The 90564-nt window shown below is 41.6% G+C and carries 81 protein-coding genes, 4 pseudogenes and 1 CRISPR repeat array; of the genes and pseudogenes, 73 read left to right on the top strand and 12 right to left on the bottom strand.

Going from position 1 to position 90564, the window contains the following annotated elements; translation table 11 throughout:
• The first annotated feature begins 191 nt into the window (after window positions 1-191).
• Window positions 192-1292, top strand: coding sequence for a YibE/F family protein (locus GPK88_RS03460; protein ID WP_173771368.1), 1101 nt, complete (start codon window positions 192-194; stop codon window positions 1290-1292).
• On the top strand, window positions 1268-2068 hold the full coding sequence (locus GPK88_RS03455; protein ID WP_330626541.1) for a YibE/F family protein: 801 nt from the start codon (window positions 1268-1270) through the stop codon (window positions 2066-2068). The genes GPK88_RS03460 and GPK88_RS03455 overlap by 25 nt, the downstream gene beginning before the upstream one ends.
• 301 nt (window positions 2069-2369) lie before the next feature.
• Here GPK88_RS03455 and GPK88_RS03450 read toward each other — a convergent pair whose 3' ends face one another.
• Window positions 2370-2867, bottom strand: coding sequence for an ATP-binding protein (locus tag GPK88_RS03450; protein WP_173771280.1), 498 nt, complete (start codon window positions 2865-2867; stop codon window positions 2370-2372).
• 305 nt (window positions 2868-3172) lie between these two features.
• Here GPK88_RS03450 and GPK88_RS03445 point away from each other — a divergent pair, with 305 nt between their 5' ends.
• The 3 genes from GPK88_RS03445 to GPK88_RS03435 all read left to right on the top strand — a co-directional run bounded on the left by GPK88_RS03445 (window position 3173) and on the right by GPK88_RS03435 (window position 5936).
• A complete protein-coding gene (locus tag GPK88_RS03445) occupies window positions 3173-3610 on the top strand; it encodes an Hsp20/alpha crystallin family protein (protein ID WP_015526401.1) in 438 nt (145 codons plus the stop codon).
• 336 nt (window positions 3611-3946) lie between these two features.
• Window positions 3947-4909 carry a nucleoside hydrolase gene (locus GPK88_RS03440; protein WP_173771278.1) on the top strand — a complete coding sequence of 321 codons (963 nt, stop codon included), beginning with the start codon at window positions 3947-3949 and terminating at the stop codon, window positions 4907-4909.
• A gap of 70 nt (window positions 4910-4979) precedes the next feature.
• A complete protein-coding gene (locus GPK88_RS03435; protein WP_173762837.1) occupies window positions 4980-5936 on the top strand; it encodes a 3'-5' exonuclease in 957 nt (318 codons plus the stop codon).
• Here GPK88_RS03435 and GPK88_RS03430 read toward each other — a convergent pair.
• On the bottom strand, window positions 5913-7202 hold the full coding sequence (locus tag GPK88_RS03430) for a D-alanyl-D-alanine carboxypeptidase family protein (protein WP_173762836.1): 1290 nt from the start codon (window positions 7200-7202) through the stop codon (window positions 5913-5915). The genes GPK88_RS03435 and GPK88_RS03430 overlap by 24 nt on opposite strands.
• A 335-nt stretch (window positions 7203-7537) precedes the next feature.
• Here GPK88_RS03430 and GPK88_RS03425 point away from each other — a divergent pair, with 335 nt between their 5' ends.
• The 12 genes from GPK88_RS03425 to GPK88_RS03370 all read left to right on the top strand — a co-directional run bounded on the left by GPK88_RS03425 (window position 7538) and on the right by GPK88_RS03370 (window position 25438).
• Window positions 7538-8971, top strand: coding sequence for a four-carbon acid sugar kinase family protein (locus tag GPK88_RS03425; protein WP_173771276.1), 1434 nt, complete (start codon window positions 7538-7540; stop codon window positions 8969-8971).
• Between the two features lie 14 nt (window positions 8972-8985).
• Window positions 8986-9660, top strand: a complete 675-nt coding sequence (locus GPK88_RS03420; RefSeq protein ID WP_173762834.1) for an aspartate/glutamate racemase family protein — start codon at window positions 8986-8988, stop codon at window positions 9658-9660.
• Between the two features lies 1 nt (window position 9661).
• Window positions 9662-10366, top strand: a complete 705-nt coding sequence (locus GPK88_RS03415; RefSeq protein WP_173762833.1) for a FadR/GntR family transcriptional regulator — start codon at window positions 9662-9664, stop codon at window positions 10364-10366.
• The gene (locus GPK88_RS03410; protein WP_173762832.1) at window positions 10363-11184 is read left to right on the top strand and encodes a beta-keto acid cleavage family enzyme; all 822 of its coding nucleotides are present in this window, start codon (window positions 10363-10365) and stop codon (window positions 11182-11184) included. The genes GPK88_RS03415 and GPK88_RS03410 overlap by 4 nt, the downstream gene beginning before the upstream one ends.
• A gap of 3 nt (window positions 11185-11187) precedes the next feature.
• A complete protein-coding gene (locus tag GPK88_RS03405) occupies window positions 11188-12918 on the top strand; it encodes a sensor histidine kinase (RefSeq protein WP_173762831.1) in 1731 nt (576 codons plus the stop codon).
• A gap of 8 nt (window positions 12919-12926) precedes the next feature.
• Window positions 12927-13997 carry a response regulator transcription factor gene (locus GPK88_RS03400; protein ID WP_173762830.1) on the top strand — a complete coding sequence of 357 codons (1071 nt, stop codon included), beginning with the start codon at window positions 12927-12929 and terminating at the stop codon, window positions 13995-13997.
• A gap of 165 nt (window positions 13998-14162) precedes the next feature.
• Complete coding sequence (locus GPK88_RS03395) at window positions 14163-15470, top strand: ABC transporter substrate-binding protein (RefSeq protein WP_173762829.1); 1308 nt, start codon at window positions 14163-14165, stop codon at window positions 15468-15470.
• A 98-nt stretch (window positions 15471-15568) separates the two neighbouring features.
• Window positions 15569-16450 carry a carbohydrate ABC transporter permease gene (locus GPK88_RS03390; RefSeq protein ID WP_173762828.1) on the top strand — a complete coding sequence of 294 codons (882 nt, stop codon included), beginning with the start codon at window positions 15569-15571 and terminating at the stop codon, window positions 16448-16450.
• A 3-nt stretch (window positions 16451-16453) separates the two neighbouring features.
• On the top strand, window positions 16454-17293 hold the full coding sequence (locus tag GPK88_RS03385; RefSeq protein ID WP_173762827.1) for a carbohydrate ABC transporter permease: 840 nt from the start codon (window positions 16454-16456) through the stop codon (window positions 17291-17293).
• A 16-nt stretch (window positions 17294-17309) separates the two neighbouring features.
• Window positions 17310-19265, top strand: coding sequence for a glycoside hydrolase family 127 protein (locus tag GPK88_RS03380; RefSeq protein WP_215707534.1), 1956 nt, complete (start codon window positions 17310-17312; stop codon window positions 19263-19265).
• A gap of 546 nt (window positions 19266-19811) precedes the next feature.
• Window positions 19812-22976 (top strand): isoleucine--tRNA ligase, encoded by a 3165-nt coding sequence (gene ileS / locus GPK88_RS03375; protein ID WP_215707535.1) that lies wholly within the window; start codon window positions 19812-19814, stop codon window positions 22974-22976.
• Window positions 22976-25438, top strand: a complete 2463-nt coding sequence (locus GPK88_RS03370) for a glycogen/starch/alpha-glucan phosphorylase (RefSeq protein ID WP_215707533.1) — start codon at window positions 22976-22978, stop codon at window positions 25436-25438. Before ileS ends, GPK88_RS03370 begins: the two co-directional genes overlap by 1 nt.
• 100 nt (window positions 25439-25538) lie before the next feature.
• Here GPK88_RS03370 and GPK88_RS03365 read toward each other — a convergent pair whose 3' ends face one another.
• Window positions 25539-26033: an HD domain-containing protein gene (locus GPK88_RS03365; RefSeq protein WP_148445524.1), complete on the bottom strand. Its 495-nt coding sequence runs from the start codon at window positions 26031-26033 to the stop codon at window positions 25539-25541.
• Window positions 26034-26254: 221 nt separating this feature from the next.
• Between GPK88_RS03365 and GPK88_RS03360 the strand changes: the two genes are divergently transcribed.
• A complete protein-coding gene (locus tag GPK88_RS03360; protein WP_215707532.1) occupies window positions 26255-26821 on the top strand; it encodes an HD domain-containing protein in 567 nt (188 codons plus the stop codon).
• An 89-nt stretch (window positions 26822-26910) separates the two neighbouring features.
• On the opposite strand, the gene GPK88_RS03355 is transcribed toward GPK88_RS03360, so the two are convergent.
• Window positions 26911-27456 (bottom strand): NADH peroxidase, encoded by a 546-nt coding sequence (locus GPK88_RS03355; protein ID WP_147602717.1) that lies wholly within the window; start codon window positions 27454-27456, stop codon window positions 26911-26913.
• A 106-nt stretch (window positions 27457-27562) separates the two neighbouring features.
• Window positions 27563-27967 carry a Fur family transcriptional regulator gene (locus tag GPK88_RS03350; RefSeq protein WP_147602716.1) on the bottom strand — a complete coding sequence of 135 codons (405 nt, stop codon included), beginning with the start codon at window positions 27965-27967 and terminating at the stop codon, window positions 27563-27565.
• Between the two features lie 236 nt (window positions 27968-28203).
• Between GPK88_RS03350 and GPK88_RS03345 the strand changes: the two genes are divergently transcribed.
• The 19 genes and pseudogenes from GPK88_RS03345 (at window position 28204) to GPK88_RS03260 (ending at window position 50108) form a co-directional block, all read left to right on the top strand.
• The gene (locus GPK88_RS03345; RefSeq protein ID WP_195565899.1) at window positions 28204-28797 is read left to right on the top strand and encodes a DUF3793 family protein; all 594 of its coding nucleotides are present in this window, start codon (window positions 28204-28206) and stop codon (window positions 28795-28797) included.
• Between the two features lie 30 nt (window positions 28798-28827).
• Window positions 28828-29253 carry a flavodoxin gene (locus tag GPK88_RS03340; protein ID WP_178004694.1) on the top strand — a complete coding sequence of 142 codons (426 nt, stop codon included), beginning with the start codon at window positions 28828-28830 and terminating at the stop codon, window positions 29251-29253.
• A gap of 252 nt (window positions 29254-29505) precedes the next feature.
• Entirely contained in the window at window positions 29506-30261 is a 756-nt protein-coding gene (locus GPK88_RS03335) for a threonine/serine exporter family protein (RefSeq protein WP_148445517.1), read from the top strand.
• A gap of 145 nt (window positions 30262-30406) precedes the next feature.
• Entirely contained in the window at window positions 30407-30853 is a 447-nt protein-coding gene (locus GPK88_RS03330; protein ID WP_021653090.1) for a threonine/serine exporter family protein, read from the top strand.
• Between the two features lie 461 nt (window positions 30854-31314).
• Complete coding sequence (metG, locus tag GPK88_RS03325) at window positions 31315-33303, top strand: methionine--tRNA ligase (protein WP_215707531.1); 1989 nt, start codon at window positions 31315-31317, stop codon at window positions 33301-33303.
• A 2-nt stretch (window positions 33304-33305) separates the two neighbouring features.
• Window positions 33306-33785, top strand: coding sequence for a cyclic pyranopterin monophosphate synthase MoaC (moaC, locus tag GPK88_RS03320; RefSeq protein WP_174095688.1), 480 nt, complete (start codon window positions 33306-33308; stop codon window positions 33783-33785).
• On the top strand, window positions 33782-34771 hold the full coding sequence (gene moaA, locus GPK88_RS03315) for a GTP 3',8-cyclase MoaA (RefSeq protein ID WP_174095687.1): 990 nt from the start codon (window positions 33782-33784) through the stop codon (window positions 34769-34771). The genes moaC and moaA overlap by 4 nt, the downstream gene beginning before the upstream one ends.
• Window positions 34772-34774: 3 nt before the next feature.
• A complete protein-coding gene (locus GPK88_RS03310; protein WP_148445509.1) occupies window positions 34775-35263 on the top strand; it encodes a MogA/MoaB family molybdenum cofactor biosynthesis protein in 489 nt (162 codons plus the stop codon).
• 411 nt (window positions 35264-35674) lie between these two features.
• Window positions 35675-36082, top strand: a pseudogene (locus tag GPK88_RS19560) (MOSC domain-containing protein); the annotation flags it as partial.
• Window positions 36083-36106: 24 nt separating this feature from the next.
• A complete protein-coding gene (locus tag GPK88_RS19555; protein ID WP_252197670.1) occupies window positions 36107-36883 on the top strand; it encodes a TatD family hydrolase in 777 nt (258 codons plus the stop codon).
• Window positions 36884-37372: 489 nt separating this feature from the next.
• A complete protein-coding gene (gene cas6, locus GPK88_RS03300; protein WP_215707529.1) occupies window positions 37373-38095 on the top strand; it encodes a CRISPR-associated endoribonuclease Cas6 in 723 nt (240 codons plus the stop codon).
• A 13-nt stretch (window positions 38096-38108) separates the two neighbouring features.
• Entirely contained in the window at window positions 38109-39821 is a 1713-nt protein-coding gene (cas8a1, locus tag GPK88_RS03295) for a type I-B CRISPR-associated protein Cas8b1/Cst1 (RefSeq protein WP_180215152.1), read from the top strand.
• A gap of 2 nt (window positions 39822-39823) precedes the next feature.
• Window positions 39824-40705, top strand: coding sequence for a type I-B CRISPR-associated protein Cas7/Cst2/DevR (gene cas7i, locus GPK88_RS03290; protein WP_215707528.1), 882 nt, complete (start codon window positions 39824-39826; stop codon window positions 40703-40705).
• The gene (cas5, locus tag GPK88_RS03285; RefSeq protein WP_215707527.1) at window positions 40683-41396 is read left to right on the top strand and encodes a CRISPR-associated protein Cas5; all 714 of its coding nucleotides are present in this window, start codon (window positions 40683-40685) and stop codon (window positions 41394-41396) included. The genes cas7i and cas5 overlap by 23 nt, the downstream gene beginning before the upstream one ends.
• A 110-nt stretch (window positions 41397-41506) precedes the next feature.
• Window positions 41507-43903 (top strand): CRISPR-associated helicase Cas3', encoded by a 2397-nt coding sequence (cas3, locus tag GPK88_RS03280; protein ID WP_215707526.1) that lies wholly within the window; start codon window positions 41507-41509, stop codon window positions 43901-43903.
• A 9-nt stretch (window positions 43904-43912) separates the two neighbouring features.
• Entirely contained in the window at window positions 43913-44407 is a 495-nt protein-coding gene (cas4, locus tag GPK88_RS03275; RefSeq protein WP_215707525.1) for a CRISPR-associated protein Cas4, read from the top strand.
• Window positions 44408-44434: 27 nt separating this feature from the next.
• Entirely contained in the window at window positions 44435-45427 is a 993-nt protein-coding gene (gene cas1b / locus GPK88_RS03270; RefSeq protein WP_215707524.1) for a type I-B CRISPR-associated endonuclease Cas1b, read from the top strand.
• A gap of 3 nt (window positions 45428-45430) precedes the next feature.
• Window positions 45431-45709, top strand: coding sequence for a CRISPR-associated endonuclease Cas2 (gene cas2 / locus GPK88_RS03265; protein WP_174095679.1), 279 nt, complete (start codon window positions 45431-45433; stop codon window positions 45707-45709).
• Between the two features lie 178 nt (window positions 45710-45887).
• Window positions 45888-49565: direct repeats of the CRISPR family, unit length 30 nt; unit sequence GTATTAATAGAAACATTGTGGAATGTAAAG.
• A 363-nt stretch (window positions 49566-49928) separates the two neighbouring features.
• Window positions 49929-50108, top strand: a complete 180-nt coding sequence (locus tag GPK88_RS03260) for a hypothetical protein (RefSeq protein ID WP_215707523.1) — start codon at window positions 49929-49931, stop codon at window positions 50106-50108.
• A gap of 206 nt (window positions 50109-50314) precedes the next feature.
• Here the strand turns inward: GPK88_RS03260 and GPK88_RS03255 are convergent, their stop codons facing one another.
• From GPK88_RS03255 to GPK88_RS03235, 5 genes are all read right to left on the bottom strand, one after another.
• Complete coding sequence (locus GPK88_RS03255; protein ID WP_215707522.1) at window positions 50315-51526, bottom strand: CDP-glycerol glycerophosphotransferase family protein; 1212 nt, start codon at window positions 51524-51526, stop codon at window positions 50315-50317.
• A 3-nt stretch (window positions 51527-51529) separates the two neighbouring features.
• Window positions 51530-52555, bottom strand: a complete 1026-nt coding sequence (locus GPK88_RS03250) for an alcohol dehydrogenase catalytic domain-containing protein (protein ID WP_215707521.1) — start codon at window positions 52553-52555, stop codon at window positions 51530-51532.
• A complete protein-coding gene (locus GPK88_RS03245; RefSeq protein ID WP_173771252.1) occupies window positions 52556-53269 on the bottom strand; it encodes an IspD/TarI family cytidylyltransferase in 714 nt (237 codons plus the stop codon).
• 12 nt (window positions 53270-53281) lie between these two features.
• Window positions 53282-54409 (bottom strand): CDP-glycerol glycerophosphotransferase family protein, encoded by a 1128-nt coding sequence (locus GPK88_RS03240; RefSeq protein WP_148445486.1) that lies wholly within the window; start codon window positions 54407-54409, stop codon window positions 53282-53284.
• Between the two features lie 176 nt (window positions 54410-54585).
• Entirely contained in the window at window positions 54586-55674 is a 1089-nt protein-coding gene (locus GPK88_RS03235) for a pyridoxal phosphate-dependent aminotransferase (protein WP_148445484.1), read from the bottom strand.
• A 206-nt stretch (window positions 55675-55880) separates the two neighbouring features.
• Between GPK88_RS03235 and GPK88_RS03230 the strand changes: the two genes are divergently transcribed.
• The 7 genes and pseudogenes from GPK88_RS03230 (at window position 55881) to GPK88_RS03200 (ending at window position 61585) form a co-directional block, all read left to right on the top strand.
• Window positions 55881-56825 (top strand): ketopantoate reductase family protein, encoded by a 945-nt coding sequence (locus GPK88_RS03230; RefSeq protein WP_215707520.1) that lies wholly within the window; start codon window positions 55881-55883, stop codon window positions 56823-56825.
• A 248-nt stretch (window positions 56826-57073) separates the two neighbouring features.
• A complete protein-coding gene (locus GPK88_RS03225; protein WP_215707519.1) occupies window positions 57074-57760 on the top strand; it encodes a TMEM165/GDT1 family protein in 687 nt (228 codons plus the stop codon).
• Window positions 57761-58030: 270 nt separating this feature from the next.
• Window positions 58031-58159: pseudogene (locus GPK88_RS03220) on the top strand (sporulation transcriptional regulator SpoIIID); the annotation flags it as partial.
• 52 nt (window positions 58160-58211) lie between these two features.
• Window positions 58212-58589 (top strand): TnpV protein, encoded by a 378-nt coding sequence (locus GPK88_RS03215; protein WP_015541713.1) that lies wholly within the window; start codon window positions 58212-58214, stop codon window positions 58587-58589.
• A gap of 130 nt (window positions 58590-58719) precedes the next feature.
• Complete coding sequence (locus GPK88_RS03210; RefSeq protein WP_008707144.1) at window positions 58720-59088, top strand: BlaI/MecI/CopY family transcriptional regulator; 369 nt, start codon at window positions 58720-58722, stop codon at window positions 59086-59088.
• Window positions 59089-59092: 4 nt separating this feature from the next.
• Window positions 59093-61123, top strand: a complete 2031-nt coding sequence (locus tag GPK88_RS03205) for a M56 family metallopeptidase (protein WP_330609579.1) — start codon at window positions 59093-59095, stop codon at window positions 61121-61123.
• A 30-nt stretch (window positions 61124-61153) separates the two neighbouring features.
• Window positions 61154-61585 carry a winged helix-turn-helix domain-containing protein gene (locus tag GPK88_RS03200; protein ID WP_022388636.1) on the top strand — a complete coding sequence of 144 codons (432 nt, stop codon included), beginning with the start codon at window positions 61154-61156 and terminating at the stop codon, window positions 61583-61585.
• A gap of 30 nt (window positions 61586-61615) precedes the next feature.
• Here the strand turns inward: GPK88_RS03200 and GPK88_RS03195 are convergent, their stop codons facing one another.
• A complete protein-coding gene (locus tag GPK88_RS03195; protein WP_118137592.1) occupies window positions 61616-62659 on the bottom strand; it encodes a DUF6076 domain-containing protein in 1044 nt (347 codons plus the stop codon).
• Window positions 62660-62974: 315 nt separating this feature from the next.
• Between GPK88_RS03195 and GPK88_RS03190 the strand changes: the two genes are divergently transcribed.
• From GPK88_RS03190 to tuf, 17 genes and pseudogenes are all read left to right on the top strand, one after another.
• Window positions 62975-63199, top strand: coding sequence for a helix-turn-helix domain-containing protein (locus GPK88_RS03190; protein WP_008707138.1), 225 nt, complete (start codon window positions 62975-62977; stop codon window positions 63197-63199).
• Between the two features lie 180 nt (window positions 63200-63379).
• On the top strand, window positions 63380-64174 hold the full coding sequence (locus GPK88_RS19735; protein WP_330626535.1) for a plasmid recombination protein: 795 nt from the start codon (window positions 63380-63382) through the stop codon (window positions 64172-64174).
• 37 nt (window positions 64175-64211) lie between these two features.
• Window positions 64212-64682: a hypothetical protein gene (locus tag GPK88_RS19700; RefSeq protein ID WP_330626534.1), complete on the top strand. Its 471-nt coding sequence runs from the start codon at window positions 64212-64214 to the stop codon at window positions 64680-64682.
• A 21-nt stretch (window positions 64683-64703) separates the two neighbouring features.
• Window positions 64704-65408: a CHC2 zinc finger domain-containing protein gene (locus tag GPK88_RS03180; protein ID WP_118137594.1), complete on the top strand. Its 705-nt coding sequence runs from the start codon at window positions 64704-64706 to the stop codon at window positions 65406-65408.
• Complete coding sequence (locus GPK88_RS03175; RefSeq protein WP_118137596.1) at window positions 65317-66666, top strand: virulence-associated E family protein; 1350 nt, start codon at window positions 65317-65319, stop codon at window positions 66664-66666. Before GPK88_RS03180 ends, GPK88_RS03175 begins: the two co-directional genes overlap by 92 nt.
• Before the next feature lie 307 nt (window positions 66667-66973).
• Window positions 66974-67150: a hypothetical protein gene (locus tag GPK88_RS03170; protein ID WP_171030313.1), complete on the top strand. Its 177-nt coding sequence runs from the start codon at window positions 66974-66976 to the stop codon at window positions 67148-67150.
• 128 nt (window positions 67151-67278) lie between these two features.
• The gene (locus GPK88_RS03165; protein WP_022388874.1) at window positions 67279-68952 is read left to right on the top strand and encodes a DUF8451 domain-containing protein; all 1674 of its coding nucleotides are present in this window, start codon (window positions 67279-67281) and stop codon (window positions 68950-68952) included.
• Between the two features lie 31 nt (window positions 68953-68983).
• Window positions 68984-70708, top strand: a complete 1725-nt coding sequence (locus GPK88_RS03160) for a hypothetical protein (RefSeq protein WP_215707518.1) — start codon at window positions 68984-68986, stop codon at window positions 70706-70708.
• 119 nt (window positions 70709-70827) lie between these two features.
• Complete coding sequence (locus GPK88_RS03155) at window positions 70828-72363, top strand: recombinase family protein (RefSeq protein WP_118137600.1); 1536 nt, start codon at window positions 70828-70830, stop codon at window positions 72361-72363.
• A pseudogene (locus GPK88_RS03150) lies at window positions 72350-72505 on the top strand (sporulation transcriptional regulator SpoIIID); the annotation flags it as partial. The gene GPK88_RS03155 and the pseudogene GPK88_RS03150, both read left to right, overlap by 14 nt.
• A 50-nt stretch (window positions 72506-72555) precedes the next feature.
• Entirely contained in the window at window positions 72556-73026 is a 471-nt protein-coding gene (locus tag GPK88_RS03145; RefSeq protein ID WP_330626532.1) for an ACT domain-containing protein, read from the top strand.
• Between the two features lie 373 nt (window positions 73027-73399).
• On the top strand, window positions 73400-75937 hold the full coding sequence (locus GPK88_RS03140) for a YfhO family protein (RefSeq protein ID WP_215707516.1): 2538 nt from the start codon (window positions 73400-73402) through the stop codon (window positions 75935-75937).
• A gap of 74 nt (window positions 75938-76011) precedes the next feature.
• Entirely contained in the window at window positions 76012-76701 is a 690-nt protein-coding gene (locus GPK88_RS03135; protein WP_215707515.1) for a flavodoxin family protein, read from the top strand.
• Between the two features lie 228 nt (window positions 76702-76929).
• Window positions 76930-77349 carry a 30S ribosomal protein S12 gene (gene rpsL, locus GPK88_RS03130; protein ID WP_015526360.1) on the top strand — a complete coding sequence of 140 codons (420 nt, stop codon included), beginning with the start codon at window positions 76930-76932 and terminating at the stop codon, window positions 77347-77349.
• Window positions 77350-77578: 229 nt separating this feature from the next.
• Entirely contained in the window at window positions 77579-78049 is a 471-nt protein-coding gene (gene rpsG / locus GPK88_RS03125; protein ID WP_207660371.1) for a 30S ribosomal protein S7, read from the top strand.
• 18 nt (window positions 78050-78067) lie between these two features.
• Window positions 78068-80191, top strand: coding sequence for an elongation factor G (gene fusA / locus GPK88_RS03120; protein ID WP_256442543.1), 2124 nt, complete (start codon window positions 78068-78070; stop codon window positions 80189-80191).
• A 125-nt stretch (window positions 80192-80316) separates the two neighbouring features.
• Window positions 80317-81510 carry an elongation factor Tu gene (tuf, locus tag GPK88_RS03115; RefSeq protein ID WP_148445471.1) on the top strand — a complete coding sequence of 398 codons (1194 nt, stop codon included), beginning with the start codon at window positions 80317-80319 and terminating at the stop codon, window positions 81508-81510.
• A 259-nt stretch (window positions 81511-81769) separates the two neighbouring features.
• On the opposite strand, the gene GPK88_RS03110 is transcribed toward tuf, so the two are convergent.
• Complete coding sequence (locus tag GPK88_RS03110) at window positions 81770-82252, bottom strand: helix-turn-helix domain-containing protein (protein WP_015541737.1); 483 nt, start codon at window positions 82250-82252, stop codon at window positions 81770-81772.
• A gap of 232 nt (window positions 82253-82484) precedes the next feature.
• Between GPK88_RS03110 and GPK88_RS03105 the strand changes: the two genes are divergently transcribed.
• The 12 genes and pseudogenes from GPK88_RS03105 to GPK88_RS03050 all read left to right on the top strand — a co-directional run.
• Window positions 82485-82679, top strand: a complete 195-nt coding sequence (locus GPK88_RS03105) for a MerR family transcriptional regulator (protein ID WP_004850599.1) — start codon at window positions 82485-82487, stop codon at window positions 82677-82679.
• Window positions 82680-82690: 11 nt separating this feature from the next.
• Window positions 82691-83782 carry a site-specific integrase gene (locus GPK88_RS03100; RefSeq protein WP_004850597.1) on the top strand — a complete coding sequence of 364 codons (1092 nt, stop codon included), beginning with the start codon at window positions 82691-82693 and terminating at the stop codon, window positions 83780-83782.
• 169 nt (window positions 83783-83951) lie between these two features.
• Window positions 83952-85034: an AAA family ATPase gene (locus tag GPK88_RS03095; RefSeq protein ID WP_055247529.1), complete on the top strand. Its 1083-nt coding sequence runs from the start codon at window positions 83952-83954 to the stop codon at window positions 85032-85034.
• Window positions 85035-85101: 67 nt separating this feature from the next.
• Window positions 85102-85341 (top strand): hypothetical protein, encoded by a 240-nt coding sequence (locus tag GPK88_RS03090; RefSeq protein WP_004850590.1) that lies wholly within the window; start codon window positions 85102-85104, stop codon window positions 85339-85341.
• Window positions 85342-85515: 174 nt separating this feature from the next.
• Window positions 85516-85743, top strand: a complete 228-nt coding sequence (locus GPK88_RS03085) for a DUF5348 domain-containing protein (protein WP_004850585.1) — start codon at window positions 85516-85518, stop codon at window positions 85741-85743.
• Window positions 85744-85944: 201 nt separating this feature from the next.
• Window positions 85945-87360: a plasmid recombination protein gene (locus GPK88_RS03080; protein ID WP_015541741.1), complete on the top strand. Its 1416-nt coding sequence runs from the start codon at window positions 85945-85947 to the stop codon at window positions 87358-87360.
• A gap of 4 nt (window positions 87361-87364) precedes the next feature.
• Window positions 87365-87739, top strand: coding sequence for a TnpV protein (locus tag GPK88_RS03075; protein WP_004850581.1), 375 nt, complete (start codon window positions 87365-87367; stop codon window positions 87737-87739).
• Between the two features lie 132 nt (window positions 87740-87871).
• On the top strand, window positions 87872-88195 hold the full coding sequence (locus tag GPK88_RS03070; RefSeq protein ID WP_004850579.1) for a PadR family transcriptional regulator: 324 nt from the start codon (window positions 87872-87874) through the stop codon (window positions 88193-88195).
• Window positions 88192-88779, top strand: coding sequence for a DUF2812 domain-containing protein (locus tag GPK88_RS03065; protein ID WP_004850578.1), 588 nt, complete (start codon window positions 88192-88194; stop codon window positions 88777-88779). Before GPK88_RS03070 ends, GPK88_RS03065 begins: the two co-directional genes overlap by 4 nt.
• Window positions 88780-88999: 220 nt before the next feature.
• A pseudogene (gene relB / locus GPK88_RS03060) lies at window positions 89000-89119 on the top strand (type II toxin-antitoxin system RelB family anti-toxin); the annotation flags it as partial.
• 217 nt (window positions 89120-89336) lie between these two features.
• Entirely contained in the window at window positions 89337-90029 is a 693-nt protein-coding gene (locus GPK88_RS03055) for a response regulator transcription factor (protein ID WP_064786815.1), read from the top strand.
• On the top strand, window positions 90026-90564 hold a 539-nt coding region (locus GPK88_RS03050; RefSeq protein ID WP_330626531.1), incomplete at its 3' end, for a histidine kinase dimerization/phospho-acceptor domain-containing protein. The genes GPK88_RS03055 and GPK88_RS03050, both read left to right, overlap by 4 nt.

Here is a 90564-nt window from a genome sequence, read left to right as displayed (position 1 = left end):
TGCGCCTTCCGGGCGCAAGCAGGGAATAGTCCCTTATAGGGACAGAGCAAGCCACCCGCTAAGCGGGTGGTCTTGACTTTGTATACCTTATATTGACCGATACTTTCAAAAAGCGTACAATGTTACTTCGATAAAAAGCAACCGGTCAGTGCGTTTACAATTGCAATATTTCTACAGGGGGAATGAAGTTAATGAAATCCTGCATATTTCACAAAAAATATCTTTTAGCCGGCATATATATTATTTTTGTTCTGTTTACCTGCTGTAATTCCCGATTTTATCATACACCGCTGGCAAAAATATGTTCCGTAACAGAAAAACAGACTCTGAGCAGAGAAGGAACCAGGGGCTCAAAAGAATATTACTATACTCAGAATATTACGGCACGGATATTAAACGGTTCGCATAAAGGGGAAAAAATAACGGTCTCTAATGAATATACATCTTCTCAGGTTCAGACCAAGAAATATCATAAAGGAGACACCGTTCTTTTAAGCGGTTCAAAGGAAAGCCCCGGAAAAACGATACGTTCTGTAAAAAGGGATGGGTATCTGGCATTACTGGCAGGAGGATTATTTTTTCTTCTGATCTGCATTACAGGAAAGCAGGGATTTTACACGATCATATCACTGATACTGAATACAGTCATATTTGCGTATGGATTTCAGGCTTTTACAGAAGGGAAAAATATTTTAAATATCTGTAATGTCATCGCAGTTCTTTTTTCATTGACTACATTGATCTGCTTAAATGGAATTCACAGAAAAACATTTTCCTCAGTTCTTTCAACACTGTGTGTTCTGTTTCTGATCATGGCATTGTTTGAATTTTCTATTTATATGTACGGAGATCTGGATTATTCCAATCTGGAATACCTTGGAAGTACAGGCAATTCAGCAGATATATTCTGGGCAGATATTATGCTGACAGGACTTGGTGCAATTATGGATGTGACGGTGACGATCAGCGCAGCAGTAGGAGAGATCGTACGGAAAAATCCATCGGTTTCTCTGAGAAGACTGATACATTCCGGTCGTGAAATCGGATATGATATTATGGGAACCATGATAAATGTACTGCTGTTTGTTCTGGCAAGCGGCATGATTCCCATGTTCATACTTAAGATGAATAATGATATAAGCTTTGTAACGATCGTGAGATACCACATTCCATATGATATCTGTCGTTTTCTGATAGAAAGCATTGGAATTGTACTGGCAATACCGGTATCCGTTTTTATTGCTTCAGCGATTATGAAAATACCATCATGGAAAAGGAGTGGCAGAAAATGATCATTTTTCTTACATTGGTCTTGATTATGTTGATGGTCCTGATTGGTGGTGAACGTGGAGCCATGTCAATTATGACACTGGCAGGGAATATTGTAATTTTGTTTTTTTCAATTATGCTGATGTCTGCCGGTTTTCCTGTACTGCTCCTGATATTGGTGGCAGGTGCAGGTGTCTGTTATATTTCTCTGTTTTATCAGAACGGAAATAATCCAAAGACGCGGGCGGCTTTTCTGGCTACACTGCTGGTAATGTTACTTTTGTTTGTTCCGATTTATATTATCACATGGAGATCAGGAAGCTACGGATTAAATGAGATCCAGATTTCAGAAGATGATTTTATGTATTATTACAGTACGGATCTTCATATCAACATGCTTCATGTAGGAATATTTGTAACTGTTTTCAGTACTCTTGGAGCTGTTATCGATACGGCATTATCCGTAACCTCCTCTGTATATGAAGTCTGGACCCATAAAAACAGTCTGACAGCGAAGGAGCTTACAGCTTCCGGCTATCAGGTCGGAAAAGAAATCATAGGTACAACAGTAAATACACTGCTGTTTGCTTATCTTGGGGGAACTATTCTGTTATTTTCATACATTCAGACACAGCAATATACCCTGGAAATTATTCTTAATTCCCAGTTCCTTTTTCAGGATGTTGCGGTTATGTTATTTGGTGCGGTGGCATGTCTTATTACCGTCCCGGTGTCGATCAGATGCATCATCCGGCAGATTCACCGTACTGGTCCAGAAGAAAAACAGTCAGATCTGTGAAGAAGAATTTTCTTTTTCTTCACAGTCCTGACAGATTCCATGAAGCGTAAAGCAGTGTCAGATTTGTCGTAAATGTCATAAATTTGTGGTCAAAAAATGATGAGAAATGGAGAGTGCTAATTAAATATTGTGAGCGAAGTAAGGCGTGAGTCATAAAATATGGCTTGCGTCTTTTTCTTTGCCAGAAAGGAAGTTATAAGTTTGAAGGAGTAAATGTATGGACAACATGTAAAAGGAGCCAGTAAAACAACTCCAGGCTTTGCTGTTATGGATTATGAATAGAACACACATTCACCGAATGTTAGTTATCTGTTTTATTACAACACATCACAGATGCATAGAACATTCCATCCTCTGTTTTAAAGTGGCAGACACCATTGTAATGTGCGGCAATGTTTTTGACCGATTGTGTGCCGAGCCCGAGTCCCTTATGCTTCGTTGAAACAAGCTTGTCATCATTTGTACATTTGAGTGTTCCTGAGAAGGTATTGTCCACCGTAATACAAAGCGAACTGCCGGTCAGGTTGGCACGAATCAAGATTTTCCGGTCATTGCCAGACTCATTTTTGCAGGATTCCAGTGCGTTTTCAATCAGATTGCCGAATATAACAGAAATATCGGTATCTGAAACGAAGATATCATTCGGAATCTTAACTTTAACAAAATAATTAATACAGTTATCCTTAGCCTGCTGAGCAAAGTAGAGCAATACAGCGTTTGCGGCAGTATTTTCGCAAAAACGGACAAGAGAGTTATCCGGAAGGCTTTTGCTGTACTCATTAAGGTAATCATGCAGCACATCAAGTTTTCCTTCCGTCAGGTATTCTTGTATGAGAGCGATATGATGACGCACATCATGCTTTGCACGGCGGGCGTCAGTGATTTTACGGAAAATGTGTACGCAAAATGTGAAGAAAGTGTGAAATTAGCACTCACCTCTTGACAGTGCTAATAATGCGTGTTATAGTACATACAGAACAAAGGAAGAGAGAAAAAAGAAATCTTCCGGAGAAAGTTCTTACAGAATTAGCAGATGTTTTCAGAAACAGTAAATTAAAAACGCCTGCGCAGCACGCAGCGAATATAGATCAGGAGGAATGAGTTATGTTAATGCCAAGTATTTTCGGAGAAGATTTATTTGATGATTTTATGGGATATCCGACAGGCCGTCAGGCAGCTGCCAATGCTTATCCTCAGGTGAAGGATATGATGAAGACAGATATCCGTGATGTAGATGGCAATTATGAACTGGAGATCGATCTTCCGGGATTTAAGAAAGAGGATGTGAAGATCCAGCTGAAGAATGGTTATCTGAACATTCAGGCAACCAGAGAAGAGAAGAAGGACGAGAAGGATGATAAAGGTAAATATGTTCGCAGAGAACGTTATACAGGAACCTGCAACAGAAGCTTTTATGTAGGCTCGAGCATTAAGCATGAAGATATCCATGCGAAATATGAGAACGGAATCCTTCATGTAACCTTCCCGAAGGAAGAGACCAAGAAAGAAGCAGAAGAGAAGAAATTTGTTTCTATTGATTGAACAGCATTTATTGTGAAGCCCAGGTACTGGATTGCAAGTCCTGGGTGATGGGATATAGCATAATAACAATATCCGGAACAACCCAAACGGATATTGCAAATATTAAAGATCCAAATTGCACATTGCATTTGTTTATATAAATGAATATAACCCCCTTTTTTCCACCCCTCTGCCAATGCCCGGCAGAGGGGTTCTTTACGTTTCGGCCTGAAGTACAGAGGTGAATTCTGATTAACTTTACACTCTTTCCTCACTCTGTTATACTTGGAATAGGTAAACAGCGGAAATTCGGCAATACTATAAAATTGGGGAAAGAGTTTTTACAGAGGTGAATATATGGGAGATAAGATCAAGGTTATCATGGACTGTGATCCCGGAATCGATGACGGGATCGCACTGGCATATGCGGCAGCACATCAGGATGAACTGGAGCTGCTTGCAGTGACGACATCTGCAGGAAGTACCAGGATAGAAAGAGTGACCCAAAATGCACTGGAGCTGGTGGATTTTTACGGACTGAAGGTTCCGGTGGCAGGAGGCCAGGACCGTCCTCTTGTAAAAGCGGCAATTTATGCGGAAGAATTCCACGGAGAGACAGGGCTTGGCCATTGCGTACTGCCGGAAGCAAAATCAGAGGCTGCTTCTGATAATGCAGTGCTTTTTATACGTGACATTCTGAAGGCCATTCCGGAGGGCGAGCAGGTAGTAATGATCGAAACTGCACCAATGACTAATCTTGCACTTCTGTTGAAGGTTTTTCCTGAAATAAAGAATAAGATCAGAAAAATTGTATTTACAGGCGGCGCAGCAAAAGGCGGAAACATCACACCGGCAGCGGAATTCAACATCTACGCAGATCCGGAGGCGGCAAAGATCGTATTCGATTCCGGAATCCCACTGATCATGTGTGGACTGGATGCTACCCTGAAATGTAATCTCACCAGAAACCAGATCATGAAGCTGTGCCAGTCCGGTGATCCGGCAGCCAGAGCCTGTGGAGATATGGCTGGCTACGTACTTGAAAATTTTTCCAAATATCGCTGCGTGGCAAGTATCCATGCTGCTGTACCGTTTATGTATCTCATCCATCCGGAGTTCTTTAAAACAGAAAAAGTATTCCTGGATGTGGATTGTTCAGACGGTGCCGGACGGGGTGCCACATTATGCGATTTCCGCTGGTGGCTACACGAAGAAGACGAAATGAAAGATATGATTCTGACAGATGCAGATACAGAAAGCTTCCAGCAGGAGCTGTTTGAAGCGATTTATTCTGTGTCCGAATGCAAAAATATGAAATAGCCGGACAACGATCCGGAAACAGCTGCATTTATGAAGCAGCTGAGCAGTCAGATAAGAGGACAGAAAACCCATGAACTATATTGTATTTGACCTGGAATGGAACCAGAATCCGGATGGAAGAAGACATCCGGATAGTCGGCTCCCGTTTGAGATCATAGAGATCGGGGCAGTAAAATTAAATGAAAAAAGAGAGATCGTTGATACCTTTCAGTGCCTGATCAAGCCCAAAGTGTACCACTGGATCCACGACAGTATCCACGAAGTGATCCACGTGGATTATCATGAACTGGAAAAAGGCATCCCTTTTCCAAGGGCGATCCGCAGATTCCTGGAATGGTGCGGGGAGGAGTATCGCTTTTTTACCTGGGGAGACCAGGATGTGATGGAACTTCAGCGCAATATGAAATACTATAATCTTCTGAAGCTGATGCCAGGGCCGGTGCATTACTACGATGTGCAGAAACTTTTCAGCATAAAATTCGAGGACGGAATATCCAGGCGTTCCCTGGAATATGCTACAGACTACCTGCAGCTTCCCAAAAGCCGGGATTTTCACCGGGCACTGGCAGACGCCAGCTATACTGCCAGGATACTCCTGGAGATCGATGAAGCCTGCATGATCCGCCATCCGTCCCTGGATGTATATCAGAATCCAAAATCCAGAGACAGCGAGATCTATATTTCCTATACAGACCATGACAAGTTTGTGTCCAGGGAATTTGTATCAAAGGAGCGTCTGATGAAGGACCGTACTATGGTAAGTACCATGTGTCCTATCTGCAGATGCCCTGCCAAGAGGAAGATCCGCTGGTTCAGTACCAACAATTCCAAGGTATATTACAGCCTTGCCCTTTGCCATGAGCATGGACCTGTTGCCGGAAAGATCCGGATCCGAAAAACCGACGAGGGAAAATATTTCGGGGTGAAGACCCTGAGAGCAGAAGATACAGAAGCGGCGGATGAGATCCGTGAAAAGCACGAATCTCTCCGCCGCAGGAAAATGTTACGAAGCCAGGAGAAGATCTGATACGATGTTTCGTTCGTATTGCATTCCCCATCCGACCATTTGTTTCTTATAATAATATTTGCTTTTCAGACGCAGTGGGCCGACAGCATTCTGAAGAACGGCCTGGCGTTTGTTAAGCTGTGATTTTTTGATACCTTTTGGAAGAGTCACATAAACCTTTGTCTGATAATAAAACGGATAGGTGTTTCCGTTATTCTTAAGGATATATTTGTCACAAGGGAGTACCTTAAACGGGACTGGCTCCATGGACACCTTCATATCCACCTTTTCAAAATTTTCAAAACCATAATTAAAAAGAGAAGCGGTATCGCTGTAAGCATTTGCCGCGGAAGTAGAATTCAGGATCACGGCTACCAGCGTTATATTTCCCCGTTTGCAGTAGGTGACAAGTGTGTTGCCGGATGCATCCGTGTAGCCTGTTTTTCCGCCACGGACGCCTTCATAATAATATTCGCCGTTTTTCATCATCTTGTGATGATTGAGCAGCTGGCGGGCTTCCGCAAATTTATTGGTAGGCGGGATCTCGTAATAACGTTTGGTGCAGTATCGCCGGAAAAGAGGATTCAGCCAGGCGGATTTGGCGATCTTTGCCATGTCGGAGGCTGTGGTGTAATGATTCTCATCCGGAAGACCGTTGGGATTGTTAAAGTGTGTGTTCTTGCAGCCAAAAAGCTTGGCGCGCCAGTTCATGAGTTCTGTGAATTTCTTTACAGAGCCGGAAACTTCTTCCGCAACGGCGACAGACATTTCATTAGCGGACTGGAGCATGACAGCCATCAGGGCCTGATCCCTGGTGAATTCTTCACCGGGAGCAGCATAAATACTGGAATCTCCGGCAGTTACACTGGTGGAAGCGTTCTCAGATACGGTAATGTTTGTCTTAGCGTTCAGATTTTCGCAGGCAAGCAGTGTAGTCAGGATCTTCGTGATGCTGGCAGGGTAGAGCTGTGTGTCCGCATTTTTGGAATAAAGAACGGATTCTGTATTTACGTCCATAAGGACTGCAGCCTGTGCTTCGATGCCGGGACCTTTGGGCCACCCGTCAATGGAATCGGTGTCGGCAGCCTGTGAATAATAGCTGGAGTGAGCAGGCGTGACTGCTGCGGCCTGACCATCAGGAATCGGTGTGGCAGTGACGATAGGATCACCATATTCATCGTATCCATAGGCAGCCGCCGCGCAGGGAGCTGCGCCTGTGAGCAGGATCCCTATGCCGAGAATGCCTGCAAAGATCCGGCGCAAGGATCGTTTTTTCATATTTTTCATAACAAGATACCTTTCAGTGATAAATCCGGGCGAGAAGGTTATTATTCATTTGAGAATCAGTAACCGAAAAAATCTTGCCCGTTTTGTGATGAGGTGCAGTATTTCATTAATTATAGCATTGTATTAATGAAACGCTGTATTTTTGCCCTCAAGATTCTGTAGTAGTATACCACTTTCCTCCCGGAAAAACCACTGACAGACTATGAAAATTCCAGTAAGACTTTTTTTGGATTATGTCAAAATATTATTGATTCACCTTGCATTTCAAACGTAGGATGTTTATACTATGGATTTAGACAGAGTAAATTTTTTTAAAAGCAAAGGTAGGATGTTTAATGAACGAGAAGACAATCAGTGCTGAGATCCTGAATAAATATCCCATTCCGGACGTGGCGGAAGTGGACAGGCTTCTGACTGAGGAGGCAGAAAAATTCGGCTTAAAGATCATAGTTCTTGACGATGACCCCACAGGCGTGCAGACAGTACACGATGTGTCCGTTTATACGGACTGGAGTGTAGAGAGCATGAGAGAAGGCTTTGCAGAGAAAAACAAGCTTTTCTTTGTACTGACCAATTCCCGTGGTTTCACAGAAGAAGAAACCATAAAGGCTCACCGTGAGATCGTAAACAATGTTCAGAGCGCAGCAGATGAGGCCGGCATGGAATATTGCATCATCAATCGAAGTGATTCTACTTTGAGAGGACATTTTCCGCTGGAAACCAAAATTGTAAAAGAAGAGATGGAAAAGAGAAATCCATGGAAAGTGGATGGCGAGATCCTTTGTCCTTACTTTAAAGAAGGCGGAAGATTTACATTAAACAATGTCCATTATGTAAAATATGGTGATGAGCTTGTTCCGGCAGGTCAGACCGAGTTTGCAAAAGATGAGACTTTTGGTTATACATCCAGTAATTTGTGCGAGTATGTAGAGGAGAAGACAAAAGGTGAGTTCAAGGCAGAAGACTGCGTTACAATTTCCCTGGAGCTTCTTCGCAGCATGGATTACGCTAAGATCCGGAAAAAACTTATGTCAGTGGAAAACTACGGAAAGATCATCGTAAATGCCATTGACAATATTGATGTGAAGATTTTCTGTACAGCGCTTTACCGTGCCATTGCACAGGGAAAACATTATACTTTCCGTACAGCAGCAGCCCTGGTAAAAGCATTCGGCAATATTTCCGACAAGGCTTATCTTGCCAGGGAAGAGATGATAAACAAAGAGACAGCGGCAGGAGGTATTATCGTCGTAGGAAGCCACACAGCCAAGACAACTGCACAGTTAAATGAGCTGAAAAATATTTCCGATATTACATTTATCGAGTTAAATTCCGATCTGGTCCTTGAAGAAGGAAAACTGGAGGAGGAGACAAAACGTGTCCTTACCATGATCCAGGATCTGATCCGCAAAGGAAACACAGTGTGTGTTTCTACAAAACGTGCGCTTTTAAAAGTAGAAAACGATACACCGGAGGAAGCACTGAAGCGTTCTGTAAAGATCAGCGATGCCCTTCAGAAATGTGTGGGAGAGCTTGAGGTGACACCTGCCTTTGTAGTTGCAAAAGGCGGCATCACATCCAGTGATGTAGGCGTAAAAGCCCTGAGAGTAAAACATGCAAAAGTCCTGGGACAGATAAGACCTGGAATCCCTGTATGGCAGACAGGCAGAGAAAGCAAATTCCCTGGGATCCCATATGTGATCTTTCCGGGAAATGTGGGCGAGATCAAAACCTTACGTGAAGCAGTAGAAATTTTAATGAATAAATAAAGGAGATCAGAAAAATGAAAGTAGGATTAATTTATACCAGTACAACACCGGAGCTTATCGAACTTGTAGAAAAAGAAGTAAAAGGACAGCTTGGAGAAGATGTAGAGTTATACAGCATTGAGGATCCTTCTATCCTGGCAGAGACAAGAGATGCAGGATATGTTACACCGAAAGCAGCAGCCAGACTGATCGGAATGTACATGAAGGCAGTAGGCGAGGACTGCGAGGCAATGTTAAACCTGTGCTCATCTGTAGGTGAAGTTGCAGATGCAGCCCAGGATGCGGCAAAATATATCGGTGTGCCGATCGTCCGTGTAGATGAGGAGATGTGCCGTGAAGCAGTACGCCAGGGAAAGAAGATCGGCGTAGTGGCAACTCTGGCGACAACACTGGAGCCAACCAAAAACACGATCCTCCGTATGAGCCGTGAGTGCGGAAAGCATGTGGAGCTGGTTGACTGCCTGGTAGAGGGAGCGTTTGGCCTGAATCAGGATGAGTTCCGCGCAAGAATGGCAGAAAGCATTGAGAAGATCGCAGATGATGTGGACGTAGTACTTTTTGCACAGGGAAGCATGGCATACTGCGAGGAATATATTGCTGAGAAATTCGGCAAAATTGTTCTTTCAAGCCCGAGATTTGGAGCTGCTGAGTTAAAGAAAGCACTGGTGAAGAAGGGAACAGTAAAATAAAATGAGTGAAACTGGGAAGAAAAAATCAGTAGTTGACAGAGTTGTGGATGGAATTGTATCCGGGATCATTTCAGGGGAATTCCAGCCCGGCTCAAAGCTTCCCACAGAAGTAGAATTATGCAGACAATATGAGGCCGGAAGAAATTCTGTGAGAGAAGCCATCAAGAAGCTGGAGGCAAATGGTGTTGTCTATATTAAACGTGCAGACGGTACATTTGTCAGCGAAACTTATAATCAGAAACTGCTTGACCCCATGCTTTATCAGATCATCCTGAAGAAAAACAGTTGGAAGGACTTTGTACAGCTTCGGGCTGTTATTGAGATCGGAACCTTAAATGTGATCCTTGAGAATGATCCGGATGAAGAGAAAATAAGAAATCTCTATGAGATCCAGGAAAAGATGGAAGCTGCGCTGAATGAAAAGGAACCGGATCCAAATCGGATCATGAGGACAGATACAGAATTTCATGCAGGAATTGCGGCGCTTTCAGACAATCCTCAGATCGTGACCATTACAGAATATATAACAAGACTGACAGTTCCTTCTCGCCTGGAGGCCATCTGCAAGGTCATAAAAAAAGGCGAGGTTTCCCACTTTGCAGAGCTTCACAGGGAGATTCTGGAAGTAATCTCAAAAAGGGAAAAGGACAAGATTGTCCAGACTGTAACTGATCATTATGTATATTGGAATGGAGAAAAATTATGAAAAAAATAATGCTTTCTGTAGCACCGGTAAGTGCGTCAGATACAGATATCAATCCGAGAAAAATCGCAGATGATGTTATTGAATGTTGGAAACTGGGAGCATCCATGGTTCATCTCCACGTAAGAGACGTCCATGGAAAACTCACTCCGGATATGACACTTATGGATGAAACAATCAGATATATCCGCGAAGCCTGTGACATTGTAGTTGAGATTTCCACAGGCGGTGTTTCCGACCTTACCATCAAAGAGAGAGTTCAGCCCTGTTACGCGCCGTACACAGAGGCAGTCAGCTTAAATGTAGGTTCTGTAAACCTTGGAAAGGCCGTTTATCAGAATCCCATTGATGATGTGGAATACTGTGTTGGCGAGCTGATCCGTGAAGATAAAAGACCGGAGATCGAGGTATTTGAACTTGGAATGATCAACACAGTCCGTGAGCTGGATGAGAAATTCCACTTTGTAGACCCGATCCTTTTTGCCCTGGTATTCGGCCATGGCGGAGAGATGCCTGCAACGGAAAATGCACTACGTCACATGAAAGAATATCTCTATGAGACATTCCCGGATGAGGGCAAAGTATTATGGGGATACACAGAGGCCAACCGTAAAGATTTCAAGATGGTAAGCAAAGCCCTGGATATGGGAGCTGTATCCTTAAGACTTGGTTTTGAGGATTCCAACTATCTGGAAAACGGCGTGCAATGTACAACCAATGCAGAGCTTATCAAAGCGGCCGCAGAACTGCTCCGTGAAAAAGATATGGAACCGATGACCCCTGATGAAGTAAGACAGATGTTAAAGATAAAGGCATTATAAAATATGGCTGACAAGATGAAAACAAACAGACGTACTATTCAGCAGCAGATCCAGGTGGCGATCATAGCCATCTCCATTCTGTCCATGCTGATCCTGGGTGTCAGTATTTTTGCGCTGACCACAAATAACATAGTGGAAAATTATCAGCAGGATTTTTATTACAGTCTACAGACTTCAGATAATATTGTGGAGCTTCAGCTTGACAGTATCATAGAGGAAATGAGAAATCTTCTTCTGAAAGACTCCTACATGAATGCTCTTTCTCAGGCAGGGGAAGAACCGGGTTCCTATTTTTCCTCAAAAGAAACAAGAACCCTGGAAAAAAGTGTAAATGAACTGACCTTACAGCAGGCATCTGTTCAGGAAGTATTATCAGTCAGCCTTAATGGAAAACTTTATATTCATTCAAAAAAGTCCGACCTGTCACAGTACACTTCGTTCTATAAAGACGGAGAGATACTGAAACAGGCCTGGATAAAAGAAGCCCGGGATGCAGATGGAAAAGAGATCATCCTGGGCAGTAATGCGCTTACGGGAAAAAATGATACATTGTCCATAGTGAAGTATCTGCGCGGTTCCCGGGAGGATAGCGGAGTAGGCTATCTGATCGTAAATGTATCAAAAAATATTTTCAAAATGGCATTTGAGAACAGAGGAAATTATAAGACCAACTGCTTTATGGTCATCGACGAAAACACGGATGATCCCCTTATTTATTTCCAGGGAGACGACAGCTATAAAGAGGAGATCTACAAAGCGTATGTCTCTGCTCTTTCAGTGACATCTCAGACACCGTATATTTTCAGTGCCAGGGAAAGTTTTGTAAATGGCTGGACTCTGGTGAGCGGTATTAAGGCAAGCGAATTAAATGCACAGAAGGTCAATGTGGGTATCCTGATCGGGGTGATGATCCTGCTTCTGTTTGGCATTGGCATGTTTGTGGCACATATGATTGCCATGAAGATCTATATGCCTCTGAAAAAACTGGAGCGCACCATGCAGAGTGTGGAAGAGGGAACACGTAATATCACAGAAGAATTTGATGACAGTGAGATCGGCCTTCTGGGACAGAAATTTAAAGAAATGGTCAACAATAATCTGGTATTAAGGGAACGTCTGCTTTATGCCAAGATCAGGCAGAGAGAGCAGGAGCTGCATCTTCTCCAGGAGCAGATCAACCCGCATTTTCTTTATAATGCCCTAGATGCCCTTTACTGTATGGCCATTGTTCATGAGGAGGATGAGATCGCCACAATGGTGGCTGCTCTTTCTGACAATTTCAAGCTGAGCCTGAACAAGGGAAGTAATCTGATCATGGTAAAGGATGAGATCCAGCATATCCGCTCATACATTACCATTCAAAATATGCGCTACAAAGACAGATTCCATCTGAAGATCCAGGTGGATGAAGATCTTATGGAAAAGAAGATACTGAAACTTCTTCTCACACCTTTTGTGGAAAATGCGGTATATCACGGACTGGAAACCAAAATGGGTGATGGAAATATCTGGATCACAGGTCAGGTAAATGAAAACAGGATCATCTTTACCATTATTGATGATGGCGTGGGGATTGATGATATGTCCAAGCTGGATAAAGGCTATGGAATCAATAATGTAAGAGAAAGAATTAAACTGTATTACGGTGAAAATTCAGAAGTAACGATCACAAGTGAGCCTGGAAAAGGAACCCGGGTAAAGATCATTCTGGCAGAAAATGAAATGAGGATATAAGTGAAACTATGAAAAAACTGGTAGTGATCGATGATGAATATCTGACCATTGAGGGAATCCGTGTAATGCTGAAAAGGATTGGTGCGGATTATGAGATGGCAGGCTCTGCTTCAGATGGTCAGATGGCACTGGAACTGATTGAAAATGTACATCCGGATGTTGTTTTCATAGATATTCGTATGCCCGGGCTTTCCGGTCTCGAGGTCATCGAACATTTTTATAAAAAATATCCGGATATGATATTTGTGCTGGTAAGTGCATATAAAGAATTTGAGTATGCCCGTAAGGGAATGGAGCTGGGAGTCCACAGTTATATAGACAAGCCGGTAACTATGGACAAACTGAAGGCTACCCTGGAAAAGATAGATGAAGAATTTAAAGAACGGCCCAGCAAAACAGATGTGGAGAATGAAAAACAGATCCGGGATCTGAGACTTTCCCTCAATGCTGTTGTGGAGATGATCAACGACAGTAATACGGAAAACTGGGAAGAGGAAACACGGAGGATCCAGCAGCTTCTGAAAAAAGCAGGATATGGCCTGCCAGAATACAAAGAAGAGAGCTATAAACTTATTACCGCTGCTTCTGCGGCCTTTTATGAAAAGTGGAAGCAGTATGAACATGATTTTAACTTCCCTCTTTTTAACAATATTGAAGAGATGAAGACAAAGGAAGAGGTAGATGAGTATGTCTATCTCATCCTGCAGCGTATTTTTGAAAAGATTTCCGTGAGAAAGATCGGAAGTTCCCACAGGGTTATCACACATATACTGGACTATATTAATCAAAATTACAGCCAGGATTTCGGCCTGAATGAGATGGCAGAGATGGTACACATGAACCATGCTTACCTGAGTATTCTTTTTAAGGATGAGGTGGGGATCAGTTTTGTGAGATATCTGACCCAGATCCGTATGGCCCATGCAAAGGAACTTCTGCTGAAAGGTGCCAAGGTACAGGAAGTAAGTGAGGCTGTAGGCTACAATAATTATCGGTATTTCTGCAATATTTTCAAAAAAGAAGAGGGTGTCACTCCTATGCAGTTTAAAGGTGGTGTCCGTAAATCAAAAGAAAACTGACAGATTTGATCTAAAGAAATATGACAAACATAAAAATCGGATTCTATAAAATTTGGACATTTTCAAAAAAATGACAGACTATCAATCTGAAACGTAGGATGTTAGAATAAAGCCAGCTTAAAGATAACGATATCACAAAAGAAATGTATTAGGAGGTTTTGAGAAATGAAGAAAAAAGCAATGGCATTAGTCATGGCTGCAGCAACAGCGATCTCATTAATGGCAGGATCCTTAAGTGTAAGCGCAGCAACAGATCCTGACACATCAGCAGAGAAAAAGATCAAGGTTCTTTCAATCTGGGCAGAGGACAGCGCAGATGGAAAAATCCTTACAGGAATGCTTGACAACTACACCAAAGATGTAAATCCGAATTTCAGCTATGAATATGAGTATGTATCAGCTTCAGACCTGAGCACAAAGATTTCCACACTGGTAGCATCCAACGATCTTCCTGATCTGTTTGCTTACTCAGCAGGTGTTCCGTTAAGAGAGCTGATCCAGGCAGGAAAAGTTGTAAATGTTTCCGAAGAGCTTAAAGCAATGGGCGATGAGGACAAAGTCATGGACAGTGCAAAGAGTATCATGACTTCTCTTTCTGACACAGATGATCTGTATGATCTTCCATTCGGAATGAATATCGAGGGATTCTGGTACAACAAATCTGTATTTGAGGATGCAGGCGTAGAAGTACCGACAACATGGGATGAGCTCCTTCAGGTATGTGACACATTAAAAGAAAAAGGAATTCAGCCGATCGCAACAGGCGGATCTGACAAATGGCCTACAACACGTATCGTAAACGCTTACGCATATCGTACAATGGGCGCAGATGCAGTTAAGAAAGCATGCGAGGGCGAGACAAAATTCACAGATGACGGATTTGTAGCAGCAGCTCAGATGGTAGCAGATATGGCAGACAAAGGATACTTTGGCGAAGGTGCTACAACAGTTGATAACACAACTGCTGAGGGAATGTTATTAAATGGTCAGTGTGCAATGCTCTATGACGGAAGCTGGTTCACATCTTCCATTACAGATGAGGAGACAAACCCGTCCGGAGAGGACAACATCGGATTCATGGGAGTTCCTGTAGTTGATGAATCTGTAAGCGAAGCTTCCGAGCTTCCTGCAAACTGTGGTAACATCCTTTGCCTGTCTCAGGACAAATATGACGGAGCAATGGCAGGATTCTTACAGTACTTCGTTGAGAACGTTGGTAACTACGCGATGGGCGACTATCAGTCAGTACGTGGTTATACATACGATGTAGATACAAAAGATATCAGCTCTGTTACCCAGACAGTAATTGATGCTATCGCTGATGCAAAGACTTCTACCGCATGGTGGGAAGCATACATGAATGATGAGACAAAAGCAACTGCACAGGATAATATTCAGTCTGTATTAAATGGAGATATGGATGGAGCCGCTTATATGGATTCCATTGAGGAAGCATATACAATCAGCAACTAAGCTGTAAGATCAACGGACTAATTAAGAGTATTGGGAGTGGCAGGATAACAGTTATGTCATTTTCAATACTCTTTTTATGAGAAAGGCAAGGAAACAGGATGAAACATGTATTAGGAAATAAAAAGGCAATTGCGCTGTTTGTTGTTCCGGGGCTGATTCTTTATGTGGGACTGGTATTCGTACCTGTAATCTGGTCCTTTGTATATTCTTTATATTCAGGAACGCCGGGACTTAGCTGGAGCTTCAGCGGCCTTAAGAATTATTCAAAACTTCTGATCGACTCAAAATTCCACGAATCACTTATGGTAACGATCCGGTATATTCTTACCACCATGCTTGGTATGGTAGTGCTGGGACTGGCACTTGCCATGATGTATCGCTTCTGGCTTGTTAAATTCAAGAACCTGATTCGTACTATCACATTTTTCCCGGTAATCCTCCCGACAGTAGCCGTTGGACAGTTGTTCCGTAAGATTTATGAGATCCAGCCAAACTATGGTCTGTTAAACAGTATTCTGGATGCGATCGGTCTTCATGATCTGGTACAGCCGTGGATCGGACAGGCAAGCACAGCATTAGGGTGCTTAAGTGTCATGGATATCTGGGTGTCTGTAGGTTTCTATGCGGTAATTTTCTACGGTGGTCTTATTGATATTCCGGATGATATTATTGAGGCGGCAAAGGTTGACGGGTGTAGTTCCTGGCAGATGTTCAAGAACATTATCTTCCCGCTGCTCCGCCCGATCACTATTACATGTCTTGTATTTGCATTTGCAGGTACTGTTAAAGTATTCGAGTCCGCAATCGCCCTTACAAACGGCGGTCCGGGAAGTGCAACAACAACATTATCCATGTACATGTACAACGTGGCATTTGAGTACAGAAACTACGGATATGGAAGTGCGATTGCCATCGTTATTTTCCTGATCTGTATTATCGGAACAAGAATCATCCGTTTCTTTGATGTAAAGGAGGCATAAAAAATGGAAAAAAAGACAATCACTCCGGTGGATGTTATTAAAAAGATCATTATTGCACTGGTTGTAATTGTTGATGCATATCCAATCTTTTGGTTGTTCACATGTGCATTTAAAAAATCATCTGAGTTTGTAACAAAGCCGTCCTTTGCGCTGCCGGAGGGACTTTACCTTAAGAACTTTTCAGAAGCATGGACCAGAGGAAACATGGGTCTGTATTTCAGAAACAGTTTGATCTATACAGCACTGGCACTTGTTTTTATTGTAATTTTAAGTATGACCATCGGATTTGCAGTAACACAGATGGAATGGAAAATGAAAAATTTCTTTGCAGACTTTTTCCTTCTGGGACTTATGGTTCCGGTTGCAACTGCACTGCTTCCACTGTTTCAGATCTACAATAATACAGGACTTACAAATACAAGACTTTGCCTGGTACTGACTTATATCGCATTTGGCCTTTCTCTTTCTATCTTCCTTGTAACAGGATATATGAGATCTCTTCCAAGGGAAATTCTTGAGGCAAGTGTTATTGACGGATGCGGAATTTATTCCATGATGTGGCACATTGTTTTCCCACTGATGAAAAATGCCGCAGTTACTGTTCTGGTTCTGCAGTTCTTCTATAAATGGAATGACCTGCTGTTTTCCATGACATTTATCAGTGACAGCAAACTGAAAACAATACAAACCGGACTTCTCTATTTTGAGAATGAGTTCGGAACAAAAGACTGGGGTGCGATCTTTGCGTCTATCGCGATCAGCGTATTCCCGATGCTTATCATCTATATGATCCTTAACAAGACAGTAATCGAAGGTATGACAAGTGGAGCTGTAAAAGGCTGATTTTAGGAGGAAAAACATGCTTGCGGATACAAGAAAATCGAAATATGCAAAAGTAAGCGGAGCAGAATATGACCAGATCAAATGGACCGGCGGTTTCTGGAAAGATGTTGTGGAGAACTGTGCAGAGAGTACAGTTCCTCACCTGCAGAAAATGTTTGAGGCACTGGATGCGGGACATGTAGTTGAAAATTTCCGTATCTGTGCAGGAGAAAAAAGCGGCGAGTTTGGCGGCAGTGATTTTGGTGACGGAGATTTTTACAAATGGATGGAGTCCCAGCTTTATTCTGCAGAACAGCTTCAGGACCAGAGCCGTCTGGACAAGCTGGACGAATATATCGACCTGATCGGACGCGCCCAGGAAGAGGACGGATATATTTCCACAAAACAGATCATCGGTATGCGTAACGGTACCCGTGAGGGAAGACTGGGAGATATCAACGAGTTCGAGGTCTACAATATGGGCCATCTGTTTACTTCTGCCTGCCTGTATAAGAGGATCACAGGAAAAGAAAACTTCCTGGATATCGCAAGAAAAGCAGCAGATTTTCTGGAAAACATGTATGCGGAAGCAGAGAAAAAAGGTGAGGTACAGACAGCAGTATGCCCGTCCCATTACATGGGCCTTATTGAAATGTACCGTACCACCGGTGAGAAAAAATACCTGGATCTTGCACACAAGGCGATAGTGCTACGTGATTCTGTAAAAGAAGGCATGGACGATAACCAGGACAGACTGCCGCTGAAAGAACACGAAAAGATCATTGGCCATGCAGTACGTGCCACATACCTTTACGCAGGAGTTGCAGACCTCTATGCAGAAGAAGGAGACAAAGATTATCTGGATGTCCTTCACAAGGTATGGAAAAATATGGTCAACACAAAGATCTACCTGACAGGCGGTGTGGGAGCTTTATATAACGGTGCTTCTCCTTACGGAGATTTCTGGAACCATCAGCTTATCCATCAGGCTTTCGGATATGAGTACCAGCTTCCCAATGTAACGGCCTACAATGAAACCTGTGCGTCCATCGGTCTTGTAATGTGGGCATACAGAATGTTTCTGATTGAGCCGAAGGCGGAGTATTTTGATGTGATCGAGCGTGCTCTTCTGAACGTAAACCTTGCAGCCGTAAGTCTGGACGGAAAGAAATTCTTCTATGAAAATATGCTGCGCAGGGCAAAGAAGCTTGAATATAAACTGATCTGGCCTCTTACAAGAACAGAGTATCTCATCAGTTACTGCTGCCCTCCAAACCTTGCACGTATAGTGACACAGTCCGGAGAGTATGCATATATAGTTTCCACAGACAGTGTTTACACCGGTATTTACGGAGAGTGTGATGCAGCCCTTACCCTTGAAAACGGTGCATCTTTCACTCTGAAACAGAAGACAGAATATCCGTATAACGGAAAGATCATCTTTGAATTTGAGAATGTTATCTGTGATAAACCGGTAACACTGAATTTAAGAATTCCCAAATGGGCAGAAAGCGGAAGCATCAGAGCTGGCGGCGAAGAGCGTAAACTTGATAAGAGTACAAGAGAGACTTATCAGGCAGTTCATATTGAGATACTTGCAGGTGCAAAAGTTGAGCTTGAACTTGACATGCCGGTACGCTTTACCATGGCACATCCGATGGTAGAGGAGGACAGTCAGCTTATTGCAGTGGAAAAAGGACCACTGGTATACTGCATGGAAAGCCCGGATGCAGATACAGATACACTGGATGATATCTGCATCAATATCCACAGCACATTTAAAGATGGCAAAATGGAGATTCAGGGCAGGGAGATCGGTGTTCTGGAGACAGAAGCCTACCAGATCGTCCATGAGGAGTATGATCCGGATGAACTGTATCAGTCCTTTACCGGAGAAAAGAAAAAGATTATTCCGGTCCGCCTGATCCCGTATTTTGCATGGGATAACCGTGAATACGGAGAAATGCGTATATGGATGCCATGGAGGGAATAAAAAATCCCTGAAAACACTTGACATATGGATTTTCCCCAACCTATAATAGACAGCGTATATAGAAAAAGCTGTGATGGAGACAGTAGGCCATATGGAAAGCTTGCAGCGAACTGGGGATGGTGGGAGCCCGGGACGAGTAAATATGGCGGAATATCACTCCTGAGCTTCAGTTCCGAAGTTGTCCGGCAGCAGCCGGAAGAATATCTGATATACAGATGATCATTAAGTAAGAACTGACGGATTTCCTCCGTTACAGGGAACATATATCGGCAGATACAAAGAATTGTCCGCCATGAACAGACATGGAACAACAGCCCGCGCCATAACACAGAGCATAAGAACACAGCAGAAGACGCAGGGATCTGGACACAGGCCCGTATAATGTAACAGGTGGTACAGCGAATCAGACTTCGTCCTTTTACAGGATGGGGTCTTTTTTTATAAGTGCCCGAAGCATTGGCACGAACAGGTATCTGTGAAGAAACAATCCGCTGTGGCCTTACAGATGAGGCAGCAGCCAGTAATCAGACACAGGAGGTAAATATTGTGTATCGTAAAGTTGACACGAATCTGAATTTTGTTGACCGTGAAAAAGAAGTCGAGAAATTCTGGAAAGACAACAAGATTTTCGAAAAGAGTATGGACAGCCGTAAGGAGGGCGAGACATACACATTCTATGACGGACCGCCTACCGCAAATGGTAAGCCACATATCGGACACGTTCTGACACGAGTTATCAAGGATATGATCCCGAGATACCGTACAATGAAGGGGTACATGGTTCCGAGAAAAGCAGGATGGGATACTCACGGACTTCCGGTTGAGCTTGAGGTTGAGAAGAAGCTTGGCCTTGACGGCAAGGAGCAGATCGAGGAGTACGGAATGGAGCCGTTCATTCAGCAGTGTAAGGAGAGCGTATGGAAATACAAGGGAATGTGGGAGGATTTCTCATCTACCGTTGGTTTCTGGGCTGACATGGAGCATCCGTATGTAACATACGACAATAACTTTATCGAGTCCGAGTGGTGGGCATTGAAAGAGATCTGGGAAAAAGGTCTTCTTTATAAAGGCTTTAAGATCGTTCCTTATTGCCCACGCTGCGGAACTCCTCTTTCCGCACAGGAGGTTTCTCAGGGATACAAGACTGTTAAAGAGCGCTCTGCGATCGTACGTTTCAAGGTTGTTGGTGAGGACGCATACTTCCTGGCATGGACAACAACACCATGGACACTTCCATCCAACGTTGCACTTTGTGTAAATCCGGATGAGATCTACTGTAAGGTAAAAGCAGCAGACGGCTATACCTACTACATGGCAGAAGCACTTCTGGACAAGGTTCTCGGCAAGCTTGCAAAGGATGATGAGCCTGCATATGAGATCCTTGAGAAATATAAAGGAACAGACCTTGAGCGTAAGGAATATGAGCCGCTTTTTGCATGTACGGGAGAGGCAGCAGCAAAACAGCGCAAAAAAGCTCATTTCGTAACCTGTGACAACTACGTTACCATGAGTGATGGTACCGGTATCGTTCATATCGCACCTGCATTTGGTGAGGATGACAGCCGTGTCGGACGTGAGTATGACCTTCCGTTCGTACAGTTCGTAGACGGACAGGGTAACATGACCAAAGAGACACCATACGCTGGTGTATTCGTAAAGAAAGCGGACCCGATGGTCCTTACTGACCTTGACAAAGAGGGCAAGCTTTTTGATGCGCCGAAATTCGAGCATGATTATCCGCACTGCTGGAGATGTGACACACCGCTTATCTACTATGCACGTGAGTCCTGGTTCATCAAGATGACTGCAGTAAAGGATGATCTGATCCGCAACAACAATACAATCAACTGGATCCCGGAGAGCATCGGTAAAGGACGTTTCGGTGACTGGCTTGAGAACGTTCAGGACTGGGGTATTTCCAGAAACCGTTACTGGGGAACACCACTGAACATCTGGCAGTGTGAGTGCGGACATATGGAATCCGTGGGAAGCCGCCAGGATCTCTATGAGAAGAGTGGTGACGAGCGTGCGAAGACTATCGAGCTTCACCGCCCATACATTGATGATATCACCATGAAGTGCCCGGACTGCGGAAAGACCATGCACCGTGTACCGGAGGTAATCGACTGCTGGTTCGATTCAGGAGCAATGCCTTTTGCACAGCATCATTATCCATTTGAGAATAAAGACCTGTTTGAGCAGCAGTTCCCGGCAGACTTCATCTCCGAGGCTGTTGACCAGACAAGAGGATGGTTCTACTCACTTCTTGCTGAGTCCACACTGCTTTTCAACAAGGCTCCGTATAAGAATGTAATCGTTCTGGGACATGTACAGGATGAGAACGGACAGAAGATGAGTAAGTCCAAGGGAAATGCCGTAGATCCGTTTGATGCACTGAACAAATATGGTGCAGATGCTATCCGCTGGTATTTCTACATCAACAGTGCTCCATGGCTTCCGAACCGTTTCCACGGCAAGGCAGTTGTAGAGGGACAGAGAAAGTTCATGAGCACTCTGTGGAACACCTACGCATTCTTCGTACTGTATGCGAACATTGACAATTTTGACGCAACTAAATATACTTTAGATTACGATAAGCTTCCGGTTATGGATAAATGGCTGCTCAGCAAGCTGAATACCATGGTGAAGACTGTCGATGAGGATCTTGGTTCCTACAAGATTCCGGAGGCTGCAAGAGCGCTTCAGGAATTTGTTGACGATATGAGTAACTGGTATGTAAGAAGAAGCCGTGAGCGTTTCTGGGCAAAGGGCATGGAGCAGGATAAGATCAATGCTTACATGACACTTTACACAGCACTGGTAACAGTTGCCAAAGCTGCAGCTCCGATGATCCCGTTCATGACTGAGGATATCTACCAGAACCTTGTAAGAAGCATTGATGCAGACGCTCCGGAGAGTATCCATCTCTGCGATTACCCGGAGGTAAACGAAGCATGGATCGACAAGGATCTTGAGGCAAACATGGAAGAGCTTCTTGAGATCGTTGTTCTCGGACGTGCATGCAGAAATACCGCAAACATCAAGAACCGTCAGCCGATCGGAACCATGTATGTAAAAGCTGAGAAAGCTATGGATAAATTCTACACAGATATCATCGCAGATGAGCTTAACGTAAAAGAAGTGAAATTCGCAGATGATGTAGAGTCCTTCATTTCTTACAGCTTCAAGCCGCAGCTTCGTACAGTAGGACCGAAATACGGCAAGCTTCTGAACGGCATCCGTACCGCACTCTCCGAGGTCGATGGAACCGCAGCAATGAAAGAGCTGAGAGATAATGGTGTTCTCGTTCTTGACATTGCCGGAAACAGAGTCGAGCTTGCAGAGGAAGACTTATTGATCGAAACAGCCCAGAGCGAGGGCTATGTGACAGAGACAGACGGTGAGACATCCGTTGTCCTTGATACAAACCTTACACCTGAACTGATCCAGGAGGGCTTTGTCCGCGAGATCATCAGCAAGGTTCAGACCATGCGTAAAGAGGCTGGTTTCGAAGTCATGGACAAGATCATTGTCTATGCAAAAGATAACGATAAGATCATGGATATCATGAAAGCAAACCAGGATGAGATCAAACGTGAAGTACTGGCAGAAAACATTATTCTGGGAGAAGCAGAGGGTTACACCAAGGAGTGGAACATCAACAAAGAGGCTGTAACACTGGGAGTATCCAAAGTACAGGAGGAAAACTAATGATTGACAAGCAGTTTGAGAAAGAGGAATTCAAAAAAAGTGTAAAAGAAAACGTAAAATTCCTTTATCGAAAAACACTGGAAGAGGCTACACAGGAGCAGATCTTTCAGGCTGTAAGCTACACTGTGAAGGACGTGATCATTGACAATTGGCTCAAGAGCCAGAAGGCGTATGAAAAACAGGATCCGAAGATCGTATATTATATGTCCATGGAGTTCCTTATGGGCCGTGCCCTTGGAAACAACCTGATCAACCTTGGTGCATACGGCGAGGTTAAGGAGGCTCTTGAGGAGCTTGGACTTGACATTAACTGCATCGAAGACCAGGAGCCGGATCCGGCTCTTGGAAACGGTGGACTTGGAAGACTGGCAGCATGCTTCCTGGATTCTCTTGCAACTCTGAACTACTGTGCATACGGATGCGGAATCCGTTACCGTTATGGTATGTTCAAGCAGGAGATCCGTGACGGTTATCAGGTAGAGGCACCGGATAACTGGCTGAAGAACGGCTATCCTTTCGAGCTCCGTCGTCCGGAGTATGCAAAAGAGGTTCATTTCGGCGGATATGTACGCGTTGAGTGGGATCCGGTGAAGAACGAGAATAAATTCATCCATGAAGGATATCAGGCAGTTAAGGCTGTTCCTTACGATATGCCGATCACAGGTTATAATAATGATGTTGTAAACACACTTCGTATCTGGGATGCAGAGCCGATCGTAGACTTCAACCTTGACTCTTTCGACAAGGGTGATTATCACAACGCAGTAGAGCAGGAGAACCTTGCACGTACTATTGTTGAGGTACTTTATCCGAATGATAACCATATGGCAGGTAAAGAGCTTCGTCTGAAACAGCAGTACTTCTTCGTATCTGCCAGCCTTCAGGCAGCGATTGCCAAATATAAGAAAACACACGATGACATCACAAAGCTTCATGAGAAGGTTGTATTCCAGATGAACGATACTCATCCGACTGTAGCAGTTGCAGAGCTGATGCGTCTTCTTATGGATCAGGAAGGTCTTGGCTGGGATCAGGCATGGGATATCACAACAAAATGCTGTGCTTACACCAACCACACCATCATGTCCGAGGCACTTGAGAAATGGCCGATCGAGCTGTTCTCCAGACTGCTTCCGCGTGTATACCAGATCATCGAGGAGATCAACCGTCGTTTCATTCTTGAGATCCAGCAGAAATATCCTGGAAACTTCGAGAAGATCAAGAAGATGGCGATCATCTATGACGGACAGGTTAAGATGGCTCACCTTGCGATCGTTGCAGGCTACTCTGTAAACGGTGTTGCACGCCTTCATACCGAGATCCTCAAGAATCAGGAGCTGAAGGATTTCTATGAGATGATGCCTGAGAAGTTCAACAACAAAACAAACGGTATCACACAGAGACGTTTCCTTGCTCATGGAAACCCGCTTCTGGCTGACTGGGTAACAGACAAGATCGGACCGGACTGGATCACAGATCTTTCCCAGCTTTCCAAGCTTAAAGTTTACGCAGACGATGAGAAGGCTCTTCAGGAGTTCATGACCATCAAGTTCAAGAACAAAGAGCGTCTTGCAAAATATATCCTGGAGCACAATGGTGTTGAGGTTGACCCGCACTCCATCTTCGATATCCAGGTTAAGAGACTTCATGAGTACAAACGTCAGCTTCTCAATATCCTGCATGTGATCTATCTGTACAACCAGATCAAGGCACATCCGGAGATGGATTTCTATCCGAGAACATTTATCTTTGGTGCAAAGGCTTCCGCAGCTTATGCACGTGCAAAGAAGATCATCAAGCTGATCAACTGTGTGGCAGATGTTGTAAACAATGATGCTTCCATCAACGGCAAGCTGAAGGTTGTATTCATCGAGAACTACCGTGTATCCAACGCTGAGATCATTTTTGCGGCAGCAGATGTTTCCGAGCAGATCTCCACAGCAAGTAAAGAGGCTTCCGGTACAGGTAACATGAAATTCATGCTGAACGGTGCTCCGACACTGGGAACTATGGATGGTGCCAACGTTGAGATCGTACAGGAGGTTGGCGAGGAGAATGCATTTATCTTCGGTATGAGCTCCGACCAGATCATCAACTATGAGAATAACGGCGGTTATGATCCGGACTTCATTTACAATACAGATCCTGAGATCCGTCAGGTACTGATGCAGCTGATCAATGGAACCTTCTCCAGCGATACAGAGATGTTCCGTGACATCTACAATTCACTTCTCGACAAACGCAACATGCCGAGACCTGACCAGTATTTCATCCTTGGCGACTTCCGTTCCTATGCAGAGGCACAGAAGCGTGTTGAGGAAGCATATAAGGATGAGAAACGCTGGGCTAAGATGGCACTTCTCAATACAGCATGCAGCGGTAAGTTCACATCCGACAGAACTATCCAGGAGTATGTAGATGATATCTGGCATCTGGATAAGGTTGTTGTGAAAGAGAACTAAAGATATATAAAGTAATCTGCAAAGTATTACCATAAAATAAATTTCCACACAAAAACAGGGCGCGTCAGAAGTGGTGACGGCCCTGTTTTTTGTGTGGAAATTATGCCGGATTGATGACGATCCGGTTCCGCCTGGCCAGTGCAATGGCGATATGGCAGCCTTCCGCAATGGCGCAGGCTTTATCGGCAAAGCTGATGATCCAGGCTTCTTTGTTGCGTGGAAGAGGTCCCAGAGGGAACATATGTGAGAGAATTGCGTCCAGTTCTCTGTCCGTCATATCAAAGTGAGTGGCACTGTTTTCGGCGGCAGCCTTCGGGTGATAAAACGCCTGATGCTCACCAGTCGGTGTCTCTGCTTTAAAATCGTAGGGACAGAAATCGTGGAGAAGTCCTGCCCTTGCGGCGGCTTTCTCGTCACATCCCAGCTTCCTGGCAATGAACCAGGAGAGGTAAGAAACATTGATACTGTGCATGAGCCGTGTGGTCCACTGGTGGTGGGTGTACAGGCTCAGCTTCAGGAACTCTCTGTTACAGAGGATGTTCTTCACAAGCTCATGATATTCCTGTGAGACCTCGTCCGACACTGTGATATCCATCGGCAATCACCTTCTTTCTTCTGTTTATAATTTCATTATGACGCTTATGGCGAAAAATGCAATAAAGTTTATATTTTTTTTATAAATTAGTTGAGACAAATTTTTTCAGAATGGAATCTTCTGTTTTTCATCTGTTTTCCATGACCGGAGATATGGTATAGTAATGAACAGAATTGGTGTCAGTGAAAATATTATGAAAAGACGGAGGAGAGAGAACGAATATGAAACCAGAAAAACTGATTGAAGTACTTTCTGTTGCAGAACGATTAAAAGATGCAGTGCGTCATTGCTATACATCCGGAGGCAGGCGGGAGAGTGTTGCGGAGCATTCCTGGAGAATTTCTCTGATGGCATATTTTGTCAGCGACGAGTTTCCGGAGGCAGATTTTCTGAAGATCATGAAAATGTGCCTGATCCATGATATGGGAGAAGCTTTTACCGGGGATATCCCAGCTTTTGAAAAAACAGTAAAAGATTCAGAAAAAGAAGCCGATGTGCTGGGTGAATGGGTGAAAACTCTGCCGGAACCATTTGATAAAGAGATGGCAGAACTGTATCAGGAAATGGAAGCACAGCAGACTCTGGAATCCAGAATTTACAAAGCCCTGGACAAACTGGAAGCTCTGATCCAGCATAATGAATCTGACATCAAAACCTGGATACCGCTGGAATATGACCTGCAGATGACCTACGGAAATGAGCAGGTGAAATTCTCAGATTATCTGACGGAGCTTCGGGCACAGGTAAGAGCAGATAGTGTACGGAAGATTGAAAAATTTGCACATTGATGTGCAAATTTTTATCCGAAAAGACAGAAAAAGAGAGAGCCAGATTATATGGCTCTCTCTTGTAAAAATCCTTATTTTAAGAGGATTTCTTATTTACCAAAGTATCTCTTAAGCAGACCAGCGAATGCTTTTCCGTGTCTTGCTTCGTCTTTAGCCATCTCATGTACTGTGTCGTGGATTGCGTCAAGGTCAGCTGCTTTCGCACGTTTAGCAAGGTCAAATTTACCTGCTGTAGCACCGTTCTCAGCTTCTACACGCATCTGAAGGTTCTTCTCTGTGCTGTCTGTTACAACTTCGCCAAGGAGCTCTGCGAATTTAGCTGCATGCTCTGCTTCCTCGTAAGCTGCTTTCTCATAGTAGAGACCTACTTCCGGATATCCTTCTCTGTGAGCAACTCTTGCCATTGCAAGATACATACCAACCTCAGAGCACTCGCCCTCGAAGTTTGCTCTCAGGTCTGCAAGGATGTCTTCACTGACGCCCTTAGCTACGCCTACAACATGCTCAGCTGCCCATGTGAGCTCGCCTTCCTGTTTGGAAAACTTGGAAGCTGGTGCTTTACATACTGGACAGACATCCGGTGCCTGCTCGCCTTCGTAAACATATCCACATACATTACATACCCATTTTGCCATAGTTATAATCTCCTTTTCTTATAAAAATATATTATGATTTTTTGTTTCTTTTAAATTGATAATAGTAATTATTACTGTTTTATAGTAACATGTGATCTTATTTTTGTCAAGACTGTTTTTGTTCTTTTTCCAGGCATTCCTTGCAGATTCCATAGAAGCTTGCGTCTACGTCAAAGACTTTTCCGTGGATAAATTCTGCAGCTGCCTGCTCAAGAATTCCGTTAAGGCTGTCTGACTGCATATCGATCACCCGGTTGCATCTGGTACACATGAAATGTGAATGCGGTGCGACCCTTCCATCGTAGCGGTCCGCGCTTCCGAAATTGGTCAGCTTCCGGATCTCGCCGATGTCACTGAGAAGAGAAAGATTACGGTAGACAGTGCCGAGACTGATGTTGGGGTAGATCTGTCGAAGATTCTCGTATACTGTATCTGCCGTTGGATGATCTGTTCTGGATCTCAGGAATTCCTTGATCGATTCTCGCTGACGGCTGTATTTAAGTGCTGCCATAATGTTTCCTCCCTATCAGTAATAATAATTATTACTGATATCATAATAACCGACAGACATGTTTTTGTCAATAGTTTTTTGTATATTTACGGAAGAATATTTTGCCCTTAATGATAGGATTTTATCAGTAAAAATTCTTATTGAAAATTTTTTAAAAATAAGTTGACAAAGACTAACTTTAGTAGTATATTTACGGCAGTTAGAGAAATCTAACTAAAGCGTAAAGGAGAATGCAAATGACTTGTGCAAAATTTGAATCTGTCATAGGTTATCATTGTTCCCCTGTATTAATGGGAATGAAACCGGCGAACCTTGTTTCCTTTTCCAAGGAAAAAATGCCGGAGCTGCCGGAGATCATTTCGGATTATAAGGAGAGTCTTGAACGGGAAGGCATCTGTATGGAGATCATCTGCGGATGCAGGAAGCATTATCTTCTTCTGGTGTACCGGCCGGATATGCTGCAGGAATATCTTAAGCAGGAAGAAGCCAGGAATCTTTTGCTCCAGGATGGTTACAATATAGATGGTTCTCTGGATGAGATGATCGTCCGTCTGAAGGAGAGATTTTTTCATAAGACGGAATTTCCTCATGAGATCGGACTTTTCCTGGGTTATCCTATTGAAGATGTGAAGGGCTTCCGGAAGTTCGGAGGCAGTGGCTGCAAGATGTGTGGTTACTGGAAGGTTTATGATGATGTGGAGCAGGCTCGCAGGATTTTTGACAGCTATGATAAGTGCCGGGAGTTTACTGCGGCGCAGATCCGTGCGGGGTATTCGATTTTGCAGGTTGTTGGTATGAAGCATCTCTGTACATCTCAGATGTGCGTATAATATAAAGTTTAAAAACAGGAGGTTTTTAAGATGAGCAAGGTAGGAATTATTTACTGGTCTTCCACAGGCAACACAGAGGCAATGGCACAGGCTGTTGAGGAAGGCGCAAAAGCAGCTGGTGCGGATGTTGAGATCATGGAAGTTGCAGATGCAGATGTAGATAAAGCTCTCTCTTATGATGTTCTGGCACTTGGCTGTCCGGCAATGGGAGATGAGGAGCTTGAGGAGGGTGAGTTCGAGCCATTCTTCTCTGATCTGGAAGGCAAACTTTCCGGTAAAAAAGTTGCACTTTTCGGTTCCTATGACTGGGGCGACGGAGAGTGGATGAGAACATGGTGCGGCAGAGCAAAAGACGCAGGTGCAGAACTTGTTGAGGATGAAGGACTCATTGTAAACAACACACCTGATGATGAAGGACTTGCAGCTTGCCGTGAACTTGGCGGAAAACTTGCATAAGATATATTAGATTTCAAATAAATAAAAACTGAGCAGAGCATTGGATTCTCAAACACAAACACCATCCGGACAGAAGGGATAGACATCTTTTTTGTCCGGGTGGTGTTTTATTTTAAACGAAAATATCTGCTTATTACTTTGAAGAAATATAGAAGAAATGAATATTAAGACAAAAAATCCTTGTTGATTTTAATATTTACGTGTCCTAAAATAGATAAAGATGAAATAAATCAGGAAAGTGAGGGATGCCAGATGACGCGGGAGGAAGCGGAACAGTATTTATATTATGCGATGACAATTGGTGAACAGCTTCTTTGCTGCGGAGCAGAGGTTGGACGTGTGGAAGATACCATACGGCGGATCTGCCTGGCATATGGAGCCTCCCGGGCGGATGTTTTTTCTATCACATCCAGTATTGTGACGACTATTTATGGAGAGGATTTTGGAATCTGTACCCAGACGCGGCGTGTGCCGGGAATGTCCAATGACCTGGGACGGCTGGATGACCTGAACCAGCTTTCCAGATATATCTGTGAGTATCGGCCGAAGCCGGAGGAGATCCAGAAGGGGCTGGAAAAGATCCGGGATAAACAAGGATATTCTTTTAAAACGCAGATTTTGATCTATGCTGTAATTTCAGGTTCTTTTTCCGTGTTTTTCGGAGGAGATGTCAACGATATGATCGCTTCTGCGCTGATTGGTATCGCCCTGAAGCTGTTTGAGGCTTTTGTAAAAAAGGGCGCATTAAACTCGCTGCTGACAGTGCTTCTTTGCTGCGGAGCCGGTGGAGTACTTTCCAATCTTACAGTTCTGATCGGGCTTGGACATCATGCGGATCTGATCAGTATCGGAAATATCATGCTTCTGATACCGGGAATTGCATTTACCAATTCATTGCGCGATATGTTTTCAGGAGATACCATTACAGGTTTGATCCGATGTATGGAGGCACTTTTGCTGGCATTGGTCGTGGGCCTTGGTTTTACGGTGGCGAATCTGTTGTTTTAACCGAATCAGGGAAGTTCTCTTGAAGGTTATGAAAAGCAATAAGCAGTGAATGAGGAGTTTACATACTGTATCAATTGCGGAGTAGCGAAATGCAGCAGATAATGGGAGCATTTGAGAGTAGTTATGATTTATTCAGGAGGAAAATATGCGGGAGATCATACAGCTGGTTGTATCCTTCACGGGATCACTTGGCTTTGCGGCATTATTTAATATCCATGGAAAAAAACTCTGGTTTGCGGCATTGGGTGGATGTCTGTCCTGGGCTGTATATCTGGCAGTAGAGTTCATAACGCCAAGTCCGTATGTGTGCGGTTTCTGGTCAACAGTAGCTATTACTTTGTATGCAGAATGTATGGCAAGAATTCATAAAACGCCGGTAACTGTATTTCTGGTTTCCGCGACAATTCCGCTGATTCCGGGAGCAGCACTTTACCGGACCATGAACTGGATGCTGATGAAGGACTGGGCGAAATTCCAGAAAGACGGAATCTATACGATCCTTTTTGCGGTGAGCATGGCAGCAGGAATGACGCTGACAACTATTGCGTTCCGGATGGCGTGGCGGTGGATGTACAGGCAGAGGAGAATGTAATACAGTATCGAAATTCCCCGTTTACAAACCATCGGAAATGTGTTACGATTTTCCCATATGGAAAACTCGTGGAAGAAGAGAGTACATGTGTACACCACACTACAGGGAAATCCCCGGAGGACTTTTTATATAAGGAGTTCCGAGACTGAGAGGGATGTGCAGGCACAGATGGAAGATGGCTTCGGAGAGGCATTGCTGACCCGGTTTGAACGTGATAGACGAAATGCGAATGTCCCGTTTAATGGACACCGGCAGGCAGTGACAGGACCGCCTGTTATAGCGGAAGGGTATAGATCTTGCTGTACCTGATGAGGTTTTTGCCGCGAGGCAGGAGCGAACAGAAGTGGTAACACGGGTAATAACTCGTCTTCTCATATCGTTATGGTATGAGAAGACGTTTTTTATTTGACTGGATATGTTTCCGGTCAGTTATGAGTAAGCATGCAATTATTTTTTATATTATGGAGGAAAGAAAAATGGAAAAGCAGAGATATTATATCAGCACTGCCATTGCGTACACATCCGGTAAACCGCATATCGGAAATACTTATGAGGTTGTTCTTGCAGATGCCATCGCACGTTTTAAGAGACAGCAGGGTTATGACGTATATTTCCAGACAGGTACGGATGAGCATGGCCAGAAGATCGAGCTGAAGGCCGAGGAAGCTGGTGTTACACCGAAGGAATTCGTAGATAACGTTTCCGGTGAGATCAAACGTATCTGGGATCTGATGAACACATCCTATGACAAATTTATCCGTACAACAGATAAAGACCATGAAGAGCAGGTCAAAAAAATCTTCAAAAAAATGTATGCAAAGGGAGATATCTACAAGGGTCATTACGAAGGAATGTACTGTACACCATGTGAGTCTTTCTTCACAGAGTCCCAGCTTGTAGATGGCAAATGTCCGGACTGCGGACGTCCATGTGTACCGGCTAAAGAAGAGGCATATTTCTTCAAAATGAGCAAGTATGCAGACAAACTGATCGACTACATCAACACACATCCGGATTTCATCCAGCCGGAGTCCCGTAAAAACGAGATGATGAACAACTTCCTTCTTCCGGGTCTTCAGGATCTCTGTGTGTCCAGAACATCCTTCAAATGGGGAATCCCGGTAGATTTTGATCCGAAGCATGTTGTATATGTATGGCTGGATGCCCTGACAAACTATATCACAGGTATCGGCTATGACTGCGACGGAAACAGCAGCGATAAATTCAACAAATACTGGCCGGCAGACCTTCACCTTATCGGAAAAGATATCATTCGTTTCCATACGATTTACTGGCCGATCTTCCTGATGTCTCTGGATCTTCCGCTTCCGAAACAGGTATTCGGACATCCGTGGCTTCTTCAGGGCGATGGAAAAATGAGTAAATCCAAAGGAAATGTAATTTACGCAGATGAGCTTGTTGAGTTCTTTGGTGTAGATGCTGTCCGTTATTTCGTACTTCACGAGATGCCGTTTGAGAATGATGGTGTCATCACATGGGAGCTGATGGTTGAGAGACTGAATTCTGACCTTGCAAACACACTTGGAAATCTTGTAAACCGTACGATCTCCATGTCCAATAAATATTTCAACGGAATCGTTGAGAACAAGAATGTTACTGAGCCGGTTGATGAAGATCTTAAGAACTTCATCCTTCAGGTTCCGAAGAACGTTTCCGCAAAAATGGACAAACTTCGTGTTGCAGATGCCATCACAGAGGTATTCTCCCTGTTCAAACGTTGCAACAAATATATTGATGAGACAATGCCATGGGCACTTGCAAAGGATGAGACAAAACAGGATCGTCTTGCAACTGTTCTCTACAACCTGGTTGAGGGAATCTGCATCGGTGCATCTCTTCTGAAATCTTTTATGCCGCGTACAACAGAGCGTATTCTTGTACAGCTCAACGCAAACGAGAGAACTCTTGAGGATATGGAGCAGTTTGGCCTTTATCCGTCAGGAAACCGCGTAACAGACAAACCGGAGATTCTTTTTGCAAGACTTGAACTGAAAGAGGTTCTTGAGAAAGTTGAGAAGCTTCATCCGAAGAAAGAAGAGCCGAAGGAAGAAGCAAAAGAGGAGAAAGAGGAAGCCAAAGATGTGATCGACATCGAGGCAAAACCGGAGATCACTTTTGATGATTTTGAAAAACTTCAGTTCCAGGTTGGTGAGATCATTGCCTGCGAGGAAGTTAAGAAATCCAGAAAACTTCTCTGCTCCCAGGTTAAGATCGGAAGTCAGGTTCGCCAGATCGTATCCGGAATCAAGGCTCACTATTCCGCAGAGGAAATGGTTGGCAAAAAAGTTATGGTTGTTACAAACCTGAAACCTGCCAAGCTTGCAGGAATCCTCAGTGAGGGCATGATCCTCTGTGCAGAGGATGCAGACGGAAATCTTTCCCTGATGGTACCGGAGAAAGAGATGCCTGCAGGCGCTGAGATCTGCTAAATATGAAACTGAATCATTTTGATGAAAATGGCAATGCTGTTATGGTAGACGTGTCCAATAAACAGGACACTCACCGTACAGCAACAGCTACCGGTTCCATTCAGGTAAGCCCGGAGATCATGGCCGCAGTAAAAAGCGGAAATGTGAAAAAGGGCGATGTGCTTGGCGTGGCCCGTGTGGCGGGTATCATGGGTGTGAAGCGTACTTCTGACCTGATCCCCATGTGCCATCCACTTCCCATCCAGAAATGTTCTGTGGATTTTGAGACGGACGAGGATGCGGGAGTGATCCGTGTGTTCTGTACGGTAAAAACAGAGGGGAAAACAGGCGTGGAGATGGAGGCGCTGACAGGTGTTCAGGTGGCGCTTCTGACCATTTATGATATGTGTAAGGCAATCGACAAACGCATGGTCATGTCTGATATCCATCTGGAAGAGAAAACAGGAGGAAAAAGCGGAGATTTCCGTTTTGAGGAAAAATGATAGACAGGTGCGGAAGAAATATTGATTATCTCAGGATTTCCGTAACTGACAGATGTAATTTGCGGTGTATTTATTGTATGCCGGAGGAGGGAGTGCAGCATGTGGAGCGCTCCCTCGTTTTGCAGGAAGAGGAAATTTTGAGGATCTGCCGGGTGATGGCAGAGCTGGGGATCCGAAAGATCAAGCTGACTGGCGGAGAACCGCTGGTGAGGCCGCGGATGCCCAAGCTTGTGGAAAAACTGAAAAATATGCCGGGGATCGAGAAGGTGACTCTGACTACAAATGGTGTGCTTCTGAAAGATCAGATGAGGGATTTTGCCCGGGCGGGACTGGACGGATTGAATATCAGTCTGGATACGCTGGATGAGACCTGCAGCAGGCGGATCACCAGGCGGGATGAACTTGGACGGACCCTTGAGGGGATTTCGGAAGCGCTGAAGTATCCGGAGATTTCGTTGAAGATTAACTGTGTGCCTCTTGGGATTCCGGATCAGGATCTTTGTAAGGTGGCGTTTCTGGCCAGGGATCATAAGGTGCATGTGCGGTTTATTGAGATGATGCCTATTGGAATGGGAAAAGAATTTCATGGGGTGTCGGAGGAGGAGCTGCTTGGGATCCTTGGGGAAAAACTTCCGCGGTTTTCGCCGTATGTGGGGGAGCCCCTTGGAAATGGCCCGTGCCATTATTATGATGTAGATGGTTTTTCCGGGAAAATCGGGTTTATCAGTGCGGTAAGCCATAAGTTTTGTGGGGAGTGTAACCGGATTCGGCTGACTTCCCAGGGTTTTTTGAAGACTTGTCTGCAGTATGCGGCGGGGCGGGATCTTCGTGCTGTGATCCGTGGTGGTGGCTCGGATGAGGAGCTGAAGGCTGTGATCCTGGAGGCTCTGGCGGAGAAACCGGACGGGCATGCTTTTGGCGGAGGCCTGGAGAAACAGAAGGATGATAAGACGGAGAAGCTTTGTATGGCTCAGATTGGAGGTTAAGTGATGAAGAGAGTTGCGGTGATTACTTCTAGTGATAAGGGTTATAAAGGGGAGCGTGAAGATCTTAGTGGGCCGGCTGTGAAGGAGATTGTGGAGGCAGCCGGGTACGTGGTTGTTTCTATGGATGTTTTGCCAGATGACCGTGGGATGCTTGGTGCCCGGATGGCTGAGATTGCGGATCAGGGTCTGGCGGAGCTGATTTTGACTACGGGTGGTACCGGGTTTTCCAAAAGGGATGTGACGCCGGAGGCTACGGAGGACGTGATCGAGCGGCGTGTGCCGGGGATTCCGGAGGCGATGCGGGCGTTTAGTTTGACGATTACTAAGAGGGCGATGTTGAGTCGGGGGACGGCTGGGATTCGGAAGGGGACGTTGATTGTTAATTTGCCGGGGAGTCCTAAGGCTGTGCGGGAGTGTCTTGAGGTTATTATTGATGCGTTGGGGCATGGGATTGAGATACTTACGGGTGAGGCCGGGGAGTGTGGACGGTAGGATATAGAGTGTATTTATTAACAAGCGGACGGCCCACGAAGTCATGGCCAGTACGGTGACACGCTGTGCGGCCTGTTCGGCTGCGTCGCTGGTTTGCTGCCATTCGCGCCAACTCGCTGGAGACAGAGGACATTCGGAATCCGCTTCGCTACTTCCTCATGAATACAAGCAGCTTATGCTGCTTGTATTCAAACAGGCGCTCGGTGGCAGCAGCTATACTCGCCTCTCGACGGCCGCTCCGCTAACGTCACCGTACTGGCCCTGCCTCCGTTGGGCTGGTTGTTGAATGTGGTACGGTTTGTCGTATGTGTTGTAGGTTTTACCGGATGTGTTGATAGGTGGAAATTAATATTACTGGTGTGATATGTAGGAACAAATTTGGTAACGATGTGTAATTAATAGGAGTTTGTTATGGGAAAAGTACTTGCGGTTTGTATCAGTGAGATGAAGGGGACTCAGAAGAGGAATGTGGGGTCTGCGGTTTTTGTGGAGGACTGGGGGCTTGAGGGGGATGCTCATGCCGGGAAGTGGCATCGGCAGGTGAGTCTTCTTTCCAGTGAAAAGATTGAGGCGTTCCGGGCGAGGGGCGCTGATGTTGAGGATGGTGCTTTTGGCGAAAATCTGGTTGTGGAGGGGATTGATTTTGCGAAACTTCCGGTTGGTACCAGATTTCGCTGTGGCGAGGTTGTGCTGGAGCTGACTCAGATCGGAAAAGAGTGTCACAATGGCTGTGCCATTTTTCAGAAGATGGGTGAGTGCATCATGCCCCGGGAAGGGGTGTTTACAAGAGTGCTGAAAGGTGGAAAAGTTTCCGTCGGTGACGAGATGACTGTGGATAAAGCTATGATTTTTGATACCCATGCCCATTATGACGATGAGGCTTTTGACGAGGATCGGTTTGAGATGCTTGAGAGTATGCAGGAGAACGGGATCGGGCATATTGTGGATGTTTGTGCTTCTGTGGGACATTTTGACCGGGTTTATGATTTGGTGGAGAAGTATCCGTTTGTTTATGGTGCGGTGGGTGTTCATCCGGATGATGCGGATAAGGTGGATGCAGCTGTTCTGGATGAGATCCGCAGATATTGTGACATGGAAAAAACAGTAGCCGTAGGCGAGATCGGTCTGGATTATTACTGGCATAAGGAGAAAGAAGAGCATCTTCTCCAGCAGAAAGTCTTCCGCCAGCAGATGGACATCGCCCGTGAAAAGAAGCTCCCATTTATGATCCACAGCCGTGATGCAGCGGAGGATACGCTGAATATTGTGAGAGAGTATATGAAGGATGGAATGTATGGCGGAGTTATCCATTGCTTTTCCTATAGTAAGGAGATTGCAAGAGAGTATCTGAATATGGGACTTTACCTGGGAATCGGTGGTGTGGTTACATTTAAGAATTCCAGGAAGCTGAAAGAAGTAGTGGAATACGCACCCTTAAACCAGATTCTTCTGGAAACCGACTGTCCGTATATGGCACCTGTGCCAAACCGTGGGAAACGTAACAGTTCGCTGTATCTGCCGGAGGTTGTGAAGACTATTGCGGAGATTAAGGGTGTCAGCTGCGAGGAGGTTGTGGCCGTGACGGAGAGTAATGCGGTGAAGGTGTTGGGGCTGATATAATTGTTATATTATAAAATGAAGAAGGAACTACTGTATGACAGTTAGAAAATCATCTGTTTTACAGCGGCCCCTTTTCAAGTTAACAAGGAAATCATCCGGTAGGTGTGCCATTTTTCTGCATCTTTCAGAGCTAAAAGGAAAGTTCTTGTCAGTACCATCGGCGCGTGGTTGACACGGAAGTTTACCACTACGGGGAAGTTCCTTGTTATGGGTTCCAATATGGGACTATTATAAAAATTAGAATCATAGATTAATGATTAATAATCTAAATTCACATTCCAAAATGGATTGTATCTTTGAGTATTATAAATGATACATACATAAAATTAAAGGCGAATTTTTTAATGCAGATAAATATTTATTATTAACAATAAAAAACAATCCATTAGAATATTAATCATTTTAGATGTTGACTTTATACGAAACCTATGCTATTTTAGAAGAAAGAAAACACCAATTAATTAACAACTTCCAGAAAGGAGGAACAAGATGAATGAACTAAGATTGGAATTTCAGTTAGAGACAACGGAGATTCCGGCTGAACTGGACAAGGTTTTAGTGAGTTTTCTAAAAGCTGCTGTGGAAAATTATTCTCCGGCACTTTTTGAAAAGCTCTATAATAAAAATTCGTCCATATTAAAAACTTATGTCTGGGCGACATACTTACCCGGGGCGAGATTTACACAGGAAAAAATACTGCTTAATCATAGCAGATTTATTATGACATTTTCAGATGCAGATATAGGTGAACTGATCGAATTTTACAATGCATTTGTACTTATGAAATATAAACCGTATCCTATGTATCAAAATTCCATGCGGTTAATGTCAGTAAAGATACGGAATATTCCAGAAATTCAAGACACAGAACTCATTATAAAAATGAAAAGTGCACTTATTGTCCGAAAACATGATTCCGCGGATAATAGTGACAAGTACTATACATGTGAAGATCCGGAATTTGGAGAAATGGTAAAAGAAAATCTCAGGATTTTTCTTGAAAAACTGAATTTGAAAATGGATATCAGTGATTTTTCCATAGCTCTGTTGAAAGGGAAAAAAGTGGTAACAAGAACCTGGGGACGATTTATAGATGGAAGTATCGGGGTATATAAGATAACAGGAAATCTGGAATTGCTGAATTTATTGCGCGCTGCTGGGTTGGGAACACGTAGATCATTAGGTAAGGGCATGTGGGAAGTCATATATTAGGAGGTGTGCTATCATGGAAAAATATGTGATCACTCTTGGTGATTTCCTAAAGAATGCCGGAATCGTAGGATTTCATTATATGCTTGAAACTGCAGGGGCAGAGGAAGGTGTTGATTTCGGTCATTCCGATGATGACCAGGCATTATGGGTCAGCATGGATTTTGCGAAAAACGCGGATTGGACAGATATGTATTTTAAGGCCTTTATCAGGTATTTTGGACCATTTAGTACGTATCAGGGAATTAAGGATAAAATTCAAACATGTATTGAAAAGATAGAAGCTGAAAAATGGAATCCGGGAAAACAGGAAAAAGATGATCTGAAATTTATCAATGACAAGCTGCAGTCAAACAGTTATCAGGCTGGCTTTGCAAATATTAAAAAGAAAATTGAAAATCCGGAAATTTATGAGAAATTAAAAAAGAACAAACTCAGTGATAAATTGTCATCAGAAGAACTGAAAAACAGATTAGCAGAACTTCTGGATTTTATAAATCAGCCAGAATGCAGCGAAACTTTTGCAATGAAGAGTATTATATATACTTATATAAACCGGTTCTGGAATGGAAAATGTTTTCTTTTACGTCCTAATGCAAAAAAAGATATGCGAGAGGTGTTTGAAAAAGATTTTTCCGAACCATTTCGAAAGTATCTGAGTGCAGATCATAAGAAGGCAAAAGATCTCTGTATTGATTGTGGTGATCCAATAGGGCCGAAAGAAAAGGTCTCGATAGCATTCATGAATGAAGTTGGAGATGATTTTACAAGAAAACGTTCTGCATTCTGGGACTGTAAAGTGGATGCGTTTCTTTGCCCTGGTTGTGCTTTTATATATGCGCTCAGTCCGTTGGGATTCCGGTTATATGCCAATAAATTTGTTTTTGTAAATATAAATAACAGCATTGGTGCTTTGTTAGATGCAAATTCTAAAATTGGAAGAATTGATCAGGAAGGAGAAAAAACTGAGAACAAGAAATATTCCCAGTGGTTTGCAGAGACGATCAATATTTTACTAAGAAAAAAACAGCAGGAATTATCTAATGTACAGGTTATCTTGCGTGGAGTGAGTGCAGATGACAGGTATAGATTGAGTATTATCCATAAAAAAATGCTGGAAATTATTTGCGAATCAAGGGTATCTGATGCTCTGACATCGCTGGCAAAATCTCCATTTACTAAAATCAAAGATAATTTTGTAAATGTACATGAAACTGTAGTCATGAATCTTTTGCAGCATCGAGACCAGTATCAGTTGTTAAATCAGCTTCTTAAAGAAAATATAAAAGAAGAATCAAAGAATTTTTATATATTCTGGGTATATGAAATACAGTTATGGACGGAGATTGTATTGACATATTTAGATTGTGAAGAAAGAAATGAGAAAGGAAAGGAGATTTCTATGACTTGTGGAGCTATGAAAAAAAGTGGAGCGGATCTAAGAAAAGCAATTATGACTGCAAAGGGTATGACTTCCAGTGAAGGCTTGAGGGGCATTGAATATCAGCTGTTGAATGCTTTAGCCGTGAGAAATGTAAATAAATTTATGGACGTTGTGATGCGTTTGTACAGTGCGTATGGTTCCAAGAGAAATGAAGATGGACATGAACTTTTGATACCAACAGGGTTTGTTCAGATGTTAAATGACAAGCAGAAATTTACAGAATATGGATATGCGTTTGTAATGGGATTAGTGGGATCTTACGAGCCGAAGAAGGAGGAAGCATGATTATGAAAAGAGAAGGTTTAACATTTACAGTAATTTTCCTGGCAGAAAGTGCGAACTATGGAGAAGGAATTGGAAATATTTCATCACTGAAAAAAATGACCAGAGGAGATTATGAAGAGTATTCTTATATTTCCAGACAGGCGCTGAGATATAACATGGTGCAGCAGGCAAACTGGGATACAACCCCTGTGGATGGAAAAAGTGGAGTAGTACAGTTTGCGCCCTCAGCGACGATTGAAGATTATCCGGAGATTGATCTGTTTGGATATATGAAAACGACTTCTAAAGGGGAAGATCAGAATGGTGGAGCTTCTACAAGAAGTGCAGTTGCCAGACTTAGCAATGCGATCGCATTGGAGCCATTTCAGGGAAATCTTGAATTTTTGACCAATATGGGACTTGCTGTGAGAGGAAATCTGCAGAATGGAATTGCGCAGAGTGAGATCCATCGCTCTTATTATTCTTATACTATGTCAATAGATCTGGACAGAGTTGGTGTAGATGGTGAGATCAATATTGCAGAAGAGGAGAAAGTAGAAAGAGTGAAAGTTCTCCTGGATTCTGTTCATTATTTGTACAGAGATATCAAAGGAAGAAGAGAAAATCTCAGTCCATTATTTATAATTGGAGGCAGATACGGCAGAAAAAATCCATTTTTTGAGAACAGAGTAAAAGTGGATGCAAATAAAATTAATGTAAATACACTGCAGGAATTACTTGAGGATGATAATATCAGAAATTATACGTATGCAGGAATTACAGCAGGTATTTTTGATAATGAAGATAAATTAAAAGAGGTATTAAGAGCAGAATCTGTAGGCGCAGTATTTAATCATTTGAAAGAGGAAGTGGAGCAGTATTATGGAGAGGGCAATCAGGGTTAAGTGTTTTCAGAACCTGGTAAATTATAAAAAACCCAGCAGCTTTATTATTAAAGAAACATTTCCTCTTCCACCATATTCTACAGTTCTTGGGATGATCCATGCAGCTTGTGGTTATACAGAGTTTCATCCAATGAAGCTCTGCATACAGGGAACAAATAGTGGAACCGTATCAGAACTTTATACAAGATATTCATTTTCAGCAGGTACGAAATATGAAGAAGGACGCCATCAGATCTGTGTTGAAGATGGAGAAAGGTATGGAATTTTCAGGGGAATTGCCAATGTTGAACTGGTCTGTGACAATGATATGGTGATACATGTAATTCCAGAAGAGGATGATTTTGAGAAAGTATATAATTCACTGAAATATCCACCAAGATATTTATCACTGGGACGTTATGAAGATCTTCTGGATATTGAGCGGGTGGATATTGTGAATATCCATCAGGAAGATGAAGTGGAAATAAAGAGAGATATGTATATACCGGTGAGCTATGGAATCGAGTTAGGAGACAGACGTGGAACAATATACAATCTCACAAAAGAATATGAAATCACAAAGCAGGGTCTGCGTCGCTGGAAAAAAGAAAATGGAAGAGTAAAGGCTTATTATTGTTCTGGAGGAGTGGTGATAGACGAAGGGGCATATGTGGATGACTTCGAGAAAGATGCAGCATTGATATTTTGTTGATTAACTATAAGAAGGCAGTTCAGTAATATGATTTGTATTTGAAATACAATGGATTATGGGAAGCTTACAAGGAGGCAGAGCAGATGTTCTGTCTCCGGAAGGAGAAGTCTATGGAGTATTATGCAAAATCCGGAAAAAAGATTTTGTCGCAGGGAGAGATTGATAAAGTCAGAAATGAACTGGAAAATCTTATAATAAATCTTGAGAATGAATTTACAGAGACAGATCTTAAGGTTATTAAAAATAATATAGCTCATTTGCAGGATACGAAAGAAGAGGAACAGAAAACGTTAAAGGAACATCAGGACGACATTGTAAAATGTGCAGAGATGTTTTTTTTAGAATATGGAGAATATTTTACAGAAAAAGAAAAATGTCTGGTTACAGAGGCATGCAGAATACACGATTGGGGAAAAGCAAACCTGATTTTTCAAGGTTTGGTAAATTCGAATTTGATTAAAAAAATGTATCCTGATATAAAGCGGGATACGCAGATTCCACACGGATTTTTAAGCGCAGTTACCATATCGAAAAAAGAATTTAAAAGATTGTCTGAACTGTTTTCAGAAGAAGATTTCGGACCCTTTATTACAGCAGTATATCATCATCATGACAGAGATGATTGTTATGAAGGACCTGATATTCGGAAATATGCAGAAAAATATTATTTAAAGCAAATCAAAGAATATCTTGGAAAAGATATTGACAAGTTATATTGCAGCAATTTGAATAAACTATTATACCGTAATAATATTTGTACGCCTAAATTTACAGTAGATTCTAAAATATGGAATGAGTATCTTTTGATTAAAGGACTGCTCAATAAATTTGATTATACAGTAAGTGCAGGGTACGAAAAGGCAGAAATTGCACCAGATCTGCGGGAGAAAAAATTGAAGAAAAATATAGAAGTTTATCTTCAGAACAAAGAATTACGGCCTGCACAGAAATTCATGATGGAACATAAAAATGAAAATCTGGTTATTGTAGCACCTACAGGTTCTGGAAAAACAGAAGCGGCATTATTATGGTTAAATGGAGAAAAGGGTTTTTATACATTGCCATTAAAAGTTTCTTCTAATGCGATTTATTCTCGAATTAAAACGAATTATTCTTACAGTGATGTTGCATTATTGCATTCAGATAGTATGGCTATGTATTTGAAAGAATTTGAACAGGATGACACAGATATTGATGAAAAATATAATCGCGCAAAAATGTTGTCACAGCCATTAACTGTATGTACTGTAGATCAACTTTTTAAATTTGTTTATAAGGCATTGGGGACGGAGATTTTGGCTGCAACCTTAAAGTATTCGAAATTAATTTTGGATGAGATCCAGGCGTATGAACCGAGGGTTATTGCAACAATTATTTATGGCTTGAAGACAATACAGGAAATGGGAGGATATTTTGCTATTATTACAGCTACATTTCCACCTGTTTTAAAGAAGTTCATGGAAAAATATGGGTTATCAGAAGGAATGCAATATCAGTTTAAAGATTTTACAGAAAAAGAATATCAGTTAGATCAGTTTCCAAGACACAAAATTCAAATTGAAAAGTCGGAAATAAATATTGAGAGGATATTAGAACAGGGAAGCACTAAAAAAGTTCTGGTTATTTGTAACACTGTGTCCAAGGCACAAAAAATTTATAAAGAAATGCAGGAAAGAACGGAAAACGTAGAACTTTTGCATTCTTGCTATATCAGAAGAGACAGGGCTTTTTTGGAAGAAAAAATCATGCTTTTTTCGGAATCGGAAAAGCCGGGAATATGGATAACAACGCAGATTGTAGAGGCGAGTCTGGATATAGATTTTGATATACTTTATACTGAAATGTGTACAGCGGACAGTCTTTTGCAGAGAATGGGACGATGCAACCGAAAAGGGCGATATGTTCCTGAAGAACCGAATATTGTTGTATATGATAATCGAAATGGTGTGGGAAAAGATCGAGTTTATGATTCAGACATGTATGACCGTTCTTTAAGATTTCTTCATGAATATGAAAATATATTGTTTGGTGAAGAACTAAAAACGGTTTATATGAACAATGTTTACAATCCGGAAGAAATAACTGAAACGAGCTATTACAAAGAAATTGAAGAATGGTTGAAAAGGTTTTCGACAATTCATCCGGCAGAATATACATCAAAAGAAGCTAAAGTGAGGGATATAAAAAGTATTACGATTGTGCCGGAAGAGATTTATGATAAAAAACAGGAATTGTTTGAATATGGAATAGATTTTTTAAGAAAGCCAAATCTGAGAAAAGAAGTCAGAAGTATTATTAAAAACAGGCTTGAAGATGTGACGTTGAGCATGAGTATTTATAATAAATTCCCCAAAGGGGTAGACAGGGATGTAATTGGAAGTAAAAATGGCAGAAACATTATGGATATTCACAGAGCAAGATATAAATATGACTTTGATTCAGAAAATGGAAAAGGTGCAGGTTTGTTATTAAATGAAGAGTTGGAGATGGATGGTATATTTATGTAGGTGATGAAAATGGATGAAAGAATCACTGGGGTGATGATTTATTATTATTTCGTTTGTAAGCGGAAATTGTGGTATTTTTGTCATGATATCCGGATGGAAGCAGAGAATGAAGATGTAATTTTGGGTAAGATTCTGGATGAGAGCAGCTATAAGAAGAAGGATAAACATGTAAATATTGATGATATTATAAACATTGATTTTATCAGTGAGCATAAGGAATTGCATGAGGTTAAGAAGAGTAAGGCTGTGGAAGATGCTGGAATCTGGCAGGTGAAGTATTATCTTTATTATTTGCAGCAGCGAGGCGTGAGTGGTCTTAAGGGGAAGATTGATTATCCGCTGTTGAAGAAGTCTGTGATTGTTGAATTGTCGGAAAAGGATGTGGAAATTCTGGAAAGGATTTTTGTTGAGATTACAGACATCCAACATCAGGAGGTTCCATCGGTTTCGGGTAATAGTAAATTGTGTAAAAAATGTGCTTATTATGATTTGTGTACCATATAAACTTTGGATTTGTATCGGGGGAAAAGTATGAAACAAAGTTTTTACGTTTATAATAACGGGGATTTGAAACGGAAGGATAATACGCTTCAGTTTACAAATTATGATGGTGAGAAAAGGGATATTCCGATTGAGAGGATTTCGGATATTTATGTTATGTCCGAGATGTCGTTTAATACAAAGTTTATTAATTATATATCGCAGTACGGAATTCCGATGCATTTTTTTAACTATTATAATTTTTATACGGGGAGTTATTATCCGAGAGAAAGTCTGTTGGCGGGGCAACTGTTGGTGAAGCAGGTCAGTTATTATACAGATTATGAGAAAAGGTTGGTTCTTGCAAGGAAATTTATAGAGGCGGCAGCGGATAGTATTTATCGGAATTTGCGATATTATAATGGCCGTGGAAAAGATGTGGATGAATATCTTAGAGATGTGGATTCGCTTCGTAAACAGCTAAGCAGTGTGACAACAATTGAAGAGCTGATGGGAATTGAAGGTAATATCAGAAGAAGATATTATGCTGCGTGGAATGTGATTGTCAATCAGGAGATTCGGTTTGAGAAGCGTGTAATGCATCCACCAGATAATATGATCAATTCTTTGCTCTCGTTTGTTAATACACTGATTTATACGAAAGTGCTTGGTGAAATTTATCATACGCAGTTGAATCCTACGATCAGTTATCTGCATGAACCTGGAGCGAGACGTTTTTCGTTAAGTCTGGATATTGCGGAAGTGTTTAAGCCATTAATTGGTGACAGGTTGATTTTTTCGTTATTGAATCGAAACCAGATTACGGAAGATAGTTTTACGGAGGAACTGAATTTTCTTCATTTGAAAAAAGATGCTTCTAAATTGATTGTTTCTGAACTTGAAAAAAGTCTTAAGAAGACTGTAATGCATAAGGATTTGGGGAGGCAGGTTTCTTATCAGTATTTACTTAGGTTGGAGTGTTATAAATTGATAAAGCATCTGCTCGGTGAAAAAGAATATGAAGGGTTCAGAATATGGTGGTGAATTATGTATGTTGTTTTGGTTTATGACGTAAGTCAGCAGGAGAACGGTGCGAAGCGTTGGTCGAAGATTTTTAAAATATGTAAAAGATATCTGACGCATATTCAGAATTCTGTTTTTGAAGGCGAGATTTCTAAGGCTCAGTTGGCGCAATTACAACAGGAACTTAAATTGTATATAGATAAAGAATTGGATTCTGTGATTATTTTTAAATCAAGGCAGGAAAAATGGTTGGATAAGGAATTCTGGGGACGGAAAGATGATGCAACCAGTTTCATTCTGTAATTGTCGACCTACGATACGGAAAAAATCCCGGGAGGTCGACAAAGCCTTTATTTATAAGGAAAATGGAGGATTTGGAGGCTATTGGGAATGCAAATTTTGTTTCAAAAAAATTGTAAATGACAGGGTCGACAGAAAGTGGTAAAATAAGTCTTGTATTATATGTGGATGTGGAGCACGGGTATTAATAGAAACATTGTGGAATGTAAAGGATGCAGCTGCAAGGTTCATTATTCCCGGAAGACCGTATTAATAGAAACATTGTGGAATGTAAAGGACCAGACCGGAGAGGATGCAGAAAGATACTGCAAAGTATTAATAGAAACATTGTGGAATGTAAAGGCATTAACAATAATCTTTTCAAATGCTTCTGTCATTGTATTAATAGAAACATTGTGGAATGTAAAGTTTACAATTCCGTACTCAAGTCCATTTGCAAGAGCTTCGTATTAATAGAAACATTGTGGAATGTAAAGACTAAAATATATTTCATAATGATTTCAAAACCGCCCGTATTAATAGAAACATTGTGGAATGTAAAGATGGAAGAGACAACGATTGCTGCGATTTCCACAGCCGTATTAATAGAAACATTGTGGAATGTAAAGGAATTTTATTTCTCATTTGAGTCGGAGTCATTTTTACCGTATTAATAGAAACATTGTGGAATGTAAAGACAGCATGGCAACTTGTCAACGGAGAATGGCTCAGGGTATTAATAGAAACATTGTGGAATGTAAAGTTGTATAACAGTAGGAAAGGCATATGGAGCAACGTTGTATTAATAGAAACATTGTGGAATGTAAAGCAAATTGCTTCAAGTGTCCATCCCTGAGACGTCCAATAGTATTAATAGAAACATTGTGGAATGTAAAGAACACAATAACCAAACCGGGAAGTTATTTTTACACGTATTAATAGAAACATTGTGGAATGTAAAGTAATATACCATAATGCAAAATTCAGTCATGAACTGGTATTAATAGAAACATTGTGGAATGTAAAGCAAAAAGACGGTGCTTATTTCAAGGCTACTGATAGGTATTAATAGAAACATTGTGGAATGTAAAGTACAAATAATGTCTGTTGAACGATAGTTCTACCGCAGTATTAATAGAAACATTGTGGAATGTAAAGACATGAGTAGTAAATCTTGCCTGGTTCTGCTGAGCCGTATTAATAGAAACATTGTGGAATGTAAAGTTGAGTGAATAACGGTCAAGACTTGCATAGTTTCCGTATTAATAGAAACATTGTGGAATGTAAAGAGGCACATGGCTTTGATAATCTCAGCGCTCAAGACTGTATTAATAGAAACATTGTGGAATGTAAAGTACGATATTGGCGATCTGTGGTCTCAAGATGGCGGAGGTATTAATAGAAACATTGTGGAATGTAAAGGCAAAACCGATAAGGCTAACTTCTTCGATCAGAATATGTATTAATAGAAACATTGTGGAATGTAAAGACTGAAATTGGAGCTGTCTCTGCCATGCCGTAAGCAACCGTATTAATAGAAACATTGTGGAATGTAAAGTCTGCAACCATTTCGTCAATTTTTGCATCAATTTCAGTATTAATAGAAACATTGTGGAATGTAAAGACACTTTGTATAAATCTGTCGGCGGTGTCCACTGTACGTATTAATAGAAACATTGTGGAATGTAAAGTTTGCTCCCTGTGTATTTACTTCGGGAAGTAGACTTGGTATTAATAGAAACATTGTGGAATGTAAAGTGGTGTTGAATTTCTGTTTTGCAACAAGAAAGACACGTATTAATAGAAACATTGTGGAATGTAAAGTCAGCACTGTTCGCGTAGGCAATGTGCAGATAATACGGTATTAATAGAAACATTGTGGAATGTAAAGTCTGTCGACGCTGACGCAACCGGCCTACGAAGAGTGTATTAATAGAAACATTGTGGAATGTAAAGGGTAGATACTTTGAAAGCTTTGAATCTCTTCATCTGGTATTAATAGAAACATTGTGGAATGTAAAGCAGGTAGCCGAAAGCACAAAACAAAGAATCCAAAAGTATTAATAGAAACATTGTGGAATGTAAAGTTTTTTTACGATGGTATCTGGCGCGATCGTCCCGAGTATTAATAGAAACATTGTGGAATGTAAAGGAAGATACAGATGTTACAATGCCTGTCGTGCTACCACGTATTAATAGAAACATTGTGGAATGTAAAGTTATATCGCTAATGTTTGCTCTTGGCAACTGCCAGAGTATTAATAGAAACATTGTGGAATGTAAAGATGGATTCCAGAATTGGAGCAAAAGTCGCTGTCAGGTATTAATAGAAACATTGTGGAATGTAAAGTTAATAGCATCTTGCATCATCTGAAAAGGAATCATGGTATTAATAGAAACATTGTGGAATGTAAAGGGTACTCTTCCATCGGGGTGGTCTCGCTCTGCGCTACCGTATTAATAGAAACATTGTGGAATGTAAAGTCTGGTGTATGAGATAACAAGATTCTGAGAAGTGTCGTATTAATAGAAACATTGTGGAATGTAAAGGTAATAAAAGCACAGATGTTCCCTTGCTTCCCAGTTTGTATTAATAGAAACATTGTGGAATGTAAAGAAACCACCAAAGGGCTGGGCAATCGTGCCGAATTCAGGTATTAATAGAAACATTGTGGAATGTAAAGGTCTTCCAGTGTCATAGTCACAAGCCACTCACAATGAGTATTAATAGAAACATTGTGGAATGTAAAGTCCTGAAATGAATGTTCCATCCTCAATTTTATAATCGTATTAATAGAAACATTGTGGAATGTAAAGTATCGCTTGCGCTGTAGTAATATGTTCCAGGCCACAGGTATTAATAGAAACATTGTGGAATGTAAAGTAGTAACACTTCTAAGTATATTCTATCACAGGTCAGTATTAATAGAAACATTGTGGAATGTAAAGATCGAAGAACAGCCGAAGCATCCAACGGTCGCAGAAACGTATTAATAGAAACATTGTGGAATGTAAAGATTGATGTAGTGGCAATGCTTGTTAATGAAAAAATCGTATTAATAGAAACATTGTGGAATGTAAAGAAATGCTCAAATTTACCTTCTGATTGGTTCCGGTGGGTATTAATAGAAACATTGTGGAATGTAAAGACAGGGAACCGGTGAGACTGTAGCTGCAATGATCGGCGTATTAATAGAAACATTGTGGAATGTAAAGATGCATTACAGTCTCAGTTAGCAAACTGCTGTTGTGGTATTAATAGAAACATTGTGGAATGTAAAGAAGAACTATATAATAAGGGACTTGTCGGAACGGATGGTATTAATAGAAACATTGTGGAATGTAAAGTAAATACGTTTTCATTAGAGGCTCATGACATAATCGTATTAATAGAAACATTGTGGAATGTAAAGTATTTCCCCCTTACAATTTAAACTTAGTGGGGACTAGTATTAATAGAAACATTGTGGAATGTAAAGGTGGATGATAACGGCACTGTCCAGGCACGGCTGAAACCAGTATTAATAGAAACATTGTGGAATGTAAAGACGTTTGAATCTCTTAGCTGATTCAAGTTTGCTCCCGGTATTAATAGAAACATTGTGGAATGTAAAGATTTCGGCCAATCAGTTACTATGCACGTCACTGAAGTATTAATAGAAACATTGTGGAATGTAAAGGATACAATAAAAAATTTATATATTATATCTGTTATGCTGTATTAATAGAAACATTGTGGAATGTAAAGTAATTCTGAAAACCGCCGCACCAGTTCTGTGCGGTGGTATTAATAGAAACATTGTGGAATGTAAAGATAATAAGAAAAGGAGTTGTTGACATGATGGAAACTGTATTAATAGAAACATTGTGGAATGTAAAGACAAAGGCAGAACAGAAACTCATTGAAGAATCCGGGATAAATGATAAAATAAAAGCAGAATTATCGGAAGCGAAGATAAAGGGCGTGGATAAAATAAAACCGGATAAAATGACACTTCGAAATTCACTTTCGATAATGGACATATAAATGCAGAAAGAGAACATGCAGTAGCCAGATCAGAGGCAGAACAGTTTATCAAGGAATCCGATATATCGTTGACACGGTGAAATGGACGATTTATTAATTATTGTGGACCTAATGGAACTACATATGTAAATGTGGAGAATAATAATATCCGAACAGCTTTTAAGAAAGAACAGTTCGATACGCAGACTTTAAAAATCAGGGAGATGGCAGAGAAATATGGCATCAAAAAAGATTAATTGTCCATTGGTGGAATCAGAAATTGATGATGAAATATGTTTTGATATTCACATGAATGTCGAAGGCCTGGCACCTGATTGGACAATTCCGGATAAAGTAATTAAGAAAACGGACTATAAGAATGTTTGCCTGAACTGTCCAAACCATAGGGATGATTGATACCGCTGATCAGAAAAAAAGATTGGCGGTATTCTTATAAACATTTTTTAAGAAATGTACCAATATAACGGTGGATGATAACTTGATACAGGTAAGAGGTATTAATAGAACCATTCTGGAACACAAATTTAATACAAAACAAAACAACACCCCGGCTTGCTGGTATCCAGCAACCCGGGGTGATCATCTTTTTTATAAAGTTTTTGTCAACACTTCTCCACCAACTCCAAAATCCTATCCGTTGCATGTCCATCGCAGGCGGACATGAATTTTTCTCGGAAGGCGCGGATCTGGGAGGGGTTGAAGCGGGTGTCGAGGTGTTGGATGTAGTCGATGATTTCTTCGGTTGTTTTGACGATGGGGCCTGGGGTGAGTTCGTCGTAGTTGTAGTAGAAGCCTCTCCAGTCAAAATATTCGTCCAGGTCGTAGGCGAAGAAGATCATCGGGCGCTCGAACAGGGAGTACTCAAAAATCAGTGAGGAATAGTCGGAGATGCATACATCACTGACACAGAGTAATTTGTCGATATCCAGTTCTTTGGTGACGTCCATTGCGAAATCCTGGCAGTTTTCCGGGATTTCCGGGCGTTTTTTTACAAAGGGGTGATGTTTCAGAAGCAGGAAATATTCATCTCCAAGAGCTTCTTTCATAGCTGCAATATCCAGACAGTCAGGTGTCTGAGCTTTTGCTACTCTGCCGCGGAAAGTTGGAGCGTACAGAATAATTTTTTTGGAGCGGGCTTTGGGACACACAGAATAAACAGCCTTGGCAGCGGCTTCGATAAAGTTTTTATCATAAAAAACATCGGTACGGCTGATTCCGGTAGATACAATCTGAGTATCTGTATTTTTCAGATTCATCGCCTCTTCATAAGCCCAGCTGATTTCCGGGCTGCTGACAGTAACATAGGCAAGATTCCGGTAATTGGGGAATTTCTCCTGATTCTTACGGTTGTCACCGAAAATCAGATCGGCAGTACTCATGCCGAATTTTTTGAACGCGCCGCAGGCATGCCAGACCTGAAAGATACTGCTTCCTTTTCGAAGAGAAATACAGCTTGTGACGTTGCATGCATCATTCAGGAAAATATAATGGGCATCGGAAATTTCTTTCAGCATATGAAGACTGCGTTTTGTATATGCAAGCTTTCCTGGTTTGGTATTCAGCAGGAAACATTCATGGATTTCATAGCCTTCTTTTTCCATGCGGTTATAAATCAGCTGAAAAGTATCTGTAATCTTATCAAAACGGGCTTCAATAAAAACAACCTTTTTCGGATTTACTTTTCTTGTAAGTGTGAAAAATTTATAAGCAACAGGATAGAAAAAATGAAGAACGACAGGCTTATATATTTTTCGGTATACTTTAAAAACAGGAGAAAGAGGCCCCCTGGAAAGTTTTTTCAATAATTTTTTCATCTGTTAATTCTCCCAAATCATAATTGTTTTTCCCATGATCTTATGAATATCGATTTCGAAAGCACGGATGATGTCCTGAATATTTTTTACGTGGATTTCGGCTCCTACGATTTTTTCCAGCTGGTTTACCACATCCGGATTTTCTTTATACAGGTTAATAAGACCAAGAAAATCTTTCCGGCCGCTTCGGCTGCTTCCGAAAAGACGAAGACCTTTTTCCAGGATCATTCTTGTGTTAAGCGGGGCAAGGTCCTCGGACACGCCCATGATGGAAATGGTTCCCTCCGGATTAATATGGTCAATGATCTGATTGATGGCTTTGGATGAAGCAGCGCCGCCTACACATTCGAATGCGTGGTCCAGATAAAAGTCATCCGGAATCTCGGAAATCAGGAATACATCATCTGCAAAAGAAAAATCATGAAGTTTGTATTCATTGACGCCAAACACACAGATTCTGCTTTCCGGCAGTATGATTTTCAGAAGAAGTGAAGTGATGTAACCGAGATTGCCATCGCCCCATACGCCAATTACATTTCTGCGTGTATGTGAAAAACGGAGAAATCTCCGGATGGCATGGTAGCTGACACTGACGATTTCTGTAAAAGCAGCCACAGAAAGATTGATATCTTCCGGGAGCGGTACAAGACGATCCGGTTTCATACTGACATATTCCTGCATAAAGCCATCAAAGCCACTGGCACGGAACTGGCTGCTCCGCAGATAATTCTCCGCAATGACCTCATCGGTTTCGGAAGGGGTATTGGGAATCATGATCACAAGAGTCCCCTCCTGGAACTGACCGGACGGATCATAAACCACCCGGCCTACTGCTTCATGAATCAGAGCCATGGGAAGCTTTTTGCGGAGAATGTTTTCCGCACGAAGCCCCTGATAATAGCGTTGATCTGCATTGCAGATAGACAGGCGGACAGGATGAACAATCACATGGGAGGTATCAAGGGTGATATCCTTAAAAACCAGTTCAAACTGACGGGGCCTGACCAGGCGATAGACAGAAGTTAACATTTATTTTCCCTCCATTAGAGCTTCAGCCAGACGGATATCAGAAGGATATGTGATTTTGATGTTGGTAACATCACCTTCTACCAGCTGGACTTTTTCACCTTTGAGAACGAGAATTTTGCATGCGTCTGTGAGAATCTGTTTTTCTGCTGCAGTAAGGCTTTCATAAATGTCGCGGAGTTTTTTTGCCCGGAAAGACTGCGGTGTCTGGCCCTGATACATAGTGGAACGGTCCGGAATGGAACTGATAAACTGATGGCCTGCGCTTTCCACAATGGTATCCGTTGCCGGGATTACGGTGTCACAGGCGCCACATTCCTGGGCTGCACGGATATTTTCTTCAATCATGCGATGGGAGACAAAAGGACGGACAGAGTCATGGGTGACAATAATGGTATTGTCATCAAGGCCGAAATTTTCTTCAATATAGCGGATTCCATTCATGATGGTTTCGTTTCTTGTGGAACCGCCCTGTACAACAACAACGTTGGATGATCTCGGGATATATTTCCGGATCAGATCCCTGGTGTGTGAGATCCATGCTCTTGGTGAAAGAACGATTACTTTATCGAAGGCAGAATGAATGGCAAATTTTTCTATTGTGTGGATAATGATTGGCTTTTTGCCGATTTCCATAAACTGTTTCGGGCGTTCTGCGTTGCCCATTCGTGTTCCCTGGCCACCAGCCAGGATAATTCCAAAAATATTATTAGCCATATATATTACCTCTTATTTATTTGGAGATTTTGAAACATAATTCATAATACGCCGGGTTGCATGTCCATCGCAGGCGGCCATGTAGTCCTGAAAGAAATCGTGGTATTTCTGATTAACGGAAGAATTAAGGCGTGCCTCGTCAGAAAGAACTTTTACAAGCTGTTCTTCTTTTTGAATATGGATACCTGGAAGTGTGCGGTAATCCAGATAAAAACCTCTGCTGGCCAGATATTCTTCCAGATCCGGGGCAAAGAGAACCAGTGGAAGCTGATAAATCATGGCGTCAAAGAGAATGGAAGAATAATCGGTAATGACAATATCAGCAACCGGAAGCAGTTCTTCGGAAGGAATGTCACAATTGGTTCCTTCTGTGTGTACCTGTGTATGAGGATGCAGTTTAATAATGAAATAATGTGTATCTTTCAGTTCTTCCTGAGCTTTCAGAACATCATCCAGTCCATAAACACTGGCAACCCCAGGTTTTCCACGAAAAGTCGGAGCCCAGAGAACGATCTTTTTGTTCCGGGCATCCGGGTACTGGCTGAAAAAGTTATCCCGACATTTCTGATTGAAGGTTTCATTAAAATACATATCTGTCCGGCTGACACCAACTGGAAGAACACTGGTTTCTGGAAGCTTCATGGCACTGGCAAAAGGTTTTATGCAGATATCGGAACTGACAGTTACCAGACTGCAGTTTGCCATTACATTGCCAACATAATAGGAAGGGATATCTTCCTCCGTGTCATAGCCGAATTTTTTGAATGCGCCACATGCATGCCAGAGCTGTATGACCTGTGTTTCGCTGCGTTTTTTGCAGGATGCGGCAGGCAGAAAATTGTCACAGATGATAACGGTTTCCGTTGTGGCGTATTTTTTCATGAAAGAAAGCATATTCCGGAAAATCTTCACAGGAGAAGATTCGTTATTATTCCAGTACATTTCTGTAACCTGAAGCTCCGGATGCCTGGAAAGTTCTTCTTTTATGGCGAGCATACTGAACGGAATTTCGTCGTGATGTGCATCCGCCAGGATTACAGTTCCGGGTATGACAGGTTTTGCAGTACAGGCGTTATAAACAACCGGAAGAATCAGCTGCTGGAAAAGCATTTTTATGATTTGTTTTATTCCAAATATCATTACAGATCCTCCCGTTTTATATTATCTATTCTTTCAGGTTATTATAAATCAATACCTGACGAAGTATAACATATTTGTTTCAAAAATTTGTTATTTTTGTTTTACAAAATTTACATAGTGTTAACAGTACCTGTGAAGTATAGCATATCCGGGGTAGAATCTCAACATTATGGTTTTTACAGAGATTTCAGTACGTTTACAAGGCGGGAGTTATCTTCCGGCATCATAATGCAAAAACGTACAAATTCTCCCTCCAGACACTGGAAAGAAGAACAGTCACGAATCATCAGGCCCTGGCGGATACAGGCCTCGAATACATCGTAAGAGGTCAGGCCGTCTTTCTGGATTTTCAGCAGGATAAAGTTTGCGTAAGCGGGATAAACTTTGTAGGTGCTGATACCTTTCAGCTCATCAATCATTCTGTCACGTTCGGAAAGAATGAGCTGGCGTGTCTGCTGGATATATTCTTCGTCCTGGAGCATAATCTCGCCGGCAAAAGCGCCAATGCTGTTGAGAGACCAAGGAGTCTGTTTTTCACGCATTTTCTCCAGGAATTTTTTGTTTCCGGTGATGCCGTAGCCCAGGCGCATTCCGGGAGCCGCGAAGAACTTTGAGACACCACGGAGAACCATGAGATTGGTGAATTCCTGTGTCAGAGGAACTGCAGTGATGGCACTGATGTCCGGTGCAAATTCCACGTAGGTTTCATCAATCATGACAAAGATATCTTTTTCTTCACAGAAATGGATCAGATCCCGGAGGTCCTTCTTTGAGATGGCAGAAGAAGTGGGGTTGTTGGGGTTACAGAGAATGAGAAAATCATAACCCTGCTCCAGTTTTCGGCAGAGATCCGGAATGTCCGGTTCAAAATCCATACTTTCCTGAAGGTGATAGTATTCCTGTGTGCTTCCGGAAAAAGAAAGTTCTCTGGAGTATTCAGAATAGGTAGGTCCAAGAATAAGGGTATGCTTCGGAGAGCGTTCCTGGATCAGAAGAGAGATCAGTTCACTGGAGCCGTTTCCCGGAAGGATAAAATCAGCCGGAATATTGCAGTAGCGGGAAATGGTATTACGAAGAGATGTATAATCTCTGTCCGGGTAGGAAGAAAGCAGTTCTATATGGCTGGCAATGGCCTGGCTGGCTCTGGGGGATAAACCCAGAGGATTCACATTTGCACCAAATTTGACGATATCTTCTTTTTTCAGATTGTAGTAACTGCAGATTTTTTCTATATCACTTCCGTGAAAAACGGGTTTTGTGTCCATTATCTGTCACCTCATTTGTTTATTTATTATTTCAGAAATTTATATCCAGTATACACCAGAAAGCCTTTTAAAGAAAGGCAGGATAGAAATTTTCTAAGTTGTCTGGTAAAATACAGTTATGCATAACTGGCGGATGGAAGACAGGTTCGTCTGGCGTAAAATACAGAGGATTTTTAACGGAGACGGACAGAAAGAGGGAAACAGACATGAAGGCAGAAGATAAAAAAATTGCAGTAATCGGTATCGGTGGTGTAGGTGGATATATAGCGGCAATGCTGGCGAAGGCTTATCCTCATGTGACGATGGTGGCCCGTGGAGCCAGAGGGGAAAGTATCCGGAAAAATGGACTGGTGCTTCACAGTGATTATAAAGGAGAAATTGTTGCAAGACCGGAACGGGTAGTTCCAGTCCGGGAAATGGGACAGCAGGATTATATTTTTATTTGTGTGAAAAATTATTCTCTGGAAGATGTCTGCGAGAGTATCCGGGATATGGTTACAGAGGATACGGTAATTATTCCAGTAATGAATGGTGTAGATCCGGGAGAAAAAATCCGCCGACTGATTGGAAAGGGAACGGTGGTGGATTCGCTGATTTATACGGTAGCTTTTTCCAATGCGGATTTTTCTGTTTCTCAGCAGGATACTTTTACCTGGCTCTGTATCGGAATTAAGGATGCAGATAAAAAACAGCAGGAAAAAGTGGCAGAGGTGTCCGCAATTCTGAAAGGTGCGGATATTGATTATAAAGACCAGGGTGATATTGAGGTGGAGATCTGGCGGAAGTATATTCTGAACTGTGCGTTTAATGTGATGACTGCTTTTTATGATAATACTATCGGGGAGTTGCGGAGTGATCCGGTGAAGGCACAGCAGTACGAGACTCTTGTATGGGAAGCTGCAAGTGTGGGCCGTGAAAAAGGGGTTGCGCTGACAGATGAGCATATCAATGAAGTGATCCATAAATTCCGCCATGTACATGCAGATAATGCAACCAGTTCACTTCAGAGAGATTTCCGTATTCGCAGAAAACAGACAGAACTTGAGACGTTCAGCGGATATATTGTGCAGGAGGCGAAGCGACTTGGTGTTTCGATTCCTCTTTCCGAAAAAATGTATCAGGGCCTGAAGGAGATGGCTGCAAAGTTTTAACCGAATCAAGAAAGTCCCTAGTCACGATCTCTCTTGACAAAGTTTCTCAACTTTGCTACAATGACGAAAATCAATTCCGTGAGGGAGTAATTCGCGTGTAAACGTGGTTTGTCAACATACTGGTGCGTGCACCTGGCAAATCTTAAAGAATGAGACTCATGTATATTTTATTTCTGTTGTGGAGATAAAGTATACGTGGGTCTTTTTTTTTGGCTCCGGACCGGACACATATGCAAAGGAGAAGAAAGATGCTGTTATTTATGAAAGTGCTTTTTACCCAGTTTATTGCGGAAATGGGTGACAAAACACAGCTGATGCTGGTTGCAATGACTTCCAAGTTCAAGCTGAAGGATATTCTGCTTGGAACCGGTGTTGCGATCCTGGTGCTGAACGGACTGGCGGTTCTTGCCGGAGGCCTTGTCAGTACGGTAGTTCCTACGTGGCTGATCCGTCTGATTGCCGGTGCGGCGTTCCTGTTTTTTGCGGCAACAACGCTTAAGGGAGACGATGATGAGGAAGAGAATGTAAAGAACCGGAAAATTAAGTTTGCGCCGTTGTCTGTATTCTGTACATTTTTTGTTGCAGAGCTTGGTGATAAGACACAGCTTACTGCCATCACATTTGGAGCAAACGAAGGTTTAAGTGCAGCAGTTGTTGTATGGCTGGCCTGTTCACTGGGACTTTTTGCGGCAGACGTGATTGGTCTTCTGATTGGTTATCTTCTGAAAAGCAAGGCTCCGGAAGGAATTCTCAATACGGTTGCGTTTTTTATTTTTTCCATTTTTGGAATTCTGACACTGAGACAGGGATTCGGGCTTCTGATGGGGGCAGAGTCGTCTATGGTTCTTCCGCTGACTGCTGTGGTTACGGTGGCATTTGTGATCGTCTGTCTTGTGCTTTACAGGAAGTCTAAAGCAGTGCATACACAAAAATAATACAAATAATATATATTTATATGGAAATTTCAATACCGGGCAGATATTTTTTTGACTGTCTATCCGGTATTGCGTGGGGGGATTTGCTGAGAAACCGGAACGGAATGGAGATGCTATTTTTACAGCAGCAACCCGTGGGTGATCTGCTGTGCATTTATTGTCGGGTCTGCGGTGGTTTTTCGGAAGGAGTTTCAGACAGCAGAGTGACAGGGTACATACCTTTCAAATCTTTTGCATACACTGTAAAAAAGCGTCTTCGGGGGCTTGGCAGTGAAAGATTATATTGAGGAACGTGCAGTTGAGATCGCAGGATATATTGTGGAAACAAAGGCGACGGTGAGGCAGGCGGCGAAGAAGTTCGGGATCAGTAAGAGTACGGTACATATAGAAGTAACAAAATAGAACGGTTCGTTTGGGCAATATATTAAACAAAATCAAGGAGGAACGAACCATGAAGGAACTGAAACCAAGAATTACAGAGAATGGCATCGAATATGTGCTTGTCGGGGACTATTACATCCCGGATTTGAAGTTACCGGAGGAAAACCGACCTATCGGTAAGTACGGACAGATGCATAGGGAGTATCTGAAAGAGCAGTGCTACGGTAGATATTCCAGTTTACTGCTGACCGGAAAACTTTGGAGCTATCTGGAGGATTTGGACGAACAAGCGGAGGAACGGTTTACGTGTATTGTTGATCAGATGAAAGCGGCTGAGGGAGTGACGGAGGAATTGAAGCGGAAAGATGCTATGCTTTGGGTACAACGGTGTAATAATATTAGAAACAGAGCAGAAGAAATTGTACTGAATGAAATGGTTTATATTTAGTATGGAGCAGTCAGCCGAAAGGCTGGCTGTTTTTCTTTTCCTAGCGACAGAAAATGATTGACAATGCTATAAGACTGTGGTAGTCTGAAAACAAGAACAGACTACTGTAGTCTTATAGGAGGCGAAACAAGTGACAGAGGAAAATATCAAACTTTTTGATTCGGAATTAAAGGTAATGGATGTTCTGTGGAAGGATGGTGACGTGCCAGCGAAATATGTTGCAGATACTTTAAACAGAGAAGTCGGCTGGAATAAAAACACAACGTATACATTGATTAAGCGGTGTATCAATAAAGGCGCGATTGAACGAACGGAACCGGGATTTATGTGCCATGCGCTTATAGCAAAAGAACAGGTACAGGATCTGGAAACAGATGAACTTATTGATAAGATATATGATGGATCTGTTGACAAGTTGTTTGCGGCACTTCTTGGCAGAAAAAAACTTTCTATGGAGCAGATTAAGAACCTGAAGCAGATCGTCAGTGAATTGGAATGAGGTGATGTATATGAGCCTGCTGCAAATGAGTTTTCTGGGAACGGTTATTATTTTACTTATTGTGGTATTAAGGGCTGTGCTTATCAACAGATTACCGAAGAAAACATTTTTGATTTTATGGTGGATTGCATTAATACGGTTATTAGTTCCATTTTCCATAAAATCAGTCACAAGTATTTATTCTCTGTTGCAGAGTATTTATTCTGATATAAACCCAGTGAGAACGGCGCAAACGACAACATTTTTACCCATTCATGGGAATATGCCTGAGATAGCAAATGGATTATCAGAGGCTATGGTACAGAGAACAGAATCCATTTCGATTTTGAGTGTAATATGGCTGGCAGGTCTGTTACTTTGTTTTGGATTTTTTGCGGTTTCCTATATAAAATGCTATCGGGAATTTCGATTTTCGCTGCCTGTTGAAAATGATATTTTGGAAGCATGGAAGGAAAAACATCCACTAAAAAGGAGTCTATCCATCCGGCAGACAGAAACCATAGCTGCACCACTTTCTTATGGTGTGATTCGCCCAGTTATTTTAATGCCAAAAAATACAGAATGGAAAAATATTTATCAGCTTCGTTATGTGTTGGAACATGAATATGTGCATATCAGACGGCTTGATATGCTTACAAAGCTGATAATGATTGCTGCAGTATGCATTCATTGGTTTAATCCGCTTGTGTGGGTAATGTATATTCTTTTTAACAGAGATTTGGAATTATCCTGTGACGAAACCGTAGTCCGCAGATTTGGAATGGATATAAAGTCGGTATATGCAACTGCTTTAATATCTATGGAAGAAAAAAAGAGCGGACTGACACCATTATGTAACAGTTTCAGTAAAAATGCGATTGAAGAAAGGATAAGAGCAATTATGAAGATAAAGAAGACATCTAAGTTTGCAGTAATGATAAGTGCAGTATTGGTAATTGGCGTGACAGGTGGATTTGCAACTTCCGCATCATCCTTGGAGAAAAATACAGAGACAGCGCAGGAAAACGGTGAAACAACAGTTGCTTTAAACGAAGTGAATATCCGGGAAGATGAACCACTTTCAAGTTCGGATGTGGAATGGTGGACAGCAGAAGAGTATGCGAAATGGCTGGACGAGGAAAAAGAAGTTCTGCAGTCTATGATTGGTGAAAAAGCTTATACAGGCGGCGACGGATGGTTTGTATGGACACAGGAAAAGGTAGATGAGACGATTGCACTTTATGAGGATAATCTTCAAAAAATAAAAGATGGGATGAAGTTGTCGAAATCATCTGATGATGCAGTGGGAATTACAATGGCATATTCTCCGGAAAATATAGAATATGCGAAGCAGGAAGCAGAAACGGTCACCGAAAATAAAGACAGTAATGAAAATGTATTCAGCGAAGAACAGCTTTCTGAATATGCAAAAGCGGGAATAACTTACCAGAAAGAAACAGGATTTCTGATGTATGATGGAAAGACCATTGGATATTTCCGGGATGAGTTTAAGCCGGGTACTTATACAATAAGTTCCAAACGTGGAGGTACGCTTCGAGTTGAAGTGCAAAGGGAAAACTATGGCACCATCACAGACGTAAAGGCAGAACCGTTATCAGATGATTTTTGGTCAGAACCGGCGGCATTGGTTGAAAGTTCCGGCGGAGAAGCTGTAACTGCAGATGAAATGAAAGGATCTGTTTTTGAAGAAGGAGGAAGTGAGAACATAGCGGCTGATGACATGGGCGAATATAGCAGTGAAGAGGGAAAAGGTCTTAATATTGCTGTTCCACAGGAGTATGCTGATTATGGAGTATCCTGTGATGCTCAAGGAAACTGGGTTTATAATGGTAAGATTATAGCAGATTTATATGATGAGGGAAGGGGAATCTTTTCTAACAGCAACGGCACTATGTACATTGAAGTAACGAGAGACAAAAGTGGAAAGATTAGCAGCTTTCAAAAAGTAAGCAAAAATAGAATGCAGGAATTATTTACTGAATTTAATCCGGAAACGGAAACATTTGCGGAATATAATTCAGAGGCGAAGCATTAAGTTAGTGCTAAATGAAACGAGGATGATTAAGTGGGAAAAATATTGCTGGTATCATTCGAGGGAGATGAGGAAGAGTTGGTAAATTCTGTTATTTCCGTGTTAGATTCCGGCAGAGAAAAATTCCTTTTTCAGGAAATACAACTTCAATCGAAAATAAGGCATAAGGGTATAGCGATTGATTTGAAACGGAGGGAAGTTGTTCGTGATAATAGAAAAATAGAATTAACTTACACTGAGTTTGAAATCCTGCAGTTATTAGCACAAAATCCAGGAAGGGTATTTAGTAAGGAGCAGATTTATGATGTAGTCTGGAAAGAAGCCTATTCTGGCGATTACAATATTGTCATGAGTCATATCAGCCATATTCGTGAGAAGATAGAAGATGATCCGGGCAACCCGGTATATATTCAAACCGTCTGGGGTGTAGGATACAAGTTTAATGAGAGGGCAGGCAGCGAGTAAATTCGCTGCCTTTCCTTTACAGGGATGGATTCAGATTTCGCTGAGTTTCAAGATAATATTGCTCTGCTGATACAGCCAGTCCGTGAATTCCGTTGGCTTGGTTGTTCCTGCCTTTACAGCTTTCTTACGCCGCAGAGCTTCTTTCTTAAAAAGGTCAAACGCAGTTTTCATTTCTTCCAGACGTTCAATCGGAAAATCAGCAGTTTTTTTGGATTTATTGATTTTATTACGCCAATTCTGGCATTCATTTTTATAAAGCAAATCATAGTTATTTTCTCTGGCTCGTTCATCAAATTCCCTTTTATTTTGAAGTGCCTGTGCTTTACGGCACTTATCACTGCATAGTTCATAACGCTGGTTTTTTGCCAGAAAATATTTTCCACAGACTTTGCACTGACGGAAACAAAGGCCCCAGTCATTCAGCCGATTCAAGTAATAAGTGATAAGCGGATAAAAAGAGCTGTAGGCAGCTACGCATTCTGTTCTGCGCCTATTATCCGGAAACCAAAGTTCAAGTCGAGTGATTTCAGCAGGAGTGTTGCGGAAATAAAGACTGCCAGTATGAAAACGTTCTGGTTTTCCGGTATCAGAATTAAAATTCATGACATTTTCTGTTTGGAATGCCTGAGTCAAAATTTGGATTTTTTCTATAAAACGATCACAGGCAGTATTACGGTCACGATATTCCCTTGTAACAAGATATTCATTCCAAATACGGAATGTAGCATACATTCTCACCGGATCACCGGTGAGATATTTTTTTGCCAGAAAATCACCAGCAGTCTGTTCCAGTGCAGGCTGTTTCCAACGGTTAGTGTGCAATGCATCACGTAGGGGAGCAAGTCCATATATATTCCAGTTCTTTTCTTTATCATATTCAAAATCTATCAGAAAACGTCCTAGAGGACGTGTTATATCATATATGACATCGTTATCTTTATTTCCGTCCAGTCGAAAACGGATTTGCTGTTCCGTTCCGATTAAAATTCGCTCCTTCATTTTGTCTCTATCCAATGCCAGAACGAAGAGGATGTGGTCGTAGCAAGGTTCTTGCCTTATAAATTGATAAGCCATTTCTATTTGCTCCTGTTTAGTATGGTAATTTTAAAAAATATAATATTAGTTACATTTATGGTATCGCGAAAGTATTGAAAAGTCAAGATGAGATTGATAAGATACGATTGCATGGTAATTTCGTACTATGCAGTGTACTTTGACAACTTTATGACCGTCTAACCTGAGATAAACCGCCATGACCTTCGATAAAAGAAGTGAGCGCATCCGAATGGATGACGTGTTGTATGCCTTGACAGCAGTATGACTCAGGAAACAGGAAAGATAAAACGGCAATGAGAAGCTAAAAAATGAGATCAAAAATGGAGGAACAACATGAGTGAAAATAAGAGATTAAACAATTATGATGAACTGCCTCTTGTACTGGATGTGGCTGATATTCAGCGGATTATGGGGATTTCCAGAGTAACGGCTTATGAACTGGTTCATACACCCGGTTTTCCGGCATTTCGAAGCGGCAGATTAATTAAGGTTAGTAAAATTGCTTTTTTCGAATGGATGGCAAAGGGGAATGGAAGGGTGCCAGAGAATAGTAACTAAATCTGGAGCAGAGCGGAGAGCGAAGTCTTTTGTGCAGGTTAAGGGCGGCAGCCATTGCCCAGTGAGTTGATGCGTGCGTCTACTCGTACTGGGTATTACCTGACGCAAATTCACGCAGGTTTGCAGCTTCGCTGCCTTATTTAATTTGGAAAAACGTGAAAAAGGAGGGCAAGAAAATTATTGAAAGCAACAAGACACAATGGACGCTCCGGGAAAAATGGCACTTATAATCCCAGGCATAATGATCGCCGTTTCGACTTGGAAAACAGTGAACATATTGATGCTGGAAGAGTCAGAGAAAATATTTACTGGGACTGTTACCGTGGCTATACCACAATGCAGAACAGGGAAGAAGATTCTCAGGATATCAGTTTTGAGAAAATTGAATGTACTTTTTATCAGGAACATTATGGAAAATATATAGAAGCGCAGAATGAAAGAAATGCAAGAACCCGTCATACAGAGCGTAACCGATCTGTGGAAGATTTACTAAAGAACAATAAAACCTGTCCAGAGGAAACTATTTTTCAAATAGGAACAGTAGAAGAATCTGTTTCCTATGAAATATTACTTGCGGTCGTACAGGACTTTACAAAGCAGTTCACAAATCGGTTCGGTTCTCATGTCCATATTCTGGACTGGGCACTGCATTTGGACGAAGGAACGCCGCACATTCATGAACGTCATGTTTTTGATTGTGAGAATAAGTACGGGGAAATCTGTCCCCAGCAGGAAAAAGCACTGGAAGAATTAGGGATTGCACTTCCAAAACCGGATAAACCTAAAGGCCGCAATAATAATCGAAAGCAGACTTTTGATGCTATTTGCCGGACAATGCTTTTTGATATAACTCGAAAATACGGGTTGCATCTGGAAGAAGAACCGTCTTATGGCGTTCCTCAATCCATGCATCTGTCACACTACCAAGTTGCATCTGGAAGAAGAACCGTCTTATGGAGGGCGAGATTATCTTGAAAAGCAGGATTATATCCTGTTTAAGCAAAAGGAACAGATGAAAAACCAGACAGAAATACTGGATACACTTACTCTGAAAATTGAAGAAGTAGAAGCTTTGATCGATGAAGTTTCAGATATTGCTTACGACAAAGCTGTGGAGGTTGTGACGGATGAGGTCAGAGTGGAAACCCATAAAGAAGACATTCGTCTGGTAGAACAGTCAAAGGCGTGGGTGCTTTCCCCTGAGCGCAAGGCTTCCCAAAAAGAAAGAACTTATGCTGTAAGTCGATTGGACGGAGTAATTACCAAAATTACAAAAGCTATGCAGACAGCAGTTAAAACAATCCAGACCACGCTGATAAAACCGGAAGTCAAAAAGGTGAATACCGAACAGATTAAGAAAAAAGCCAGAAGTTCCATTCTGGATAGGCTGGCAAAAGCAAAAATTACTGCGGAACAGGAGAACCGAGAGCGATGGGAACACGAAGGAAGAACTAAATTGGGAAGGAACGATATGGAGTTGTGATGTAAAGAAAAGAGGAAAAGGATGAATATATTTGAAGCAGTTAAACAGTCTGTGACTACCTGGCAGGCTGCAGAAAGCTATGGAATACGGGTAAACAAGAATGGAATGGCGGTCTGTCCATTTCACCGTGACAAGAATCCAAGCATGAAAGTGGACAGGCGTTTTCATTGTTTCGGATGTCAGGCAGATGGGGATGTGATTGATTTTACGGCACACTTGTACAATTTAAAACCAAAAGAGGCGGCAGAGAAATTGGCAAGAGATTTTTCTATACATTATGAGAACATGGGGCACAGCCCGCCACAGAGAAAACAAATCAAACGACAGCTAACACAGGAACAGAGGTATCTGCAGGCAGAAAATAGATATTTCCGTGCACTGGCAGATTACCTGCATTTGTTGAAACAGTGGAAAGAAGAGTGTGCTCCGAAACAGGTGGAAGATGTCTGGCATCCGCTGTTTATGGAGGCATTGGAAAAAATATCAGAAACAGAGTACCTGTTGGATACATTATTATCAGGCACATTAGAAGAACGAGTTGCCGTAGTGGTGGCTCATGGGAAGGAGGTGACAGCGATTGAACAGAGAATTTCAGATTTTATCACCACAGACACGACAGGAATTGTGCGAAGTAATGGATATAATGGAAACGGAGTTGACAGTAGAGGAAATCAGAGAACAACTGGAAATGACACAGAAGGGTGCTGTGAAAAACAATCGGCATAACTGTAAGCTAATTTTAGAACATGATCCTCTGTTAAAAGATGTATTCCGGCACAATATTTTGACTGAGCAGACAGACATTGTAAAACCCGTGTGGTGGGAACGGATAAGCCCGGCATTCACAGATATGGATTTGAACTATATTATGCTTTATTTGGAAGAGACTTACGGTTTGACGATGGATAAGATTGTGCAGAAAAGTATTGTCCATCAGGCAGATCGGAACAAATATCACCCTGTCCGGGATTATTTGAACAGTCTGCAATGGGATGGGCAGGAACGTATCCGCTATGTGCTGCATCATTTTCTTGGTGCACCTGTGGATGAGTTGACCTATGAAAGTATGAAAATGTTTTTGCTGGGAGCTATTGCCCGTGCGTTCCGCCCCGGAATTAAGTTTGAATATATGCTCTGTCTGGTCGGGGGTCAGGGCGTGGGAAAATCTACATTTTTTCGTTTCATGGCAGTAAAGGATGACTGGTTCACTGATGACATTGGCAAGCTGGATTCAGAAAAAGTTTATTGTCAGCTTCGCGGTCACTGGATGATTGAAATGTCTGAAATGGTTGCAACGGCACGTTCCAAGAGTATTGAGGAAACAAAGAGCTTTCTGAGCAGGCAGAAAGAGACTTATCGGGATTCTTATGCAGTATATGCTCTTGATCGTCCGAGACAATGTGTATTTGGAGGAACATCCAATATTAAGCGATTCCTGCCGTTTGACCGTACCGGAAATCGAAGATTCGTTCCGGTTCAGACGAACCGGGCAGAGATGGAGGTTCATATCCTCGAAAATGAGAAGGAATCCAGACAGTATATTGATCAGGTGTGGGCGGAAGCAATGATGTTGTACCGTAATGGGAATTTTAAACTGGCGTTTTCAAAGGAAACAGAAACACAGCTTGATAAACTGCGGCAGGAGTTCATGGCGGATGATACGGAAGCCGGAATGATACAGGCATGGCTGGATGAACATGAAGACAGAAAAGTCTGTTCATTGATGCTTTTTAAAGAGGCACTGGACAATCCTTATGTAAAGCCGAAGAAGGCGGAGACAGACCGCATCTGTGAAATCATGAATACAAGCATTGTGGGTTGGAAACAGGGGACGATGACAAGATTCAAGGATTACGGTACACAGCGTTCGTGGGTATGTGTAAACGAAAACTGTAAACGAGACGCAAAAGACTTAAAAAATGAAAATGACTGGCATCCGGTTACTGAGGAGGAAGCCCGGCAGATGGAGTTATCCTTCCAGTAAAATGCCAGTCAGGTTTACGGTAGTTGGCGTGTTGTTTACGCTTTTATCTATGGTTATTGCTTTGAGTTGTAGAATTTGTAAACAGTAAACAGATATATAAGAGTAATTTGGTATTGAGGAAAGAAAACTGAAAAAACAAAAAGAATTAGATTTTTTGGAGTTTGTTTACAGCGGTGGTTTACAACAGGGATGCCCCTTTGACTGGCATCTATTTAAGTTGAACAGGAATGACATTTAGCAGGACTATTTCAAAGAACATTTTCATAGTTATGGACAAGGATATACGGGAGGAGGTGGGAATTCCGCTATGAAAAAGAGAAAACTTAATTATCGATTCCATAATCCAAACACTGCGGAAGTAACCGCCGACTATCTGTTAAAGATATTGATTGAAGCAAATGCAAGTAAGGTGGAACAGGCAATACAAGAAGCAGCGGATGAGCTTCCCAATGAACCAAAACATGATGGAGGGTGTCCTGCGTAGCGCGTGGGATGCCTTTTATTTTTTTGCTATTGCTTGTGTTCTGTCTGAAAATCAGTTAAAATTAGTTCTAGAAAGTCATAGATTAGTCATAGAATTTAGTCATAGAAAATTTTGAAAGGCGGAAGAATATGATATATACGGATAGCCAATTAAAAGAAAAGATTGTTCGCATGATAGAATCCTTTGAAAATGAAGTTGTAGAATTTAAAGAAGCACGCACAAATTATTCGTTTAATGACATTGGTAAATATTTTTCTGCACTTAGCAATGAAGCAAATCTTCGGGGATTACAGGAGGCGTGGCTGATTTTCGGAATTTCGGATGATAAACGATATGTAGGAACGGAATTTCGGAAACAGGGAAGTCTGCAAAGTTTGAAAAAGGAAATCGTAAATGGAACCAATGAACGATTGACATTTCTGGAGATATACGAACTGACAATGGAAAAATGTCGAGTGATAGCATTTCAAATTCCTCCAGCTATTAGGGGGATTCCGACAACATGGCAAGGGGCAGCGTATGCCAGAGAGCATGAATCTGTATCGCCGCTTCCGATGAATAAAGTAGATCTACTTAGAAATCAGATAGGAATGGATTGGTCAAAAGAAATTGTAGAAGATGCTACCATAGAAGATTTGGATGAAGAAGCGATTAAAAGAGCAAGAGAACTTTTCTCAAAACGTCAGAGTGATCGAAAAAAAGCACAGGAAGTTTTAAAGAAACTGTCTGATATTGAGGTTTTAAATAAAGCTGGTATTACAATAAAAGGAAAAATAACCAGAACGGCGTTATTGTTATTAGGAAAAAGTGAGGCTAAATATTTCTTTGATGGCTTTATTCCTAGAATTACCTGGACACTTTATAATGCAGATAATTCGGTAAAAGCTTATGAACATTTTGATATACCGATGTTAATGGCAGTGGATAAGGTATATTCCAGGATCAGAAATGTAAAGTATCGCTATATTGCCGGACAGCAGACTTTGTTTCCGGATGAAGTAGATCAATATGAACCAGAGCTGATCAAAGAGATTATTAATAACTGTATTGCTCATCAGGACTATCGCTTGCGTGGAAAAATCAACGTAGAGGAATTTGAGGACAGACTGGTATTTATCAATGAGGGGGCTTTTATACCAGAAACTATTGAACAAGCACTGGAACCGGGATATAAACCACCGTATTATCGAAATGTGTTTTTGTGTAACGCAATGGTAAATCTGTATATGATTGATACAAATTCAATGGGAATACCAATGATGTATCAGATACAGCGTGATAAATGCTTCCCATTGCCGACATATGATTTGAACACAATTAATAGAGTTACAGTGACTGTGTACGGAAAGATATTGGATAAGAATTATACTCAGCTTTTATATTCCAATGAAGATTTAGATATGAGAACTGTATTTTTGTTGGATAAAGTTCAGAAACAGGAAGTAGTTTCTAAAGAAAGCTTTAAGGATTTGAAGAAAAAAGGTCTTGTGGAAGGACGTTATCCTAATGTTTTTGTATCTTTCAAGGTGGCAGATATTGTCGGACAGAAAGCTGCTTATGTTCGAAATAAAGGGTTAGATGATGATATTTGCAAGCAGTTAATTATAAAAGCACTTCAGTCAATGGGAGAAGCCAGCAAAAGAGATTTAATGGAAGTACTGGAAAAAGCATTGCCAGAAGTACTTAGCGATGAACAGAAATCGAAGAAGGTTTCTAATTTGTTACAGGCAATGAAAAAGGATGGAATTGTTGTTACAACAGGAACTAATAGGTATGCAAAGTGGTACTTGATAAAAAAATGATTGATTTACAAAAATGCGAGGGGGATGAAAAATGAAATATATTACACAAGATTGGACATCTACTAAGGATGGATATTTATTTTTTGTTCAAAGACTACAAGAAATGTTGTTTCATTATTCAGATGATATTGTTAAAGCGCCTGTTCATAATACACAAACATTATTAGAAGAATATGTTGATACTGAAAAAGATGTGGTGAAAGGGAGTATTAAGCAATATCAATTAGATATAATTGCAAAAGAGATTAAGTCGAGTTTAATGACAGACGTTATTGTTCGAGAGTTGTATAAATATGAAGTTATTGAAGAGATGGCAAAATTTTTAGATAAAGATCAAAGAACAGCGGTACATTATATATTCAATAAGATACCAAAGAAAAAGTACTATGAAATATGTTGTAAATACTTGAAAGAAAATTTGTCGGAATCAAACCGTAAAACAGAAATTGAAAAAGGACTTCGTGCTTGGCTTGCTTTTTTGCTATGGCATGGATATTCATCGGAATATATATATAGATTCCTGAGAAATATATTTGAGGAAAGTATAAATGATCCAGAAAAAAAAGCACAGATTTTTTTGAATAGGTTTGATTTTGAAATTGGTAAATACAAAGTGTACTTTGTTTTTTATGAAAAATTAAAGCCATATCAAAAGTTGTTAAATGAAAGATTGCATATTTCGTTTGAAGATGATGGTTGCTTTAAACAGATTAAAAGAAAGCAAAAGTCCTTTATAGGGATTATGGAAACAAAGGCATATGATAATTATTCAGCAATGAAACGAGCGTATTCTGCATTAGAAATTTTTTTGAGATATTTAGAAGTTTTTTTGAATGATAATATCAGTGTAATAGGTAAAAACGGATTGGTAATTCGACAAGATACCCAAGAGGGAATAATTCTTCCCGTAAAAGCGTTTGGGTATAAAAGTATCAAGCCTGAGCCACGAGAAAATTTTAAAACTGAAATAGATACAATTGTTTTGGGATGCCAAGAAAAAGGAAAGGAAACTTATTCTCAGCTTAATAAGATTGTTGATTTGCATAATGCGGCATTAAATCAACAAGACTTAAATGATGCATTTCTTAATTTGTGGTCAGCGTTGGAGGTTGCAAGTGTTACAGATAGTTCAAAATCCAAAATTGAAAGCGTTACTGATAATATAGTTTCCATTCTACAAAATGACTATTTCGAATGCATATTTTCTAATATACTTGACGATTTGAAAAATAATTTAGGTAATCGAAAAGTAAGTTTGTTGCTTAAAGATATAACAGAATTCGATAAAGAGATTTGTAAAATCGCAGGCTTTATATTTCTTGAAAAATATGAGAAATATCGAGAAGATTATTTTGCGAATGAGCTTAAGTATTATCCCAATATACGTTATAAAATATATAACTTATATGAGCAAAGAGAAAATCGCGAAAAATTATGGCATCTTTCCGAAAAGTATTGTCAAAGAATTGAATGGCATCTTTATCGCTTATATAGGCTTAGAAATGCTATTGTTCATGCAGGGGAAAGCCATAAACGAATACAAATGTTAGGAGAACATTTGCATATCTATGTGGATCGTGTAATTCTTGAGTTGATGGTTAAATTAGCAAAAGATAAATGCCTTGGGACGATACAAGATGTTTTTACAGATACATATTTGTTATTGAATAAAAAGAAAAAAAATTTAAAAGAACCAGGTAATGTTGATGAACAATCCATTATGCTATTGTTAGAAAATTTTTTTATCGAAGAGTAATGCATATAAGGAATATTCTGAAGAAAGGGTATTCCTTATTTTGCTATTTACAATTATATTTTAGATGGTACAATAAAGTTGTAACAGAACGACTTAAATATAACAGAAAGGTATTAGATATGAATATAGCTGCTTATTGTCGTGTCTCCACTGATAAAGCTGATCAGCTCAACAGTCTGGAAGCTCAAAAGCAATTTTTCTCTGAGTACACCCAGCGTACTGGTGACAACTTAGTTAGATTATATGCAGATGAGGGTATTTCAGGCACGAAAATAAAAAATCGAAAAGAATTTTTACGCATGATGGCTGATGCTGAACATGGACTATTTGATATGGTAGTAGTAAAGGACATCTCTCGCTTTGCCAGAAATACTGTAGACCTTCTGCAGAATGTCCGCAAACTGAAAGCATTAGGAATCGAGACACAGTTTTTGACGGCCAACATGACCAGCATGGGAAACAGTGAATTTGTTCTGACAATCTTCGGTGCATTGGCGCAGGAAGAAAGTGCCAATACTTCAAAGCGTGTGAAATTCGGCAAGAAAATGAATGCTGAAAAAGGACGAGTTCCGAATATTGTGTACGGATATGATAAAACCATTGGAGATTACTTTAATTTGGCAATCAACGAGGAAGAAGCAGCTGTTATCAGGCAGATTTATAAATGGTATATCGAAGAAGGATATGGTGCCGCCAAGATTGCAAACATGCTGAATGCGAAAGGTATCCGAACAAAGCGTAATTGTCAGTGGAGCCAGAATGCGACGTGCCGGATTTTAACGAATGAACTTTATACCGGAAAAATTATCAACGGCAAGCAGGAAGTAGCTGACTTCCTGACTGGACAGAGAACGGAAAAAGACGAGACGGAGTGGATGGTAACAGAACGTCCGGAACTGCGGATTATTGAGCCGGAAATGTATGAAAAGGCACAGGAGATTTTGGAGTGCAGAAGCAAGACTTTTAAATTAACAAAGGAACGGCAGAGCAATAAGTATTTGTTTTCTACTCTGATTAAATGTAAGGAATGTGGCTGGTCATTTCGACGAACTGTTCGTACTTATAAGAATACTTATATTCGCTGGGTATGTTCCGGTCATAATGGACGTGGGGCGGATAGCTGCCCGAATGCTCAGACAGTGGACGAGGAAGAGTTGATTGAAGTTCTGTCCGAATACTTTTCCGAGCTGCTGAAAGCAAAGAAAAATGTAATTCGTCACGTAACAGGCGAATTCCAGAGGGTTTACAAAGCCAAGGATGAGAACCTGAATTACGAAAAGGAATTGAACGCACAGCTTCACAAGCTTCAAAAAATGCGTCAGAAATACATGGATATGTACACCGATGACCTCATTACACGTGAGGAACTGAATGAAAAAATCGGCGGCACAAAACAGGAAATCGAGCGTCTGGAGAATGAGTTGAAAATGGTTGCTTATCACCTGACAAAAGGTGAACAACTGGAAATAATCTTGAATCGCACGTTTAAAGAGATTGAAGATATTTCCGATGTTCACCAGATGACCAATGCACAGCTTAAACGGATTATCCAGAAAATTGAAGTAGACAAGGATGGTAACGTAGATATTTACTTACGAATCTTCGGTGATTTAGGCTTAGATGAAACCGTTCTAATTAGTGACAACCAAACATAAGGATTGTGTGGAACGGCTGAAAGTGATCAATCCGGTACTTGCCATGGAAGTTCGGAAGGTACTGGATGTGAATAAGCAGGAGCGGCATATCCGGGGAGGACTTGCTACGAGGGAAAAATATCTGCATGCACATATGCGGTGAAAAATGTCTGAGTTATTCTCTGAATTACTTCAGTTGACATACCGGGTAAGATGTGCGAAGATTTACCATATAATAAAACAGCAAAACACATCACAGAGGAAAGAGAGGATTTTATCATGCTGAAACAGTTATCCATCTACGCAGAAAATAAAAAAGGTGTTATGCAGAACATTACCGGGATCCTGAAGAATGAGGACATCAACATTCTGGGGTCAGTTACCAACGACAGTGCAGAGTACGGAATCGTGCGAATGGTAGTTTCTGATCCGGATAAGGCGAAAGAGGCACTGATCGCTGCCGGTTATCTCTGTCACGTGATCGATGTGATCGGGGTGGAAGTTGAGGATAAAACCGGAAATCTGAATGACCTGCTTCTTACATTGAAGGACAGTAACGTAAGCGTGGATTATCTGTATCTCTCTTTTAACCGTGATTCCGGAAAGCCGATCATGGTTTTCCATACCGAGGACACCATGGAAGTGAGAGCCTGCCTGAAGTCCAGAGGATACACCGTTTTATAAAAATAGATTATAAATAAGTTCTATATTATAAACATTAAATATTAATTTTACAAATGTATATGGCCATGCTATCATATAGCCATAATAGTTCTTAACCTGTAAACAGCCACCTCAGGATATGTGAATATCCGATATTATACAGGCCCGGAACTAAAAAACTTATCACATAAAGTTAATAATTACACCCATGAAGGAATCCGTGGATCAGCGTACATGGATTCTTTCGGAAAAAGCTGTCATATCAGCGGAGTTTTCTGTGTCTCCAATGATGTGGCAGCTTTTTCTTTTGTTATACTTTCGCAGTATTTTCACAAATACATGATATATTATAAAGTGCTTTATAATAAGCAGAAAAAAATCAGACGGAAAAGAAATGGCAGAAGAGGAAAATGCAATGAAAATATTGTCAGTAAAAGAACAGAATAATAAAAAAGGAAATAAATGCTGGGTTTATATCCTGGCGTTTCTATTTCCGGTGATGATCTTTGGGGCCGGTTTTGCGCTGAAAGGTGTTTATCCATTTGGAGAAAGTTCGGCCCTTGTGGTAGATGGGGTCCATCAGTATACTGCTTTTTATAAGGAACTTTTGAACCAGTTGCAAAAAGGTCTGGGGTGGACGTATTCGACTCATTCTATGGGCTATAATTTCTATGGCCTGTTTTGTTATTATCTTTGCAGTCCATTCAGCATTCTGGTACTTTTGCTTATGAAATTCATGTATGTGAACGAGGCGGTAACGACTGTAATTCTGGTCAAAATAGGGTTTTGCGGTGTGTCTATGGCTTGGTATTCCGGGAAAAAATATCCGGGCAGAGGAAGTATGGCAGTTTCTCTTGGCTGTATGTATGCGTTGTCCAACTTCCTGATAGGATATTACAGCAACGTGATGTGGCTGGATTGCATAATACTGTTGCCGGTTCTGGCATATCTGATTGAACAACTGGTTTGTATTGGGAAATGGAAGTGTTACTGCCTGGTGCTGGGATTTTGTATTTTTACCAGTTATTATATGGGATTTATGTTATGTACATTTTCCGGTCTTTATTATCTGTCAAATCTTATTACAGTGGAATCAAATCGTCGTCCGGAAAAAGTCAGGTTATCAATTCTGAAATTTTCCGGTGCGTCTGTTGCAGCGGCAGGTCTTGCGGGAATTACACTGATTCCGGGTATTGTGGCAGTGTCCAGAACAGCAGCTGCAGAGGAAGCAGGCACAGGAATTGCCGGTGTTTACGGAGATATCTGGAAACAGATGAGCGCATTGATGGAGGATTCCCTGTCTTTTGTAAAATCCAGCCAGCAGGGAGACGTAAATCTATATTGTGGCTGTGCAGTACTGCTTTTTGCAGGAATGTATTTTTTTAACAAAGAGATCCGTGCAGTGGAAAAAATTGTGGCAGGTGCATTGATTGTCCTGTATTTTGCGGGATTTCATATTACTGCTCTGAATCTGCTTTTTCATGGAATGCATAAACCGGTAGGAATTCCTAACCGTTTTGCGTTTATTCTGATTTTTCTGTTCCTGAAAATGGCCTGTGATGCCTGGGGAAAAGTGGAGAATATGAGCAGAAAGAGGATTTTTGCAGGCCTGGCAGCAGCGGAAATATTTTGTACAGTTGTGGGGATCCGAAGCGGAAAAACAGGAGAGATCCTTCTTACAGACGGAATTCTTGCAGGAATGTTTCTTCCATTGTGGACGGAAAATTATTTTTGTGGAAAACTTTCAAAGCATTCTTTCGGCTGTGTGGAAATCCGAAAGATCTGTGCCGGGATTCTTACAGTTCTGATTCTGGCTGAGACAGGAATTCATGGAATTGTCAGCATCACAGATAATGGAACCGCAAACCGTGATATTTATGTGGAAAGTGAGCAGGAAGTTTGTGGATTACTGGAGGCTGAAAAAGTGGATCAGGTGGATTACCGGGTGGCCATTGTGAATCCTCTTGTAAGAAATGAAGAAATGTTGTATCAGCTGAACGGAGTATCCATGTATTCTTCCACCAATACAGAAGAAATGTGGAATTTTGTAAAAAGTATGGGATTTGAAAATCTGGAGAACCGTTTTCAGTATGCAGGCACTACAGAGGTGATGGATATGCTTCTTGGAATCCGGTATCTTCTGTGCAGGAATACAAGAACCCTCAATACAACCTACGAAAAGATTGGAGAAAGCCAGTCTTTTGATCTGTATGAAAATTCCAGGGCATTAAAAATCGGGTATATGGTTGACAGTTCTGTACTGAATTATATTATGGAAGGAACAAATCCCATGGAAGTGCAGAACCGTCTGTTAACTGGCATTGTGGGAAAAAGACTGTATAAAATGCAGACGGTAAGTTCTGAAGTGGGTGTAATCGGAACAACCGCTTTTAATATTCGCCTGAAAAAAGGAGAACATGGTTATCTCTATATTCCGGGAACAGAGCCGGATACGGTGACGATTCAGGGTCAGGAACAGAAATCGGATTACTGGAACAATAATTTTCTGGATCTTGGTACATACGATACAGATACCACAGTCCGGGTAACTGCGGATACAGGAATGCAGGAAGCAGTTCTTGGCACATATGAGGAAGCGGATCTGGATGAGATTTATAAGGAACTTTCTTCACAGCAGATGGATCTGAGCGATGGAAAAGGAAGCATATCTGTAAAAGAGGATGGAATTCTTATGCTCAGCAGTTTTTACGATTCGAATATGACAATTACCGTAGATGGAAAAAAAGCGGAAACATTTAGTATACAGGGAATGACAGGGGTAAAGCTTTCTGCGGGAACACATAAGATTGTTATGAAATATCAGACTCCGGGGCTGAAAGAAGGAGCAGTTCTTTCTATATTAATAGCAGGAATGCTGGGAATAGTCTGGGTTATCTGTATGAGAAAGGGAAAACACCGCTTTCCGGTTTAAAGTAGATACATATAAGAAGAAATGTTATACTTTTGAGTTGAGAAAAAGGCAGAATAAAAGAGGAGGGGGAAAATATGAAGATTGCAATGATAAACGGGCAGAATCATAAAGGTTCTACCTATCATATAGGAAAAATGCTGGCAGATAAGCTGGGCGGAGAAGTGACAGAGTTTTTTCTGCCAAAAGATTTCGGGCATTTCTGCATTGGATGTAATCAGTGTATTGTGAAGGATGAGAAGCTTTGCCCATATTATAAAGAACTGAAACCGCTGACAGATGCCATTGACAGCGCAGATGTGATCATTCTTACAAGTCCGGTATATGTTTATCACTGTACCGGTTCCATGAAAGCATGGCTGGATCACTATGGCTACCGGTGGATGCTGCACAGGCCAAACCCGGATATGTTTTCCAAACAGGGAGTCTGTATTTCTACCGCAGCAGGCGCCGGAACGAAATGGACCAACAAAGATATGGCAGACAGTATGTTTTTCTGGGGAATGGGAAAGATATACAGGTACGGTACTGCCGTTCATGCCATAAATTATAAATCGATTTCTCCGGAAAAGATGGCGGAGATTGAGAAAGCGACCGATAAGCTGGCGGAAAAGATCCGTAAGAACTATGGCCATGTAAAACCGGGGCTGAAGACCAAAACATATTTCGAGGTGATGCGTAAGCTTGTAAAAAGTGGCTGGAATGAAGTGGATGTGGCTTACTGGAAGGAACATGGGTGGACAGAAAAGGACAGACCCTGGAAGTAAAACCGTCATTTTGGCAAGGTTGTGACATCTATGAAGAAAACTACGTTAAACCCCTGTAAAATCAGCAAAAATTCTTCATAAAACACCTTGACAAGCCCTGTATTTACGGTCTATAATGAGCAAGCGTGCGAATGAAACGTTATATTTTCGCATGCCGTAATTTGTAAATAGCAACCGCAAGGCCCCATGGGAAAGCCCATGGAGAAATAAATCGGGAGGTGAAATGGAATGCCAACATTCAACCAGTTAGTAAGAAAGGGCCGTCAGACAGCTGTTAAGAAATCTACAGCACCGGCTCTGCAGAAAACATACAACTCTTTAAGAAAGAAAGCAGTTGATCAGGCTGCTCCACAGAAACGTGGTGTTTGTACTGCTGTTAAAACAGCTACTCCTAAAAAGCCTAACTCAGCTCTTAGAAAGATCGCCAGAGTTCGTCTTTCCAACGGTATCGAGGTAACAAGTTATATTCCAGGAGAGGGTCACAACCTTCAGGAGCATAGCGTTGTTCTTATCCGTGGAGGAAGAGTTAAGGACTTACCTGGTACAAGATACCACATCATCAGAGGTACTCTTGATACCGCAGGTGTCGCTAACAGAAAACAGGCTCGTTCCAAATACGGAGCTAAGAGACCTAAAGTTAAAAAATAATTTAAGTAGATCAGAAATCTACGCCGCTTCCTGATTGCAGATAATCAGGAGGATTACAAAGATATTATTCATCTAATGTATTACAGCGGAAGACTATAAGGATTTGTACGGTATTCCATATACCCTGTCGGTTGCGGGTTAAATATAGGACCTTACCAGTGCGAACATGCAATAGTTTTACTGCGTGAGTACCGATGATATAATCAATATGATTAAGGAGGGAAGTAACGTGCCACGTAAAGGACATACTCAGAAAAGAGACGTTCTGGCTGACCCGATGTACAATAACAAAGTGGTTACCAAACTTATCAATAACATCATGTTAGACGGTAAGAAAGGTGTTGCTCAGAAAATTGTATACGGCGCATTTGCCAGAGTAGAGGAAAAAGCTGGTAAACCAGCAATTGAAGTATTTGAAGAGGCTATGAACAACATCATGCCAGTTCTCGAGGTAAAAGCAAGACGTATCGGTGGTGCTACTTATCAGGTTCCGATCGAGGTAAGAGCAGACAGACGTCAGGCACTTGCTCTTCGTTGGCTTACAATGTTCTCACGTAAGAGAGGCGAGAAGACAATGGAAGAAAGACTGGCTAATGAGCTTCTGGACGCAATGAACAACACAGGTGCATCCGTTAAGAGAAAAGAAGACATGCACAAGATGGCTGAGGCAAATAAAGCATTTGCTCACTATCGCTTCTAATTCGAGGAGGAAAATTCATTGGCTGGAAAAGAAGGAAGAGAATATCCATTAGAGAGAACCAGAAATATCGGTATCATGGCGCATATCGATGCTGGTAAAACAACTCTTACAGAGCGTATTCTTTATTATACAGGAGTTAACTACAAGATCGGTGATACTCATGAAGGTACAGCGACAATGGACTGGATGGAGCAGGAGCAGGAGCGTGGTATCACAATCACATCCGCTGCTACAACATGTCACTGGACTCTTGAGGAGAACTGCAAGCCAAAGCCAGGTGCTCTTGAGCATCGTATCAACATCATTGATACACCAGGACACGTAGACTTCACTGTTGAGGTTGAGCGTTCTCTTCGTGTACTTGATGGTGCTGTTGGCGTTTTCTGTGCTAAGGGTGGTGTTGAGCCGCAGTCAGAGAACGTATGGCGTCAGGCTGATACCTACAATGTACCTCGTATGGCATTCATCAACAAGATGGATATCCTTGGTGCAAACTTCTACGGTGCAGTAGAGCAGATCAAGACTCGTCTTGGTAAAAACGCTATCTGCCTTCAGCTTCCAATCGGAAAAGAGGATGACTTCAAAGGAATCATCGATCTTTTCGAGATGAAAGCATACATCTACAATGATGAGAAGGGTGATGACATCTCCATTACTGATATCCCGGAGGATATGCAGGAAGATGCAGAGCTTTATCATACAGAGCTGATCGAGAAGATCTGCGAGCTGGATGATGACCTCATGATGGAGTATCTTGAGGGAGATGAGCCTTCTGTAGACAGACTGAAAGCTGTCCTCAGAAAAGCTACATGTGAGTGTACAGCAGTACCGGTTTGCTGCGGTTCCGCTTACAGAAACAAAGGTGTTCAGAAACTTCTGGATGCAATCCTTGAGTACATGCCGGCTCCTACAGATATCCCGGCTATCAAGGGTGTTGACCTTGACGGCAACGAAGTTGAGAGACATTCATCTGATGATGAGCCGTTCTCCGCTCTTGCATTCAAGATTATGACTGACCCATTCGTAGGAAAACTTGCTTATTTCCGTGTTTATTCAGGAACAATGAACTCCGGTTCTTATGTACTGAATGCCACAAAAGATAAAAAAGAGCGTGTTGGACGTATCCTTCAGATGCACGCTAACAAACGTATGGAGCTGGATAAGGTTTACTCTGGTGATATCGCTGCAGCAATCGGATTCAAATTCACTACAACAGGTGATACAATCTGTGACGAGCAGCATCCGGTAATCCTTGAGTCCATGGAGTTCCCAGAGCCAGTTATCGAGCTCGCTATCGAGCCTAAGACAAAAGCTGGACAGGGCAAACTTGGTGAGGCACTTGCTAAGCTTGCTGAGGAGGACCCGACATTCCGTGCTCATACAGATCAGGAAACAGGACAGACCATCATCGCTGGTATGGGTGAGCTTCACCTTGATATCATCGTTGACCGTCTTCTTCGTGAGTTCAAGGTTGAGGCAAACGTTGGTGCACCTCAGGTTGCTTACAAAGAGACAATCACCAAACCTGTTGATGTAGACAGCAAGTATGCAAAACAGTCTGGTGGTCGTGGACAGTATGGTCACTGTAAAGTTAAATTCGAGCCTATGGATGCCAACGGAGAAGAGCTGTACAAGTTCGAGTCTACAGTTGTTGGTGGTGCTATTCCGAAGGAATACATCCCGGCAGTTGGCGAAGGTATCGAGGAAGCTATGAAAGCTGGTATCCTCGGAGGATTCCCGGTAGTTGGTGTACATGCGAATGTATACGATGGTTCTTACCATGAAGTCGATTCTTCTGAGATGGCATTCCACATTGCAGGTTCTCTTGCATTCAAGGATGCTATGCAGAAAGCAGCTCCGGTTCTTCTTGAGCCAATCATGAAGGTCGAAGTTACTACACCAGAGGATTACATGGGTGACGTTATCGGTGATATCAACTCCCGTCGTGGACGTATCGAGGGTATGGAAGATATCGGTGGCGGTAAGATGATCCGTGGATATGTTCCGCTTTCCGAGATGTTCGGATATGCTACAGACCTTCGTTCCAGAACACAGGGACGTGGTAACTACTCTATGTTCTTCGAGAAATATGAGCAGGTTCCGAAGTCTGTACAGGAGAAGATTCTTTCTAAGAAAGACTGATCCACTATAAATAAATAAAATGCTTGCAAATAACCTTGGTTTGCAATATAATCAAGGTTAGCAAGTTTAAATCTGAAAAAATGCTCTAATTACAGAGTCAAGTTTTTTAAGGAGGACATTTTAAAATGGCAAAGGCTAAGTTTGAGAGAACAAAACCGCATTGTAACATTGGTACCATCGGACACGTTGACCATGGTAAAACAACTTTAACAGCAGCTATCACTAAAGTTCTTGCTGAGAGAGTTCCAGGAAACGTAGTAGAGAACTTTGAGGATATCGATAAAGCTCCAGAGGAAAGAGAGCGTGGTATCACAATTTCTACAGCTCACGTTGAGTATCAGACAGAGAAGAGACATTACGCACACGTTGACTGCCCAGGACATGCTGACTACGTTAAGAACATGATCACAGGTGCAGCTCAGATGGATGGTGCTATCCTTGTTGTTGCTGCTACAGACGGTGTTATGGCTCAGACAAAAGAGCACGTTCTTCTTGCTCGTCAGGTAGGTGTTCCTTACATCGTTGTATTCATGAACAAATGTGATATGGTAGACGATGAGGAGCTTCTTGAGCTCGTAGAGATGGAGATTCGTGAGCTTCTTTCCGAGTATGACTTCCCAGGAGATGACCTCCCGGTTATCCAGGGTTCTGCTCTTAAAGCTCTTGAGGATCCGGCTGGCCCATGGGGAGATAAGATCATGGAGCTTATGGATGCTGTTGACAGCTACATTCCGGACCCACAGCGTGACACAGATAAACCGTTCGTAATGCCTGTAGAGGACGTATTCTCCATCACAGGACGTGGTACAGTTGCAACTGGTAGAGTTGAGGCTGGTGTTCTTCACGTATCTGATGAGGTTGAGATCGTTGGTATCAAAGAGGAGACTCGTAAAGTTGTTGTAACTGGTATCGAGATGTTCCGTAAACTTCTTGATGAGGCTCAGGCTGGTGATAACATCGGAGCACTTCTTCGTGGTGTTCAGAGAAACGAGATCGAGCGTGGACAGGTTCTTGCTAAACCAGGAACACTTACATGCCATACAAAATTCACAGCTCAGGTTTACGTTCTGACTAAAGACGAGGGTGGCCGTCATACACCATTCTTCAACAACTATCGTCCGCAGTTCTACTTCAGAACAACAGACGTAACAGGTGTTTGCAACCTTCCAGAGGGAACAGAGATGTGCATGCCTGGAGATAACATCGAGATGACAATCGAGCTGATTCATCCGATCGCTATGAGCCAGGGTCTTACATTCGCTATCCGTGAAGGTGGACGTACTGTAGGATCAGGTCGTGTTGCTACAATCATCGAGTAATACAATCTGAAAATAGATTTGTTATCGCAAGATAACGTTGTGTCCAAACGTAAGATACCCCGGAACCGCAAGGTTTCCGGGGTTTTTCTGTACTCTAAGAAAAGAATTGTTCGTAAATTTATCAGATTAGAAACAGTGAAATATTTATCAGCAAGATGAAATACGGATAAATTTAAAATTGAAAAATAAGGCTAGCGGTGCCAAAACGGTGCCAAAAAGAAACTCCTGCGAATGTTTGCTATTCACAGGAGTAATTTTTTTACCAGCCTTTGATCTGTTTGATCTGTTCAGCACGTTCCGGATCACGATGATATTGCAGCTTCAGACGTATTGTTTCCACAACCTCTTGTCTGGCTTCATCATCAAGCTGATAGAATGATGTAAGCAGATTATCTACATCAGGCATACTGTTCTTACCGAAAAGGTACATCAGCGGATACATGGAATTTTTTAAGTAAGTCTTTACACGACTTGCATCTAATGCTCCGTTCAAACCGTCTGGAAGTGTAGGATAAATCTCTTCTTCCTTAATTGTGCCAGAAAATGGACTGGCAGAACATATCTCATTCACATCAATTTGCAATTCATTCGCAAGTCTTAATGCAAAATCAAATCGAATATTGGAATCTTTTTGAATAATTGAATATAAGGTTGTAGCACTGATTCCGGTTGCCTTTGCAATTTTGCGGACATTTGTGCCTTTTTCATCAAGATATTTCTTTAAATTTTTACCGTCACCCATAGAATCCTCCTTTTTCATATATTAGAAAATTACGAAAAACATAAATCTATAAAATATCATAACACAGACGTGGAATAAAATAAAGAAAAAATAGTGTACGAAGTTCGTAAAAATGTATTTACGAAATATTGACAACGATAGAAATACATGATATTATTAATTTACGAAAATCGTACAGATATAGAAATACAGTAAACGTATTCTATATCTGGAGAGGAAAGGAGGAGGCAATATGGCAAGTTACAATTATATGATGAGTGCTGATGAAGTGGCACAGGAATTAAACTGCTCAAAATCTCATGCCTATAAACTGGTGAAAGCTATGAATAAAGAATTATCTGCACAGGGATATATTACGATGGCTGGCAGAATACCAAAGGCGTTTTGGGCAAAAAAGATGTATGGCTATGAAATAGCAGGAAATTAGGGAGGATCAATATGGCTTACAGAGAAAAAGACACAAAAAAATGGACAGCCCAGTGGTTTGAGACAAATGTCATGGGTGAGAAGAAAAAACGCAGAAAGCGTGGATTTGAAACAAAGCGAGAAGCATTGGAGTTTGAACGAAGCAAAAAGTTGAGCAATGAGCGAAGTATGGATATGAAGCTGAGCGATTTTATTGAGATTTATTTTTCAGACAAACAAAATGATCTGAAAGATCGAACAATCAAAAATAAAAGATATATGATGCAACAGCATATCGTTCCATACTTCGGAAATCAGATGATGAGTGAAATCAAGGCTTCACAGATTATTCAGTGGCAGAATGAAATTCAGAAAAAAGGCTATTCAGATTCTTATCTGAGAATGATTCAGAATCAGTTGACCAGTCTGTTTACACATGCAGCTAAAATCTATGACTTGCCGGTTAATCCATGCAAGAAAGTGAAACGAATGGGAAATTCAGATTCAAGAAGTTTGAACTTCTGGACACTGGACGAGTACAAACAGTTTATACAGACAATGGAGCCGGGAACAAGATATTATCTTATGTTTGAGATGCTGTTCTGGACTGGATGCAGGATCGGGGAGCTGCTTGCGATTACAAAAGCTGATATCAATTTTGAAAAGAATCAGCTTAGTATCAATAAGACTTATTACCGGACAGGAATGCAGGATATTATCACAGAACCGAAAACAAAACAGTCCTTTCGGACAATCGAAATTCCGGAATTTCTGAAAGAGGAAATTAAGGAATTTGTAGATGGTCATTACGGAATGCCGGATACAGAAAGATTATTTCCGGTTGTTCAGGAAGCGGTACAGCATAAGATGAAACGGCAGATTGAGCTGGCAGGAGTGAAGAAAATTCGAGTGCATGATATCAGGCACAGCCATGTGGCTTATCTTATTGAGAAAGGTGTGGAACCGTTATTGATTCGGGACAGATTAGGTCATAAAGATATTCGTATCACATTGAACACTTATGGACATCTTTATCCAAATCAGCAGAGAAAGATTGCAAATCTTCTGGATAATGAAAATGGAAATGCTGTTACCGGATTGGGAGAAGAAAGAGATGAATGTTGAAAAGGCAAAAGAAAAAGCCCAGATAAATAATCTGAGCAAGTTCTCTGATAATCAGATTCACTGATATACCATCTTGGCAGATTCAGTATATCACGAATCGGGAAATACGACAATTCCCGAATATCTGTTCATCAGAGACTTGCCCGGAAGGGCAGGAGGAGATGATGGAATGAATATGAATGAAAAAAATAAAATTGAGAATTGTAGAATAGAACCAAAACTGAAACTGATCAATATGGATTCAGTAGAGGTGGAACAGGTAGAATGGCTGCTTTATCCGTTTATTCCTTATGGAAAAGTGACCATTATACAGGGAGATCCAGGAGAAGGCAAGACAACGATGGTACTTCAGATTATTGCAAAACTGACCAGAGGAGAGCCGATTCTTCCTGTTACTGATACAACGAAAACAAAAGAAAAACGAAGTGATGAAGTCGATAGTGAGAATGAAGATTTAGATGCTGAAGATAATATGCAGGAACAGTCTTCTGTGTCACCTGTAAATGTAATCTATCAGACAGCAGAAGATGGACTTGGAGATACTATCAAACCCAGATTACTTGCTGCAGGTGCAGATTGTTCAAAGGTGCTGGTGATTGATGACAGTGACCAGCCACTGACAATGGCAGATGTCAGATTGGAAGAAGCAATCGTGCAGACAAAAGCAAAAATGGTTGTTCTTGATCCGATACAGGGCTTTCTGGGAGCGGACGTAGATATGCACAGGGCAAATGAGATCAGACCACTGATGAAGCGTATCGCAGTGCTGTCAGAAAAATATCACTGTGCAGTCATTTTAATCGGTCATATGAACAAAAACAGCAACGGCAAATCTTCTTATCGAGGACTTGGCTCCATTGATTTTCAGGCTGCTGCAAGAAGTGTTTTGATTGTCGGGCGAGTGAAAGATGAACCGGAAGTAAGAGTGGTATGTCATACGAAGAGTTCTCTTGCACCGGAAGGAACGTCCATTGCATTCAGACTGGATAAGAATAATGGGTTTGAATGGATTGGAGAATATGATATCAGTGCCGATGAACTTCTTAATGGAGACGGAAGAGGACAGAAAAGTCGGAAAGCAAAAGAATTTCTCCTTGAGATACTGGCAAATGGAGGAATGACTCAGAAGAAAATTGCAGAAGAAGCAGAAGCCAGAGGAATCAAAAGTAAAACGCTATGGAACGCCAAACGGGAACTTGAAATTGATTCCGTAAAACGTGGAAAGCAATGGTATTGGATGTTGCCAGAATAAAAATGGAAGATGGCAAGATTACCATTTCTTAAGAAGAGGGAATCTTGCTACCTTGAAAGGAGAACAGATGCAAAATAAAAGTGTACAGATTCCATACGAGTTATTCTTTCAGCTCTTGCAATATTTTTTGATGGATAACTACGATGGTGAAGAAATAATCCGGTTGGGATTGGAGAAAAAACTGGATGCAATGGTGAATCGTGAAGTATACAGCAAATCCAAAACAGCACCAACGGAAGAAGAAAGAGAAAAGTTCCGGCAGGAATATCTGGACAGACGGGGAATACCGGAGAACTTTCGATGGTAAAGGTTCTTTCTGAACACTTTATTACAGGAGCGTGTCACGCACCTGTAGATAGCAGATAAGGAGAATGTTGGTAAGGTGTAGTCGGGAGTTGACTGGCGTAGAAGAGAATTTTCAAAAGGGAGCCCTGATTCAGGGCGCCCCTGCGGAAACGGTAGATGAAAGGAGATTGGCACAATGAGAGAAGGAAGATTAGGATATAACAGTTATAACAAAAGATATGGATTATTATCATCAGATCTATGGATTGATACAGGATTTCACTGTGGAGAATACCTGGAAGTGTTGCTTGATGATGAATGGGTTCAGACCAGAATGGAAATGAATCCTGCAAGAGAATGGTATCTTGTAGGGACACCGTATTGTGGTGATTTGGAATATATTCGGGCAAGGATACCGGAGTAAAGGTCTCTGTACCCCCGGAGGGCGCAAGGGTACTTTTGATGGACGGTACGGCTGTCGAAAGTGCTTTTGCGTTACTTTTGACAAAAGTAACAAAACCGCCGTATCCGGCGAATATTTCTTTTTATACTATAGCTGGCAAAGATACAAATTTATGTGCCATGTCTGGCACTGGTTTTAGAAAGCGGGGTGAGGAATATGACGATGAAACGAACAATCAGTGGTATGATCGGGACAGGGTCTCTGGCTCATAACAGACGAGATTTTATAGCAGAAAATGTTGATCCAGACAGAGTGCAATTAAATATTTGTTACCGGAATGAGAATCTGAAAGAAGTCTATAAAGAGCTGTTTGATGAAGCTGTAGAACGGTATAATGTCGGGAAAAGAAAAGATCGGCAGATTACAAATTATTATGAAAAGATTCGCCAAGGAAAACAGGAAAAGTTGTTCCATGAAGTGATTTTCCAGATTGGAAACCGAGAAGATATGGCTGTTGGAACAGAAGCAGGAGATCTGGCTGTAAACGTACTGGATGAGTATGTAAAAGATTTCCAGAAACGGAATCCGACACTTCGGGTATTTAGTTGCTATCTGCATCAGGATGAGGCTACTCCACATCTCCATATTGACTTTATTCCTTATGTGACGGACTGGAAAGGAAAAGGAATGGATACCAGAGTTTCACTGAAACAGGCATTAAAAAGTCTTGGATTTCAAGGTGGAAATAAGCATGATACGGAACTGAATCAGTGGATAAATCATGAAAAAGAAGTTCTGGCAGAGACTGCAAAGCAGTATGGAATTGAATGGGAACAGAAAGGTACTCATGAGGAACATCTGGATGTCTATAACTTCAAGAAAAAAGAACGGAAAAAGGAAGTACAGGAATTGGAGCAGGAGAAAGAGCATCTAACTGCTGAAAAAGAAGAATTAACAGCACAAATTGCAGAATCCAGAGCAGATATCCAGAATTTAAAAGACGATAAGGAACAGGCAATCAAGGCGAAGCAAGAAGCAGAACAAAAGGCAGGGAGCGCAGAAAAAGAACTAAAAAGCCTGGAAGATCGCAGAGAACAGCTACAACCGATTATGGATAGTGTGAGCAAAGAAATCAAAGAATATGGAACGGTTAAAATGTTACTGCCGGAGGCGGGCACGCTAGAACGGGCAGTAACCTATCGAGATAAAAAAATTAAACCACTGTTTCTTCAAATAAAGAATAAGGTTGCTGTAATGGCGGCTCAGGTTAAAGAACTCACGAAAGAGGTGGAAGGTTGGAAGAGAAAATATCAAAAGGTGAAACAAAAATATAATGCTATTCAGAGAGAACTGGATGATATACGTAAAGATAATCAGAAATTGTCAGAAGAAAAAGATATATTACAAGGTGTTTCTGATAGGTATGATCGTGTTGTGCGTGTTCTTGGAATAGAAACTGTAGATACAGCAGTACAGCAGGATATTCAAAACGAGAAAGTCCTGGAAGAAAAGCGACGGATGGAACAAATGCCGAAGGGAAATATTCATGAAAGATTGGCATGGGGAATGAAAAAAAGCGAGATGGAGAATCAGCAGCGTAAGAAAACTAAATCAAAAAACAGAGAAATGGAGAGATAAGATTATGGAAACACACATTTATGATGAAAAGAACGGATTAAGCTATACTTTGCATGGAGATTATTATTTGCCGGATTTGGTATTGAATGAAGAAGAACCGATATATGGGAAATATGGAATGCTGAGGAAACAGTTTCTGAAGGAACACAGATTAGCAAAATATCAATATTTGTTGTTGACTGGAAAGCTGACGGAACACCTGAATCAAATTGATCAGGAGAGCAGAGAGCAGGTGGAAATGCTTATGGAACAGATGGCAGAAAAACAGGGCGTAACTGAAGAATTAAAGGTACAGAATCGGACGAAGTGGGTTAGACTGATGAATAATATAAAAGCTAGTGCAGAAGAAATGGTGTTGAGAGAAATACTTTATATATAAGTATTGTTTGTAAAGGACTGAACAGGAAAAGCATAATACTATCCGGCTTATTAAGATTTATTTCACATCTCTTGATTTTTATTACGGTTACTGATATAGTTATTACAGTAACCGTAATAAGGAGGGAATGCCATGAGGGATAATGTGAAAAGTGGTGCACTCACAGAAGTGACATTCTATATTTTGCTTTCACTCTATTCACCTAAACACGGATATGCTGTCATGCAGTTCATTGAAGAAAAAACAGGTGGGCGGCTTTCATTGGGAGCAGGCACTTTATATGGTGCATTAAATTCAATGCTGGAAAAGGGATGGATTGAGCTTTTCGGAGATAGTGAAGGTAGAAAAAAAGAGTATCTTATCACTGTAAAAGGAAAGGAGATAGCTGAAAAAGAACTTATCAGACTTCGTGAACTTGTAGGTATTGCAAGCGGAATTGTAGGAGGTACACTATGAGCAAAAAGTGTTATCGTTTTTTTGGTGGGCTATTAACGGTACAGAAAAACTGGCTGAATAAGATGGCTGAAAAAGGTTATCGCCTTATTCGAACGGGAAAATTACTCTATGAATTTGAAAAATGTAAGCCAGGTCAAGTTCAATATTGCGTGGAGTTTATAGGACAAAAATCAAAAGCTAATGCTGAAGATTACCATGATTTCTTGGAAGAAATGGGATATTCCGTATTCTATAAAAATATCAATCTTAATTATTCTGTTGGTAAAGTTCGCTGGCGTCCGTGGGCTGAAATTGGCGGTCGTGTTGCAACAAACACTACAACATTTAACAGGGAATTGCTGATTGTAGAAAAAGAAAATGATGGAAAACCTTTTGACCTTCATACGTCCTATGAAGATAGGGCAAATTATTACAGTAATTTGCGAAATCCCTGGCTTTTATTAATGCTTATGCTCGCGGTATTTGCTACTGTAAATCGGTCTGTTATTTTAGGCATAGTTGCTGTGATTTTTCTAATCCCTGTCATTATATACCAGTTGCAAATTATGAAAAATAGGCATGAAGCGAAGATGAAGGAGTGGTGATTCAGGATAACAAGGTTGGTTTAGTTGATGCAATGTAATACACTGTCGTTTGAGGGTTAGTAGCCCGTTCTTAAACTTGTGGGCAGTTTGTTGCTGATGATATAAATATTAGAGAAAATTAATTGAAAGTTAAAAAAAGAAAGTAATAAGTAAACAAAGGCTCAATTGTAAACATGTATTGGGAACGCTATAATGGAAATAAGGACAGGAGGTGTGAACAATGCGTATTGGTGAGCAGATAAAAAACTATCGAAAAACTGCGGGATTAACACAAGAACAGGTGGCAAATTATCTGGGTGTTTCTACTCCAGCGGTAAATAAATGGGAAAAGGGAGTTTCCCATAGTTAAAGATACCACACCAAATATGATGAACCCACGCTTATACACTACCAGCTATAATAAACCGCAAGGACAGCAATTTGATACTGCTGTCCTTTCTTTTATAAAATTGCAGTACACAGAAAAAAGCTGTAAAATGATAAATATATTTGTCCTTGTAACAATTCTCGGACATTTGCCTGTTATACTATTTGCAAAAAGAAAAGGAAGTGAGGATATGAAGCAGATTTTAATTGTCGAGGACGACAGTTTTTTGAATAAGATGTTGGCCTATAACCTGACCGCAGACGGCTACGGCGTGACTTCTGCCCTAAATGCCAGAACCGCAGCCGACGCCATCCGCCAGCGGGAATTTGATCTGGTGCTGCTGGACATCAACCTGCCGGACGGGAATGGGTTTGAGCTGTGCAAGCTGATAAAGCCCCAGTACCCGGACACCATCGTAATTTTCCTGACCGCCAACGATCAGGAGAGTGACCAGATACGGGGCTATGAGGTGGGCGCGGTGGACTACATCACAAAGCCCTTTGTGATCGGGGCCTTGCAGCGGAAAATCAAAGCCATGTTCGCCATGCTGGAACATCACAAACCGGCCAAGGACATTTACGACGACGGGCGGCTGTTTCTGGACTTCTCGGAGCAGACGGCTTCCTTAAACGGCAAGCCCCTGACCCTATCCCTGATGGAATATAAAATGCTGAATCTGTTCCGTAAAAATCCCCGGCAAGTGCTGACCCGTGGGCAGCTTTTGGAAAAGCTGTGGGATATAGACGAAAGGTTTGTAGACGAACACACCCTGACAACCTCCATTAGCCGAATTCGCAGCAAGATCGAATCCGACGGCGGCGCGCCCTACATCAAGACCGTTTACGGCATGGGTTATCAATGGACGGGAGGCGAGGCAAAATGAAGTTTCAAAACCTATCGGTAAAGCGGCTGTTTAGCCGGGTGGCAATAGGACTTGTCCTTTCCATGTCCGGGATCACCATAGCCCTGTTTCTTGTGACAAAACAGACGGCGGTGCTGCTGACTGGCGGGGCGCTGCTACTGTGCGCCCTTGTGGGGATTTTTGTACTGACGCAGGCGTTTGGAAAGCGGCTGTCGCAGTTTACCGCTAACCTGTGCCAGACTTTAGACCACATGATCGCCGGAAATGAAGCACCCCAGCGGCCAGAGGACAGCGAAACCCAGCTTGCCAGAATCGGACACCGGTTGGCAAGGCTTTACCAGATCATGCAGGAGAACCGCCGCCGGGTGGACGAGGAACGGCAGGAGTTGCAGACCCTTGTATCGGATATTTCCCATCAAGTGAAAACGCCGGTAAGCAATCTGAAAATGGCGACGGACACCCTGCTGGAAAAGCCTATGACCGAGGCGGAGCGCACCGACTTTATCCGGGGAATCCGCAGCCAGACGGATAAGCTGGACTTTCTCTTTCAGGCCCT

Origin of the sequence: Blautia sp. MCC269 (genome assembly GCF_018785655.1) — a bacterium.
Classification (GTDB): Bacteria; Bacillota; Clostridia; order Lachnospirales; family Lachnospiraceae; genus Blautia_A.
The sequence above is the reverse complement of the archived record's forward strand: the minus strand, read 5'-3'. Positions and strand labels throughout refer to the sequence as shown.

Excerpts from the sequence above, each read along its gene's own strand:
- GPK88_RS03110 (WP_015541737.1), bottom strand. The coding sequence starts at position 82,252 with ATGGGTGACGGTAAAAATTTAAAGAAATATCTTGATGAAAAAGGCACA.
- GPK88_RS03385 (WP_173762827.1), top strand. The coding sequence starts at position 16,454 with ATGGAAAAAAAGACAATCACTCCGGTGGATGTTATTAAAAAGATCATT.
- GPK88_RS03445 (WP_015526401.1), top strand. The coding sequence starts at position 3,173 with ATGTTAATGCCAAGTATTTTCGGAGAAGATTTATTTGATGATTTTATG.
- GPK88_RS03090 (WP_004850590.1), top strand. The coding sequence starts at position 85,102 with ATGCAAAATAAAAGTGTACAGATTCCATACGAGTTATTCTTTCAGCTC.
- cas6 (WP_215707529.1), top strand. The coding sequence starts at position 37,373 with ATGAATGAACTAAGATTGGAATTTCAGTTAGAGACAACGGAGATTCCG.
- GPK88_RS03105 (WP_004850599.1), top strand. The coding sequence starts at position 82,485 with ATGGCAAGTTACAATTATATGATGAGTGCTGATGAAGTGGCACAGGAA.
- GPK88_RS03255 (WP_215707522.1), bottom strand. The coding sequence starts at position 51,526 with ATGAAAAAATTATTGAAAAAACTTTCCAGGGGGCCTCTTTCTCCTGTT.
- GPK88_RS03400 (WP_173762830.1), top strand. The coding sequence starts at position 12,927 with ATGAAAAAACTGGTAGTGATCGATGATGAATATCTGACCATTGAGGGA.
- GPK88_RS03245 (WP_173771252.1), bottom strand. The coding sequence starts at position 53,269 with ATGGCTAATAATATTTTTGGAATTATCCTGGCTGGTGGCCAGGGAACA.
- GPK88_RS03340 (WP_178004694.1), top strand. The coding sequence starts at position 28,828 with ATGAGCAAGGTAGGAATTATTTACTGGTCTTCCACAGGCAACACAGAG.
- cas4 (WP_215707525.1), top strand. The coding sequence starts at position 43,913 with ATGGATGAAAGAATCACTGGGGTGATGATTTATTATTATTTCGTTTGT.
- GPK88_RS03460 (WP_173771368.1), top strand. The coding sequence starts at position 192 with ATGAAATCCTGCATATTTCACAAAAAATATCTTTTAGCCGGCATATAT.
- cas5 (WP_215707527.1), top strand. The coding sequence starts at position 40,683 with ATGGAGAGGGCAATCAGGGTTAAGTGTTTTCAGAACCTGGTAAATTAT.
- GPK88_RS03310 (WP_148445509.1), top strand. The coding sequence starts at position 34,775 with ATGAAGAGAGTTGCGGTGATTACTTCTAGTGATAAGGGTTATAAAGGG.
- GPK88_RS03240 (WP_148445486.1), bottom strand. The coding sequence starts at position 54,409 with ATGATATTTGGAATAAAACAAATCATAAAAATGCTTTTCCAGCAGCTG.
- GPK88_RS03440 (WP_173771278.1), top strand. The coding sequence starts at position 3,947 with ATGGGAGATAAGATCAAGGTTATCATGGACTGTGATCCCGGAATCGAT.
- GPK88_RS03355 (WP_147602717.1), bottom strand. The coding sequence starts at position 27,456 with ATGGCAAAATGGGTATGTAATGTATGTGGATATGTTTACGAAGGCGAG.
- GPK88_RS03175 (WP_118137596.1), top strand. The coding sequence starts at position 65,317 with ATGGATATAATGGAAACGGAGTTGACAGTAGAGGAAATCAGAGAACAA.
- GPK88_RS03260 (WP_215707523.1), top strand. The coding sequence starts at position 49,929 with ATGGCATCAAAAAAGATTAATTGTCCATTGGTGGAATCAGAAATTGAT.
- rpsL (WP_015526360.1), top strand. The coding sequence starts at position 76,930 with ATGCCAACATTCAACCAGTTAGTAAGAAAGGGCCGTCAGACAGCTGTT.
- GPK88_RS03145 (WP_330626532.1), top strand. The coding sequence starts at position 72,556 with ATGTGCGAAGATTTACCATATAATAAAACAGCAAAACACATCACAGAG.
- GPK88_RS03390 (WP_173762828.1), top strand. The coding sequence starts at position 15,569 with ATGAAACATGTATTAGGAAATAAAAAGGCAATTGCGCTGTTTGTTGTT.
- GPK88_RS03065 (WP_004850578.1), top strand. The coding sequence starts at position 88,192 with ATGAGCAAAAAGTGTTATCGTTTTTTTGGTGGGCTATTAACGGTACAG.
- GPK88_RS03350 (WP_147602716.1), bottom strand. The coding sequence starts at position 27,967 with ATGGCAGCACTTAAATACAGCCGTCAGCGAGAATCGATCAAGGAATTC.
- GPK88_RS03365 (WP_148445524.1), bottom strand. The coding sequence starts at position 26,033 with ATGGATATCACAGTGTCGGACGAGGTCTCACAGGAATATCATGAGCTT.
- GPK88_RS03055 (WP_064786815.1), top strand. The coding sequence starts at position 89,337 with ATGAAGCAGATTTTAATTGTCGAGGACGACAGTTTTTTGAATAAGATG.
- GPK88_RS03250 (WP_215707521.1), bottom strand. The coding sequence starts at position 52,555 with ATGTTAACTTCTGTCTATCGCCTGGTCAGGCCCCGTCAGTTTGAACTG.
- GPK88_RS03345 (WP_195565899.1), top strand. The coding sequence starts at position 28,204 with ATGACTTGTGCAAAATTTGAATCTGTCATAGGTTATCATTGTTCCCCT.
- GPK88_RS03190 (WP_008707138.1), top strand. The coding sequence starts at position 62,975 with ATGAGTGAAAATAAGAGATTAAACAATTATGATGAACTGCCTCTTGTA.
- GPK88_RS03435 (WP_173762837.1), top strand. The coding sequence starts at position 4,980 with ATGAACTATATTGTATTTGACCTGGAATGGAACCAGAATCCGGATGGA.
- moaC (WP_174095688.1), top strand. The coding sequence starts at position 33,306 with ATGAAACTGAATCATTTTGATGAAAATGGCAATGCTGTTATGGTAGAC.
- GPK88_RS03205 (WP_330609579.1), top strand. The coding sequence starts at position 59,093 with ATGTATATGAGCCTGCTGCAAATGAGTTTTCTGGGAACGGTTATTATT.
- GPK88_RS03405 (WP_173762831.1), top strand. The coding sequence starts at position 11,188 with ATGGCTGACAAGATGAAAACAAACAGACGTACTATTCAGCAGCAGATC.
- cas1b (WP_215707524.1), top strand. The coding sequence starts at position 44,435 with ATGAAACAAAGTTTTTACGTTTATAATAACGGGGATTTGAAACGGAAG.
- GPK88_RS03430 (WP_173762836.1), bottom strand. The coding sequence starts at position 7,202 with ATGAAAAATATGAAAAAACGATCCTTGCGCCGGATCTTTGCAGGCATT.
- GPK88_RS03395 (WP_173762829.1), top strand. The coding sequence starts at position 14,163 with ATGAAGAAAAAAGCAATGGCATTAGTCATGGCTGCAGCAACAGCGATC.
- GPK88_RS03380 (WP_215707534.1), top strand. The coding sequence starts at position 17,310 with ATGCTTGCGGATACAAGAAAATCGAAATATGCAAAAGTAAGCGGAGCA.
- GPK88_RS19555 (WP_252197670.1), top strand. The coding sequence starts at position 36,107 with ATGATTTTTGATACCCATGCCCATTATGACGATGAGGCTTTTGACGAG.
- GPK88_RS03095 (WP_055247529.1), top strand. The coding sequence starts at position 83,952 with ATGAATATGAATGAAAAAAATAAAATTGAGAATTGTAGAATAGAACCA.
- metG (WP_215707531.1), top strand. The coding sequence starts at position 31,315 with ATGGAGGAAAGAAAAATGGAAAAGCAGAGATATTATATCAGCACTGCC.
- GPK88_RS03135 (WP_215707515.1), top strand. The coding sequence starts at position 76,012 with ATGAAGATTGCAATGATAAACGGGCAGAATCATAAAGGTTCTACCTAT.
- GPK88_RS03330 (WP_021653090.1), top strand. The coding sequence starts at position 30,407 with ATGCGGGAGATCATACAGCTGGTTGTATCCTTCACGGGATCACTTGGC.
- GPK88_RS03425 (WP_173771276.1), top strand. The coding sequence starts at position 7,538 with ATGAACGAGAAGACAATCAGTGCTGAGATCCTGAATAAATATCCCATT.
- GPK88_RS03140 (WP_215707516.1), top strand. The coding sequence starts at position 73,400 with ATGGCAGAAGAGGAAAATGCAATGAAAATATTGTCAGTAAAAGAACAG.
- GPK88_RS03415 (WP_173762833.1), top strand. The coding sequence starts at position 9,662 with ATGAGTGAAACTGGGAAGAAAAAATCAGTAGTTGACAGAGTTGTGGAT.
- GPK88_RS03100 (WP_004850597.1), top strand. The coding sequence starts at position 82,691 with ATGGCTTACAGAGAAAAAGACACAAAAAAATGGACAGCCCAGTGGTTT.
- cas7i (WP_215707528.1), top strand. The coding sequence starts at position 39,824 with ATGAAAAGAGAAGGTTTAACATTTACAGTAATTTTCCTGGCAGAAAGT.
- GPK88_RS03085 (WP_004850585.1), top strand. The coding sequence starts at position 85,516 with ATGAGAGAAGGAAGATTAGGATATAACAGTTATAACAAAAGATATGGA.
- GPK88_RS03370 (WP_215707533.1), top strand. The coding sequence starts at position 22,976 with ATGATTGACAAGCAGTTTGAGAAAGAGGAATTCAAAAAAAGTGTAAAA.
- GPK88_RS19700 (WP_330626534.1), top strand. The coding sequence starts at position 64,212 with ATGAAAAACCAGACAGAAATACTGGATACACTTACTCTGAAAATTGAA.
- GPK88_RS03360 (WP_215707532.1), top strand. The coding sequence starts at position 26,255 with ATGAAACCAGAAAAACTGATTGAAGTACTTTCTGTTGCAGAACGATTA.
- cas2 (WP_174095679.1), top strand. The coding sequence starts at position 45,431 with ATGTATGTTGTTTTGGTTTATGACGTAAGTCAGCAGGAGAACGGTGCG.
- GPK88_RS03455 (WP_330626541.1), top strand. The coding sequence starts at position 1,268 with ATGGAAAAGGAGTGGCAGAAAATGATCATTTTTCTTACATTGGTCTTG.
- GPK88_RS03165 (WP_022388874.1), top strand. The coding sequence starts at position 67,279 with ATGATATATACGGATAGCCAATTAAAAGAAAAGATTGTTCGCATGATA.
- GPK88_RS03075 (WP_004850581.1), top strand. The coding sequence starts at position 87,365 with ATGGAAACACACATTTATGATGAAAAGAACGGATTAAGCTATACTTTG.
- GPK88_RS03420 (WP_173762834.1), top strand. The coding sequence starts at position 8,986 with ATGAAAGTAGGATTAATTTATACCAGTACAACACCGGAGCTTATCGAA.
- GPK88_RS03410 (WP_173762832.1), top strand. The coding sequence starts at position 10,363 with ATGAAAAAAATAATGCTTTCTGTAGCACCGGTAAGTGCGTCAGATACA.
- GPK88_RS03080 (WP_015541741.1), top strand. The coding sequence starts at position 85,945 with ATGAAACGAACAATCAGTGGTATGATCGGGACAGGGTCTCTGGCTCAT.
- GPK88_RS03215 (WP_015541713.1), top strand. The coding sequence starts at position 58,212 with ATGAAGGAACTGAAACCAAGAATTACAGAGAATGGCATCGAATATGTG.
- cas8a1 (WP_180215152.1), top strand. The coding sequence starts at position 38,109 with ATGGAAAAATATGTGATCACTCTTGGTGATTTCCTAAAGAATGCCGGA.
- GPK88_RS03235 (WP_148445484.1), bottom strand. The coding sequence starts at position 55,674 with ATGGACACAAAACCCGTTTTTCACGGAAGTGATATAGAAAAAATCTGC.
- GPK88_RS03170 (WP_171030313.1), top strand. The coding sequence starts at position 66,974 with ATGAAAAAGAGAAAACTTAATTATCGATTCCATAATCCAAACACTGCG.
- GPK88_RS03160 (WP_215707518.1), top strand. The coding sequence starts at position 68,984 with ATGAAATATATTACACAAGATTGGACATCTACTAAGGATGGATATTTA.
- GPK88_RS03335 (WP_148445517.1), top strand. The coding sequence starts at position 29,506 with ATGACGCGGGAGGAAGCGGAACAGTATTTATATTATGCGATGACAATT.
- cas3 (WP_215707526.1), top strand. The coding sequence starts at position 41,507 with ATGGAGTATTATGCAAAATCCGGAAAAAAGATTTTGTCGCAGGGAGAG.
- GPK88_RS03070 (WP_004850579.1), top strand. The coding sequence starts at position 87,872 with ATGAGGGATAATGTGAAAAGTGGTGCACTCACAGAAGTGACATTCTAT.
- GPK88_RS03155 (WP_118137600.1), top strand. The coding sequence starts at position 70,828 with ATGAATATAGCTGCTTATTGTCGTGTCTCCACTGATAAAGCTGATCAG.
- tuf (WP_148445471.1), top strand. The coding sequence starts at position 80,317 with ATGGCAAAGGCTAAGTTTGAGAGAACAAAACCGCATTGTAACATTGGT.
- moaA (WP_174095687.1), top strand. The coding sequence starts at position 33,782 with ATGATAGACAGGTGCGGAAGAAATATTGATTATCTCAGGATTTCCGTA.
- GPK88_RS03225 (WP_215707519.1), top strand. The coding sequence starts at position 57,074 with ATGCTGTTATTTATGAAAGTGCTTTTTACCCAGTTTATTGCGGAAATG.
- GPK88_RS03230 (WP_215707520.1), top strand. The coding sequence starts at position 55,881 with ATGAAGGCAGAAGATAAAAAAATTGCAGTAATCGGTATCGGTGGTGTA.
- GPK88_RS03195 (WP_118137592.1), bottom strand. The coding sequence starts at position 62,659 with ATGGCTTATCAATTTATAAGGCAAGAACCTTGCTACGACCACATCCTC.
- GPK88_RS03180 (WP_118137594.1), top strand. The coding sequence starts at position 64,704 with ATGAATATATTTGAAGCAGTTAAACAGTCTGTGACTACCTGGCAGGCT.